This window comes from Blautia sp. MSK20_18 (assembly GCF_020553125.1).
Lineage (GTDB): Bacteria > Bacillota > Clostridia > Lachnospirales > Lachnospiraceae > Blautia_A > Blautia_A fusiformis.
Window position 1 is genome coordinate 1 of sequence record NZ_JAJCGR010000002.1, and the last position, 115,343, is coordinate 115,343.

A 115,343-nucleotide genomic window follows, 5' to 3' on the forward strand; every position below is an offset into this window, starting at 1 on the left:
CCCCGACGGAGTCCCTGCCCGGAGCGATGCCACCTTCCTCTGGCGTCCCTCAACCGCATCCACCTCTCAAAACCTCAAAAACATCCCCGCTTGCATCCATCCCCGGAGTGATACCACCTTCCTCTGGCGTCCCTCGACCACATCCATACACACCAAAAAAAGCCCGGCATCTTCATATTCCAAAGACACCGGACTCCCATCAGTCATATATAAGCTGGAAATGAGACTCGAACTCACGACCCCTTCATTACGAGTGAAGTGCTCTACCGACTGAGCTATTCCAGCTTGTGCTAAACACAACTGATATTATACCGTATTTTACAAAAAATGCAAGCACTTTTTCCTACAATCCACTTAAATCCTCACCACACCAATCACCCCCAACCATATTCCCATTTAATTCACAAACCATCACTCATCCCCGGAAGCCCCCTTCCTGCGAGAAGCCACCCGTTTCACAACCTTTACCGCATCCTTTACAGCCACAGATTTTTCAACCACCTTCATTTTCGCCTTATCCATACGCTTTCCCCTGCTTTTCCCCACAGTCTTTTTCACATTTCCTTTCTTCACAGAGTTTTTCTTCACATCCCCCTTCTCCGGTGTACACCCAAATACCGCCACACCATAAGCCGGAAGCTTCAGCTTCAAAGAAAACTCCCTGTTATCACACTCCATATGAATAGCCGCTTTCGCCCGTGCGTTCACCACACCCTGTCCGCCAAACTTTTCACTGTCACTGTTGAAAATTTCCTTATATTTCCCCGCAAAAGGCACACCAACCCGGTAACTGTCATAAGATACCGGTGAAAAATTACACACCGCAAGAATCGTTTCTTCCGGCTTTTCCGTCTTACGAAGAAACGCAACCACATTCTCATCATAGCTGGTAAACTGGATCCACTCAAACCCATCCGAATTACCATCCATTGCATACAACGCCGGATGATTCCTGTAAAGTTCATTCAGATCATGCAGATACGCCCTCATTTCCGGCCCCACATCCCCATCCGGCGCAGTCATCTTCACACCCGGATGAAGCATCAGATAGCCATACGCAGCACGCAGCTGAGCATCCTTCTGCCTTGAAGATCCCGGAAGCTTCTCCTGAAACTCTTTTAACGTACCCACATCTCTCTTCCCCAGAGTCAGTACATAATGCTCACTATATGCATACATCATGGAAAGCGTCAGCTGATCATAATAATTTCGTCTGTCCAAAGGCTCTGCTTCCAGGTAAGAAAGAAGATCCTTTGTCCAGCCACCACTCCATTTATAGTCAAACCCCAGATGATCATTCTCCACACTGTCTGTAAGCTGCGGCCATAAACCATCCTCCTGTGCGATCAGAAGAATCCCCGGATACTGCTTCTTCACAATAGAATTCAGATGCTTCAGAAACTCCATTGCCTGAAGGTTCTCATTGGAACTATAAAGATTAGCCGTCCACTGGCCCGCCTCTCTTCCAAAATCCAGATACAGCATCGCATCTACATCATCCATCCGAAATCCGTCCACATGAAATTCATCCAGCCAGAAAAACGCATTGGAAATAAGGAAATCTTTGACCATAGGACTTCCGTAATTATAAAGCATGGTGCCCCACATCGGATGAACGGCCATAGCCGGATCCTGTACTTCATAAAGAGGAGTTCCGTCAAATTTCTCAAGCCCTGCATCAAACCGCGGAAACTGAGCCGGTGTCCAGTCCAGGATCACGCCAATCCCTGCCTGATGAAGATCCTCTACCAGTGTCCGGAAATCTGCCGCAGTCCCAAAACGGGTAGTCACAGCATAATACACAGACGTAGAATATCCTCCTGAACTTCGGTCAAGATACTCCATCACCGGATGAAATTCTACATGCGTATAACCGGTTTCCTTCAGAAACTCCACCAATTCACCACTGTTTTTCCACTCTGTTACATCCGTTTCATAAATAGAAACCGGAACTTCACGGCTGGCAAACCTTTCACGTTCCTTCATCCACGCTTCATCCTGCCATAAAAACTCCCCCAGCTCTGTTACAACAGAAATCACAGACGGCGCTCCCTGGGTTCCATTTCCGTAAGGATCAGACTTCCGCTGTACATTGCCGCCTTTGATCTTGATCTCATACTGGTAAGAGGCCCCTGCCTGTACACCTGGAACAAAAATCTCAAAAATTCCGGACATTGGCATCCGATGCATCGGAAGACGCCTTCCATCCCACCTGTCAAAATCACCGACCACACTGACACGGATTGCATTGGGTGCCCAGACAGCAAAATATGTTCCTTCTACCTCGCCACAGGTCCCCGGATGCGCTCCCAGCTTCTCATATGCCTTGTAATAGACACCGGCACAAAAAGCTCGTTCCTCCTCTTCCGTGATCTGGCATGGACATTCATACGCATCGTAAAAAGTCTCTTTCCTGCTTCCTCTTATCACACGGAAACGATATTCCGGAATCCTTTTCAGTGGAAGCATTACAGCATAATAACCAGCCTCATCTTCCAGGATCATCGGATAACTCTTTTCCCCTACAACAACCTCTGCAGCATCCGCTCCCGGAAAAAATCCCTGGATCAGAACGCCATCCTCTGTTACCCTTGGCTGCATCACATCACGAGGTGATGCCTCCTCCCCATAAACGATCGCCTCGATCCGGGGCCAATCCATATATTCATACGCTTTATCAGCCATAATCGTCTCCTCCATCATATTTGTTGTTTTATAGACTAAGTTTACCACCATTTTACAGAAAAATAAAGATAACAGTTCTAATCTTCGCAAAAAGCACCACAAGTAACCGGTAACAGAACAGAAAATAATTCGATTTGGTTCTTCCCAAAATCATGTGTAACGATTATAATATGAAGCAGAATATGAAACAAATAACTTATCAGGAGGAATCATCAATGGAAAACAGACAGTATGATGTAACAGCTCTCGGCGAGCTTCTGATCGACTTCACAGAAAACGGTGACAGTTCCCAGGGAAACCCTACTTTCGAGGCAAACCCGGGCGGAGCTCCCTGTAACGTTCTTGCCATGCTGAACCGTCTTGGCAAAAAAACTGCATTTATCGGAAAGGTCGGAAACGACATGTTCGGCAAACAGCTGAAGGCTGCCGTAGAAGAATGCGGCATTGATACCAGAAATCTTGTCATGGACGATGAAATTCACACTACCCTTGCTTTTGTACATACTTACCCGGACGGAGACCGTGATTTTTCTTTCTACCGTAATCCAGGTGCAGATATGATGCTGACAAAGGATGAGGTAGATGCCGATCTGATCCGCAATTCCAGGATTTTCCATTTCGGCACGCTTTCTTCCACACATGAGGGTGTCCGTGAAGCAACCCGCTATGCTCTTGACGTGGCAAAAGAAGCCGGATGCATCATCACCTTTGACCCGAACTTACGCCCTCCACTCTGGAAGGATCTGAACGATGCCCGCAAAGAGATCGAATACGGCATGGAACGCTGTGATGTACTGAAGATTTCTGATAATGAAGTGGAATTTCTTTTTGACACAGCAGATTATGACAAGGGTGCTGCCCTTATCGAAGAAAAATATCATATCCCGCTTGTGCTGATCACAATGGGAAAAGACGGAAGCCGCGCTTATTATCGCGGACGGAAGGTCGAGGCTGCTCCTTTCCTTCAGGAAAAAACCATTGAAACCACCGGTGCAGGAGACACCTTCTGTGCAAGCACCCTGAATTATGTGCTGGAACACGGTCTTGAGGATCTCACTGACGAAAATCTCGCAGAGCTGCTTACTTTTGCAAATGCAGCAGCTTCTCTCATCACAACAAAGAAGGGAGCACTCCGCGTAATGCCTGAAAGAGATGAAGTTCTTGACTTCATTGCATCCCGCAAGTAGTGTATGTTTTTCTTTTATTGAATTATTTTTTTGTTTATTGGCTTTGAAAAGCTGAGAAAACACCGCAGGGGGAGAAAGCACTCAAAGTTACGAAGCCCGTTTTTCTCCCCCTGCACCCCCTCTTTCCGGGCACGTACCGCGGAAACAGCGCTTCGCGCCTATCCGCCAATTGTTGTGTGTTCTACATATTTTCCCTGTTATATCATATATTTTTATTAATGTCTTATCGTATAAAAATTTACAGCCAATATCATTACGCATATTATATTTGCACATTATATTTGTATTTGATATATTTACATTTAATATATTCGCATTTGATATATTTACATTTGATATATTTGCATTTGATATATTTACATTTGATCATTTGATATATTTGAATTTGGTATATTTACATTTGATATATTTACATTTGATCATTTAATATATCTGCATTTGATATATTTACCACTCAAATTCACTTCTATATTATTCCAAAAAATCCGCAGATGTGCCCCGCACATCGAGACCTATCAACGCCCTCCCACCCTCACTCTCGGCTCAACCTTCCACATCCAATACCGTCACATACCTATAACGGCCTCAAGACTTTTTCACTCTCAACAACCCCTTCAGGCCGTTCTCCTCCATCGGCTCAACCTTTCGTTCCCAGCACCGTCGCATACAGACACAAGTCAACAAAACTCCCGTCCTCCACAACCAAGCACTCCTAAAAAAAGCCCGAGGGGTGTGCAGAGGGGCCGCGGCTTTGCGGCCCCTTTGCGGTTTTCCTTTTTCCTCAAAAAAATACTGCATGCCATTCGCCAAAAAAGCAAACGCCACACAGTATTTAAAAAAAAGTATTTCTAACCTCTTGTTACTTTACTTAACAACACGCACCCTGTACATTCCCTCAATCTCCTTGAGTTCATCTAACGCCTTAGCAGACGCCGCACTCTCAAGATCTATAAGAGTATAAGCAAACTCCCCTTTACTCTTATTCGTCATATCCGCAATATTCAGTCCCTCAGATCCAAGGATCTTGGTAACCTGACTGATCATATTCGGTGTGTTGCTGTGCGCAAGAGAGATTCTTCCGACAGCCACACAGGTACCCATATCACAGTTCGGATAATTAACAGAATTTTTGATATTACCATTCTCAAGGTAATCACGGATCTCTTTTACAGCCATCTCTGCACAGTTCTCTTCAGATTCCTCTGTAGACGCACCAAGATGCGGAGTTACCAGAATACCCTCGCGTCCTGCAACTGTCTCATTTGCAAAGTCAGTTACATACTTCTTAACCTTGCCACTCTCAACAGCCTCGATCAGAGCATCCTCATCAACAAGAAGATCTCTTGCAAAATTCAGAAGAACCACGCCGTCCTTCATCTTATCAAAAGCTTCTTTGTTGATCATCTTCTTAGTGCTGTCAAGAAGCGGCACATGAATGGTGATATAATCGCACTGGCTGTAGATCTCATCCAGGCTCTTGCTGTGCTTGATGGTTCTGGACAGATTCCATGCCGCATCAATAGAAAGATATGGGTCATAGCCATATACTTCCATGCCAAGACCGCATGCTGCGTTTGCCACCATGGCTCCGATGGCTCCAAGACCGATGATACCAAGCTTTTTGCCGCTGATCTCGCATCCTGCGAACTGTTTTTTCTGCTTCTCGGCAAGCTTGCCGATGTGCTCTTTATCTTTCTCCTGTGCAACCCACTCGATACCTCCTACGATATCTCTGGATGCAAGGAGCATACCTGCAAGTACCAGCTCTTTTACGCCGTTTGCGTTGGCTCCAGGTGTGTTGAATACAACAACGCCCTTCTCTGCATACTCCTTAACCGGAATATTATTGACGCCTGCACCTGCACGTGCAACTGCGCAAACGCTCTTCGGCAGCTCCATGTCGTGCATTTTTGCACTTCTTACAAGGATTGCGTCACACTGGTCAGCGGTCTCTGTTTTTTTATAATTATCGCCAAAAAGTTTCAGACCTTTTTCAGCGATCGGATTCAGGCAATGATACTGGAACATTATGCATTCTCCTCCTCGAATTTTTTCATGAATGCAACCAGTGCCTCTACGCCGGCCTTTGGCATGGCATTGTAGATGCTGGCACGCATTCCGCCAACAGTACGGTGTCCTTTCAGGTTTACAAGTCCTGCTTCAGTTGCCTCTTTGACAAACTTGGCATCCATTTCCTTGTCACCGGTTACGAACGGTACATTCATAAGAGATCTGTCTTCCGGAACTACAGTTCCTTTGAACAGCTTGCTGGAATCCAGGTAATCATAAAGGATTTTTGCTTTTTCCTCATTGCGCTGTTTCATCACTTCCAGACCGCCCATCTTCTTCAGCCATTTAAATACTTTTCCGCATACATAGATGCAGTAAGCATTCGGCGTATTGTAAAGAGAGCCTGCGTCTGCATGTGTCTTATAAGTAAGCATGGTTGGGGTTCCCGGAAGAACATCCTCTGTGATCAGGTCCTCACGGATGATCACGATAACCATGCCTGCCGGTCCGATGTTCTTCTGAACACCGCCATAGATAATACCATATTTGCTTACATCCACCGGCTCAGACAGGAAGCAGGAGGATACATCTGCTACCAGAGTCTTACCTTTTGTGTTTGGAAGTTTTTTGAATTTTGTGCCGTAAATGGTGTTGTTCTCACAGATGTATACGTAGTCTGCATCCGGGCTGATCGGCAGATCACTGCAGTCCGGGATATAGCTGAAGGTTTTATCTTCAGAAGAGGCGATCTTGTTTGCTTTTCCGTATTTCTGAGCTTCCTGATAAGCTTTTTTTGCCCACTGTCCTGTTACGATATAATCTGCGACCTTGTTTTTCATAAGGTTCATCGGGATCATGGCAAACTGCTGGGATGCTCCTCCCTGAAGGAAAAGTACCTTGTAGTTATCCGGAATGTTCATAAGCTCGCGAAGATCTTTCTCTGCAGTATCAATGATCTCCTGAAAAGCTGCACTTCTGTGGCTCATTTCCATAACAGACATTCCTGTGCCGTTATAATCCATCATCTCATCCGCTACTTCTTTGAGTACTTCCTCTGGAAGCACTGCCGGTCCGGCAGAAAAATTATACACTCTACTCATGTTTCTTCATATCCTCCTCGTCAAATACATCATCAAGGTTCGCACCAGCCGGTACCATCGGGAACACACTCAGATCCTGATCGATCCAGCAATCCAGAACGACAGGTCCCTCTGCTGCCAGTGCCATCTTAAGTGCAGGCTCCACATCCTCCATCTTTGTCACACGAATGGCTTTTGCACCCAGCGCCTCTGATAATTTCACAAAATCAACGGCGTCATCCAGTACTGTGGAAGAATATCTCTTTCCATAGAAAAGCGTCTGCCACTGACGCACCATTCCCAGTACATGATTGTTCATAACAATCTGGATCAGCTGTCTGCCACAGCGTGCAGCTGTTGCCAGCTCATTCATATTCATACGGAAGCATCCGTCACCTGCTATATTTACAACTGTTTTTTCCGGTCTGCCCATCTTCGCGCCAATTGCAGCGCCAAGGCCATAGCCCATGGTTCCAAGTCCGCCGGAAGTAAGAAGAGTTCTCGGCTCTTTGTATTTATAATACTGCGCCGCCCACATCTGATGCTGTCCAACATCTGTGGAGATGATCGCATCACCGTTGGTCAACTCATAAAGCTTCTCTATAATATACGGACCTGTAAGCTGTGTGTGATCATAATTCAGCGGATATTTTGATTTCAATTCCTGGATATGTGCGATCCACTCCGGATGTTCTTTCTTCGGAATTTCCTCCAGAAGGCGTTTCAGCACTTCCTTCACATCACCGATCACACTGGCATCCACTTTGATATTTTTATTGATCTCCGCAGCATCCACATCGATCTGAAGGATTTTTGCATTATGTGCAAAAGTTTTGGTATTTCCTGTTACACGGTCACTGAAGCGTGCACCGAGAACAATAAGAAGATCGCACTCTGTTACGCCAAGATCGGAAGTCTTGGTTCCGTGCATACCTACCATACCTGTATAGAGAGGATCTTCTCCCGGGAAGGTACCCTTGCCCATCAGAGTATCGCAGACAGGAGCCTGGATCCTGCGAGCCAGCTCACGTACTTCCTGGTCAGCACCGGAGATCACACATCCGCCGCCAACAAAAATAAACGGTTTCTCTGCCTCTCTGATCATTTCCAGTGCCTGATCAATATCTTCTTTACGGATACTTTTGATCTCACGGTTAACCGTAGCCGGATGACATGGCTCATATTCATATTTCATTCCTGTGATATCCTTCGGGACATCCACAAGCACCGGGCCGGGTCTTCCGCTTTTTGCAATATAAAATGCTCTTCTTAACGTATCTGCAAGATCTTCGATATTCTTTACGATGAAACTGTATTTTGTTACAGGCATTACGATACCTGCGATATCAACCTCCTGGAAAGAATCTCTTCCCAGGAGTGGTCTTCCTACGTTTGCAGTAATGGCTACCATCGGTACGGAATCCATGTATGCAGTCGCGATCCCTGTTACCAGGTTAGTTGCTCCTGGACCGGAGGTTGCCAGGCAGACACCTACCTTTCCGGTCGCTCTTGCATAACCGTCAGCAGCATGGGATGCACCCTGCTCGTGGGAGGTCAGTACATGTGTGATCTCATCTTTGTATTCATATAAGGCATCGTAAACATTCAGGATCGCGCCGCCCGGATATCCAAATACGGTATCAACGCCCTGTTCCTTCAGACATTCTACGATGATCTCTGCACCTGTAAGCTGCATATCTTTCGTTCCTCCTTATTTTGCTTTCGGTACTTCCAGGATCGCACCACGGTTTCCGGATGTTACCATGGAAGCGTATCTTGCCAGATATCCGGTTGTCACCTTCGGCTCTCTTGGCTGCCATTTTTCTCTTCTAGCCTGCATCTCTTCATCTGAAACCTTGATCTCCAGTTTCAGCTCCGGAATATTGATGCTGATGATATCGCCTTCCTCAACCAGTGCGATCGGGCCGCCTACTGCTGCCTCCGGTGATACGTGTCCGATAGCGGCTCCTCTGGATGCACCACTGAAACGTCCGTCGGTGATCAGGGCTACGGAAGAACCAAGTCCCATTCCCACAATAGCAGATGTAGGATTCAGCATCTCTCGCATTCCAGGACCACCCTTTGGTCCCTCGTAGCGGATAACCACAACATCTCCCTCTACGATCTTACCGCCCTTGATGGCAACAATTGCGTCATCCTCGCTGTCAAATACACGTGCAGGACCTTCATGTACCAGCATCTCCGGTACAACTGCAGAACGTTTTACAACACCACCATCCGGTGCAAGGTTTCCTTTCAGTACTGCAAGTCCGCCTGTCTTTGTATACGGATTGTCGATCGGGCGGATAACATCCGGATTCAGGTTTACACAGTTTTTGATATTCTCACCTACTGTTTTTCCGGTTACTGTCATACACTCTGTATGGAGAAGTCCCAGCTTGTTCAGCTCATTCATGACCGCATAGACACCACCGGCCTCATTAAGATCTTCCATGTAGGTCGGGCCTGCCGGTGCAAGGTGGCAAAGGTTCGGGGTCTTCTCACTGATCTCATTTGCAAAGCTGATATCAAAATCCATTCCGATCTCATGTGCGATAGCCGGAAGATGAAGCATACTGTTTGTGGAGCATCCAAGTGCCATATCTACTGTAAGTGCATTTAAAACTGCCTCTTTTGTCATAATGTCTCTTGGGCGGATGTTCCTTCTGTACATTTCCATTACCTGCATTCCTGCATGCTTTGCAAGACGGATACGTTCAGAGTATACTGCCGGGATGGTACCGTTTCCTTTCAGTCCCATACCGAGAACCTCTGTCAGGCAGTTCATGCTGTTCGCAGTGTACATACCGGAACATGATCCGCAGGTCGGGCAGGTTTTGTTCTCGAATTCTTCCAGATCATCTGCTGTGATGGTTCCTGCTGCATAGGATCCTACTGCCTCAAACATACTGGAAAGACTGGTTTTGTGCCCTTTTACATGGCCGGCAAGCATCGGACCGCCGCTTACGAATACAGTAGGAACGTTGATCCTTGCCGCTGCCATCAGAAGACCAGGTACGTTTTTGTCACAGTTGGGAACCATGACCAGAGCATCAAACTGATGAGCCAGTGCCATGGCCTCTGTGGAATCTGCGATCAGGTCACGTGTTACAAGGGAATATTTCATTCCAACGTGTCCCATTGCGATTCCGTCACATACTGCGATCGCCGGAAATACAACCGGTGTGCCGCCAGCCATTGCAACGCCGAGCTTTACAGCATTTACAATTTTGTCAAGGTTCATATGTCCCGGTACGATCTCGTTATAAGAGCTTACGATTCCTACCAGTGGTTTGTCCATTTCTTCCTTTGTCATTCCAAGGGCATTGAACAGGGAACGATGTGGTGCCTGCTGTGTGCCTTTTCTTACGGTATCACTTTTCATTTTTAAGGTCTCTCCTTTTTATTCTTTACGATAGGATCCGGTATCTGTTTATAGACTTCCTCTTCCAGGTACCGGTTTTTTCTGTTCTGTTTCGTTTTCTTCTCTCTGTCCCGCTTTATTTATGCAATGGCATCTGCGATCAGATCGCCCATCTCTTTGGTTCCGACAAGCTTGCATCCGTCAGACATGATATCTCCTGTTCTGTAACCCTCTGTGAGAACCTTCTGTACTGCTGTTTCCACAGCATCTGCTTCTTTATCAAGATCCAGAGAATATCTCAGCATCATGGCAGCGGAAAGAATGGTTGCGATGGGGTTTGCCTTGTTCTGGCCTGCGATATCCGGTGCAGAACCATGGCTCGGCTCATAGAGACCAAGCTTTGTCTCATTTAAGCTTGCGGAGGAAAGCATTCCGATGGAACCGGTCACCATACTTGCCTCATCAGAGAGGATATCTCCAAACATGTTTTCTGTAAGGATAACATCAAACTGCTTCGGATCACGTACCAGCTGCATTGCACAGTTATCAACCAGCATATGCTCCAGTGTTACATCCGGATAATCCTTTGCCACATCCTCCACTACACTTCTCCAGAGTCTGGAAGAATCAAGAACATTGGCTTTATCTACACTTGTAACCTTATTTCTTCTCTTACGTGCGATCTCAAATGCCTTAATGGCAATACGGCGGATCTCATTCTCATTATAAGAAAGAGTATCTACCGCTGTGCGGACTCCGTTCTCCTCAGTAGTCTTTCTTGCTCCGAAGTAAAGACCTCCTGTAAGCTCTCTTACGATGATCATGTCAAAACCATCTCCGATGATCTCATCACGGAGCGGGCAGGCATCACGAAGCTCATTGTAAAGATACGCCGGACGAAGGTTTGCAAACAGGTTCAGCGCCTTACGGATCGCAAGAAGACCTGCCTCCGGACGTTTGGACGGCTCCAGCTTATACCACGGGGATGTCTTGGCATCACCGCCAATGGAACCCATCAGTACTGCATCAGAAGCTTTTGCCTGGGCAATGGCTTCCTCTGTAAGAGGTACTCCGTGAGCATCAATGGATGCCCCTCCTAAAAGAACCTCTGTGTATGAAAATTTATGACTGTATTTCTCACATACTCTGTCTAAAACTTTTTTGGCCTCGGCAACAATCTCCGGACCGATTCCGTCTCCCGGAATCAGGGCAATCTTGTACTCCATTTTATTCACTCCTCCGATTTCCCCTGTGCTGTAAAATTTTAACGCACTGGTGTGGATAATTGTTATTATCATAACGCACTTTTCGACGGATTTCAACCTATTAAATAGATAAAGTTATTTCCGGAATGCAAAAAATAAACGGCAATTCCCTGTTTCTGCCGCCACAGAGCCATACTTTCGCACACAGAAAAAAGAAAAACTGCCCTACCATTCCGGTACAGCAGTCTTTCTTTTTTTATCATATTCTGTTTTTCCTGATGATCTTCTCAGAATTTCCCGCTGGAACCACCGAAGGTATCACCGGAAGATGAGGTATGGGTGCTGGAACCACCGTTACTGTCCTCATTTTTCGGTTTTGCGGATTTTGATACCGTACTGTAGAGGTAAAAATCATTACTTCTGGTCACATTCATACTGCCCTGCCGCACATAAGAAGCCGCCCAATCCTGTTTTCGCACAGTTTTCAGCTTTCTTCTCATATTTCCGGTCACCAGTAATCCTACCACAAGCCCCACAGCAAGAGCGATCAGCAGGTTTATCCCAACCGCAAAAGGCTCATCCGGAAGGTTTTCCACATCGTATGGCTCTGCCTCATCTGCCTGCGTGATAAAATCATCGCATTCCGTGGCAAACTTATGAAACGCTTCGTTATAATCACCGTCACTTAAATAAGGCTTCACCTGATCCATGATGTAGGACTGTCCGGCATCCGTAAACACTTCTATCGCATATCCGTGTGTTGCAATGGCCCAGTTACGGTCTCCCATATCCAACAGGAATAAAATACCGTCACCATTTTCCCCCTGTCCATATCCATGGTCAATAAAATAATCCTCCGCATACGCCTGGGCTGTTTTTCCCTCAAGACTGTTAACGGTAACGACCACAACATCTACCTGATCCCGCTCACTGATCTCATCCAGAGTACTGCTCAGGCTCTCCTGCTGCTCTGCATCCAGAAGGCCCGCCTGGTCATCCAGACGGCTTACGGTGCCTGCCCATACTGGAAAAGCACATGCCAGATACAAAAGGATCGATATCAAAAATACAGATATTCTTTTTTTCATGGCATCCACCTCCCTACAAAGCCCAGATCAGATACAGGATAATATAAGTGATCACACTCACGACCCCCGTTGTTCCCAGGAACCATCGTGCAAAAGCGTTCTTGTCTGTAGGCAGATTTCCCACAAATTTCCCTGTCTGACCATTCATGGCAAATATGTAATTATCACCCTTCCACTTCGTCTGCAGGATCCATACGGGATATAACGCATATTTCGTTGTCCCGTTATGAAGCCGGATACTGGTATTCTCCGGTACCACACTGGCGTATCCTCTCACCGTATCCCGGAATGCAGCCTCTGTGCTGCGGCGGATACGCTCATTGGCACGTTCCTCACACTCGCTGGCTGTCACATCATATTTATCTGCAAAATATCCAGCCAGATACGCAGTCTGAAAATCCACCGCTTCTTTGAAATCAAAAGGCTCTATAGACTCCATCAGATCATTTTCCATGCTGGCAGAGCCATCCACCGGTACATGATCAAAACCAAGAGAACCACTTCTGTGTACTGCATAATAGCTAGTCTCCGTATAATCATAATCACTATCGCTCCAGAACCGGGTCTTTGTTGCACGGTAACGGATATCTGCATCTGCGTCTGTGTCATACAGCCAAAACGGAACGTAGATGCCCTTAACCTCGCTGATATGATTCTCTGACTTAAATGCTTTCGGCAGAAGCCTCTTACCGGTAAGATGCTTTTTCAGCCTCTCCTTTGCCGCTTTCTTGTCCAGCTTAAACGGGATCACATAATCCGGCTTCAGTGCACCGGACAGCTGCCCGGTCATTACCACCGGACTTCCGCAAAACGGGCAGGCCGTTGCTGCCGTATTGGCATCTCCCACGATCTCACCGCCGCAGGACTTGCACACATAGGTACGCAGCCCCTCACTCTCCCCGTCCTGCCACTCACTGCCGGCCTCATCCGACCAGCTCATATCCTCAGGCTGCTCTTCCTCCACAGTCTGGGCATATTCCGATAACGTCCCGACATCAAACTCCGTATCACAAAACGGACACTTCATCTTCTGCACAGAACTGTCAAACTCTATGGAGCCACCACAGCACGGACACTTAAACTCCTGCATCTTCGCCATATATTCACCTCACTTCATCATTCTGTATCCAACAACCGGCAGGAGTTACCCTGCATTTTGCTCCTGACCATCTCTCTTTCTGATCTATACTGCATCCTCCGGTCCGAACGGATCACCGCACTCCGGGCAGAATTTCGGTGGATTCTCCGGATCTGCCGGTTCCCATCCGCACCTGCTGCAGCGATACTGCATCTTCTTCTCCGGTTTCTTCGCTCCACAGTTCATACAGAACTTGCCTTTATTCACCGTACCGCAGGAACAGGTCCAGCTGTCCTCCACCGGACGCGATGCACCACACTCCGGACAGAATTTCCCTGAAGAAACCGCACCACAACTGCAGGTCCAGGAACCAGCCGCAGCCCCTGCTCCGTTCCCTGCCGGCGAAACCGGCTGCGCTGCCTGCTGCTGTACACTCTGCTGCTGCGCCTGCTGCTTCTGGCCCATCTCAAACAACTGCTGAGCATTCAGACCACCTGCATTAGCAGCCATACCCATGCCCATAAAACCAGTCATAGCCCCTGCTGAATTAGAAGCCGCAGCCTTCATAGCATCCGCCTGGGCCCCGGTCAGAGTAGCCGCAGCCATAGCAGGATCACGCATCATAGCCGTACGCTGAGCCTGCTTGATCATCTCGGCATCCTCATCCGGCAATGTCACAGAACCAAGTGCCACACTGACCACCTTAAGCCCACGAAGCTCCTCCCACTTGGCAGAAAGCACCTCATTCATGGCATTCTCCAGCTCCGTATTATGAGTCACGATCTGATTCGGACGCAACTCCAGCTCCGAAAGCCTTCCGAAAGCAGGCTGCAGCGCACTGATAAACTCCGCCTTCAGCTGTCCGTCCAGCTCCTCTCTGGTATACTCCCGCTCCACATTTCCACACACATTCGTATAAAAAAGAAGGGGATCCGCGATCCTATAGGAATAAACACCATGACATCTCACAGCCACATCCACATCCAGCCCGATCCTGGAATCCACAACCCGGAACGGGATCGGATTAGCAGTACCAAACTTGTTATCCACAAGCTCCTTGGTATTAAAATAATACACCCTCTGATCCTTACCCGTATCACCGCCAAAAGCAAACCTCTTCCCGATCGTATCAAAGGTCTTCCTGATTCCGTCACCCAGACTACCTGAAAAAATACTCGGCTCCGTAGAAGCATCATACGTATACTCTCCCGGATCCGCACAAACCTCAACAACCTTTCCCTGCTCCACGATCATCATACACTGACCATCCGCCACAGCGATCCCGCTGCCGCTGGAAATAATATTATCACTCCCATGCTTATTGGAAGACCTGGAAGAAGACCTCTTCGTCCCCTTCACAACCATCACTTCTTTATCCATAGCCTCACAGTAAAAAAACTCCTTCCACTGATCCGCCAACGTACCACCCGCTGCACCCACAGCCGCTCTGATAAGACCCATAAATCCAACCCCTTTCTGAAAATTCATTCTTATTTACAATTTTACGATATTCCAAAGCTATCGTCACTCTCATTTCTGATAGTAACATCATTATTACACGAATTTTACCAAAAATCCACTTATTTCTATACAATATTACAATTGTCATATTCCCATCACATCCACAATTGTAGGCATATCCACACAGTCCATCCGCGCTGGCATCAAAGGCTATTCTCCCATCACATCCGCAATTCTAGGCACATCCGCAATCCAGGCTGACAGCGCAGCGCCTCAGCCGTCCCCCCAATCAAACACAAACTCAGCCATTGCAGTCGTCCAGCGCAGCGCTGACGACCCACAACCAACCGTCAAACGACACTATTTCTCACTGGAAGCACCAGCCGGGGAAGGGGATGCTGGATGGCTCTGCTTCTGCAGGAGGGGAGCTGATTCTTGGACGGCGGGAATCTGCGTTGTTTTTCAAAAGTCCGCTGTCTGAGCGGCAGCAGGCCGCGAGTTCGGACTTTTGAAAAACGCTTTTAGCAGATTTCCGGCGTCCTAGAAGCCAGCCCCCGACGAAGCCGCAGACCAGCCAGCATCCCCTTCCCCGGCGTCCGTTCATCCACACAAAAAAAGACACCACGTCACAAAAAACGCAGTGCCTCTCTCATATTCAAGTTATTGCGAAAAAAGCATCAAGCAGAAGCCTGATCAGCCTTCTCAACCTCAGCAATCGCCTGCTTCCTCATAGGAATACGGCAATTCTTATTATTACCAAACTCAACAATAACATCTTCCTCAGTCATATCAATAACAACACCATAAAAACCACTGGTAGTAACAACACTGTCACCAACCTCCATGCTGTTCAACATAGTCTGAGTTCTCTTCTGCTCCTTCTTCTGCGGACGGATCATCATAAAATACATAATTCCAAACAGAACTACGATCCAGACAATACCAAGACCCGCGCTAAGTCCGCCAGCTGCCGCTGTAGATGATGCGATCATTTCAAATTCCTCCTGCTAAAAACAAATAATCTGCGGTACCCCCGCCGTTACTGACCTCTAAAAGTGTCACTTCGTACTATCATACACAAAAACCAAAAAACCTTCAAGAGTTTTCTTATAAAATCAAAGTAATTTACACAAATTTTATAAATAAAACTTACCGGTTCCCGTTGATCCTGCCTTCCTCAAAGCCTTCCAGACGCATCTTCTTATAAGCCGCAAAATTCCCTGCATCCAGCGCATCCCTGATCTCTTCCATCATATGATTATAGAAATACAGATTATGCAGAACGCAAAGCCTCATGCCAAGCATCTCCTTCGCCTTCAGAAGATGACGGATATACGCTCTGCTGTAATGACGGCAGGTCGGGCACTGGCACTCCTCATCGATCGGTTTGGAATCCAGCTCATACTTTGCATTAAAAAGATTCATCTTGCCATGGTTGGTATACACGTGACCATGACGGCCGTTACGGCTGGGATATACACAGTCAAAAAAGTCAATACCACGCTCAACCCCCTCCAGGATATTGGCCGGGGTACCAACCCCCATAAGATACGTCGGCTTGTTCTGCGGCAAATGCGGAACTACCTCATCCAGGATCCGGTACATCTCCTCATGACTTTCACCAACTGCAAGGCCGCCCACTGCATAGCCGTCCAGATCCATCTCCGCGATAGCCTGGGCATGCTCAATACGGATATCTTCATAAACAGCCCCCTGGTTAATGCCAAAAAGAAGCTGGTTCTTGTTAATGGTATCCGGCAGACTGTTCAGACGAGCCATCTCATCCTTGCATCTTTTAAGCCAGCGTGTTGTACGCGCTACCGATTTCTGTACATAATCCCTGTCTGCCACACTGCTTGGGCACTCATCAAAAGCCATTGCAATGGTAGAAGCCAGATTTGACTGGATCTGCATGCTCTGCTCCGGTCCCATAAAAATCTTATGACCATCGATATGAGAGTTAAAATACACGCCCTCTTCCTTGATCTTACGAAGCTTCGCCAGCGAAAACACCTGGAATCCGCCGGAATCGGTAAGGATCGGTCTGTCCCAGTTCATAAATTCATGAAGACCTCCCAGCTGTTTTACCACCTTGTCGCCAGGGCGCACATGAAGATGATAGGTATTGGACAGCTCTACCTGTGTACCGATCTCATGAAGATCCACAGTGGAAACTGCACCTTTAATTGCTGCAATTGTTCCTACATTCATAAAAACAGGAGTCTGGATCGTTCCGTGGACCGTCTTAAACTCGCCCCTTTTCGCTCTTCCTTCTGTTGTGATCAGTTTATATTCTGCCATTTCATTTCCCTTCTAAAAACATTTTAAAGTTGTCTCTGCCCAGCATCTGCGTCGCAGATACAGCCATAACCAACTGCGATGCAAATATCTTTCAAAACTTTTAGTCAATATCATAACACATTTTTTTCTTTACGGCTACTGATTGTTAAACTTTTACATTGCCATTTTTTAAACGATATCGTATAATATAGAATATTCGCTTAAAAATCCTTTATAATAAGAAGAAACAACTCCCATCTGACAGAAATGTCAGAGTCGGGCAACCCCTGTATAGATACAACGAGGAGGAAATCAATTTTTTATGAAGAAACACACACTTGGAATTGACATTGGTTCCACCACTGTTAAGATTGCGATCTTAGACGAAAACGATACGCTTGTCTTCTCCGACTATGAGAGACATTTTGCAAATATCCAGGAAACCCTTGCAGATCTTCTTCAGAAAGCTGAGGATCAGCTTGGTGAACTGACACTCTGTCCGGTCATTACAGGTTCCGGCGGACTGACACTTGCCAATCATCTGGAAGTACCTTTTGTACAGGAGGTTATCGCCGTATCCACTTCCCTGCAGAAGCTGGCACCAAAGACGGATGTTGCTATCGAGCTTGGAGGCGAGGATGCCAAGATCATCTATTTCGAAAACGGAAATGTAGAGCAGCGTATGAATGGCATCTGTGCCGGCGGTACCGGTTCCTTCATTGACCAGATGGCATCTCTGCTCCAGACCGATGCACCAGGTCTTAATGAATACGCCAAACATTACAAGGCACTTTATCCCATTGCGGCACGCTGCGGTGTTTTCGCAAAAACAGATATCCAGCCACTGATCAACGACGGAGCAACCAAGGAAGACCTTTCTGCCTCCATTTTCCAGGCAGTTGTCAACCAGACCATTTCTGGTCTTGCCTGCGGTAAACCGATCCGCGGACACGTTGCCTTCCTTGGCGGGCCTCTTCACTTCCTTTCTGAGCTGAAGACTGCTTTTATCCGAACCCTGAAGCTGGATGATGAACATATTATCGCACCAGACAACTCTCATCTGTTCGCAGCCATCGGCTCCGCCCTGAATGCAAAGCAGGATGTTACCGTTTCCCTGACTGAACTGAAGGAACGCATGCGGACCACCATCAAGCTGGATTTTGAGGTAGAACGTATGGAGCCGCTTTTTGCCACAGAGGACGACTACCAGGCTTTCCATGACCGTCAGAGTGCCTACAGGGTAAAAACCGGAGATCTTTCCACCTATAAGGGAAAATGCTTCCTGGGGATCGACGCCGGCTCTACCACAACAAAAACCGCGCTGGTAAGCGAAGACGGAACTCTTCTTTATTCCTTCTACAGCAGTAACAACGGAAACCCGCTGAAAACCACCATCAACTCCATCAAGGAGATTTACAGCCTTCTTCCGGAAGATGCAGAAATTGCTTTTTCCTGCTCCACCGGTTACGGCGAAGCCCTGATCAAAGCGGCACTTCTTCTTGACGAAGGTGAAGTCGAAACCGTTTCCCATTATTACGCAGCTGCTTTCTTTGATCCTGAAGTAGACTGCATCCTGGATATCGGCGGTCAGGATATGAAATGTATCAAGATCCGTAACCAGACTGTTGACAGTGTACAGCTCAACGAAGCATGTTCCTCAGGCTGCGGTTCCTTTATCGAAACCTTTGCAAAATCTCTGAACTACACAGTACAGGACTTTGCAAAAGCAGCTCTTTTTGCAAAACATCCCATTGATCTTGGAACACGCTGTACTGTATTTATGAATTCCAAAGTTAAGCAGGCCCAGAAGGAAGGCGCTGAGGTTTCCGATATCTCCGCTGGTCTTGCCTACTCCGTTATCAAAAACGCCCTCTACAAGGTTATCAAGGTTTCCGATGCTTCCGAGCTTGGCAAACATATCGTTGTACAGGGTGGTACCTTCTATAATGACGCAGTTCTCCGCAGCTTTGAGAAGATTGCCAACTGCCAGGCCATCCGCCCGGATATCGCCGGGATCATGGGTGCTTTCGGTGCTGCTCTGATCGCAAGGGAGCGCTATCAGGAGGGTGAAAAAACTTCCATGCTTTCCATCGATCAGATCAACAGCCTCCAGTACACCACCTCCATGGCAAACTGCCGCGGATGTACCAACAACTGCCGTCTGACCATCAACAAATTCTCCGGCGGCCGTAAATACATCAGCGGAAACCGCTGTGAGCGCGGACTTGGAAAAGAAAAGAACAAGGATCATATCCCGAACCTTTTCGATTACAAATATAAGAGGCTCTTTTCCTATGAACCACTTTCCGCAGATAAGGCTACCCGTGGACAGGTTGGTATCCCACGTGTTCTGAACATGTTTGAAAATTACCCGTTCTGGTATACCTTCTTTACAGAGCTGAAATACCAGGTGGTACTTTCTCCTACTTCCACACGTAAGATCTACGAGCTGGGTATCGAATCCATCCCAAGTGAATCCGAATGCTACCCGGCCAAGCTTGCTCACGGACATGTCACATGGCTGATCCGTAACGGTGTGAAATTTATCTTCTACCCATGCATCCCTTACGAACGCAACGAGTTCCCGGATGCGGTCAACCATTATAACTGCCCGATCGTTACTTCCTATGCGGAAAATATCAAAAACAATGTGGACGAGCTCAGTGATCCCTCCATCACCTTCCGCAACCCGTTCCTGGCATTTACTTCCGAGGATATCCTGACAAACCGCCTTGTGGAAGAATTCCAGGATATTCCTGCTGCCGAGGTCAAAGCTGCTGCCCACAAGGCCTGGGAAGAACTTGCAGCCGTACATACGGATATCCAGAAAAAGGGTGAGGAAACCCTACAGTACCTGAAAGAAACCGGCCGCCGCGGAATCGTTCTTGCAGGCCGTCCATACCATATTGATCCGGAAATCCACCACGGTATCCCGGATATGATCAACAGCTACGGAATCGCCGTATTTACCGAAGACTCCGTTGCACACCTTGGACATCTGGAGCGTCCCATCCGTGTCAACGACCAGTGGATGTATCACTCCCGTCTCTACTCTGCCGCAAATTTTGTAAAAACAAGAGAGGATCTGGATCTGATCCAGCTGAATTCCTTCGGATGCGGACTTGATGCCGTTACCACCGATGAGGTTTATGAGATTCTGGATGGAAGTGACAAGATCTACACCTGCCTGAAGATCGATGAGGTCAACAACCTGGGTGCGGCAAGGATCCGTATCCGTTCCCTGATCGCTGCTATCCGTGCAAAACAGGCACAGAATAAAAAAAGGGACATCAAGCCGGCTTCCATTGAGAAGATATCCTTTACCAAGCAGATGCGTAAGGAGTACACCATTCTCTGCCCGCAGATGTCTCCATTCCACTTCGGAATCTTTGAGGCTGCTTTTAAAGCATCCGGCTATAACCTGGAAGTCCTCCCCAACGACAACAAGCATGCTGTTGATGTGGGCCTTAAATATGTAAACAACGATGCCTGCTATCCGTCCCTGATGGTTGTGGGACAGATCATGGATGCTCTTCTTTCCGGCAAATATGACCTGAACAAAACTGCAGTCATCATGTCTCAGACAGGCGGCGGCTGCCGTGCCTCCAACTATATCGCATTCATCCGCCGTGCTCTGAAAAAAGCCGGCATGGAACAGATTCCGGTTATCTCCCTCAACTTAAGCGGACTGGAGAGCAACCCTGGCTTTAAGCTGACACTGCCGCTGATCAAGCGTATCGTTTACGGTGCCGTATTCGGTGATATCCTGATGAAATGCGTATATCGCATGCGTCCTTACGAGCTGGAAAAGGGTATCGTAAACCGTAAGCACAAGATCTGGGAGCAGCGCGTCATTGCCTTCGTAACAGGCAGCAGCGTCAGCCATGGTACCTTCAAAAAAATGTGCCGTGAGATGGTCCATGATTTTGATACGATCCCGATCTCTGATGAGAAAAAGCCTCGCGTTGGTATCGTAGGTGAGATCCTTGTCAAGTTCCTGCCTGCTGCCAACAACCACCTGGCAGATCTTCTGGAGGCAGAAGGGGCAGAACCGGTTGTTCCGGATCTTATCGACTTTATCTGCTACTGCTTCTACAACCAGAATTTCAAGGTTGAAAAGCTTGGATTCAAGAAATCCAAGGCAACCATCGCAAATCTTGGTCTCAGAGCCATCGACTGGCTGAGAAAAACAGCAAATGAGGCCCTGGAGCAGAGCCGCCACTTTACACCGGCCGCAGATATCCGTGATCTTGCAAAAATGGCTGCGCCCATCGTTTCTGCCGGAAATCAGACCGGTGAAGGATGGTTCCTGACCGGAGAGATGATGGAACTCATCCACGGCGGTGTCCCGAACATCGTCTGCATCCAGCCTTTTGGATGCCTGCCGAACCACATCGTAGGAAAAGGTGTCATCAAGGAAGTTCGCCGTGAGCATCCGGAAGCCAACATTGTTGCCATCGACTACGATCCAGGTGCCAGCGAAGTAAATCAGCTGAACAGGATCAAGCTTATGCTTTCCACAGCACAGAAGAATCTGCATAAAGACGATAAAAAAGACGCATAACAAGAAATGCAGGTTACAAACATCTTTTTCCCCAAAAACAAATTCAAAGCTGCACAGCCGCAGGATCCCTGCCGGCTGTGCAGCTCTTTTTATTTCAGATATGATTCCTGTCAGACAGATTTTTTCTCTGATCCATCACTCTTCACAGGAGGCTTTGCACGGAGCATCAAAGCTCGGGTTAAAGGCATAGAAATTCTTGGCATCCAGCTGCTCCTGCACGGATCTCAGTGCTTCACCGAAACGCTGGAAATGGACTACCTCTCTTGCCCGAAGGAAACGGATGGGATCTGCAACCTCCGGGATATTTTTCACCACCCGGAGGATATTATCGTAGGTGGAGCGTGCCTTCTGTTCTGCCGCCAGATCTTCAAACAGATCCGTGATCGGATCACCCTTACTCTGGAATTCGCAGGCATTAAAGGGCACTCCACCTGCAGCCTGCGGCCAGATTCCCACCGTGTGGTCAATATAATACGGCCCAAGTCCGCTGTTCTCGATTTCTTCCATAGAAAGATCCTTTGTCAGCTGATGGACAATGGTGGACACGATTTCCAAATGTGCCAGTTCTTCTGTTCCCACATCATTGAGCACTGCCGCGACCATCCGGTTCGGTGCGGTAAAACGCTGGGAAAGATACCGCATGGAAGCTCCTATTTCTCCGTCCGGCCCGCCATACTGGCTGGATATAAACTGTGCCAGCTTTGCGTTGGGCGTCTTGATATTTACAGGATACTGGAGTCTTTTTTCATAATTCCACATACCTTATCTGCACCCTCCTTCCTGTTCCCATGGAAACGGCTGTTCCATCCACTGCCATGACTTAAGATCGCTGTCGTTTCCGGTATCAATGGTCAGCGGTCCATAAAATTTTGCATATTTTTCCAGGAGCTCATTTCTTCTGGCTGAAAGCTCACTGTAATATTCAAGAGCTCTTTTTTCTTTTGGATGCGTATCCAGAAAAAGGAGAAGATCGTCAATAGCAAAGCTTACCTGGTCAATAAACTGCAGCAGTTCTTTTTTGGAAGTACAATTTCCGTACATCATCGACTTCCTCCTCTCCTGCCGCAGAACGGCTTGCAAAGCTCAGGGAAAATAGTTCCGACCTGAAGAGCTTTTTTCAGCTCAAAGGTAGGCGTAAATTCCTGATATGGCACATACGCCATTGCAGGAACCTGTTTTGCCATATCAGAAAATGATCGATCCGTCCGGCCTGCCATCCCGCTATTCATCCCACAGGTATACTGATATGGCCGGCAGCCCGAACGATTCATCTGAAATCGGTCCATAATCGAAATCCTTTCATTCATGATCACGCTATATTTTATGACCGTTTTTTAAACTTGTGAAAACAGGAATGTTCACTTTCCTTCATATATATCTATCTTTCTGCCATTTTTTTCTATATATACAGGAAAATATTACTGTTTAAAAATCAGATATACAGTGCTATAATATCCTTGCCTATCTTTACACGGATGGGCGCTTTTACTTATGATTTGTAGCCCTGACCGGCTATTGAAGGAGGAAATTATGCAGGTAATTATTGTAGGCTGCGGAAAAGTCGGTAGAAATCTTGCAGAGCAGCTTCAGGCAGAGGATATTGATATCACTCTTGTCGACGTTATTGCCGACAAGATCAATGATCTCTGCGAAAATATCGACGCTATGGGAATCGTCGGTAATGGTGCCAGCATCAATACTTTAATGGAGGCAGGTGTTGATACTGCAGATATCCTGATCGCAGTTACCGCTTCTGACGAGCTGAACCTTCTCTGCTGTCTGATCGCGCAGAAGGCCAACCACTGCCAGACTATCGCCCGCGTCCGTAACCCCATTTATGAAAAAGAAATCGGATTCATCAAAGAACGTCTTGGTGTTACCATGATCATTAACCCGGAGTTTGCTGCTGCCCAGGAAATTTCACGGCTTCTCCGTTTTCCATCTGCGATCAAGATTGACACCTTTGCTCGTGGCCGTGTAGAACTTCTCAAGTTTAAAGTTCTCCCGGAATTCAAGCTGGACGGAATGAGCGTTTCCCAGATCTCAGAGGCTTTCCGAAGTGATATTCTGGTCTGCGCGATTGAAAGCCGTGACAATGTATCCATTCCTGGTGGTGATCACATTATACACGACGGAGATATGGTTTCCATTCTGGCTTCTCCGCTTAATGCAGCGGCATTTTTCCGTAAGATCGGTCTCAAGACCAATCAGGTCAAAAACTGTATCATCGTAGGTGGCGGAACCATTTCCTATTATCTTGCCCATGCACTTCTGGATATGAAGATCAGTGTCAAGATCATCGAGCAGAACAAAAACCGCTGTGAGCACTTAAGCGAACTGCTTCCAGATGCGACTATCATCAATGGTGACGGAACGAACCGTTCTCTTCTGCTAGAAGAGGGACTTTCCGAGTCCGAATCCTTTGTCACTCTGACAAATCTGGATGAGGAGAATGTATTTCTTGCTCTCTTTGCCAAAAGCATCTCCGATGCCAAGCTGGTTGCCAAGGTCAACCGTCTGGAATTTGATGATGTCATCGACTCCCTGGATATCGGAAGTGTCATCTACCCGAAAAATATCACTGCTGATTATATCCTGCAGTATGTCCGTGCCACTCAGAACAGCATCGGCAGCAACGTAGAAACCCTTTATCATATTCTGGATGGCAATGCAGAAGCACTGGAATTTGCGATCCGTGAGGAATCTGCCGTAACTTATATCCCTCTTGCAGAGCTGAATCTCCGCAAGAATCTTCTGGTGGGATGCCTGAACCGCAACGGCCGCATCCGCATTCCCCGTGGTCAGGATATGATCCAGGTAGGAGATACCGTGATCATCGTAACCACTCACAAGGGGCTTCGCGACATCACAGATATACTTGAAAAATAGAGGTACTGCCAAATGAATTATTCGATTATTATTTATATCCTGGGATGGATCATGAATGTGGAGGCTGTCTGTATGCTGGTTCCCGGCATCACTGCCCTTATCTACCGCGAAAAATCCGGTATTGCCTTCCTGATCACGATTCTGGCATGTCTGGCCATCGGTGTTCCTCTGGTCAGCCGCAAGCCCTCCAAAAAAGCATTCTACGCCCGTGAAGGTCTTGTTACCACTGCCTTAAGCTGGATCGTTCTCAGTATTGTCGGCGCTGTGCCTTTTGTACTCAGCGGAGCTATCCCCAATCCGATCGATGCTTTTTTTGAGATTGTTTCCGGTTTCACTACAACCGGTTCCAGTATTCTCTCCGATCCATCACAGATGCCTTACAGCATCAATATCTGGAGATGTTTTTCCCACTGGATCGGTGGTATGGGTGTTCTGGTATTTATCCTGACACTGCTTCCGCTTGCAGGTGGCTATCATATGAACCTTATGAAGGCAGAAAGCCCCGGTCCTTCCGTAGGAAAGCTTCTTCCAAAAGTCCAGTCAACTGCCAAGATCCTGTACAAGATCTACATTGCACTCACTGTTGCACTGATCATCCTCCTGCTTCTTGGGGGGATGCCTCTTTACGACAGTCTCTGTGCAGCATTTGGAACTGCCGGAACCGGTGGGTTCGGAATCAAATCCGACAGTATGGGAAGTTACAGCTTATATATTCAGATCGTCATCACTATCTTTATGATCCTGTTTGGCGTAAACTTCAATGTCTATTTTCTTCTTCTCACCAGGAAGTTTTCTCAGGCATTGAAATCTGAAGAGGTCCGCTGCTACTTCTTTGTGATCATCGCCTCTGCCCTGATGATCACTTTCAACGTCCGGCATCTGTTTGACAATGTGTGGGAAGCACTTCAACAGGCATTTTTCCAGGTTAGTTCTATTATCACCACCACCGGTTATGCCACTACGGATTTTAACCAGTGGCCTGCGGTATCCAGAACGATTCTGGTACTGCTTACCTTCTGTGGTGCCTGTGCTGGCAGTACAGGCGGCGGAATCAAGATTTCCCGTCTTCTGCTTCTTGCAAAATCCGTCCGCAAGGAACTGCATCTTTATCTGCATCCCAATGCAGTAAAAAAGATCAAAATGGACGGAAAAGCGGTGTCTCACGAAGTTATGCGTGCCACCAATATTTATATGATCGTTTATCTGATGATCGTGGCTGCATCTATCTTTATCATCAGTTTTGATGAATTTGATCTTGTAACAAATTTCACAGCCGTAGTCACCACTTTAAACAATGTGGGTCCCGGTCTTTCCCTGATCGGTCCTACCGGAAACTTCGGGATCTTTTCTCCGCTGTCCAAGCTGGTCCTTTCTTTCGATATGCTGGCCGGCCGACTGGAGCTATTTCCGATCCTGATCCTTTTCCTTCGTGAAACCTGGAAGAAATTCTGATAAATATTCGTCATATTTTGCTATGTTTGTGGCATAAATTGTTCTTTTCACATTTATTTCAAATGTTAGACACACTTTCTTCACATTTTTACTGTATATTATAAGTCATAGAAGGTGATGAACTTTCTATAATATTTTTCTTTTTCATACGCGCCGGTACGAAAGTACCGGCCTCCTTCCATTTATGGAGTATTTTTTTCCACTCCCTCATAATCGAAATCCGGAATAAAGCTTTCTGAAGCAGTTTCTCCTTCCTGGATAAATCCATTCTGAATCCCCATATCCACAGCAGCATCCAGAACTTTTTCATACTCTCTTTTTGTAACTTTCCGGTTTAATTCCTTAAATTCCACAAATTTTCTCACCGGCGTATACTGATTCATAATACTGATATAAATATCTTCCCCATAGGTTTCATGAAGATACCTCAGAGCCTTTATGGAATTTCCTGTATGTCCCGGCAGGATCAGATGACGGACAATGGTTCCTTTCCGGATGTATCCATCCTCTCCAAACTCACATTTCCCGGTCTGACGCACCATCTCTCCAATTGCAGCCTTTGCAGCCTGCACATAATCCGGCGCATAAGAAAATTTCTGTGCAAGCTCCGGATCCAGATATTTCAGATCCGGAAGATAAATGTCCACATATCCTTCCAGAAGCTTCAGGGTTTCTGTTTTTTCATACCCGCTGGAATTATACACCACCGGAATATCCAGGCCCTTCCTCCGGGCCATATCCAGTGCCTCTATGATCTGCGGTACATAATGTGCACCTGTTACCAGATTGATGTTTGCAGCTCCTTTTTCCTTCAGTTCCAGAAAAATCTCTCCAAGCCGTTCCACACTTACAGCCCGTCCCCTGCTCCCGATGGCAATATCATGATTCTGGCAGAAACAGCAACGCAGTCCGCACCCGGAAAAGAACACTGCCCCGGAGCCTTTTGTTCCAGAAATGCATGGTTCCTCCCACATATGAAGCGCCGCTCTTGCCAGATAAATTCTCTCATCCATGCCACAGAAGCCTTTTTTCCCTGCACCCCGGTCTGCCAGGCATTCTCTTGGACAAAGAGCACAAGCTGACATAATTTCTTCCGTACAGTGCGCGCTCCCTGCCATACTGCTGATTTTATTTTCATTCTCCACTTTCACTTTTCTCCTGATCTTTCTTCCAATATCGTTATTTTCTGTTATCTAGTACTAGTTTAGCACATCACGTCTGCTGCCAACAAGGCTTTCTCTGTTTACACTATATCCTTAATATAGTACAATGGATTTCATGGAATCTTAAGAATTTACCCCTTTCGTCTTAATTTCCGGCTGCTATTCTAATAACATCAGGGAGGTACAAAAAAGTGGCTAACATACTTGTTTGCGATGACGACAAAGACATCGTGGAAGCTATCGAAATCTATCTTACGCAGGAAGGCTATCACATTCTGAAAGCCTATGACGGACAGGAAGCACTGGATATCCTGAACAGCGAAACTGTAGATCTGCTGATCATCGATGTGATGATGCCCCGTCTCGACGGAATCCGGGCAACGGTCAAGATCCGGGAAAGCAATCCTCTGCCCATCATCATCCTGTCCGCAAAATCTGAAGACACGGACAAAATCCTTGGCCTTAACATCGGTGCAGATGACTATATCACCAAACCTTTCAATCCTCTGGAGCTGATCGCCAGGGTAAAATCCCAGCTGCGCCGGTACACACAGCTTGGCTCCGCTGCACCGGCAGCATCAGAACACATCTACACAACCGGAGGTCTTACGGTAAACGATGACAAAAAAGAGGTGCTGGTAGATGGAGAAGCGGTACGGATGACGCCCATCGAATATAATATCCTGCTTCTTCTCATGAAAAATCCCGGACATGTTTTTTCCACCACGCAGATCTACGAGAGCATCTGGAATGAAGATGCTCTGGCCGCGGATAACACGGTAGCCGTCCACGTCCGTCACATTCGCGAAAAGATTGAGATCAACCCCAGGGATCCCCGCTATCTGAAAGTTGTCTGGGGCCTGGGTTATAAAATCGAAAAACTGAGCCGGTGAGCCAGCCGGCCATGAAGTATCTGTACTTCAGAAAGGGGTATTATGAATAAAAATAAACATACGGGAAAAAACCGTTCATTTATGCGCATTCCTGCTCTTGTCCTTGCCCTTATCCTGCCTCTGATCATGGTCTTTTCAGCGGCACTGGTGATCCAGGCAGGTATACAGATGGACTCTGCCGAGGATCTTAAAACAAAGGATTATTTCCAGACCTCTGCCTTTGCTGACAGCTTTTACTCAAAAGCTTCCACAATCCTGTCCGGAATCTCAGCCAAGGAAATCCTGGATAAAACAGACGAAGATGCATACATTGATCTCGGAGAGCTTTATAACGGAGATTCTCTCTCCTTCAAAAACACCTCCGGACTAGCCTATTCCTTCAATGATCTTAGGGAATGGAGCTCACAGACGATCCATTCCAATGATGACTGGATCGTCCTGGGCCTTACCACCCCGGAGGGTGAAACAAAATATATGTACTATTCCGATTTCAAAAAGGCTTTGGAAGACGGAACCCTGCAGCTAAATGCCAACTCCGGTGTCCTGAAATACGAGGGAATTTCCCAGAAAGACTGGACTGAGCGTATTCTTTCCTCTCTGAGCGCCGAATATGCAGACGGCGGCATCCAGTCACAGGAACCTCTGAAAAACATCACAGACAAAAACGGAAATGTGGTTTACACAGATGTGGCAAATATGCTCACTCCGATCCTTGAAATCCCCTGTGCACCGGAAGGTTACGACAGCCTCCTGGATTACATGAATTCCACCTCATCCAAAACCAGGAATTTCAAAGGGAACCTGACCGATGCCTTTGAGCAGCTGGATAATGCCCGGGATCTTTTTTCCAGCTGGACAGAAGCTGCTCAGACACTGGATGCGTACAACAGCGATAATTCCAATATCCATTATGCCTATACGGATAACACCTCACAGAAAATCTTCACAAATACAGATGCAGCCTATACTTCCGACCTGACTGATATTTCCGGTTTTTCAGACAAAAAGCCTTACGTGTTTCTAAGTGTCAACGAAGCTGCCACAGATGAGAAAAATGCCCGGAATGGTCTTATGAATCTGAACCTTTCCGCTGCTGCAAACTCTTCTGTAGGAAACTGGATCGATCTCCTTCGAAATTCCACATACGATGAAAACTGCAGTTTTCTTGCCTGGATCGATGATACCAGCCTTCCTGTACAGGATTCCATTAAAACTGACAGACAGCATTTCCTGACTTACCGTACTTTATTTATCCCGGCTGCTGTGATCACCGTGATCAGTTTTCTGCTCTTTATCATAGATTTTATCTGGCTTACTGTCCACACCGGACGAAGAAATTCCGATAGCGGTAACACAGACACGGCTCAACCAGAACTGAACTTTTTTGACAGGATCTATACGGAAGTAGCAGCCGGACTTGTGTGTATCCCGGCACTTGGTGTATTGACTGCAGGACTGAGCATGCAAGCTTCCACCTATAACCTTGTCTCCTCCCTGATCATCCTGGGTATCACGATTTTCCTGATCACGTGCCTGTTCTGGATCGGCTATTTAAGTCTGGTCCGCAGGATCAAAGCGCACACCCTGTGGAAAAACAGCCTGCTTCGCAAATGTCTGAAGCTTCCCCGTCTGTGTCTTTGCAAAGCCGGTAAACTGATCGATTTTTTCTCCAGGAATACCATCAGCAGAATCCGCATGGTAGTGGGACTTGGCGTATTTCTGTTCCTTGAATTTTTCTTCAGTGCCCTGCTCGCGGCATCTGATGGATGGTTCCTGATGTTTTTGCTTCTATTTCTTCTAGATCTGGGTGCGCTTTTCTGCGTCTACAAAATTGCTCTTGGGCGTGAACTCCTCCTTGATGGCCTGAAACGGATCACCGATGGAGAGCTCACTTACAAGATCCCGGAAAAGGAACTCCGTGGTGATCAGAAAGCAATGGCACAGTATATCAACCGCATTGGTGACGGGCTGGACGCTGCCGTGGAAAAAAGCCTCAAAGATGAGCGTATGAAAACCGAATTGATCACCAATGTCTCCCATGATCTGAAAACGCCACTGACTTCCATCATCAATTACATTGATCTGCTGAAAAGGCTGAACCTCAAAGATCCGGAAGCACTGAAATATCTTGAGATCCTAGACTCAAAGGCACATCGTCTGAAAAGTCTGACCGAAGATGTAGTGGAAGCTTCCAAAGCCAGTACCGGAAATCTTTCTCTGGAAATGACAGAACTGAACTTTGTGGAAATGCTTTACCAGGTGATGGGTGAATTCGAAGAACGGATGGAAAACAGACATCTGACCCTGATGACACATCTGCCTGATTCTCCTGCCATGATCTATGCCGACGGCAGACGGATGTGGCGTATCCTTGAAAATCTTTTCGGCAATATTCTGAAATATGCCATGGAGAACACAAGAGTCTATGCAGAAGTTCTTCTGGAAAAAGATCAAGTCATCTTTACCCTGAAAAATATTTCCGCACAACCTCTGAACATTCCGGCTGAAGAACTGACCGAACGTTTCATCCGCGGCGATGTTGCCAGAAATACAGAAGGCAGCGGACTTGGATTATCCATCGCACAGAGCCTTACCCAGCTTCAAGGTGGCACCTTTAAACTTTATCTGGACGGTGACCTTTTCAAAGTCTGCTTAAGTTTTCCACAAAAGATCTCTCCCACAGCCTTATCCGCACCGGAAGATTCTCATTCCGAAGCACATTCTTAACCATTCATAAAAAACAGCAGCGGAAGCCCTGATGATATGATAAATCAGGAGCCAGGCTGCTGTTTTTCTCTTATTTTTGTTCTCTTTTACACTTTAATGGTGATCTCACGGTCTGTCCGGTTATATTTATAATACCGGACTCCGGCTGCATCCAGCATTTTTTTGGATGCGATCACCGACGGAGTATCTGCATATTTATCACAGTCGTATACGATAGTCCTGATCCCTGCCTGGATAATAGCCTTGGCACATTCGTTGCAGGGAAACAGGGACACATAAAGCTTGGCACCTTCCAGACTTCCTCCCCGGTAGTTCAGGATGGCATTGAGCTCACTGTGTGTCACATAAAGATATTTGGTATCCAGCGGATCTCCTTCTCTTCCCCAGGGAAACTCATCATCGGAGCATCCCTTTGGAAATCCATTGTACCCCATTGACAGGATCTTGTTATCTTCACTTACGATACAGGCACCAACCTGTGAATGCGGATCCTTGGAACGCATGCCGGAAAGCATGGCAACACCCATAAAATACTCATCCCAGGAAAGATATCCCTGTCGTTTCTGTCCTTTTTTATCCATACAGAATCCTCTTTTTCTATTGGTTTCTTACTGATCGATCAATCCTCGATCATGTTGATCCTTCTGATATGACGCTCATCCCCGGAAAATGGTGTATCCAGGAATGTATCCACGATCTTCAGAGCAAGTCCCGGTCCTACTACACGACCGCCCATGGCCAGAATGTTGGCATCGTTATGAAGTCTTGTTGCCTCTGCAGTAAAGCAATCTGTACAAAGTGCAGCACGGATTCCCTTGAATTTATTAGCAGTGATGGAAATTCCGATACCTGTTCCGCAGATCAGGATTCCTTTCTCACACTCACCGTCTACGATTGCCTGTGCTACTTTCTTTCCATAAACAGGATAGTCTACAGATTCCGGACCATTGCATCCAAAATCTTTGTACTCCAGTCCTCTCTCTTCCAGATGCTTCTTTACCTCCTGCATCAGCTCATAGCCGCCATGATCACATCCCAGTGCTATCATTTTCTTTCTCCTCCTCAACGTTGATAATTTTATGACCAGCCGCTTTCAGTAAGCGGTTCATGATCGCCTGTCCCATTCTTGGTGTAAAAAATGCCTCTGAATAAATGGCACTTACATTACAGCTGTCAAAATCACGCAGGACCTCGTACAGATGATGCGCGATCGTTTCTTCCTGCTCCCGGCTTCCGATACTCTTTACGATTCCATGTGAATATCGGCCTTTTGTTTCATCTGTTGCGATGATCCCCACCGTCAGTCCCTTCTCCTCAGCCTCTCCAGCTCTTTTTTCGATCTCCGCGATCACACCCTCTGTGGCCCCCTCCACAATGGCAAGATCTGCCTTTGGTGCATAATGACGGTATTTCATTCCCGGTGCTTTTGGATGGACTTTGCTGTCCGGTTTGATCAGCCCCTTATCCATCCTTACATCTCCAAGTGTTTCCCGGAGCATTTCCAGGGAAATATATCCCGGCCGCAGGACTACCGGTATGTCTTCTGTAAAATCTACGATCGTAGATTCCAGACCGATATTTACCTGTCCTCCATCAATGATCATATCAATGGCTTCTCCCAGATCCTCTGCCACATGTCCCGCTGTCGTAGGACTTGGTCTTCCGGAAGTATTGGCACTTGGCGCTGCCACATATCCGCCAGCCGCAAGGATCAGCTCCTGTGCGATAGGATCACTTGGAAAACGTACTGCCACACTGTCCAGTCCTCCGGTTGTTTCCTTTGGCACGATATCTGCCTTGGGAAGGATCATTGTCAGTGGACCCGGCCAGTATTTCTCAGCCAGTATTCTGGCTTTTTCAGGAACCTCCGTAACGATCTTATCCAGGTCACGGATATCTGCGATATGTACGATCAGCGGATTGTCCGAAGGTCTTCCCTTGGCTGCATAGATCTTCATCGATGCTTTCGGATCCAGGGCATTTCCTCCAAGGCCGTATACAGTCTCTGTGGGAAATGCCACAAGCCCGCCGTTTTTCAGAATCTCGCCACCTCTGGCAATTGCCTTTCTGTCTATATTCTCCGCTGTCATAACTGCTATTTCTGCTTTCATTTTACGCTCCATTTACTGTCTGATATAAATCCCCTGCTCTTCAATAAAATCTTCCAGATCCTGAAGGGCATCCTGTGCCCAGGTTTCGGATTTCTGAAAAGTCTCCGGGAAAAACATGTCTTTTACTATTTTTTTACCTGTTTCTGTTTTAAAGATCTTCTCTGCACTTTTCTTTATATGTTCTTTATCCAGTCCATCTTCAAAATAATTAACCAGAAAATCAGCTTCCACAAGGATCTGATAATCCAGCCCGTCAATATCCTTATAGGTATGATGATGTCCTACCAGATATTCCACTCTGCGGATCACCCTCTCCTGAAAGCCCAGTGCGGTAAGCATCTCTCTGGCAGCTGCCGGACCTTCTGCTTCCTGCGTCTTTCCATCAGAGCGTCCGTATTTTTCCATACCGACTTTGATCCCGATATCATGAACGAGAGCCGCAGCTTCCAGAACATGCATCGTATCTTCATCCAGACCCTCACTCTGGCCGATCAGCCTTGAAAGATCATGCACCTTCACAAAATGCTGGATATGCTTCGGATCCCCCTGATAATAATGGATCATTTCCATATAAAGTCTGTCGATTCTGTTCATAATATCCTCCTCTCTGCTGCCATCCTGCAACTGTCACTTTTTTCTGTATACTGCTCAGCAGAAATCTCCTGCTGAGCATATCCGTTAACAGATAGCTACATAATAGTTACATTATAGCGTTATTATGGAAAAAATGTCAATCCTGCTCCACTTTCACAATGTAGGTTCCTGACATATCATCTTCAAAGACAATGCTTCCCAGACTCTGAAGAACACGGTCATTAAGCTCTGTTCCGTATTTTTCTTTTTCCTGTCCTCCTACAAAGATATAGGAAATATCATAACGGCTGATCAGTTTTTTTACCGTCTCTGCATCTGTAGATGTATAAATAGTCTGGATGTCCGCACTTTTTTCATTGAGGTCAGGTACATTATTTCTCCAGAGCCATTCATGCACATACCATCCCAGTACGGTCGGAAGCCCCGTAGATGCAGAAACTCTCTCATATCCGGTATAGCTGTCCCCGTTAGCCTCGAGCACCACAGGAGAGCCCTTGATATTCTGCTTCAGCCAGCGGATCGCCGACGCATCCTGAGGAAAATCCTGCTCAAGAAATGTAGTTGCATCCAGTCCTTGATACTCCGAAACCTTCCAGACATCCCCAAACCAGGAATGCACGGCATTTCCGAAATAGCCCACGGTCCAGAGCAGTACAAAAAGCCCCACACCTGAAAGGATCCGGATGATCTTCTGTCTGGATATCACCAGCATACGATAAATCCCATATCCCATTGTCATTCCGAAAAGTATATATGCCTGATACGTCAGCTTGAACATAGTATTGGCTCTGGCATTTCCATTTTCATAAATATCCCGCACATATACAAGCTCCGGGATCAAAACCAGTCCGATAGCACATAAGCCCATGATCACTGCAAAAAGATCCGGAACTGTGATCGCCTCCAGCAGCCTGTAAAGACTTTTATGCTTCAGTCCCTTCATTTTTTCTGTGATAACAGACAGGATCAGCAAAACAGTAAGGAGCACCGGAAGTCCCCAGAGGATCAGAAGCTGATACCACAGTGAATGATGCTGTGCCAGTGCCACCCCCTGTACCATCGTATCAAATTTCAATGTAAAGGGCAGGATCACCAGATAAGAGAGACCTATGATCTCCACTGCCTGTACGATCGTCACTGCCAGGATCCTGATTATCTTTCCCTCAAATCGTATGATATTTGCGATCAGGACAACTCCACCGGTCACTACAAAATAGATCACAAAATCCCAGTAATTGGTCCACTGGAACATGCCAAGAAAAACGGACGCCAAAAGGATATGCGGCATCAAAAGCTGTCTCAGCCAGAAAACACTGCGTTCCTGTTTTTCAGGCTCAGGCCCTCTTTTTCGGATCATTTTCAGCCATGCATAGAGCATTCCCACCAGAAATGTCACAAACATCACATTTACCACATGGGCATGAAGATCTCCCAGAACAAAGGAATAGCATGGGAATTCATGTATGGTCTTATCACTGTCATTCACCGGATTATACCCTATGTAACGAGTTGCATCCGGGAACCAGTAGCTGGCTGTTTCTGCCACTCCCTGTATCTTCCGGATCAGCGGCAGTACACAACGGTAGACGATATAATGTACATTTCCCGCGATAGATACTGCAATGCCTGCAGTAACTCCTGCCAGTGAAGGAATATATTTCTTCTTTCCATCCAGTCGTCCATACAGCCTGTCCTTCGTCATCTGACGGACCAGGGAAAACGGATACACAAAGGCAAACGCTGCCACAAAGGTACGCATCAGATTATAAGTCACTTCCACTCTGCTTCCTGTAAGCTTCGTAAGAAACACTGCAAAATACTGCCCGCCATAGTAATAATTGATGGTTCCCTGTGAATACCAGAGATCACGTGCAGGAAGAGTTTTGCTCCGCATCATGGCCTCCATGAAGCCATAATCCATAAATTTCTCTGTTCCATATGCCTGTGGCCGGAATCCTGCCAGATAAGTCCACAGCAGAAAGATCCCAAAAAACAGAAGCTCCTCCCGAAAGATCAGCTGCATCTTTCCTGACGGATAACATTCAATGCCATGCTTCAGCTGAACATGAAAAAGTACAGCACATAAAATGCCAACAGCCACAGATACCCCTACACACACTGCAGCTGTAAAAGGAAGGATTTCCACCGCTACCAGAATCCAGGTGAGAAATCCGGTAACTGCAATGGCAAGTACCTTTGAAAAAAGCCAGCCCCGGTCTTCAAAACCACCAAAAAGCCTTCCTGTGACCGGCATTGCCACCATTCCCATGAACAGTGCAAGCAGCCACCAGGTCCAGAATGTCCATACATCTCCTCCCAGGAGATACGCAGAAAGTACTGTCAGGAGCACTGCTGCAGTCAGCTCCGGAAATAATTCTCTGATCTTTTTTTTCATCCTTCTGTCCCTCCTGTATCAGATCCTGCCCCGCAGACGGATAAAGTCCGCAAATGCCTGTCTTCCGATCTTTATGATACGTTTCATGTTGATAGAATTTTTTCCGGCCTGTCTCGGTCGGAATGTGATGGGGATATATTCCACATAAAGATGATGTTTTTCATAGATCACTGTCATCAGCACATTGGAAAGGAAAAATCCGCCTGGGATACGCTTCAGTACTTTGGCGAGCTGTTTTCCCTCCATCAGCCGATATGGCGTATTTGCATCTTTTACCCAGGTTCCAAAAATAAGGAAAAGCACAAGCCGCAGTATTCTTGTCACAAAAATCCTGGAAAGCCCGTCCTCTCTCTTCTGCCGGTAACCGATAAGAAGCCCGCACTTTTTGCGTTTTTCCCAAAACTGCCAGAATTCCTCCGGAAGTGTCTGGCCGTCTGAATCCGTCTGAAAAATATAATCGGCACCTTTTTCTACTGCGTAACGATATCCCCTGAGTATTGTTCCTCCATGTCCTTCATTCGGTTTATCGATTCCGATAAGACGGTCATGATTTTTCTGATAATTCTGTATTTTTTTGTAGGTCGCATCTTTGCTGCCATCATTCAGGATCACCAGGCGGCTGTCCCCGCCGATCCTCTCCACTACCGGATACCATTGCTCGATCACGGTCCCGATATTTTTTTCTTCATTATATGCCGGCATAATGATATATAAGCTGTCATGTTTCATAGATTCTTATTCTCCCATCCTCTGAGGTATACACCAGTGGATATGTCTCCCTGATGATATCCTCACGACATTCCTGCTGTTCAAATTCCATATCCTCCTCAAACAGGATATATGTGATCTTTTCCTGTTTTACGGTAGCTTTCAGTAGCTCCGGATCATCCGTGGTATACATGAGCACTGCCTGGCCGGCACGATAGCCCGTATCGTACCCTGCAGACCATGCATAATAAGGCCATCCGCAATACAGCATGGCACCGGACATAGTGACCTCGTTCATGGTATATTCCGGTGTCAGCAGAAGATCATTTTTCTTAAGATTTGCACTGAGCCAGTCCGTCAGGCTGCTTTCCATATTTACAGTCATCCTGTGTGCGGAATCGTTGTCTCTTAAGATGATCACGTAATCATAGATTCCCGTTGCACTAAGACAGATACAAAGGACCGCTGCCGCTGCGCGACCGGCCCATTTCTTCCAGCTGTTTTTCCCTGCAAGGAAAACACATCTTACGATCCATCCCCAGAAAACTGTCACAAAGGCATAGGAAATCATCACATATTTATGATTGACATTGATGTCCGGAGTCAGAGATACCAGAAATGCAAATGCCATTGGAAGCAAACAGCCCATCAGCACTGCCCGCTGACCTCTCTTCAGAAATACTGCTGCCACGATCATTCCCACAAAGAAAAATCCACTGATCTCCACCAGATACCAGAGTACACCGGAAATGCTTTTATTGTCTGCCAGAAAGCCCCAGTAAAAGGATGGACTCATAACACTTCCCGACACAAAGATCTTCGACTGCAGTTCCGAAAAAAGCACTGCCAGTCCGGCACAGATCGCATAATCCAGCTTACCGTCAGAAAACACTGCCAGTCCGGCAAGGATCAGAAGGCCGCCGATCAGCGCAGCCCCGTTCCAGAAGGCAGTTAATCCCAGAAACAGCCCCAGAAGGATCGCCGTACCCACATTTCTGCAGATCCAGGCTTCTTTTGTAAAAAAGCGATTACGGACCCACAAAAAGCCCTGCTCCTTGTGACTACATCCGGCTTCCACCCAATCCATAAAGATCCATACCGCTACAGCTGCCATCAGAAGGCCGAAAGCCAGATGACGCTGGTTCAGATATACATTGAAATTCCATAATCCCCAGTTTTCATTGGTAGTATAACCGATAAACGCCGTATTTTCTTCCAGAGTCCGTACAAGGTCCCTCGCCTGAAGATGTTCCCACAGATAACGCCAGAGCGCTGTTCCGCTGCGAAAAAAAAAGAAAACAATGGCAGCTGCCCCTGCCCAGAAGCTTTTGAACATCCGGTAGCTGATCCCGTAAAGCACCATAAGAAATCCCGCCAGAGACAGGATGCTTACCAGATTATATCCCAGATCAAGACGAAGGCCCAGATACTCCAGATTTCCCACAAGGAACTGGAACATAAAATGATATTTCACATCCTGCCCGCCATAATGCGGATACTGGGTAGGAAAATTATTTCCCCTTGAAAAAGATCGCATCATTGCCGTGTGGGGTGCATAATCTCCGTATACCGAAAAGCCGGAGTACAGAATGCCGTCTTTCATATGAAAAACGTAAAACATCATCCAGGTCACAAAAACCGTCAAAATGCCAAAAAGCAGAAGCTCTTTTTTCAGGATCCATTTTCTGCTGATCATCCGTTCAGATATCACAAACATTTTTTGCTGTTTTTTCTTTTTCCACCGGAAGATTCCCGAAAGCAGCAGGATATCTACCAGAAATACGATCAGATTTCCATAAAAAAGAGGATGCTCTGCCCCCGCGCATATGCTGAACATCCAGGAAAGAATATAGACTGCCCAGGTCAGCATCAGGATTCCCATCCCAAACGCTGCCGGCAGGACCACCCATATCCTGTTTCCTCTTTCAGTTGTTTGACGCGGAAACAGACATCCTGCCATTTCCATTCCTGTTAACATACATAATATAAGATAAATGATTCCAAGCATAGGATTCTCCTTAATTCACGTAAAGTATAGCAGAATCACCTTCCTATGAAAAGGCTATTCACATTTTTTTCAATTATTTTCGTTTTCCTTCTGTTTTTTCAGATATGTAACGATTCCATCAGCCACAGCCTCTGCTACCTTTCTCTGATACTTCTCTGTCTGAAGCAGGGCGGCTTCCTCCGGATTTGTAAGAAATCCACATTCTACGATATTGATCACACCCGGACTTCTCTTCAGAAGATAATAGGTTCTGTTTCCTTTTGCCACCCGCGGCCGTGCAATGGAAAGCTTCCGGTTCATGTTTTCCTGGATCGCAAGTGCCAGTTCTTTTCCGCCTTCCGAATCCTCATAATAAAATACCTGCGGGCCTTTTACTCCGGGATCACTGTAGCTGTTCTGGTGGATACTCACAGAAAGCACCGGTTCATATTTCCGGATCTGTTCAATACGATTCTGCAGATCCTGTGCTTTCATATTTTTTGTACCATTTTCATAAAGACCTTTATCTTCTTCCCGGGTCATTACTACGGCAAGGCCTTTTTTTTCCAGGATCGTTTTTAGCTTCATGGCAATATCCAGATTGATTCCTTTTTCCTTCAGTCCACCGATTCCCACCATTCCGGAATCCACACCGCCATGACCGGCATCCACCAGGATCACCTGATCTGCTTTTATATTTCCAGATACATCTATAAGTCTGCCTGCAGTTTCTGCCGCTTCCCATGACAGAATATAAAAACAGACCAGCATAAGAACTGCCATTGCCAATTCTATGAAATGTTTTTTCAACACAAAACACCCCCGGCATATTTATTTTAATATATGTTGCCGGGAGTGTTTTTAGCATTGTGAAGATCACAATGTTTTCTTCTGTTTATGACAGGTTTTCTGTGATCACGCTCCAGATCCCGCTGTTCTCGAATCCAAGCTTCCACTCTGCCACACCTGCCAGTTTGTATTTTTTGATCAGTTTAACCTTTTCCGCAATAGACTTAGAGTCCTCCAGCCAGATCTGGTATGTGGCACCGTCCCCTTCATAGGTTCCATAATTCTGACTTGTCTTCTTGTCCCAGTATGTTTCTGCTCCGTTATCACTGATCGTCTGCTGTGCCTGATCCATACCGATGGCCTCACTTGTCAGTGCACCGCCATCTGTAGTCTTCCAGAGCCTTGTGTAGAACGGAATCGCAAGGATCGTCCGTTGAGCCGCTACTTCTGAAAGCGTATCCTTAACCCCCTGTTCTACCCATGGCAGAGATGCCACAGAACCGGCATCGGAGCCTACGTAATGCTCATCATAGCCCATAATGATCACATAATCCACAACCTTGCCCTGCTCCGCACGGTCATAATGACTGGTAAAATCTTCCGGAACCGGATTATCTACAGACAGTACCAAATTATTGGCGTGACACTGGATAGAAAGTTCTCTTAAAAACTGAAGGAAATGGATTCCTACTCCTTCGCTCAAAGATTCAAAATCAACATTGATTCCATCCAGTCCTGCTTTCAGTGCATAAGTGATCAGCTGATTCTCCAGATTCTGCCTTGAACTGGTTTTTGAAAGAACTTCTGTGGTACTCATGTTCTCATTAAAATTATCCACCAGTCCCCATACCTTCAGTCCTTTTTCATGTGCCTGCATCACATACTCCCCAGATGCAAGACTTGAAATATTTCCGGAGTTATCTGTTACAGAAAACCAGGTTGGAGAGATCACATTCACGCCTGTCATATTCTGTACCGCATCTGCGAAATAGCTGTTTGCATCTGTGCTGGTAACCTGGTGCCATGCCAGGTTCACCGGCTCATCCATGGTAAGATATGTATAGGACTCTGTTTTAAAATCCCTTTCATAATCCGTTGTATCCACAGCACTTACTTTTTTCTTCTGAATATAACCGATGTAACCGTCATCGGTTGCCACCTGATCCCAGTCCTCTCCTTCATTCATCAGCCGGAGAACTGTATTCTTCGCCAGTTTGGAAAGGATCGGCGCCTTGATCCCGCCCCGGTAACGGATCACGGTATCTTTCTTCGTGGTCACGGTCTCCACATTGGTAAATTTGTACTGTATCGCAACCCTTGCAGGATCCTGCTCTATATAAGAATCGATATCTGTATACTTTTTTACATAATCCAGTTTCAGATAAACCGTGTCATCCTTCAGCCACACGTTTCCGTCTGCCTTATCTGAAGCCGTTTCCTCTGTGAGACTGGATGGTGTTGCATACAGTATCTTCTTGTTTTCGCTATCCCAGTAATATCTCTGATTCAAATATCCGTTCACTACATCCAGCGGAAGATATACATCTTCTCCTGAGATAAGTGCCTTCTCTTCCAGTTTCTCAGTTCCAAGTATCAACGCAGCCTCACCGTCTGCATTCTGGCCGTAGTATTCTGTCAGATCCATCTGTTTCCTGCTTGGTATAAGCTTATTGATCCCGTAAACAGCCCCTCCGGCAAGAGCGACCAGAACGATCAGCAGACCTACCACAAGGACCGGTATGTGTTTTTTTATCATGTTTTTTTCCTTTCGGTATAAAATGTCATAATTTGTTTCATTATAACATATCTTGTCTACATTTCGTTATAAAAATCGACTTTTAATAATTTTTCACAATTTCTTTAGAATTTCGGTTCCCCGCATGGTATGCATGAGTGCAGGGGATGATCGTTATCCGGGGAACCGTTTTTTCTTATGTACGGTCATTCTTTGCGAATAAGATCAAAGCTTACACAGGCGATATGGCCGTCTTCATCTTCCGTATAATCCCGCATATAGACCCCGTTTTCCGCAATCTGACAGGCTTTTGCGATTTTTTTCGGAGTGCTTGGTGCTCCATTGAGATAAAGAGAAACTCCGTTCTCACGATAAAGCTCCAGCTCCCTTCGAAGGGGTTTTGCGGATTTCTTTTTTTCCTGTGATATATTTGGCGTATCCCGACCTCCTTTCCTGGTTAGATTTTCAGAAAACACCAGCAATGGTTCTCGAAAAGCTGCAACTTCCCTGTTAGGATGATACTTGTAATAAAATATAAATAATAAAATGGGGGAAAATTTCTCTGTGTACCGACAGACTCGCCGATGAATTTCACACAGAATCCTTATCTTCAGAAAAATATGACTTTAAGTTATCGTTACTGTCTTCTTGCTTCCGGGAGGAGACAGCTTTTCTGCTTTTCATTATACCTGATTTCCCTTCAGATGCAAGTCTTTTATAAAAGAATCAGAAATTTTCTTTTTTCTCCGGTTTCTACATCTTTACATCTTGTGTATAACTGTTATATAATACAGTATGTAAAAGATTAAATTTATTTACCTATAGGATGTGATCATATGAAAATAGAAAAAATCAATGAAAATCAGATCCGCTGTACCCTGACGAAAGAAGATCTGGACAGTCATCAGATCCGTATCAGCGAACTTGCATACGGTACCGAAAAAGCCAAACGTCTCTTTCGTGATATGATGCAGCAGGCACAGATACAATTTGGTTTTGAAGCAGATAATATTCCTCTGATGATTGAGGCTATTCCTGTCAATGCCGAAAGTATTATCCTCATTATCACTAAAGTGGAAGATCCTGAAGAACTGGATACACGTTTTTCCAAATTTGCACCCTTCAAGGGCAACAAACCTTCCGATACCGTAGAGATCGATGGCGCTGACAATATCATCGATATCTTCCAGAAGCTCTGTGAATCCAAGCTTAAGGATCTTTCACAGAAACCGGAAGAAAAAAGGGCGGAAACTTCCGCCCCTCAGGCAACAGAAACTCCGGATGCATCACAGCAGCCGGCTGAGAGTTCTGTAAAGCTTATACGCCTGTACTCTTTCCCGGGGCTGGATGATGTTATTGCCGCATCTCATGGTATGAATGGTTTCTTTACCGGTGATAATACTCTCTATCGTGAAGGAGAAGACGGTGTCTATCAGCTGGTACTTCATCAGTCAGACTGTACACCTGAAGAATTTAACAAGGTCTGCAATATCCTTTCCGAGTATGGCATCGGCCGCGCATTCACACCAGCCGGTGAAGCCTACCTCAGAGAGCACTGTGCACTGATCGCTGATCATGCACTTCAGAAGCTTCTGAATATCTGACAAACCAAATATCCTACAGACAAACAAACCGCTGTCGGAATGCGATCCATATGATCTGCATTTCCCGACAGCGGTCCTTTTGTTTCAGCAAAAAAGCTTCTGTTTATTACTCACCAAGAAAATCATTGATCTGAGCTACGAGGACATCTGCGTCCAGGCCATGGACCATTGCTGCTTCTTCCAGAGATTCCATCTGTGAAGACGGGCAGCCAAGACAATGCATTCCTGCTCTCATCAGGATCGGTGCGATATTCGGGTCTACAGTGAGCAGTTCTCCGATCAGCATGCTCTTTGTAACTTTTGCCATGATTGTATTCTCCTTTACTGTTTTATCGAAATATTTCATTCCGTTCTGCTATTATAATACGAATCCGGAATGGAATCAACGGGTTACGAATTTTCAGTTTTGTTTATAAATTTATACTTGTATTCTTTATGCAGATATATTAGAATGGGAATAGAATCCCTGGTAGGGGATACATACAATACACAATTTAAAAGGAGGATATCAATTATGGCATATGTAATTTCTGACGAGTGCGTTAGCTGTGGAACATGTGAGGGTGAGTGCCCGAACGAGGCTATTTCTCAGGGAGACGAGCATTATGTAATCGACGCAGACGCTTGTGTTGACTGCGGAACATGCGCTGAGGCCTGTCCAGTTGGTGCTATCTCTGCTGAGTAATGCATCATTAGCTTGATAAGCTGCTATAATGAATGAGGCTGCCGGTTTACCGGCAGCCTTTTCTGTTTTTTTTATTCTTTTTTCCCTCACAGGAAGCTGCCGCTTCTCTTCTTGCCTGCTGCTGCCTGCGGATCGCTTCATCCAGAGAACGACACCGGTACTCTCCTTCTTTCTTTCTCTGCATTTCCTCACGGATCAGGCGTTCCATGATTTCCTGAAACTCCAGTATCTTATCGTTATCTGCTCCGCACTTCTCTGTATTCCCGGATTCCGTTTTTTCCATGAACTCCTTTTCAGATCCCGTTTTTTTCATTGGGATATCTTCAAGCTCAACAGCTTCTCCATCCAGGATCCTGATACCAGATTCTGAAAAATCCGGTGTATCTGCCTTTCTTGCCTCCGGTGGGATCAGTGTACGGATTGCTTTCAACTGAAGTCCTTTACTTTTCAGCTCATTTATTTTAAGAAAAAGCTGGATATCAAACGGTGTATAATAGCGATGTCCCAGTTCATTGCGTCCGATCCGAAGCTCCAGTTCTTCCTCCCAGTAACGCAGGACATAAGATTTCACTCCGGTCAGTGTTACGGCCTGTCTGACTGTATATCTTTTTTCCATTGTGAACGCCCCCTTATATAGAGATTCACTGCTGCTGTCTACAGTATAACCCCTGAGATCAGGAAATAGCAAGAATAATCGGTTGACATAATTTTACCAAATATGACTCTTTGCCTATATCCATAGCATCCCGAACTCCACGATCACACAGACAAAAATACAAAAGGCCATCAGGATAACTATAAGCTTTCATCCTGACAGCCTTTCATTTACCGTCTGCACGGCTCTATTTTTTCATATTTACAAACTGGGTATATCTCGGCAGCCATACCAGCTCCACAGTTCCGATCGGGCCGTTTCTCTGCTTGGCTATGATAATTTCCGCAATGTCTTTCTTCTCGGTATCTTTGTGATAATAATCATCTCGATAGATAAACATGACCACATCCGCATCCTGCTCAATAGCTCCGGACTCTCGAAGATCTGAAAGCATTGGTCTGTGATCCGGTCTCTGTTCCACTGCACGGCTAAGCTGTGATAACGCAATTACCGGTACATCGATCTCTCTTGCCAACGCTTTCAGCGATCGTGAAATATCTGAAATTTCCTGCTGTCTGGAATCCGATTTTCCACTTCCGCTCATCAGCTGAAGATAATCGATCATGATGATCCCCAGATTATGCTCAAGCTTATATTTTCTGCATTTGGAACGAAGCTCCGCAATGGAGATTCCAGGTGTATCATCAATAATAAGATTGGAGCCACCGATAATATCCGCTCCTTCTACCAGCTTCGTCCAGTCCTCATCTTTCAGATTTCCGGTACGGAGATTCTGGGAATCCACGTGAGATTCCATAGCAAGAAGACGGTTTACCAGCTGCTCCTTGGACATCTCCAGACTGAAAATAGCCACGGTCACATCTTTACGAAACGCCATATACTGGGCAATATTCAATACAAAGGCAGTTTTTCCCATGGAAGGTCGAGCTGCGATCAGTACAAGATCGGACGCGTGCATACCGGAAGTCTTATAATCCAGATCCACAAATCCGGTCGGGATCCCGGTAACGGAGCCCTTCAGCTTGGAAGCCTTCTCAATATTGCTGACTGCATTCAACACAACCTGCTGGATCGGCACATAATCGCTGCCATTTGTTCTCTGCAAAATATTAAACAGCTTTTTCTCGGATTCCTCAAGTATGGTTTCCGTACTGTCCTTTTCCAGATAACAGGCATTGGCAACTTCTTCCGTAGTCCGTATCAGCCGACGGAGAACTGCCTTTTCGCTTACGATATTGGCATAGTATTTCACATTGGCTGATGTAGGAACTGCTGCGATCAGATCACGGACATATTCCATACTGCTGATGTCCGGCGGAAGCTCTTTCTCCTTGAGACGATTCTGCAGAGTGATCAGATCTACCGGCTGTCCTTCATTGCAGAGCTCCACCATGGCATCAAAAATGATGCCATATTGTTTTTGATAAAAATCATCACTGGTCAGGATCTCGGAAGCCACCAGGATCGCATCACGATCCAGGATCATGGATCCGATCACTGACTGCTCTGCCTCAATACTGTGAGGTAGAATCCTCTTGATCAGTGCTTCTTCCATTGATTACGCCTCTTTTACCCAGACTTTGAGACTTCCGGTTACCTTTGGATGAAGTCGTACCGGAACATTGGTAACACCCAGGTTACGGATCGGATTCTCCAGCTGGAGCTTTTTCTTATCGATATCAAGATTCAGCTGTTTTTTGGCTGCCTCTGAGATTTCTTTTGAGGATACAGAACCGAATGTTCTTCCGCCTTCACCTACCTTCAGAGTAAGGATAACCTCCTTTGTGGAAAGCTCCTCTGCAAATGCCTTGGCAGCGTCCAGGTTTTCCTGTGCAACCTTTTCTTCATTTGCCTTACGGAGTTTCAGGTCATTGAGATTCTTGGATGTAGCTTCAACACCAAGCTTTTTGGGCAGGATCATGTTTCTTGCATATCCGTCACTTACATTTACGATCTGTCCCTTTTTACCCAGGGATTTAACATCTTCCAGAAGAATTACTTTCATTTCTATTTGTCCCCTTCCTGATATAACTGGTCTATAATTTCTTTCAGCATTCTTTCGGTCTCATCCATAGTGTCTTTCACCTGTGCACCGGCAATATTCAGATGTCCGCCGCCGCCCATCCGTTCCATCATGACCTGTACATTCACTTCATCAATGGCTCTGGCACTGATGTAAACCTCATTATTATAGCTGGTAAGAACAAAAGATGCCTTGACTCCTGCGATATTGAGCAGCTCATTGGCCGCCTGTGCTCCTACAACGGTAGGACTTTCCAGACCTTCACTCGGACATCTTGCAATGGCAAAATAATCTCTGTAGATCTCCGCAGTACGAACTGCCTCCGCTCTCGCCTTATAGGAATCAATATTATCCCGGAGCATCTTACGTACACGTGTCACATCTGCTCCGCATCTGCGCAGGAATGCTGCTGCCTCAAAGGTACGCACACCCGCTCTTGTTGTAAAGTTGTTGGTATCGATCATGATACCCGCATAAATACAGTCCGCCTCAATACTTCGAAGCTTCAGCCCGTCTGCAAAATACTGCAGGATCTCTGCGATCATCTCGCAGCTTGAGGATGCATATGGCTCCACATAGGACAGAACTGCATTCTGAATCACCTCGCTGCCGCGGCGGTGATGATCCAATACCACAATGGTCTTTGTCATATAGAGAAGATCCTGGCATTCGGTATAGCTTGGCTTGTTGGTATCCACCACAATTACTACCGTATTGTTATCCACCAGTTCTTTGGCCTGATTACTGTCCACAAACATGGACGGCTCATAATCCGGATTCTCCATAAATCCACTCATCAGCGGCCGAATGGATGTGGTCGGATCATTGATCACAATATGCACCGGCTTACCAAGAGTCTTACCGGCACGGTAAATACCGATCCCAGCTCCCAGAGCATCCACATCTGTGATCTTGTGTCCCATAACCACCACTCGATCCTTGGTGCTCATAAATTCCTTCAGAGCCTGAGCCTTCACTCGTGCCTTCACTCGGGTTGATTTCTCCATCTGCTGTGCCTTGCCGCCAATGTAGGTAATATTATTTTCATTTTTGATCACTACCTGATCACCGCCACGGCCCAGTGCCATCTCAATGGCAATTCTGGCATATTCGTAATTCTGGATATACGTAGAAGCATTCAGACCGATTCCGATACTTAATGTCACAGCCATTTCATTTCCGATGTTAACCGTCTTAACCTCATCCAGGATATGAAAACGCTGTTCCTTCAGTGTTTCCAGTGAACTCTGGCGCATGATCAGAAGATATTTATCTTTCTCCAGTTTCTTCACAAGGCCGTCAAAGTTGGAAAAATACTTGGTGATCTTTCGGTCGATCAGTGCGATAAGCAGAGATCTTCTCACATCCTCCACGCTCTCCAGTGCTTCTTCATAATTATCCAGATAAGCCAGTGCTACAACAAGCTTGTTATCCTCATTTTTCTGGATGTATTCCTTAAGTTCTGTTTCATCATAAAGATACATGGCGATCAGACTGACATTCTGGGACATATTCTCCAAAATATCCGCATGGCTGACTACTTCACCCATAGTCACCCGCTGCATGGAAACCCGATAGATCCGATCCCCGAAATGTATACTCATCTCAGAAATTTCCGGTTCATCGGCTACAGGAAGCTTGTCCGAAGTAATATCCGGGAAAACTGTGCTGATATTTTTTTTATAAAACTGATCTCTCCCCGTGATCTCTGAAAAAATACGGTTGGACCAGATCATGCGGCCTTCCATATCCATAATGACATAAGGAAGCGCCAGTTCTTCCAGCATCCGCTTTTCTACCACATCATACTGATTGGCAAATGCGATCATATCATTGATGATCAGCGGTTTGTGATATCGAAAAAGCTGTACTGCGATAAAAATATAGATCACAGTACCTACAGACACCAGAATTCCGGCCTTTACACTTACAATAAACACCAGCAGGTCCAGCAGCACGACCAGGACCGAAAGGTACAGCGGCCAGCGCATGAAGTGTTTCATAGGCCCCTTGAATTTAACTTTGTTGTTCATTGCTTTTTCCTGTTCTTAATGTAATTTAACCCACAAGTTATTTAACATTATACCAGATTCCTTATTATAATTCCATAGCAATGATAAAATCTGTTTTGCTCATAAAAAAAACAGGGCCGCTGCCTCCAGATGACTACTCATCTGTTTCGCAACGACCCCGTATAAGATCAGAATTAGTCCTGAACGTATGGCATCAGGGACATATGACGTGCTCTCTTAACAGCAACTGTCAGTGCTCTCTGATGTTTCGCACAGTTACCTGTAATTCTTCTCGGGAGAATTTTACCTCTCTCGGAAACATACTTTCTTAACTTTGCTACATCCTTGTAATCGATCTCGTTATTCTCTTTACCGCAGAATACACAAACTTTTTTTCTTCTGCGTCCGCCTCTTCTCTTCATCGGAGAATCTGGTCTCTCGCCTCTATTGTAAGCCATGATTGTTTCCTCCTATCTTATTCGTCTCATCTGTCTTGATCAGATGTTCTAATTGAACGGCAGCTCCTCATCAATTCCATCTGGAATGTTCATGAAGCCGTCGGCGCTTGCTGCGCTCGGACTCGGCATAGACGTTGCAGGTGCTGCCTCTGTTCTCGGATGAGCTGCTGCATAGCTGTCGCTTGATGCTTTGCTCTCAGCAAATTCCTGATCCTCAACAACAACCTCTGTCGTATAAACCTTCTGTCCCTCACGGTTCGTATAGCTTCCTGTCTGGATACGTCCCGTAACTGCAATTTTCAGTCCCTGTCTGAAATACTTTTCCGCAAATTCTGCTGTACGTCCGAAAGAAACACAGCTGATAAAATCAGCACTTGCCTCTCCGTCACGACGGAATCTGCGATCAACTGCCAGTGTATATCTGGCGATTGCCAGGGCATTTTCTCCTGCGGAATATCTTACCTCAGGATCTCTTGTCAAGCGTCCCATTAATATTACTTTGTTCATCGTTCTACCTCTCTTATGATTTCACTTAACTGAACAGGTTCTTAATGGTGTTTTCAAAAATCCGCTGCAAAAATTATGCCTCTTTCTTGACAACCAGGTATCTTAATACATTGTCCATGATGCGGACATGTCTCTCGATCTCCGCCGGGCACTGAGAATCTGCTTCAAACTGAATAAAATAGTAGAAGCCTTCATGCATTTTCTGAATCTCGTAAGCTAATTTCTTCTTACCCCATTCTTCAACTTCTGTGATCACGCCGTTGTAACGTGTGATGTAGCCTTTTGCTTTCTCAACTACAGCGTCACGTGCTTCGTCCTCAAGCTTAGCGCTCACAACTAATGCTAACTCGTACTTGTTCATGCTTGTCTTAACCTCCTTATGGTCTTTTGGCCCTTTGCCTGTCAAAGAGCAAGGATATGAAATATATCACGATTGTTGATTCTAGCACATCTCTCCCGTGATGTAAAGCATAAATTTAATTTTTTTCAATTTTTTTCAAATCTCGTGTATTTTTCTCAACCAGCTTACGTGCCACCATGATCTGATGTCCGCAGCCCTTGCATTTCAGGCGAAAATCCGCTCCTACGCGAAGGATCTCCCATTCTTTACTGCCACAGGGATGAGCCTTCTTCAGTGTGACAATATCTCCAACTTCATAATTTAATCCCATTTGATACTCCTCATTTTTAATTTGCAGATCATCCCAGGTTCCCATATTTTCAGACTCTTATCTGAGAAAACACCTGCCCGATCGGTTCTTTAATAAGAAGATCCGCATATTTATCCCTCGGTGTCGGTGCCTTGTTGATCACCACCAGATGATTTCCCCGGAAATAATCGATCAGACCTGCTGCCGGATATACCGCCAGAGAAGTTCCCCCGATGATCAACACCTCCGCCTCTGAGATCACTCTTACTGATTCCTGGATCGTATAGTCATCCAGTCCTTCCTCATAAAGGACCACATCCGGCTTGATCATGCCGCCGCAGCTGCACCGCGGAACACCTTTCGATTCCTTCATATATTTAAAATCATAGGATTTCCCGCATTTCACACAATGATTTCGGTAAACGCTTCCGTGAAGCTCCAGGACCTTTTTACTTCCTGCCATCTGGTGAAGATTATCGATATTCTGAGTGATCACAGCCTTCAGCTTTCCTGTTTGCTCCATCTCCGCCAGCTTAAGATGTGCCGCATTCGGTTTTGCAGTATCACAAAGCATCTTATCTCTGTAAAATTTAAAGAATTCCTCAGGTTTTCGCATAAAAAATGTATGGCTTAAGATCGTCTCCGGCGGGTAATCATATTTCTGGTTATACAGTCCGTCCTGGCTTCGAAAATCCGGGATCCCGCTTTCTGTTGAAACACCTGCGCCGCCGAAAAATACAATATTTCTGCTCTCATCAATGATCTTTTGTAATTTTTCTATCTCATTTCCCATATCATTTCCTCCCAAACTTATCCGCAAAAGCTCTACTGTGGATTCACCGCATTCACTCTTTTTCCCTGTACCACAAAACGTGTTGCCTGATTGCCGGTACAGGTTGATAATGTAACGATCTTATCCTTCACATTGGCTTCACTTGCAGTGGCATCTGTTCTGATCTCCGAATTCTGGAACATTTTTTTCTCATATTCCAGAAACTCTTTGCCAGGTCCTTTAAATAAGGTATACGTATCGCTGTTTACAGAAGTCGTATACGCTGCAATGATCTCATACCGGTAATCTTTTTCCGGTGTGAGGATCCAGAAATATTTGCTGGTATTATAAAGCGTCTCATCCGCTCTGTACTTTTTCAGCATTCCAAACATGGAACCATTCTTCATGTTGTGTCCGTACACCAGGGTATTACAATCGCTGAAATCTCTTTTGTTCTCATAATCAATAAAGATCGTTCCCGCAAAATTATAATTTTTCTCATATGTCTGGTGCAGATAAAAATTATTATCCTCTCCCTGTACCACCGGATAACTGATCTCAGGCAATGCTTCCATATAGATCCAGCCGATCACATCCTCATTGATACTCCTGAGAGAATCAAAATCAATGCTCACAGGTGCTACAGGCTGTTCATCCGGCTGATCTATCTCTTCCACCTGGTCCGGATCACGTTCTGTCACTGCCATTTCGGAAATGCTGTTATATTCATCGGTTCCTTTTTTATATTCTGTATAAATATGATAAAGGTTAAAAGCTGCATAACAGAAAATACAGATTGCCACGATCAGAACGATCGTCAGAATATGATCTCCAACTGTTTTTTTCTTTTTCACCTTGTTTTTCCTGCTCATAATCACACTCCTTTAAATCTGTCAGGATCATCTGGTTTCTGTATTTATTATAAATATCCCTCCGTTTTCTTGCAACCGTTTTGTTTTTGTCCTGTTTTATACAGAAAAAAGCCGCCTCGGAATGGGCATCCGAAGCGGCTTGTAAGGTATGTTCTATTTCAGAGCTGCTGTTATTTTCAGGCCAGTTCTTTTCCTGTAAGCATTTTGTATGCCTGGAGATATTTCTCAATAGTCTTGTCAACGATCTCCTGCGGAAGTGTCCAGTCGTTGTCCGGATTGGCTTTCAGCCAGTCACGTGCAAACTGTTTGTCAAAGGATGGCTGACCATGTCCTGGTTCGTAGCCTTCTGCCGGCCAGAAACGGGAGCTGTCCGGTGTCAGCATCTCATCACCGATGACCATGTTTCCGTCCTCATCAAGACCAAACTCGAATTTTGTATCTGCAATGATGATTCCCTTGCTGAGTGCATACTCTGCACATTTTTTGTAAAGAGCAATGGTGTTGTCACGAAGCTTTTCTGCATACTCGCGTCCTTTTCCCGGGAAGTATTTCTCAAGATGATCGATACTCTGCTCAAAGGAAATATTCTCATCGTGATCACCGATCTCAGCCTTGGTAGATGGTGTGTAGATCGGCTCAGGCAGCTTGTCGGATTCCTTCAGTCCCTCTGGAAGCTTGATGCCGCATACAGTGCCGTTCTCCTTGTAGCTTGCCCAGCCGCTTCCTGTGATGTATCCACGTACGATACACTCGATCGGCAGCATGTTCAGTTTACGGCACATCATGGATTTTCCTTCGAATTTCTCCTGCTGGAAAAACTCCGGCATATCCTTGGTATCTACAGAGATCATGTGGTTCGGAAGAATGTCCTCAGTCATGTTAAACCAGAATTTGGACATCTGGGTCAGTACAGCACCTTTCTTTGTAACTTCGTTATTCAGAATTACGTCAAAGCAGCTGATACGGTCTGTTGCAACCATGATCAGACTGTCTCCATTGTCATAGATCTCACGTACTTTACCTTCTTTGATTGGTTTTAATTCCTGCATGTTCTCACACCTCATCATTCGGTTATTTGATTTTTGTTTTCGACACCGTTACCGTATCACCTCACAAGCCCTCCTGTCAAGATGTCAGGCCCCTTTCAGTCATAAGTATTCGTTAAGGGATCATTCATATTTCTAATAGCGACGCACATTCCTCCTGAAGCTTTTTCTCCTGCTTCCGGTAAAGAAGCTTCTCACTACAGGCAAAATAAGGATCACAGCCATACTCCCGGATAAAGGCCGCCGCATGGCTGTTCCTGGTCAATCCGGTGACAAAAAGCACCGTTTCCTGTCCGTCCCCGAAGCATTCCTTCATAAATCTAAATGCCTGTTCCAGCTCCCCGCTGATCTTTTTCGCACAGGCTTTTCTCTTCTCCGCCATTTCCGTAAACAGCTGCCGGATCCGTTCAAAGCCAGCCTCTGTTTCTGTGATATGCTCCTTTCGGATGGTAAGGCTGAATTCCTCCAGAGTGCGGATCACAAGCTCTTCCGTAGTCTGCTGATCTGCGGTGAGAAGCTCCGCCTCCAGACGGACAGCCAGACTTTTCTTCTTCATATCTGTAAATTCATCCAGCGCTGTCATGTCCTTTTTATCCTGAAGAAAAGCTTTCAGATGCAGAAGTTCCTGATAAACAGCACCTGTCTCACCATCCATCTTCTCATAGGTCAGAAACCTTCCGTTCAGACCGTCAAGCAGAAGCCCTGTCACAAGGAAGCGTTCCTCAAAGGAAGCATCCTTCGCCATTTTTACCTTTTTCTGCTGTTCCTCCTCCGGCATCTCTCCGGAAAGCAGACGTTCCAGGCCATAGTCCTCTCCGTACTTCCGGTACAGCTGATAGCTGGCAAAAAAGCTTCTTGCGATCTCCTCTCTGCATAAATACTCCCCGACCAGATTCTCTGTGATCTCCACGCCCAGCTCCTCATAAGCCTTCAGGATCTCAGACAGGTCTTCCCAGCCCCTTGCTGTCACGAAGAATTTCCCGTCCACTGTATTCTCCACAGAATAAAAATGATCCTTTTTCATGCCGAGATAAGCCAGGATCGATCCGTGGATCTCCTTTTTCCAGGCATACTCCATCCACACCTCAAGATCTGCCTCGATATCCATCCTCCGCACACGGTCCAGTGTTACAATATCAAACTCCCGGACCGATTTATTATATTCCGGAGGATTTCCTGCTGCCGCGATCAGCCATCCTTCCGGCACGCTGTGGCTTCCGAAGGTCTTGTTCTGAAGGAACTGCAGCATGGTAGGCGCCAGTGTCTCGGAGACACAGTTGATCTCATCGATAAACAGGATTCCCTCCTTCTTTCCGGTACGTTCCATACAATCATACACAGAAGCAATGATCTCGCTTAAGGTATACTCTGTGATGCTGACCTCTTTTCCATTGTAGCACCGGGTCACGATCCTTGGCAGTCCTACCGCACTCTGTCTTGTATGATGGGTAATGGTATAGGCTACCAGACCTACATTACATTCCTCTGCCACCTGCTCCATGATCGCTGTTTTCCCGATTCCGGGAGGCCCCATAAGCAGGATGGGACGCTGCCGGAGTTTGGGAAATGTGTAGCGTCCGGCTGCATCCTTCCGGTTGTAAGCCAGTAAGGTATGTTTGATCTCTTCTTTTGCCTCTTTTATGTTCATGTTCTGTAACGCACTCCTTCCTGCTCTGCCACAAGCCGGATCGCCCAGGGCGGAACAAGCTCCATTTTTTCTGTTTTATGTAAAAATACAAAGGCCGTCTCATAATCCGGTTTGCTTCCGGGATATATCCCATCCCCGTCTGTAAAATAGATCAGAGCCTTAAGACTGCGGATTTCTTTTTTCTCCTGCTGCTCCTTCACATACCGGAACACCGGCCGGAAATCCGTTCCGCCCCGTCCCTGTATGGTGATATTTTTGCTGTATTCCTTCCATTCTTCCTCGAAATGGATCACCTTAACATCCTGGATACAGCAGTCACACTGGATCAGGTACACCTTCATTTTATGGAAAAAATTCTCTTTTTCACTGAGAATGGAATACGTTTCTCCAAGGAATCTCCGCACAGTCTCTCCATCACAGGAGCCGGAAGTATCAATGGCGATCACCAGCTCCTCCAGACGGTTCACTTCCTTATATTCCAGCGGCTCGATCAGCGGAAGATTTCCATAATGCTCCATCCCGTAATTATAAAAAATATAATCAAAGCTTTCCGTATCCAGCTCCACCTCTTCCCGCAGCACAGAAAACTGACGGAGAAACTTTTTGTAATCGTATCTTCCGGATCTTACCGTTCCTGCCTCTTCCTTCTGGTCCCCTTTCTGGCATCCCCGCCGTTTCCGGTGATCCTGACGGTTTGCGGCAGTATAGGAAAGAAGCTTGTTCCATTTTTCCTTTGTTCTTTTTCCTTTTTCTCCTGTGCAGGTGTCCCACAGGGTGTGATCATCAAAATGAAAGGCTTCCTCCAGTTCTTCCAGGTGAAACGGAAAAGCCTGTTCCTTCAGCTTCCGGCATATCTTTTCTGCGGAATCCGACCTGTCTCCCAGAATATGAAAAACCTTTTCACGGATTTTTTTCGCATCGCCGCCTGTCTCCAGAATCGGGATCTTTTCCCTGGAAATGATCTGTTCCACCGCAATATCACAGGCCAGGTTCCATAAGCGTCTGTCCTCCTGATCCTCCCGAAAAAGGTGCAGATACAGACAGTGCAGCAGCATATGAAGATAACCTCTTCGCACTGCCTCCGGCTTTTTTACATAAAGCTTCAGAAGATATTCCGGGGAAAAAAGAAAAAAAGCTCCATCTGTTCCAATAGTTCCGGTCTGCTCTGAGCCCTTCCCGGAAATGCAGGCAAAAGCACCGTCCAGATATGGAAAATAGTAGTACAGTTCGTTCCTTATATTTTCCAGGATATGTATTCCAAGCTCTTCCTGCCTCCGTTCCACCGAATCCGCCTCCATTCCCGATTTCCTGAAAAAATCACAGCTCGAATTTCTTCTCTTTAAATCCATAATTTGCTTTTTTCAAATGGAGAAGTCCCATCAGCGCTGCAGGTCTCCTCCACTCTTCAGCCAGTTTCAGGAACACCTCCAGCTCCTGTTCCCCAAACCATTCGTTCTCATAAAGCTTCTCGATCTTTTCCCAGTCATCTTCCAGGATCAGGCGTTCCACAGCCGGACGGATCCTTTTCTTAAGATATGCTCCATAATGCGCGCGTTCCTCTTCCTCCACACCTTCCTCCAGAAAATATCCCCGCAGGGCAACTGCCAGCCGCAGCGGCTCCTGCTTGGTACTTCCGAATTTCCGGTAAAGATGAATGGCCTCTTCTTTGGCATCCTCGTTCTCCGCCCGCATTTCAAGAGCAGTGGCAGCAACTTCCACATCTTTTTGAAAACGGCTTAATTCTGTCATAATGATCCCTCCTGTCTGCTGTCTGTTTATAGTGTTCGAGGAAATGCTTTTGTATGACATTATCATATCACGTACCGCTTTGTTTGAACATTATTTTTTGATAAAAAAGAAGCCGCCACTGCCTTTTTTCTGACAGTGACGGTCCGAAATTTTTTTCTCAGATTCCCTTTTTATAAAGAATAAATGAATAGATCATTGGCACAAGGATGACCAGCAAAATTACCGCAAAAACAATTTCCGTTTTCAGGAGCAGCGAATTCATAAGAAAAAGCAGTCCCGACAGGATCAGTATCCAGCCTGTCATACGGTTGGTACGGTTCCAGTTCTCCTCACTGTTCAAGGTCCAGGGAAGCTTCATTCCCACTGTATAATTCTGTTTCACCTTATGAACGTAATTTCCGAGAATGATAAACATGATCCCCACCATGATATTCACGATCACACCTATATCAATGTCCATACCCAGAGCAAGACCATAGATTGACATGCAGGTGATCACAGACACCACCGGAACCAGCCACAGGACCATGGTAAAAATACGCCTGTTGATATTTTTTCTCTTTGGATCATTGGCTGTAAAAAACACGCAAAACAGATGGATCAACAAAAGCAGAAATGGAATTCCAAAAACTGCCATCGGCTTGCTGCTCCAGCCGTTGGCCAGATTGTGCTGATCAAAATGTGTTGCGATCTTCTCCGGCAGACGGTTCCACAGCAGGATCCCTGCCAGTGACGGTGAGATCGTAAGGATACTCCCGGAGATCAGGGACATTTTATATTCCTTCAGAAACTCTTTTCTTTCTTCACCTTTCATCATTCTTTCCCCCTTTCAGATCACTGAGCCACAGAAGCAGCTCCTCTACAACTGTGGTATTCAGTTCGTAATACACGAAATTCTTCACCTTCGTTTCCCACACAAGATCTGCTTTCTTCAAAATTTTCAGATGATAGGATATGGTTGCACCTGTCATGTCAAAATGTCCTCCGATCTCACCGGCTGACATTTTCCCGTTTTTCAGAAGCTGCAGGATTTCTCTCCGCACAGGATCCGAAAGTGCCTTGAAGGTTTCCGCAAACGCCATCGTGTATATCTTCTTCCTTTTTGATAGTATTTAGAAATATTTCTAAATAGAATATAGCATTTTCGGATTTCCCAGTCAATAAGTATTTAGATTTTTTTCTAAATACTCACATTTGTCATCTATAAAAAATGAGAATACCGACCATCGCCTCTGCGACCTTACGATATCCTCATTCACCATCGATCAACCATTATTTATTTTTTCCCCTCTTAAACCTACCTCATGCAAAAACCAAGACTGGATGTGATCTCCGGCGCAAGCTCCGGCACATGTGCACAAAAGTCCATCTCTCTTCCAAGGCCAATGGATGCAACTCCAAGAATGGATTTGCCATTTACCGTTCTGCTTCCCCTTTTCAGATCCACTGCAAACGGAAAATGCTCCGTCACATCAAGAAAACGGTTCACTTCATCCATGCTCTCAAACTGTACTTTTTTTACTGTCATCGTTTTTTTCACCTCTTTTCTCTATCTATACTACTATTTTACTATGATATAATTATTTGTATAGAGTAATTTTTTTATAAAAAAGGTGATTTTTTTAGATGTTATCTTCTCCTATTTCTGTTACAATATAAAAAAACAACACCCAGGAGGTATCAGAATGTCAAAAAAGAACCTTATCGCAGGACAGTCCGGCGGACCGACCGCAGCTATCAACAGCAGTCTTTACGGTGTGGTATCTGAAGCACTTAAACATACAGAAGAGATTGACCATGTTTATGGTATGGTCAACGGCATTGAGGGATTTTTAAACGGAACAGTCCTTGATTTCCAGGAAGCACTTCCGGGAGAGCAGCTTCTCGCTCTTACCTGGACCCCCGGCGCTTACCTTGGCTCCTGCCGTTACAAGCTTCCGGAATCCCTGGAGGATCCGGTTTATCCGAAGCTTTTTCAGAAATTCGAGGAGATGAACATCGGCTGGTTCTTTTATATCGGCGGCAACGATTCCATGGATACCGTCAGCAAGCTTTCCCGCTATGCTGAAAAGATCGGCAGCGACATCCGTATCCTCGGTGAGCCGAAGACCATTGATAACGATCTTGTAAACACCGACCATACTCCCGGATTCGGAAGTGCTGCCCGCTACGTAGCCTCCACCGTCCGTGAGATCACCCTGGACGCCTGTGTCTATGAGAAAAAATCCGTCACTATCATCGAGATCATGGGACGTCACGCAGGCTGGCTCACCGGAGCTGCTGCCCTTGCCCGGAAATACGTTGGAGACAATCCGCTTCTCATTTATCTTCCGGAAACCGATTTCGATGTAGAAGAATTTCTCCAGAAAGTTCATGCTGCCTTCGAGAAAAACTGCAACGTCGTAGTCTGTGTATCTGAGGGAATCCATGATAAAGACGGCACTTTCATCTGCGAATACGACAGCGCTGCCGGAACCGACGCCTTCGGTCACAAGATGCTTGCTGGCTGCGGTAAATATCTTGAGAATCTTGTACGCAGCCGTCTTGGTGTCAAAGCCCGCTCCGTAGAGCTCAATGTAAGCCAGCGCTGCTCTGCAGCTATGCTCGCCGGAACAGACCAGCAAGAAGGCATCCTCGCCGGTGAATTTGGTGTACAGGCTGCCCTGAACGGCGAAACCGGAAAGATGATCGCATTTAAACGTCAGAGTGATTCTCCGTACTCCATGAAATGTACACTGGAGGATGTCAACGTTATCTGCAACGAAGAAAAGACGGTCCCTGTGGAATGGATCACAGAAGACGGCTCCGATGTCACCGAAGACTTTATCCGCTATGCCCGCCCGCTGATCCAGGGAACTGTAAATGTTCCGGTTGGCGAGGATGGACTGCCGGCGTTCGTGTATCGGAAATAAGATTTGTGGTAATGCGGATAAAAATATCCACATTTGCTGCGTAACTCTGTCCTGAGTAACTGTTTATCCGTCATTCGATAAAAAATGCACCGGGAATTCCTGATAGTTCCCGATGCATTTTCTTTATTTCTCTCTATATATTTTTCTTTTTTATTTCTTACTGCGGTATGCTTCTGCTTCCCAGTGTGTGATAAAATATGTGATCTCATCGGTCATCTGCAGCGGGCCGCCAAAGCTCTCTGCATACACTGCAAGCTTGATCGCATCCTTTACCAGAAGCTGTGCCTTTGCTGCCTTTCCTTTGTCATCTTCCATGATAAATGCGCCAACGCCCTGTACCAGGATCAGTCTTGGCTCTTTATCATGCTCTGTCATAAATGCATCCAGCGCATTTTTCGCCTCATCAATATTTTCTACAAATAACGGATAAGGTCCGCAATATACAATATGATCCGGAGTAAACGGCTTCAGAAGAGGTGCCGCAGCAGTTTTATCTTTTACAAAATGATCCGCCTCCGCAGCCGGTACGACTTCCACCGCATGTCCAAGCAGACTGGAAAGCTTCTGTGCTGCCTGCTCTTTTTCAGGTGTAACTGCATCACTTACATCCGCAGTTCTCTTTACCTGCTTTTCCAGCTTTCCGATCACACCATCGAATAAAACGCCGATCTCCTCTACAGTATCAGCCGCAACAAAAATTCCGTGATTCTGAAGCAGAAGAACCTGCACATCTTTTCCTGTTTCTTCTTTATAGGCATTCATTTTCTCGAAGCAGATGCGGGCAAGTGTGTATCCCGGTTTGCAGATATCGATCCAGAGTACATCTTTTCCAAGAAGCTCTTCGCAAAGAGCCTTTGCGCCCTTTCCGCAGGTCAGTCCATTGATAAGTGTCGGATGAACATGCAGGACATACGTATAGGCAAACAGATTGTGGAGCAGTGCTTCCACGCTGGGACGTTTGGTTTTATCCTCATCGGTCACTGCCGCCATTACATCTGCAAGATATGCAGATTCACGCTTCACATCATCCGCCGGATATTCCGTTTTCATGATCTCATTCAGACGGGCTCTGTCCATTTTGACAAATTCCTCTGCCTTAATGGTAGCAAGCTGAGTACCGGATCCCTTTACATACAGTGTTGTATCGTCTTTTACAGAAGTATTACCGCCTCCTGCCAGAACATAGGCCGGATTGCTTCCGTAAGTGTTTGACATTTTTACCAAAGTTGAAAGCTCCATAAGTAAAATTCCTCCCTGTTGTGTCATTATATGATTTTTCCATATATTTATAGTACACGATACAAAGTGAATTATCTATATGAATATTTTTTCCAAAATTAGTACTTTCGTATCCTTTTTTATTTTTCCAAATGTAATATCTATGCATCTTGTGCATCTACTCTTTCCAAAGGAAATGATCTGTTTCTGCTTTTCATATTTTTTCCAGCTCGCATCCTCTCACGTCAGCAGTTCAAAGGTATGATACAGATCCACCTTCCCATACCCCCACTCCGGGTTTGGGTACTGCATGTTTTCTTCTCTTCTTGCGCCTCTCTGCAGATAATATTTCACGCTGCTCCCGGTAAAAAACGGCTGGTTATCCCGTATGATCGCCCATTCAAACAGAAGTGCCGCGATGCCGGCGGTCTGTGCGGCGGATATACTGGTTCCGGAGCGGGTTCCAAAGTCGCCTCGTACCAGCGGCACTTTTACGTTAACGCCAGGAGCTGCCAGATGTGGAGTTATCATGCCATCTGGCGTATAGCCTCTGCCTGCTGCAATGTAGATGCTTCCGTCACGATGCTGGTAGGCAGTTGCCGTAATGCTGTTCCTGGCGTCTCCCGGCGCTGTCACCGTGGTATAGGGGGATGGTTCCAGAAAATAGGTATCCTGGGAGATCAGCCCTTCCACAGGAAGCCATATATGGAACTGTACGTTCTGTTGATTTCTTGCCTGGGTAAAAATTTTCCAGATACCGGACGCCGGATGGAAAAATCGGATATACACCAGGGAATATCCGGTCTGACGCTCGATCAAGATATAATTCACATACACCTTTGTTTCCACAAAAACAAATGACAGCTCCTGGGTTCTGGAACCTATGGAACTGCTGACTTCCAGTATCTCACCGGTTGGTGACTGGATGGAAAGCTCATAGATTTCCGGCGGTTCTCCCCAGAATTCTATGGTAAAGCCCTGCTCTCTTTCCGCTACACGGAGTTCTGTCACGATCTGTTCCCTTCCCTGAGAAAAAATCCCCGTACTGTGGTTTCTTGTATTTCCTTCGTTTCCTGCTGCCACAGATACGGATACCTGAGAAAAATTTGCCACATAGTCCACATACTGGCTTAACGCATTGGTCCCCAGATGCGCGCCCTGGCTGCTTCCGATCCCCAGGCAGATAGAAAGTGGCATCTTCAGCTTTTTGGCCTGGGAAATCGCAAAAGCAATGGCCATCATCACATCATTTTCCTGAAAAGCTTCTGCCTCCGGAGGATAAAGATAAAAATTCCGGAGATATTGCTTTGCCGGCTTTACCTTGATGATGATCAGGGTTGCCTCCGGCGCTGCTCCGGTAAAATTTTCTCCGGGTACCATATTTCCGGCAGCAATACCCGCCAGTGCCGTGCCATGGCCGTTGGTATCTCTGGATGGCACGATGGCAAACGGCTCCTCGGAAGCCAGTGCCCGGTCGATATCCTTTTTCCGGAATAATTTGCCATATGGAACTTCTGTATCTGCTATATCATCCCCCGGCAAATTATCTGCATCTCCATTTTCAGCTTCCAACTCCCGTCCAGACTGATTTTGTTCTTCCTCTTCTATGGACTGATCCCATAAATAAGCGATTCTGGAGCCGCCTGCATTTCGAAACACTTCATTCTGATAATCAATCCCCGAATCGATCACCGCCACCGCAGTACCTTTTCCACGCAGCTTCAGATAAGGGTGATCGTGCAGCCTGTTGATCCCTGATTCCCCTGCTGCCTCCATATCCATGTAGGTATAACATTTCGGGATCGAATTATAGGAGGTTCCCGTGACCTCAATTTCTCCCATACTTTCCAGCGGAACATAAAGAACCCCGAAAATTTCATTGATCGCCCTAAAAGATGCCCCCGGAAAAAGTTCCATAGTATCCTGGACATTCTGCATATATTTCACGATAAAATCCCCGAAGCGCTGACTCTGTGCCGGATTTTCCGTCTGCGCTCCGGGGATCTTATCCTCTGTTTTCATATTTGGTTCAAAATCTTCTTTTCTGAGCATGACAGGCCTGCTTTCGCCTTTTTCATAGATGTATGCAGCGAAAACCTGTCCTTATACCACTATTGTCCAACTTTTTCCTGATACATGGGACTTCCCTGATCCATTTAAACACTGCTCTTGCTATCTCTTTTTTTCCTGATCCGTATCAGCAGCACGATCCCCGCAATCCCTGTAAAAATACTGATAAACTGGGAAGTCGACAAAATTCCCACACTTCCACGGATAATATCCCCACGGAAAAACTCGATCACAAACCGTCCAATGCTATAAAAGATCAGATAACAGGCAGTAACCTGACCATCTTCTTTTTTGTTCCGTGCGATCAGCAACAACAAAAGAAAATGCAGAAAATCCAGTCCGCTGGAATACAACTGCGTCGGGATCAGCGCCACGTGATTGGGCGCATATTCGGAATTCTGAAATATCACAGAAAAAACACTCTCTGTCTCTTTTCCATAACAGCAGCCCGCCAGGAAACATCCGATCCGTCCAAATCCCTGGGCCAGTGCCACAGATGGCAGGATCACATCCGCATATTTAAAAAATACAAGCTTTCTGATCCTGCAATACAGAAGCCCCGTCAGTATACCGCCGATGATACCGCCAAACACCACAAAACCGGAGCTTAAAGTTTCCATTATAAATCCCGGATCCTGAACAATTGATTTCCACTCTGTGATCCAGAAGAGAAGCTTTGCACAGAAAAATCCACCCACCAGGCACCACAGGATCATTGGAAAGATCTGTTCACTGTCAAGCTTCTGTTTTCCGGCTCTATATTCTGCAGTCAGGCAGCCTGCCAAAATTCCAATGGCGATCATCAGACCATAACCGTATACCGTAAATGGCCCGATGGTAAGAAGTTCATTTTTCATCGGTTTCCTCCTGTTATCTCATTCTTATTTCCGTCATGATCTTCGCTCCCGTATGCGGACAGAAAACACTCCAGCAATGCAGCATTGGCCCGGTCATTCAAGGCGCTGTTTCCAGATTCTGCTACATCACATTCACCACAGATATCCACGCCCAGGATTCCCTCTGCACATATTTCTCTGACTCTCTTCAGACATTCCAGCATCGTATTCAGGCGCATATCCCCCTGGCTCCAGTTCGTGTCCGCATCATCCTTGCAGAGAACATCTTTATCCACAGAAATGTACAGCGGCAGCTTTCCCACATGCTTGCTTACAAACGCACACACCTGCGCCTCTTCCATTTCCAGAAGCTTCTCTCTGCTCAAGAATTCCACCTTTTCCTGAATCTCCGATTCCACTCTGGAAAAAGCTTCCTCATCCGGGCCGATCAGGATCACCCTTTTAAGCAATGGAAGTTCCATAACAGAATCGTAGATCCATCCTCCGCAGGAAAGCAGACCTCCGAATGCCGGCGGCTGCATATCCGTGTGATTGTCAAATACAAGAAGCGAGAAAGGCTCCGATATCTTTTCCAGCCAGATTCTTGTCATATAGTGATAGTTTCCGGAATCAATAAAATGGATCTCCCCGGAAGAATAAGGGGCAATGCGACTGCGGATGGCATTCATCGCATCCTCATCACAGTAGCAGTTGGTTCCGGGAATGTCCCTGGCCTCCACCCGGGATACTTCTTTTCCCCTCCAGAACTGCTGATCCTCATATATTCCGGAAAAATCCATCATCAGTATCTTTATATTTTTATCTGTATTTTTCATGTGCACATCTTACCACGGAATGGCAGATGATGCAAGAGAAGGGTCAGTCCTTCCACTCTTCCAGTTCTTCATCGGAACCGTCCAGAAGATCCTTCAGGCTGCCGGTTTCCGCCTGGTCTTTGCCTACAGCCCAGAGCTTCATCTCCACATTCTCCGGTTCTTTTTCCCATCGGGAATTCTTCTGCTTTTGCTCTTCTTCCGGTTCTGTGGATTCTTCTGTCTCTTTTCTGTCCGCAGAATATCCGTCTGCATCCTGCGCCGGCATAGCCGCTGTAGTCTCTGCTGTAGTTTCTGTTGGATATTCTGTTTCCTTCCCACTCTGCTGCTCACTCGGCGCATTTTCATCCTGGGTTCTTGTATCATTTGGCATATCCATATCTGCTGTTTCATTTACAGCATCTGAACTGTCCGCACCAGCCTCTTCCTTCTCTGCCTCCGCCTTTTTCGCGATTTTTCGAAGTCCCAGCTTCATAATAATAAAAAATACGATATCCGCAGCTCCGTCACACACCAGCACCCAACCGGAAAAGATCAACAGCGTCATGATCTTTGGAAATCTTCCAAACAACATCACAATTCCAAGTGCAATAAAAACAAGACTGCCGATCAGAAGCACACTCCATGCACCGCGTCCACCTTTTTTCAGAAGAAAAGCACCTTTAAATTTCCACAGACTGTCAACCAGTACAAATGCACTGAGCATCCATGGAAGCAGTTTGATCACGATGGAAGGTGTCATAAAAAGGAACACACCCAGTACGAAAACAACCACACCACTTAAAAGATCCATGATCGTAGCTTTCGCTTTTCCACTTATGTAAATATAGATATGATAAATGCCAACTCCGATGAGGATCAGCCCAAATACCACTTTACAGATCACATCCACCGTCTGCGTGGGGATCAGGATCAGGCAAAGTCCCAGCAGTATATAAAATACTGAGGAGATGATCTCACCCTTCAGAATGTTATTGATTTTTTCACCCATGTTCATACCTCCTCTGTTATTCCAACAGTATAGCTCTTTTCCACTGGTCAGTCCACCCTGAACCGTCAAAAAAATTTCTTTTTTCCAGAAAAATATTCTTATAATTTAATACAGCCCGAAGGACTTTTCCGGCGTCATTTCGCCTTGTTCCTTCAGGCTGTATTTTACTTTTTATGTTTCTTCTTTTTTGTCATAAGACCACCGATCCGTCCGGTTTCTTTTGCAGAAAGGCTTTTCCACCCGTCTTTGATCACTTTATCCAGAACTCCCATCTCATCGGCAATCTCGTATTTCAGTTTTTCCGCCTGGGAAAGCTTTCCCTCAAGATATGCTTTTACTTCTTTCTCCCTGTTCATCTTCCACACTCCTCATCTTTTTTATGGAGTATGGACAATTTCCGGATAAATTATGCATTCTGAAAAATATGTCCGTCCTTTATGGGTACTGTCATTTTTAATCCGGGATAATGATCGCCGCAATGATATACGCCAGGATTCCGGCTCCGCCCATCAGCGTGATGATCACCCATACCAGCCGGACAAGAGTCGGATCGATATTAAAGTATTCCGCAATTCCGCCGCAGACACCACATAACATACGGTTTACTGATGATTTGTAAAGTTTTTTGTTGCTCATAATGCTTCCTCCTTTAATCTTCTTCAAATTCAACCTCAACGTTTCCCATTCCGCAATCCAGTTTTATATTTTTCGTGGCACCTTCATTTGTGATCTGTTTATTTCCGGAAGTGATAGACGTTTCCAGCGAATCATCCAGTTCCAGATTTCCAAGACCACATTTCAGCTCATAATTATACTCAGCAGCTTTTCCTGTAAGTGTAAGCTCCATATCTCCCATACCACAGCTTCCTTTTAAATTCTCCACCTGAAGTTCACTGATGTCAGCAGTTCCCACTCCGACTGTAAAATCTGCTTCCTTTATATCCAGGCTGCCGGAATTTTCAATGGTTCCGGCCCCCACATTTACTTCCATCTGCTCCGCTTTAAAATCACCATCCAGTTCGATGGTTCCGGCTCCCATCTGAAGTTTTATCTTCTGAAAGCTTAAGTTTTCTGGGCAAAAAATTTCTATGGAACGGTTTCTCACTTTTTGATTGCTTGCAATTCTCAGACTACCGTTGTTATTGCTGATCTGAATGCGATTATGATCCTTCCCTGAAACTTTCACCTGGACTTTATCCTCATTCCATGTTTTCAAAACCAGTTCTTCGTATCTCAGATCACAGAAAAGGTCTGACACAGCCGAGGCCTCATATACTTTCGTATATGCGGAACTGTCTGCACTGTCTGCCAGAACGCCCTTCTCAGTTACCGCGCTCTCTGCATCTGCCGGAAAATCGTCCTCCTGCTCATCCATATCTTCCTCGGAATCTTCCACTTCCCAGCTGTCTTCATGATCCAGAACACGAAGCACCTGCGTGATTCCATGATCCAGAACACTCACATCTCCCATAGTCGCTCCCATGGCAGCTCCGCCGGCAGTAAGTCCCAGGCCTGCCACACCGAATACTGCTGCAAGGATCAGAATTACCTTCAGAAAACGTTTCATACTTTTTCCGCCTTTCTTCCATTCAGGAGATTGCTGCAGAATCCCGTAAATTTCCGCAGGATCGCCGGCAGTATCTTACCTGTAAACCACACCGTCAGTAACAGTAACAAAAGTCCAAGTGCCATCATCAGGCATCCGATACCGATAGTCAGGATCCCGGCCGGCGGAAGAGACACCGTCATGGCAATCCCAACAACAATGCACGCAGCTGCACCGATCACAAGGATGAGCGATCCCGCTCCTGCAAAAAATGTCAGCAGGAAAGGCAGCAATGCCAGTGTCACCAAAATCCCCAGTACTCCGCCAAATAATCCTTTTATCAGAGGAGCCGCAAAAACAAGAACGATCAGTGCGAGAATGATTCCTGCCTTATTCTGCTTTTTCTCTGCGTGATAGCCGCGCTGGGCACGTCTTTTCCTGCGGTCTTCGAAATTTTCTGTATTTCCCGTATCACGATGGGCCTCTCCCTGTCCATTTCCGTATACGGTTACTTCTGTATAATGGTCCGGCATTTCCCCGTTCTCTTTCACACGGGTATCCTGATATCCGTTCTCTGTGTATTCCCCGTAATCTTCACTGTTCTCCTGAAGATCTGCCTTAATGATCGCAGCAACCTTCCCCGGATTTCCCAGTTCCCGGATCACTTCTCCTTCATTCTCAGGACCTGCATCATCAAAATATCCTTCATAATATTCCAGTGCTTCCTGTCTCTCTGCCTCTGAAATATCGGAAAGCAGCCGTTCAAGCTGTTCCATAAACTGCTTTCTGTTCATAATCAAACTCCCTCCTCAAACATCCTGGTGATCTTGGATGAATAGATCTCCCATTCACTTCTGTAAAGATTCAGCTGCGCTGCGCCCTTATCTGTCAGCTTATAATATTTCCGGTTTCTGCCTGCATATTCCATATTGTAGGCTTCCAGGCATTCATCCTTCTGAAGCCTCCGAAGAACCGGATACAGCGTGGATTCTGAAACTTCCAGAACACTTCGCACATCCTGAGTGATCTTGTACCCGTAGGTACCGTCCTTCTCTCTGGAAATAACAGCCAGGACGATCGCATCCAGGAGGGCTGCTCCTGTATTAAATACCATCTGCTCACCTCTCTATGACCTGTAAAACGGACATCCACATTCCGTCTTACTACATGCTGATGAACGCGATCACTTCACGATCCAACGCTCACATGATAAGTCATGTAATATTGTTCTGTGAATAATACTATATATCGTATAATATAGTTTTGTCAATAGTATTTAGAAAAATCCCTCTATACTTTATAATATTTTTCGGAAACCACTCTTTTCACACAATATCCGAGAGAGTCAAGTTTATATTATGGAGGAAATTATGACAGATTCAGATAAAATACAGACATTACCGCTTCCTTTTCTGGAGCGGATGAAAGAAATGCTTGAAGATGATTATGATGCTTTCCTTGAAAGCTACGAAAATCCCCGCACCTACGGACTCCGTGTAAACACCGCAAAACTTTCCTGCCAGGACTTTCAGGAGCTTTCCCCTTTCCCGATCCGGCCGATCCCGTGGATCAATACCGGATATTTCTACGATGAGGAAAGCCGCCCGGCCCGATGCCCTTACTACCAGGCAGGACTTTATTACCTTCAGGAGCCAAGTGCCATGACACCGGCTTCCAGACTTGCCATTGAACCCGGAGATTTTGTCCTTGATCTCTGTGCGGCTCCCGGCGGAAAAGCAACAGCTCTTGGCGCTGCCTTAAATGATACCGGATTTCTTCTTGCCAATGATATCAGCACTTCCAGAGCCAGAGCCCTTCTTCGGAACCTGGAACTTTTTGGCATGAAAAATATGCTCGTCACCGACGAAAAACCAGCAAAACTTGCCCAGCGCTTTCCTGCTTTCTTTAATAAGATCCTTCTGGACGCCCCGTGCTCCGGGGAAGGCATGTTCCGAAAAGAGGAATCCCTTGCCCGTGACTGGACACCGGAAAAATCCGCGGAACTTTCCGATATCCAGAAAGACCTGATCCTAAAAGCTGCCGATATGCTCCGTCCAGGCGGAATGATGCTTTACTCCACCTGTACTTTTTCCCCATGTGAAGATGAAGAAGTGGTGGCCTATCTTCTCCGTGAGCGTCCAGATATAGAACTTATGGAAATGCCAGGATATGAAGGCTTCTCCAGCGGCCGCCCGGAATATGCCGGCACAGCAGACACTTCCGATTCTGAAACCGCATTAAACTTAAATACGTTTGATCCGGAAGAACTTCAAAAATGCGTCCGAATCTTTCCACACAAAATGGATGGTGAAGGTCATTTTCTCGCCCTTTTCCACAAAAAAGGCAATTCTCTTCCACCTGTTTTCCGTTTCTCCGCAAAAGGGCCGGATAAAAACACCCGGAAGTGGCTGGAAGAATTTTTCTCTGAGATTGGCCTAAAAACCATCGGTGGCCAGGAGTTTGACTGGAACCGTGTGGAAGTCCGCAAAGATAAGGTATATTATCAGCTGCCTTTCCCGCTGGATCTCCGCGGAATCTCTTTCCTTCGAAACGGCCTCTACCTGGGTGATCTGAAGAAAAACCGCTTTGAGCCATCTCAGCCACTGGCTCTGGCTCTTCATAAAGGAGATGTAGAAGCAGTTATCTCCCTGCCGGTTTCCGACCAGCGGCTTACCCGTTATCTGAAAGGCGAAACTCTTATGATCGAGCCGGAAGAAGCCGCTCACAAAAAAGGCTGGCATCTTCTCTGCGTGGACGGTTATCCTCTCGGCTTCGGAAAACTTGTAAACGGAATCCTGAAAAACAAATATCCTGCGGGCTGGAGAGTATAACGCTTCCGCCGCAGGATACCTGCACACATCAATATAATATCGCATTTGCCAGTCAGAGACTGAACCTTTCTGCAAAGTAAATATTCGGTCTCTGACTTTTATTTTTCACAGCAATATTTCTTATAACAAAATTTCTTTCCCAAGAGTAAACGAATAAATATACCGTTCCTTCACCTTCCGGCCTGTCATCCTCTCCAGCGCCTGGGCATAATCTTCCAGCTGGACACGATAACGGTCGATCAGTTCCTGTTCTTCTCCACGTCTCACAAAGTCCGTTTTATAATCCACCAGAACGATCTCTTCGTCCTCAATAAAATATCCGTCAATGATTCCCTGCACCAGAACATCTTCCTCACACTGCCACTGCGGTTCCAGCTCCGAAGCTTTTCTTGCGATCACAAACGGCTGCTCCCTAAACAGCAGCTTCTTCTCTGAAGCCGCTTTCATCCGTTGTCCGAGAGATGATTCCACCAAATGGCAGATATCCAAAATCCGCACGGACGCAGCCTCTTTTTCTTCCATCTTCTTAAGTTCCACCCATTCTTTCAGCTGACTGCGGATTTCCTCCTGGCTTCCGGTATGTCCGTAATCCAGGCACTCCATCACCCGATGATAAGCCGTTCCGCGAAGTGCTCCTGTATAACCTTCCTCTTTCTTCTCCTCGATAAACCGAGGAACTATCGGCTGAATTTCTTCTTCCGTCTCATAATCCACCGTCTCTTCCAGATCCTGCTCACTGTGGTAACTTCTCTTTTTCAGTTCTGATACACTGACTTTCACAGGAATATCTTCCAGATATTGATAAGGGTATGTGAAAGAAAAACGTCTCTCAATTTCTTCCCGGATCTCACTGTCATAAACTCTGCCCGGATTCCAGTTTTCCAGAGTTTCTTTCTTCATTTCCCGTTCCGCCTGTTCCACAACCTCATTTTCTGTAAGATCCTGCGCCGTAATCTTCGTCACCACAAATTCCGAAGGATCCCCGTACAGTGGATTCATCCGGTTCATAAATATTCCATATTCATGGAAAAGTGACGACATACACCTGTGCCTTGCAAGAGATGGAAGTACATAATCCCAGTAAGTTTTTCCACGCATACGCAGTCCCAGAGAAAGCAGCTCTTCTTTACTGTCCCTTAATACGGACAGTGATGTCAATTTTTGTTCCAGATCTCCCACTGTTCCACAGAGAATCAGTTTTTCTTTTGCTCTGGTAAGTGCTACATACAGCACACGGAGTTCCTCCCCCAGACTTTCTTTAAGAAGTTCCCGGCGGATGATCTGTTTGCACAGGGATGATGCGATGATCCTCTTTTCCGGCAGTATGGCATCCGCACCGATGCCAAGATCCGGATGGATCAGGATACTTGCATTCATATCCCGGAAATTAAACCGTTTCCCCATTCCTGCCGCAAACACGACAGGAAACTCCAGACCCTTGCTCTTATGAATGGTCATGATCTGCACAGCACTTTCTCCTGCTCCGGAAAGATTCACCTCTCCGTAATCCACCTGATACTGCTGCAGTTTCTGGATATACCGTACAAAATTAAACAGACCACGATAACTTGTCTTCTCGTATTCCATGGCTTTTTCCACCAGCATGTTCAGGTTTGCACTTCTCTGTGCGCCATCTGGCATAGCCTTTGCATGGTTTCCATATCCGGTACGTTCCAACACTTCCAGGATCAGCTGGTGGACCGGCGTATATGCAGCCATATCCCTGAGTCCGTTCATTGTGTCCCAAAAGCGGGACAGTTTCTCTCCCAGAGTTTTTTTCTTCTCCTCAAAAATCCGGTGTTCCCGATAATCCTCCACAAATGCCCGCACACATTCACAGATCATTCCCTCCGGATATGCGATCCGAAGCTCTGCCAGCTCCTCTGTGGTGCATCCCACAATGGGAGAACGAAGCACACCGGTCAGAGGAATATCCTGAAGAGGATTATCCAGCACCCGGAGATAATTCAGAAGTGTAACAACCTCTGTTGTGGAAAAATATCCGGTTCGGGACGCCGTATAGGACGGAATCCCTCTTGCAGCCAGCACTTCCCCAAAAGTCTCTGCCCATCCGGTGGCAGAGCGGAGCAGGATCACAATATCTCCATACCGTACAGGACGGTACTCCCCGGTTTCCTTGTCAAGCACAAGGTCATGTCCCACCATGGAACGGATTTTTCCTGCAATGGCCAGAGCCTCCAGCTCCCTTTCATTTTCCGGTGCGTCCACATCAGCATCCTCCAGGATCTCCCCGTCTTTTTCCACAAGAAGAACCTCAGTCTTTACGAATTCGCTATCCTGTCCCTCCGGAAAAGAGGCTCCCGGATACAGAGCAGCCGCCTCATCATAATCAATTCCACCCAGATCCGCTCCCATGATCTGTCGGAAAATAAAGTTGACACTTTCCAGAACTTCCTGTCTGCTTCGGAAATTTTTGTGAAGATCGATCCTCTGCTCCAGGCTGTCTGTCAGAGAATAGCTTTTGTACTTCTCCATAAACAGCTTCGGACGAGCCAGTCGGAACCGGTAAATACTTTGCTTCACATCTCCTACCATAAAGATATTTTTACGGTCATTCACCCAGCCGGAAACATTCTGCATCAGGATTTCCTGAACCAGGTTGCTGTCCTGATATTCATCCAGAAGAACCTCATCGTATTTCTCGGAAAGTTCCCTTGCTGCCTGGCTTGGCGTACAGATATCTCCTTCTTTTTTCAGAAGGATCTCCAGGGCAAAATGTTCCATGTCTGAGAAATCCAGGACATTTTTTTCCCTCTTCTTGTCACTGAAACGCTGTGCAAAATCTTTGGTGAGTTTTACCAGCATCTTTAATGGTCCTGCAGATGCCAGCGTCAGCTCCGTCAGTTCCTCAAGACTGCACTGAAAATACCGGCTTCCCAGATCTTTCAGGATATCCTTTGCATCTTCCCGGATATCTTTTACCAGACTTTTCAGCTGGCCGGATACCCCTTCCATCTTTTTTGTGGAAAGCCTTGCAAATGAAAGATTCTGCAGAGTCTGTACCATCTGATCATAGTCCTGTTTATCGGACAGTTCCTGCAACTGCCGGATCAGCACAAGATCTTTCTGCAGGGCATCCAGATACAGTTCCGGTCCCTCACTTTCTCCACAGATCTCCATGGCACTCCGGTTCAGTTCTTCTGCTTCCTTCAGCGCACTATCCACAATTTCCCACAGAGACTGGTACCACTTTGTTTCCACAATTCCTTTTTCCGGGTCCAGGCAATAATTCTCCACACAGCCATCCAGCCACTCTTCGGGCCAGGGATTACTCATGGACGCATCATACAGATCCAGAACATGCTCTTTCAGGCTTTCATCGGATTTCCCTGCCGCATAGCATTCCACAAAAGTGGTAAAATCCTCATCGCCCTCTGCATAATAATCTTCAAAAAGCTCCTTGAGCACGTCTTCCTGCAAAAGCTTCAGTTCTCCTTCATCTGCTGTCCTGTAACCCGGGTCCAGTCCGATCAGATGAAAATAATTCCGGATCACATAGGAGCAGAATCCGTCAATGGTCGTGATCTGTGCAGTATGGATCAGTGTCATCTGTCTCTGTAGATGCTCATTATCCGGATCTTCGGCCAGTGCCTGATCCAGGGCACGTTCAATACGTTCTCTCATCTCTCCGGCTGCCGCCCTTGTAAATGTCATGATCAGAAGGCGGTCAATATCCACCGGTTTCACAGAATCCATGATCTTACTTAAGATCCTCTGTACCAGTACTGCGGTTTTACCGGAACCGGCTGCCGCACTGACCAGAATATTCCTGTCCCGGAGCGTGATGACTTTTTCCTGTTCTTCCGTCCATTTCACAGCCATTTATTCGTCCTCCTTCATGATTTTTTTCCACAGGTCACTTTCTGAGAACGATGGTAATCTGTGAAACTCATATCCCGGTATCTTTCTGTCAAATCCGCACACTGTAATATACGGACAATAGGTACAGGCGTTCTTTTTTCCAAGCTCATAAGGCGCCACTGCCGCGTTTCCGTCCAGAATAGACTCCCGGATGTCGCAGATCTTACGGCGCACATATTCCCCCAGTGCATTAAACTGCTGCCTGGATGCCACCGAAGACCGCCTGCTGAAACTTCCGTCCTTATTTCTGGACACCGGTATGGATGCAAGGGTTTCATCAATCTTTATGCTTACATCATCATCCGCCTGGACCAGACCGTTCATTTTCAGTTTTTTCATCACCTGGTCCTGAACCCGCTCTACATCCGCATGGATCTTCTCCTGGATCATGGGATCTTTCACATTATAATAAAAAATTCCTGCAGGAACGATCTCCCGTTCCGGATATTTTCTCTGTTCCACCTTCAGCGCACCATCCAGATAGATCATCAGCTGAAGCTGCAGTCCATGATACAGTGCAAGCATATCAAAGGAAGTATTTCCTGTCTTATAATCAATGACCTTTACATAGACCCGGTTCTTCTCCGGCTCCTCCATAATATCCACACGGTCGATCCGGCCACCCTCAAACTTCACCTCAAAGCCTTCCGGCCGGAATTCTCCATGTTTCAGCTGTTCCTGCAGTGCCCACACCGTACGCCTTAAGATCCGTCTGGTACGCTCGATCATATATTCATTCCTTGCACTGCTTTTGAGAACTGTATTTCCGTAATCTGCGGAAACCTGATCCAGACAGTCATCTATGATACGGTTTCTCTCTTCCTCTGTAAGATCCGCCCAGTCCAGTCCCTCTTTTCGGACTTCCGCCGCAAATTTTTCCAGTGCCATGTGCATCACATTTCCCATATCCATAGCCCGGAATTCATATTCCGCCCGTTCAGTTACTTTCAGGCCATACTGCAGGAAATGTGCAAATGCACAGGCTGCAAACCGCTCCAGTCTGGTAGCACTGTATGGAGAAACTTCCCCGTAAAGAATTCCTGCCACCGTTTTTCCGATCATATCCGATGGCCGTTCCGAAAAAGATACCTCTGTCAGCCGTTTCACAAGTGTCCTATATTCCGAACTCTGAAGATACCAGCTGTACAATTCCTGGAACACCGCGTTATCCCGATATTCTTCTCCCGCAAGACCTTTCAGCAGATAATCCAGACTGATCCCCGGAAGTTCCAGAAGATCCATGGAATCCTGGTTCTCCCCACACTGCCGGATTTCCATTTCCGGAAACATTTCCCGGATATTATTAATCAGAAATGCCGGGCTTAAAGCTTTTCCCTGACTGTCCGACTGGCAGAAAGAAAGACAGAGAAGTTCTCTTGGCTTGGTCATATTCAGATAAAGATAAAACCGTTGTGTGTTCATCAACTCTTTCGGGCCAGGTGCCAGCTGTATTCCCTGATCCTGGAAGAACTCCCGGTCAAGCTCTGTCAAAATCCCCCCGCCGGAAGTATTCTTGGGGATATTCCCCTCATTAACTCCAACAAAGAACAGCGCACGGATATCTTTCAACCTGGTTCTCTCCATATCACCCACAAGTACCTGGTCCATACTTGGAGGAATCAGGGCCACTTTGGCCTGGTTAAGACCGGTCTCCAGAAGCTGCCGGAAATCCTGACGGCTCACGGTCTCCTCACCCAGGATCTCCACCATGTTGTCCAGAAGTTCCATAACGATCCCATATATCTGGGCATACTCCTTCTCCATGGCCTTGTCGCCCTGTTCCTTAAATTTCAGCTCCTGATGTTTCAGTTTCTGCTGCACCTGGCTCTTCACCGCAAATTCATAGAGAATGGTACAGTATTCCCGCACCGTCTTCTTCCCGCCTTTAAAACTTAAGGCCAATTCCCTGGTCTCATCTGCAAAACGTTCCCGTATCTCATTAAGCCTCTGAATGCTCTCCGGCGGCATTCCCCGGTAGATACGCACCCATACTTCATCCCATTTCTTAAATCCACGGATGCCAAGTGCCAGCACATAATTCTCCAGAAGATCTGCTTCCCCCCTGGTCACGCAGGACATCCCGCACCGGAGGTAACGGAATACACTCTCATAGGAAAAATCCTGCACTGCCATCTCAAGTGCCGCACGGAAATATTCCACAAAAGGATTCATCAAAACCGTATGCTTCTCATCAATGAAATACGGGATCCCGGCTGCCGTAAACACCTGCTTCGCAAGATTTCCGTACTCCTCCAGGTTACCGGTGATCACCGCGATCTCACCGTAACGGCAGTCTTTTTCACGGACAAGTCTGGCGATCCGCCGGGCAGTTTCTTCCATCTCTTTCAGAGGACTTATCGCGGAAAACATACAGATCTCATCCTGCTTCTTTTTATATACGTTTTTCCGGTAACGGAAGATATTTTTTTCCAGGAAATGAAGAGCCGGGGCCTGGGAAAACCTGGATTTTCTCACATCTTTCAAAAGAACCGGCTCCTCAATATCCCTGGTCAGTTCCGAAAGTCCGTGGATCATCTGACGGCTCATATAAAAAAGCTGATACGGCTTCCCTCTGGTGCTTAAATTCTCGGTTGCATCCATAGTCACCGTCACCAGCACTTTCTCGCAGACAGCAAGAAGTTCTCCCACCACACGCATCTGAATAGGCGTAAAACCGGTGTATCCATCCAGAAGAAGCACACTGTTTTTCAGCTTTTTTGAAAAAGGAAGGGCCTTTTCCAGAGCGTCCAGCACTTCTTCGCCTGTCATATAATGATCTTTCAGATACCCGGTAAAAGCCTGATAAAGAACAGATACATCTTTCAGTTTCATCTGAAGCAATGCTCTGTCACTGGAATCCTCGATCATCTCCTGAATTTCACTGTCCCGGATATCGTACTGCATAAACTCCGACAAAATGGACTTCATTTCATCCAGATATCCCGCCTTACGCATCTGCCCTCCCAGATAGGAAAGCTCCTGTCCATGCTGCTGGACCATCTTCTGGAGCACCATACTCTTACCGGTTTCTTCCAGAAGTGTGCGGCTGTCTCCACCAACTTCTTCCAGCACACGGTATGCCAGACGCTCAAAACTCAAGATATCAATATTCAAGATTCCCTTTCCCGGGCTCATCTCCACCAGTGTTTTCTGGGTCTGCATGGTAAACTGCTCCGGCACGATCACAAAGAAAAGCTTCTCCGGATGCAGTCCGGCCTGTTCTATGAGATTCTGATATGCATAACAGGATTTTCCGCTTCCGGAACTTCCTATGATAAACTGTAGCGACATCTGTTTCCTCCTGATCCGTCTAAAGTACTCCTATCATACCACAAATCCTGTTCCTATAGAACGGGAGCTCTGGCATAATTTCTCCATCTCTTTAATAAACTATATAAAAAGCTTCGGGAGGCGTGCGTCATGAGTTCCAAAACCAGGATCATCGTCCTACATATGAAAGAGATCATCTACACAGCCGTCTTTCTGGCTCTGGCTGTTGTTCTGGCTGTTATCCTTTTCTTCATGTTCGGCCCCGGAAAAACTGCCAGTGATACAGCCAGCGAAAAATCCCGCTACAAACCGGGCGTATATACCTCTTCCATCACCCTCAATGACAATACCTTCGATGTGGAAGTCACCGTAAACGCCGACAAGATCAAAGCCATCCGTCTGGTAAACTTAAGCGAAACCACAAAAGCTTCCTACCCTCTCATGGAACCGGTTCTGGATTCTCTGGCAAGCCAGATCTATTCCAGCCAGTCCCTGGAGGACATTCAGTATGCAGGAGACCGGAAATATACCTCCCAGGTGCTCCTTTCGGCCATCACAGACGCAGTAAAAAAAGCGGAGAACACATAAGCTCTCCGCTTTTCTCTTTACTTTCAGATTTCAATCTTCTCCAGCACATCCTGCCAGATCCTTGCACTTGCATCACTTGGCATTCTCAGGTCTCCTCTTGGAGAAAGTGCCACACTACCTACCTTCGGTCCATCCGGCAGACAGGATCGCTTAAACTGCTGGGCAAAAAATCTCCGGTAGAAGGTTTTCAGCCATTTCAGTATCGTCTCTTTATCATAAATCCCATCAAAAGTCAGGCAGGCAAGCCTGTAGATCTTATCTGGTGTAAATCCTGCACGCAGCATATAATACAGATAAAAATCATGAAGCTCATAAGGACCCACCAGATCTTCTGTCTTCTGAGCAATCTTACCATCTTTTGGCGGCAGAAGCTCCGGGCTGACCGGAGTATCCAGGATATCCAGAAGAACCTCTTTCAGTTCCTCATCCCCGCAGGTATCCGCATAATAACGTACCAGATGACGTACCAGTGTCTTCGGAACAGAAGCATTCACACCATACATGGACATGTGATCACCATTGTAGGTCGCCCAGCCAAGAGCCAGCTCGGAAAGATCTCCCGTTCCCACAAGAACGCCGCCTTCCTTGTTTGCCGTATCCATCAGGATCTGGGTACGCTCACGTGCCTGGCTGTTTTCATAAGTCACATCGTGGATCTCGGGATCATGTCCGATATCCCGGAAGTGGACATTTACCGCCTCTTTAATATTCACCTCAGTAAGTTTTGCGCCAAGGCAGCGGCTTAACTTACATGCATTCTGATAGGTTCTGTCTGTTGTTCCAAAACACGGCATGGTCACACAGTGGATCTGATCTCTCGGCATTCCCATCCGGTCAAAAGCACGCGCCATTACAAGAAGCGCCAGTGTGGAATCCAGCCCGCCGGAAAGTCCTACCACCGCACTCCTGCTGTGGATATGTTCCATACGTTTCTTAAGTCCCATAGCCTGGATATTCAGGATCTCCTCGCAACGCTCATCACGTTCTTCCTTCACAGACGGAACGAACGGATACTGCGGATACTTTCTGGTAAGTCTGGTTTCTTCCTCTTCTACGGAAAAACCAACTCTTGTATGGCTGCAGGTGGAAACTGCCGGATACGTAGACATTCTTCTTCTCTCATCGGCCATTCTCTGAACATCGATCTCACTGTAAATAATGCCGTTCTCAAATCGTCTGCTTTCCGCAAGCATGGAACCATTTTCCGCGATCATATTCTGTCCGCCAAACACAAGATCCTGGGTGGACTCGCCCTCTCCTGCGCTTGCATAAATATATCCGCAGATCAGCCGTGCAGACTGCCCGCTTACCAGAGTTCTCCGGTAAGAATCTTTCCCCACCATCTCATCGCTGGCAGAAAGATTGACAATAATATGGGCGCCGTTGATGGCATGACGGATACTTGGCGGCGCCGGAACCCAGAGATCCTCACAGAGCTCTGCCGCAACAGTGAATTCCGGAAATTCCTCACACTCAAAGATCAGGTCTGTTCCAAAAGGAATCTCATCCCAGAATTCATCTTCCTCATTTTTCACGCCCTTTAGGAAGTCCACAAATTCCACATCTTCTTCCTCTGCACCGGCAAACTGCCTCTGTTCATAAAACTCGTTATAATTAGGAATATGAGTCTTCGGCACAAATCCCACGATGCGGCCATGATTCAGGGCAGCTGCCACATTATAGAGCTTGCCTCTGTGGCGCAGCGGAAGTCCCACAAAGATCAGAGCATCCGTCTCTTTTGTCTCGTCTGCAATATGCAGAAGTTCATCCCACGCACTGTCCAGAAGACATCTCTGGAGAAAAAGATCGTGGCAGGTATATCCTGTGATACAGAATTCCGGAAATACCATCAGCTTGACATGCTCTTTTTCCATTTCGCGAATGGCTTTCAGGATCTCCTCCCCGTTCGCCTTGCAGTCTGCAACGGTAACTCTCGGCGTTGCTGCTGCCACCTTGATAAAACCATGCTTCATTTTTTCTTCCTCCTGTGGCTTATCGCTTGCACTCTCTTATGATTCTCTTAAGATCTTCCACTGTAAAATTATAATTTTTATTGCAGAAATGGCAGTTCATCTCAATATCCTTGCCTTCCTGGATCATCTCGTTGAGCTCTTTTCTTCCAATGCTGATCAGCGCCTTTTCCACACGTTCTCTGCAACAATTGCAGTGAAACTGTGTAGGCAGTGTATCATTGATCTCGATGTCAAAACCTTCCAGCACTTTCTCAAGAAGGCTTTCCGGTGTATGGCCCTGCTCCAGAAGGCTGGTAACAGAATCGATCTTTGATACGTTTTCCTCAAGCTTTGCGATCACTTCTTCCTCTGCAAACGGCATCAGCTGCACAATAAAGCCGCCGGCCTGACGGACCGTATTATCCTTATTCATCAGCACACCCAGTCCTACTGCAGACGGAACCTGCTCACTGGTGGCAAAATAATAGGTAAGGTCTTCCGCAATCTCACTGGTCTGAAGTGCAACCTGACCCACATACGGCTCTTTCAGTCCCATATCCTTGATCACATCCATAAAACCTACACCCACAGCTCCCGCAACATCCAGTTTACCTTTGCTGTTTGCCGGGATACATACATCCGGATTTCCTACATAACCTTTTACATTTCCGTGAGAATCTGCAGTCACCGTAATCCCCTGCAGCGGTCCGCCTGCGTGGATACGAAGTGTAAGAAGATCTTTTTCCCCTTTCATCATTGCTCCCATCATGGCTCCGCCGGTAAGGAGACGTCCCAGTGCCGCTGTTGCCACCGGGCTGGTATTATGATTCTGTCTCGCTGTCTCTACCATATCTGTTGTCACAGCCGCAAACGCACGGATCTGACTGTTTGCCGCTGTTGCTCTTACAATATAATCACTCATATAAAAAAATTTCCTCCTTTATTTCTCTTCTGCCGAAATTCCCTTGCCATGTTCTCTTGCCACAAAAGTCAGCCTTCCACTGTCTGGCTTCGGTGCATCCTTGGTGTATGCATCATAAACTACCAGCGGAATCAGTCCCGCCTTTTCAAGCAGTTCCCGGATCTTTTCCGGCTCGTAGGCCTTCTGGTAATGGATTTCCTCATCTCTCTCATAAAGACCGTCTTCTCTTGGAAGAAACAGAGTCAGGTCATAAACGTTGATCCCTGTCTCCTCGTCAAATTCATTTTCCCAGATAAAGCTTCCCTCTTCCCGGTTCTCCGCAATGGTAGTATTTCCAAGCATTTCTCGATATTTATACGGGGTGTTCATATCAAATATAAAAATCCCATCCGGATCAAGATAATTATTCACCAGCTTAAATACGGTAAGCAGATCTTCTTCCTCTGTAATATAATTCATACAGTCACAGACGCTGACGATAGCACGTACTGTTCCATAAAGTTCAAACTCACGCATATCCTGCTCCAGGTAAAGGATCTCATGGCCGGACTCTGCCCGTTTTTCCATGGCCTCTCCCAGCATTTCCTCGGAATTATCTACGCCGATCATATCATAACCGGACTCTGCCAGAAGTTCCGTCATCACTCCGGTCCCGCAGCCAAGTTCCAGCACGATCCCGTCTTCAATTCCGTATTCTTTAAGACTTCCTATAAGATATTCCGCCCATTTTTCATATTCCACATTGTCCATGAAAATGTCATAAACTCTGGCGAAATCACTGTATGCTTCCATAAAAACCTCCAAATATTTTCCGGGCGTTCCATCGCCCGCAGCGTTCACATTATACCATGTCTTCCTGTATAAGTATACGCCTCTGACATAATATGACACAAAAAATCCGGGACCGCAGCCATAAAAGCTGTGATCCCGGATTTCTTATCTAACCGAATCTCCTGCTGCTCCAGGCTTTACTGTACAGGCATATAGTATACGTCTGCAGCCTCACCGTGCCAGTAGAAGCTTGTTCCATCCTCTTCATATACATCACAGTCATACTGAGAAGAGAAGGTGAAACGGTTTCCTTCGTTATCCATCCATGCACCGTTTCCGTCCGGAACGATAACACGTGGTTTACCATCGGAGTTTCTGTAAATAGTTCTTGTCTCATCTGTGTTGCCAAGCTGCTCATCTGTAAATCCGCCATTTACAATAGCACCGGAGGAGCTGCTGTCAGTGGATGCAGTTCCATCGGAAGAACCGTCAGATGTACTGCTTCCGTCTGTAGATGTTCCGTCAGATGCTGCACTTCCGTCTGTAGATGTGCTTCCGTCTGTAGATGTTCCGTCAGATGCTGTTCCGTTAGAAGAAGCTGCTGCATTACCATCTGCAGATGCACTTCCGTCAGAGGAAGCTGCTGCATTACCTTTACCGGCAGTCTTGGCTGCGGAACCATTTGCCGCACTCTTCAGAGTGGAATCACCAAGGATTGCAAAGCTGTCGACAGACTCCTGAACCTTTTTCAGAGCATCCTCTTTTTTAACAGATGCCACAAGGCTGTAATACTCGCTGTCATTTACAAAATATTTATTGATGGCATATACATAACCATCACTCTTGGTTGTATCCTTGTATTTTACAGTGTAGGAATAGATATTGATTCCATCTTTCTGGTCTGACTTATAATCCTGGATCTCAAAATCGGTTCCATTGACCATGTTCTCTGCCTGTGTCATGGAAACGGCCATATCCTGTGAATTCGGAATTACCGCAGACTCCAGATCTGCACCAGAACCGTGAAGGATCAGAATTTTACCCTGATCCGGAGACTCAAAGCTTAACATATCTGTCTCATCGGATTTATTAGCCCAGGTTGCATCCGGAAGCTTAATCGCTACGGATTTATCCTTGGATGTGTAGGTTGTGTTCTGTGCATCTGCCGCAACAGTCGGTGTAGCTGTCGCTTTCTTCGCAGGTGTAGGAGTAGGAGTAGACTCCACAACCACGCTGTCCTCTTTTCCACCTCCGAAACTACATGCAGTCATGACACCAGAGAGAGCAACAGTCATAGCTAAAAGTGCGATAAATTTTTTATTCTTCATAGTATCCTCCTCATAATCATCATCAGTCACAAAGTGTGTCCGGAATATTCACTCCTGAACACACTCTTTGCTACATTTTACGATTTTATTACAACTTTGTCAATTGATTTCTCCCTGTACTTTATGAATATCCTGTAAACAAATATCCTGTTCCGTACAGACTTCTTCCTATATTATAATCTCCCCAGATGTGCCTATCTTATTCCATTCCACATCAGATTCTGTATTTCCGGTTTTACGTCTCCGATACAGAATTTCTGTTTTCTTTTAATCTGTCCCCTTTTTTTTTTCGATAATTGTGTCTTTATTCGTATACACTCATGTTGTAAAGTATATCCAACCAAAAACATATGAAAAGAGGACATCTATATAAAGATGTTTTCGGGAAAGGATTCATAACTATGGAAAAAGCAGTTCAGACATCTCAGGGAACCGATCAGGAACTTTCATCTGTTCAGTTTCTCACCATCACAGCCGTATTTGTTGCACTGACTTATATCTTCACAGCATTTATTAATGTCAAGCTTCCAATTGCAGCCAACGGCGGACTGATCCACCTTGGAAATGTACCGCTCTTCATCGGTGCCATTTTATTTGGAAAGAAAACCGGAGCCATCGCAGGCGGAATCGGAATGGGCTTGTTCGACCTTCTCTCCGGCTGGACCCTTTGGGCACCATTTACCCTTATCATCGTAGGCATCATGGGATTCACCGTAGGTAAAATCACAGAAGACCACAAACATCAGAACATGAAATGGTATGTGATCGCCATCGCAGCAGCCTGCGTGATCAAGGTTGTCGGTTACTACATCGCAGAAGTTATCATCTACGGAAACCCTCTGGCACCTGTATCTTCTATTCCTGGAAACCTGGTACAGATTGGAGTTGCAGCAGTTATCGTTCTCGTAGTGATCACACCATTAAACCTTGCAGCAAGAAAAACCGGATTAAAAAAATAAATAACCAAAGAAAACAAGAGGTGAGTTTATGTATAAGATCATGACACCGGGACCTACACAGGTCGCAGAAAATGTCCGTCTGGCAAGAAGCCTGGAATGCACCAACCCGGATCTGGACGAAGATTTTGTCGAATTTTATAAAGAAACCTGTGAGAAGATCAGCGCTCTTCTCCACACCTCCAATGAAACCCTCATCTTAAGTGGTGAGGGTATTCTTGGTCTGGAGGCTGCCATCGCTTCCATGACTGAGCCTGGAGATAAGGTTCTCGTTCTCGACAATGGTATCTATGGAAAAGGCTTTGCCGATTTTGTTTCCATGTACGGAGGCAAACCGGAACTTTATACCCGAGATTACCGGAATACCCTCGATGTGAAGGAACTGGAAGATTTTCTTGCAGATAACCATGACTACAAATATGCAACCGTAGTTCACGGCGATACTCCAAGTGGTATGCTCAACGATGTCGCTGCCATCTGTCCCCTTCTTAAAAAATATGGAATCCTTACCGTTGTAGATTCTGTCTCTGCTTCTTTCGGCGAACCACTGAACATTGATGCATGTCAGATTGATATCATGTGCGGCGGATCACAGAAGGTGGTATCCGCACCTCCGGGACTTACCTTTGTTGTAGTCAGCAGCGATGCAAAGAAGGCAATGACTGAAAGAAAGACACCCATTGCTTCTTTCTACGCAAATCTCACAACCTTTGCACATTATTATGAAGAAAAATGGTTTCCATATACCATGCCAATCAGCGATATCTATGGCCTGCGGGCTGCTATTGACAACATTGCCGATGATCCCGGGATCCTTACACGCCATGCCAAAATCGCCGCAGCCTCCCGAAAGGCCATTACAGGAGCCGGACTTAAGCTGTATCTCCACAGCGGCTATTCCAGCACTGTAACTGTTTTTGAAGTTCCAGAATGCACCACAGCCGCTGCGATCCTGGACGGAGTCAAAAAAGACTACAACATCATGCTTGCAGGTTCTTTCGACGTTCTCGCAGGCAAGGTCATCCGCATCGGCCACATGGGAAATAATGCAACTTTCTACAATGTACGCGACGTTTTCCACGCTCTGGACGGAACCTTACGGAAACTTGGTGTTCCGCTTACCGGATCTATGGAAGAAATCTTCTGTGAAAACATGAAATAGAACAACTCTATTATATCTTTTGATTCTTTATCAAAAAATCATCAAAAAACGCTGTAAAAGGAATTTTGTACCACGATTTCCTTTTACAGCGTTTTGTATTATTTTTTATTCTGTTATTTCATACATATACACTTCATGAAGCGCTCTGGTTGCCGCAATATATCTGGCTCTCTGCACGATAGGGCTTCGGTCTGCTCTCGGAAATACCGAAAATACCTGGTCAAATTCCAGGCCTTTTGCCATATAAAAGGTGGTAACCGTAAGACCTTTTTTGAAGTTTGTACTGTCTCTGTGAAGCAGGGACAGCCGCTCCTTTGTATCAAATCCTTCTGCTTCCAGTTTTTTCTGAAGGATATAGTATGCTTCTCTTGCCTCATCTACAGTTCTCGTTATCACCGCTGCTGTCTCGTAAGAAAATTCTTCCTGGCCTTCCGCACCGGCTGTCTCCACATCTGCCATTTCCATTCTGTCTGCTTCAGCTTCCGTCACTGCCTGCTTCTCCAGTTTCAGTTCCTTCACCACGCGCTCCAATGCCTCGATAAGTCCCGGAAATTCTTTTTCCTCCACCGGTTTTCCATGACGCTCAAACAGTTCCACTTCTGTGATCCCGGCAAGCTGATTTGCATAAGAAGCGATCTCAATAGTGTTACGGTAGCTCTTGTTCATCACGATCCTGCGGATATCTTTTCCAAAGATCTTCGGAAGGAATGTGAGTACATCCTGCTGATCCCCGTCCATGGTCTGCTCCCGGTCTCCAAGGATCGTCATCTTACATTTAAAAAGCTTCTGGATGATCAGATACTGGATCCTGGAATAATCCTGCATCTCATCTACGATCAGGTGACGGACACCACTGTCTTCCTGCTGGGTTTCCAACCGGTATTTCAGATACAGAACCGGATACACATCCTCATAACGAAGCTTTCTTTTTTCGTACTGTACCTGTGGAAGCGCCGGAAATCCCTCCTGCCTCAGGAAACGATTGTACAGAACATAAAGGTCTCTCGTCTCGTACATCCGGTAAAACCGGCTCTTCACTGCCTCCCGCTCTTCCTCCGGAAGGTCAAATCCCTTCAGCGTTTCCACCTCATCAATGAAATACTCCGCCACTGCATCCATTCTGGAAAGCAGCGGGATATCCATAAATTTAAAGTAAAAGAGCTCGATGATCTCCTGTTCTTTTTTGACTACACCACGATGTTCCACATCCCGGAAATTCATAAGGCTGTCTTCCAGTTCTACCAGATACCCTTCCATGCGGTCCAGAAAATCCCGGGACTGTTTTTCCTTCAGAAGTTTCTCATCGCACGATCCTGCGATCTGTCGCTCGATCAGATCGTAGCGGTCTTCGCAGTCTGACACTGTATTTTTCAGTCTCTTATAGGCAAAAAGATCAAAGCTCATCTCCCGGATATTCTCTTCTCCAAGCTCCGGCAGAATATGGGAAATATAATCCGAGAACACTCCGTTGGGTGAAAGCACCAGCACAGAAGAAGATTTCAGATTTTTCCTGTCATGATAGAGAAGATAGGCGATCCTGTGCAGGGCGATGGATGTCTTGCCGCTTCCTGCAGCTCCCTGGATCACCATGATCCGGTCCGAAGTGTTTCGGATAATGGCATTCTGCTCTTTCTGAATGGTGCGGATAATGTTTTTCAGCTGTACATCTCCGTTACTTCCAAGCTCTGCCTTAAGGATCTCATCATCGATCTTCACATCACTTTCAAACTCATAGATCATTTTTCCACCACGGATCTTATACTGCCACTTGGCAGTAATGTCTCCATGGATTTCCCCCAGAGGTGCCTGATAGGATGCCGGCCCTTTGTCAAAATCATAGAACAGTCCGGACACCGGTGCTCTCCAGTCATAGATCAGTGGAAGGCCACCGTTTTCCTCCGCAAGGTTTGCAATTCCGATATAAAAGATCTCAGGCTCATCGTCGCCCTCATAACAGAAATCTACTCTTCCAAAAAATGGAGAATCCATCATTTTCCGGAACCTGCGGCGCAGCTCGATCTTCTCATTGCTTGCATTGATCTCATGGAGAAGTGCCTGCTGGTTATCAAAGTTCTCATAGCCGTACTGATCCATCTCTGTGTAGTTTTCCCAGTAGTACTCGTGCATCCCTTCGATTTCTTTCTGACCTGCTTCTATGGAATCATTCAGCTGAGTGATCCGGTGACGCAGAGTTTCTGTCACATGTGTAAGATATTCCCGTCCGTTTTTTACTGCTGCCATACGCCTTAATCCACCACTACCGCTGTTCCGCTTGCTGTAACCATCAGCATGCCATTGTCTGCGCCAAGCACCTCATAATCGATATCCACACCGATCACTGCGTTGGCTCCCATTGCTGCCGCGCGCTGCTCCAGCTCTTTCAGTGCCTCTTCTCTGGCTTTCTGAAGCTCTTCCTCATATCCGGCACTCCTTCCGCCGAAAAAATTCCGAAGACCTGCGCCAAGGTCCTTGATAACATTCACTCCTGTGATCACTTCTCCGAATGCGATTCCTTTATATTCACGGATTGCTCTTCCCTCTACCGATGGTGTTGTTGTTATGATCATGGTAAATCCTCCCGTTTCTTTCATTTTTTATAGATACTCCGGAGCCTTTTTTGAAAGCCCTGTTTCAGAGTCCTTACTACAGAATTATACCTGAAAGCGGAACGGATGTATAGAGTAAAAAAGCGAAGCGGACGTTCGGAATCCGCTTCGCTCTTTTTTTATATAATAACACTTTGTTTTTCTATCAGCTTATGCCTGTGCCTCTTTTTTCTCGAACTGACTATTATAAAGATCTGCATAAAATCCTTTTCTTGCCAGCAGTTCTTCATGATTGCCCTGCTCGATAATATCTCCGTCTTTCATAACCAGGATCAGATCTGCATCTCTAATGGTGGAAAGCCTATGGGCAATGACAAAGCTGGTTCTGCCCTTCATCAGGTTATCCATGGCCTTCTGGATCTGCATCTCGGTTCTGGTATCTACGGAAGATGTGGCCTCATCCAGGATCAGGATCTTATTGTCCGCCAGGATCGCCCTTGCAATGGTGAGCAGCTGCTTCTGGCCCTGGGAAACGTTGCTGGTCTCCTCATCCAGAACCATCTGATAGCCGCCAGGCTGCTGCATGATAAAGTTGTGGATATGAGCCGCTTTTGCAGCTGCGATCACCTCTTCATCGGTTGCATCCAGTCTTCCGTACCGGATATTTTCCATAATGGTTCCGGAGAACAGCCAGGTATCCTGCAGTACCATTCCAAACATCTCACGGAGATTACTGCGGTTGAAATTACGGACATCATGACCGTCAACCTTGATACTTCCGCCGTTTACATCATAGAAACGCATCAGAAGTTTGACCATGGTTGTCTTTCCGGCACCGGTCGGTCCTACGATAGCGATCTTCTGACCGTCATGCACATCCGCGGAAAAATCATTTACAATGATCTTATCCGGGTTGTAGCCGAATTTTACATGCTCAAACTGTACATTTCCTTCCAGTCCCTCAATAGAATCCGGATTCTCCGGCTGAAGTTCTTCCTCCGGCTCCTCCAGGAATTCAAATACACGCTCGGAGGCTGCCGCGGAAGACTGCAGAAGGTTTGTAACCTGTGCGATCTGCTGGATCGGCTGTGTAAAGTTACGGATGTACTGGAAAAAGGACTGAATATCTCCAACCTCAATGGTTCCCCTGATGGCAAAAACGCCTCCAAGAAGTGCCACCATCACATAGCCAAGGTTTCCTACAAACTGCATGATCGGCATCATCATTCCGGAAAAGAACTGGGATTTCCATGCAGACTCATAAAGCTTCTGATTATCACGCTCAAATTCTTTGAGCACGTCCTGTTCTTTATTGAACACTCTTACTACATCATGACCACCGAAGTTCTCCTCCACCTGGCCGTTTACTTTTCCAAGATACTCCTGCTGTGCCTGGAAATATTTCTGTGAATGTTTCATCACCTTGTTGATGATAAACATGGAAATCGGCAGGATCAGAAGTGCTGCCAGAGTCATCCACACATTGATGGAAAGCATCATGATAAATACACCGATCAATGTGGTTACGGATGTGATCAGCTGGGTCATACTCTGGTTGATACTCATCTGCAGGGTATCCACATCGTTTGTCACCCTGGAAAGGATCTCACCGTTTGTCCGGCTCTCGAAATAATTCATTGGCAGACGGTTGATCTTCTTTGAGATATCTTTTCGGAGATTATAAGTGACATCATTAGAAATCCCCGTCATGACAAAACCCTGGATCAGGGAAAAGCATGCACTTGCCACATACAGTCCCAAAGTCCACAGAAGGATCATTCCGATCTTACTGAAATCAATACCGCCTGTACCGTTTACCTTGGCAACCAGACCATTGAACAGCTCTGTGGTAGCTTTTCCAAGTATCTTCGGGCCTGCAATATTAAACGCTGTACCTGCCACTGCAAAGATAAACATCAGGATAAAACGGAATTTATATCTGCCCATATAGCCAAAGAGCTTTTTCATGGAGCCTTTGAAGTCCTTGGCCTTCTCTGTTGGCTGCATTCCGTGTCCGCCCATAGGGCCTCTTCTTCTCTGCTGACTCATGCCAATTCCTCCTCTGATAACTGACTCATGGCAATCTGGCGATATACCTCGCAGGATTTCATCAGCTCCTTATGGCTTCCGATCCCTGCCATATGTCCATCGTCCAGTACAAGGATCTTATCTGCATTTAAGATCGTACTGATACGCTGTGCCACGATAATGGTTGTTGCTTCTTTTGTATGTTCTTTCAGCGCTTTTCGAAGTGTACTGTCTGTTTTGAAATCCAGTGCGGAAAAGCTGTCATCAAAGATAAAGATCTCCGGATCTTTTGCGATAGCTCTGGCAATGGAAAGCCTCTGCTTCTGTCCACCGGAAACATTGCTTCCTCCCTGTGCGATCGGAGTCTTATATCGCTCCGGCTTGGTGTCGATAAACTCCGTAGCCTGTGCAACCTCTGCTGCTTTTTTCACTGCATCTTCCGAAATCTCTGTCTTTCCGTAACGGATATTGGAATCAATGGTTCCTGAGAAAAGTACACCCTTCTGCGGAACATAACCGATCCTGTCACGGACATCCTTCTGTGTCATTTTCCGGACATCCACGCCATCCACTTTCACAGATCCTTCTGTTGCATCATAGAAACGCGGGATCAGATTGATCAGTGTACTCTTACCGCTTCCTGTACTTCCGATGATCGCTACTGTCTCACCTTTTTCTGCCTTGAAGGAAATGTCTGTGATAACATTCTCTCCTGCCTCCGGATATGCGAAGCTTACATGATCAAATTCTACAGTCCCCTTCACATCCTGGGAAGGCTGTAACGGATCCTCCGGATCCTGGACACTGACTTCTGTCTCAAGCACCTCGTTGATACGGCGTGCAGATACATTTGCTCTCGGCAGCATGATAGACATTGCTGTGATCATCAAAAATGACATGATGATCTGCATTGCATACTGGATAAATGCCATAACATCACCAACCTGCATGCTTCCGCTGTCTACCGCATAAGAACCGCTGTAGATGGTCAGTACGGAAACTGCGTTCATGATCAGCATCATCACCGGCATCATAAATGTCATACAACGGTTTACAAAGAGGTTTGTCTTCATCAGAGTGATATTTGCATCCTCAAAACGCTCCTCCTCATGTTTTTCACGGCTGAATGCACGGATAACCGGAATACCGGTAAGGATTTCTCTTGTTACCAGGTTCAGCTTATCTACCATGGTCTGCAAAGCTGTAAATTTCGGCATTGCAATCCTGAACAGCATTGCCATAAATGCCATGATCAGTACAATGGCCACCCCAAGGATCCATGTCATGGAGGAATCTCTCTGAAGCACGCGGATCACACCACCGATTCCAAGGATTGGCGCGTAAAGCACGATACGGAACATCATAGCCATTACCTGCTGGATCTGCTGGATATCGTTCGTGCATCGTGTGATCAGGGATGCTGTTGAAAACTTATGGTACTCTCTGCTGGAAAAACCTATGACTTTGTTATAAACCAGTCCACGGAGATCATGTCCCATAGATGCAGCAACTCTGGATGAAAGAAATACCACACATACTGCAGCCATCATGGTGACCAGTGCCATCAGCACCATGCGGATACCTGTTGCTTTCATGTAATCCATCTGTATGGCATCCACATCTTCACCCATGGCTTCATATTCTGCACGAACATAGGAAACACCTGCCTGTGTGATGATGGATTCCTGCATCTTGTCGATCTTTTCTCCGACCTGGTCCTTCATAGCAGCCAAAGCCTCTGCCGGCATCTGAGAAAGAGCCGCCAGTGGATCCGTCCCTTCCGGGATTCCCATTTTTGCAAGAGCTGCCTTTGATTCTTCACTGTCGGACATCAGAGTAGAAACGATCACCATCGGTTTGCCGAAGATATCGTTGAGTTCTTCTCTGTCTTCTTTGGAGATTTTATCCTTTAATACCAGATCATCTCCCTCTTCCTCATAAAATCCATCCACAGTTTTCGCATCATCCTCTTCCATAAACAGCTTCAGACTGTCCATAGACGTCTTTCTGATCTTCTCAGGAACACTGTCTTCAATACCGTTCTGCTGAATTCCCACATTAATGATATTTGATGTGTAATTCGGCAGAGACAGATCACAGTATGCCTGAAGAAAAAGAAGCGCAATGATGAGTACGATGTAACCTGCAGATCGTTTCAGATATTTCATCAGTTTAATCACGTTTCTGTTCCTTCCTTTCTGTCATTTCATCCGGATGAAGCTTTTCTATGGCTTCCTCCGGCTGGATCTTTTCGATATTTACAAGGATCTGCTCCAGAAATCTCCGAAGCAGGCACTGTTCCGCCTCACTGAAGCCTTCCATCATCACGGCCTCATTTTTATGGATCCGTTCCAGTGCTTTTGCCTTGATTTCCTTTCCCTTTTCTGTCATGTAGATCCTGGTCACACGCTGGTCCTTTTCATCCGGTTTCTTATAAAGAAAGCCTGCTTTCTCCAGTCTCTGTATCGATACATTTACCGTAGGCGGCTTGATATGCAGGATCTTTGCAATTTCCCGCTGACTCAGGCCATCCCTTCCGGACACAAGCCCCAGAACCGGGATCTGTCCCGGATAAATCCCAAGCTCCTGCATCTGACCAAAGCATTTCGTCATAAAATGACGGTCTACCTTCATAAACAGAGATAAAAAACTGCTCTGCCTTTCTTTCTCATCTTCCTCCTTACAAAACACGCTGTCACTCCTCTCTCATCCGATCAGACACCTGCTCTTTGTTAATGATATACGAAGCAGTGATCTTCTTTTTTAATTAGTCGGCTAACTATATATAATATACATCTGCACAAAAAATGCAACTGGTTTTTGTGGATTTTACACTTTTTTAAGATTTACAATCGGTTTCTCCCTGTTTTTATCCGCTTTTTTATTTTGTCGGGCTAATTTTTCATTCTACACACCCTTTTTTAATGGACTGATTATGTGCACAAATTTTCTTCTTCTCCGTCACACCCGCTGTCACAGATTGAATTTTCCCATTTTAGCCTGTATAATTTAGGTAATTACTTATGGCAGCCCAGGCTGCTGTCATTGAACAGGAGACACGCTTATGTCAAAATTCAGTAATTATCTCCGCGCTCTGATCAAACAGAGTGAGGAATCCATCACCACTATTGCCAGAAACACCGGCATCGAAAGAACTTCCATTCACAAAGCCCTAAAAGACGAACGGGTTCTTCCCTACAAGGCTCTTCAGTCTCTTGCACGATATTTCGGACTGACCCTGGAAGAACGTCAGGAATTTTTCCGTCTTCATGATATCCGTCTTCAGGGCGAAGAGGCTTACGAAAACCGTCAGGCTGTCTGTACTCTTCTAAATACTCTGGCAGCCGTTGATTTTTCCATGTTTCCCCCTCCGGAGGTGAATACACTTCCTCTCACGGATTCCCTGATCAGCGGCGAATATGCTGTCCATAGTCTTATCCGTTCTGCCCTGATCTATGAAGTCTCCCATCACAGAGATCCTGAAATCCAGATGTATCTTCCGGAAAAGCTTGATCTGACCATGGAATTTATGGAGCTGTGGCTGAACCAGTATCCGTTTTCCGTTGATGAGATTCTTTGTATTTATCATGCAGACAGCATCAGCTCTCCTGATCCGGTCCGCAGAAATTTAAAAAAACTGGAGTCCGTGATTCCCATGTGTCTTGCTTCCCGCGGCAACTATAAGCCTTATTACTTCACGGAACCGTTTTTTGCCTCTGCGATCTATCCGCTGAGCTACTACATCGTTGCTCCCTCCTGCTTAATCCTGCTTTCCGGGGATCTGAGCACAGCCCGGATCAGCGGTGACCAGGAGCTGATCGGCTACTACCGGGATTTTTTTCAGAAGCAGCTGCCCAAATGCGATCTGCTTACCCGGTGCGGCAACGATATCCTGCATGTTCTCCGGGAATATATCGACGGAACATCCCCTGATTCCCTTCAGATTTTTATGAATCAGCCATGTACCGGCCGTTACATAACTCCCGAGATCATTCAGAAATATCTCAACAGCGATGATATGCCTTATCCTGCCATGTACAGCCTGGTAGAACAACATTTTTCCGTACTCCGTCAGATTTCCCAGAATTACCTCACTATTTTTACAGAAAAAGGTCTGGCTGATCTTGTCTCCAGCTGTGTTCTCCAGGATCTGCCACCGCAGTATGTTCCGCCTCTCGATCCTGAGGATATCCGTCAGATGCTCCTTTCGCTTCATGAAGATATCTCCGACGGAAATATCTCCGGTTTTATTGTGCGTCCCACATACCTGCAGCTTCCCGACTATCTTTCTTTATATGTAGCACCTGCGGAACTGCATATTTATACCACTAATGCCTTTGTTTTTGGCGCCTACTGCTGCAATATCCACATCCAGGAGCCTTCTCTGTGCAGGATATTCACTGAATTTATCAGAACCCTTCCCGGAAGTCACCTGGTCTACAGCCAGGAAGAAACCATGAATCTTCTGGAACAGTATATTGCTCAGCTGCCCTGAATCAAAAAAATATATCCACAAAGGAGGATCACCCTTATGAAAAAGAAATTTCTGGCCTGCACCCTTGCAGTACTCATGTGCCTGCAGCCTGCTTCTGCCGTCCTGGCTGAAGATCCGAAGCCAGGCGATGTCGCTCAGACTTCTGAAAAAGTTTCCATATCTTCTTATAGCGGCCTCTCAGATACTGCTGTATCCGACGACGCTTCATCCACTGACGAAGACAGCTCTGCTGTATCGGATTTCTCTGCATCTGATACTTCCGAAACCATTTCCGATGTTGATTCTGCCGATTCTGATCTTTCAGAAGAAGGCTCTGTCCAGGAGCTTACTGAGGACTTTTCTGACGATGCAGAAGATACCGAGGCCTTAACGCAGGAAGAATCTGCTGACGAAGATTCTGCACAGGAACCGGAATTTGACGACGGAAGTGTTCCCTCTGCCGGTGCCGATGCCAACACTTTCGGTGATTTTCAGTACACAATCTCCGGACTCACTGCAACCATCACAAAATACACCGGAAATGCTGCTTCTGTAACTGTACCGTCCAAGATCGATAATTATACCGTTACCCAGATAGCATCTTCTACATTTAAAGATAATCTTTCCATTACCAGCGTTGTAATCTCCGATACCATTACGGAAATCGGCTCCAACGCTTTTTCCGGATGCTCTGCTCTGGAATCCATAAAGCTTCCTTCCAAGCTGAAAACACTGGGATATGGCTTTATTTCCGGTACCCTGGTCACTACTCTTACGATCCCGGCCGGTCTTACCAAATGTAACTCCTACAATACCTATAATTCCGCTACCTCTTATGGTCCTTTGCATGGCGCGGAAAACCTTACTGAGCTCATCCTTACAAACGGTATGGAAAAGATTCCGGATTATCTTGCCTGGTTCTCCACTTCCGAGACTACTCACCTGACCTCCGTTTCCATCCCGGATTCCGTCACCTCCATCGGTTCCTATTCCTTTGCAAACTGCACGGCTCTGGGTGAACTCAGCTTTCCGGACTCTGTCACTTCCATCGACAGATACGCTTTTTCCGGATGTAAAAAGCTGGCCTCCATCCGATGGTCCGAAGACCTTCAGTCCATTGGCAGTTCTTCCTTTGAAAACTGCACGGCTCTGGAAACGCTTTCTTTTCCAAAGTCCGTCAAGATTATCGACTCCTATGCTTTCAGGGGCTGCAGCTCTGTTTCATCTCTTTCCTTTTCGGACAACCCAAAAGGTGGTTTTCTGACAGATATTAAATATAACGCTTTTGGAAACTGCACAGCCCTGGAAAATATTTCCTTTTCCAAAAATATAAATTCACTGGATTCCTATGCATTCTCCGGATGTTCTTCTCTTGAAAAAGTGATTCTCAGTGATTCTATCACCACGATAGGTTCTTATGCTTTTTCCGGATGCTCTGCCCTGGAATCCATAAAGCTTCCTTCCAAACTGAAAACACTGGGCTATGACTTTATTTCCGGTACCCTGGTCACTACTCTTACGATCCCGGCCGGGCTTACCAAATGTGACTCCTCTACATCTTATTATGGTCCTTTAAACGGTGCAAAAAACCTCACTGAGCTGATCCTTGCAGACGGTATAGAAAAGATTCCGGATTATCTTGCCTGGTTCTCCACTTCCGAGACTACTCACCTGACCTCCGTTTCCATCCCGGATTCCGTCACCTCCATCGGCTCCTTTTCCTTTGCAAACTGCACGGCTCTGGGTGAGATCACCATTCCGGACTCTGTCACTTCCATTGCGGACACCGCATTCTCAGGCTGGAAAAATCTGGTGATCAAAAGCACTGCCGGATCCGCAGCCCATGCTTATGCAAAAACCAACAATATCCCATTTCAGGAAGTGATACAGGAAGGTAAACGTATTATTGCCGGACGGCTGGATGCTGTAAATGCCGAAGACGGAACTATCAATATTGAAGGAAGAGATTATCCTGTATCCGGTAATTTCAGTCTCACCAGTGCCATGAGCATCCTGCAGAACAGCTCCGACAAGATCGTGGTCTTTAATTACGACAACAGCCGTGTTACACACATGGAGGCAGCTGAGGATATTGTAAAGCTTCAGATGCAGGCCATTACAGATGTCAATAATTCCAATACCTTTGTATATGAAAACGGCCAGTATCAGAAAACCTCACTTTCTCAGAATATGGTACTGAAATGTAAGGTTTCCCAAAATTCCAGTTACTCTTATGATGAGATCCGTCAGTTACTGCCAGGCTACACGATTTCTGTCACCGGAATAAAAATCCTTGCTTCCGCGCCGTTAAATGCTCATTTTCGGGAAGCTCTGGCTTTGTCAAAAATGGAATTTTCAACCCCTGTAAAGGTAAAAGTAACCGACTCCAAAACCATTGCCACTGCTGTATTTGGCATTTCGTCTGACTATATCGCTGAAAAAGCAAACTCTGATTTTTCAGTTTCATTCCTGGCCCGCTATGGAAATTCTGATTCTTATGTTCTCTCCGGCGGAAAACATATCTATCTGGCAAACCATGACTATCAGCACCAGCAGACAGAAAAGAAAAAGTCACAGACTGAACGTGGTCAGAAGCTTGCTTCCGCACAACAGATTCTGGGCAAAAACAACAGTATTCTTACCATTGACCCGAAACTGAATGACTACTTTACCAAGCCGCAGATGGAAGAATTTTATGACTTCTTATCCTGCTATATGGCTGTAGCGATCAATTCCACCTCCTTCTCCTATACCGGCGATCAGAAGAATAAAAGCTGTCAGCAGGTTCTGGAAAAGCTTTTTGAAAAAATGGGCATTACGAAACAGAGTTTTATCGTAGGAAAAACTCTGAAAGGTCACTTTGCCATCTCTGCCAGCACCAAAAAAGGAGACCGCACCATCAACTTTACCTATTCTGTCAGTGCTTACGAATTTTCTGATGTAAACTTCAGCTCTCTGGGCACCCTGAATTACAGCATCAGCCAGGATAACTGTTCCGGAATCATCGGGCTGGCCGGTGCAGACACGAAAGCTTTTGCGGAGCAGGTGAAACAGCTGGCAGAAGCCTCCGTCAAAAATGTATACAACGAAGCCTGGGGCAACTATGCCAATGAAGTGGCAGACCTTCTTTTCACAAAAACTGTACAGGACCTTATCCGGAATTCCAGATATGGCTCTTTCTCAAACCTTGTGTACACCATGCTTACAAAGCCATCCCAGACTGCCGCTGCCCAGAACAGGCGAAAAACAAACACTTCCATTAAGTGCCCTGTAGATGTGTATGTATATGACAGCAGCCATAACCTTTGCGGTTCTATCATCAATAACGTTGTCGACACTTCCTATAACGATATTATCATGTCTGTGGAAAACGATGAGAAATTCATTTCCTTCTGCGGAGATGATTACTATCTGAAGCTCGTAGGCAATGATAACGGAACCATGACCTATGAGATTGAGGAATACAACGGAGATACACTCTCCCGAAAGATCACCTATAACGACATTCCTCTCACTGCGGGAAAAAAATACAATGCCTATATCCCGGAGGGGCAGGACATGGATACCGGTGTTTACTCTCCGATAAATGAATCCGGTGAAAAATCCCAGGCTGCTTCCGATACCAGAAAAACAGCTCCACAGCCAGTTTCCGTGGAAAGTATCCAGCTGGATCAGACCCAGAAAGCTCTTCTCACCGGAGAAAGCTTTAAACTGACACCTTCCATCAAGCCTGCCAATGCCTCCACAAAAGATGTGCTCTGGATTTCTGACAAAGAATCCGTAGCCACCGTAGACAGCAGCGGTACTGTAAAAGCAGTCTCCCCAGGTATTGCCATTATCACCGCGCAGACCTTTGACGGAGCATTTACTGCATCCTGTACAGTGACAGTTACTTCACCGGAGATCTCTGTGGATACACTTACCGTTACTGTTCCGGATGTTGACTGTAACGGTACTGCACAGTTCCCTCCGGTAACCGTAAGATCAGGTTCCACACTCCTTACTCTGGATAAGGATTACACTCTTACCTATTCCGACAACATCAAGCCTGGAACTGCCACTGTTACTCTTACAGGTCTGGGCACTTACACCGGAAAACGTAACATTACCTTCCAGATTCTTGAAAAAGCACATAACTGGAGTTCCTGGAAAGTCACCACAGCCGCGACTGTGCTGAAGACCGGTAAGAAACAGCGCACCTGCTCCTACTGTAAGAAAAAGGCTACTGCATCCATTGCCCGTCTGAAGCCAACGCTTAAATTAAGCATGACTTCTGTTATCCTGAAAAAGGGCCAGACCACAACCGCTTTCAAAGTAACAGGCCTTGCAAAAGGTGACAAGGTAAAATCCTACCGCAGTTCCAACACAAAGATCGCATCCATTGATTCCCGGGGTAAGATCAAAGGAATCCGCATCGGCAGTACCAAGATCACCGTAACGCTTGCCAGCGGAAAGAAAGCTACGATTACGGTCAAAGTACAGAAAAATGCAGTGACAACTCAGAAACTTACGGTTTCTCCTTCCCGCATTTCTCTGAAACTGAAAAAGACATACAAACTGAAAATATCACGTTCGCCTCTGACCACCGTTGAAAGAATAACTTACAGATCTTCCAACTCAAAAGTAGCATCTGTAAATTCCAAAGGAGTCATCACCGCCAGAAAGAAAGGTACCGCGACGATTACCGTTCTCTCCGGCAAAAAGAAAGCCACTGTAAAAGTAACTGTAAAATAGTGCAAAGCACCCGTTCTGTAAGTGATTTTTCTTACAGAACGGGTGCTTTTCCTTATCTTCTCTTCATTCAGCAAAATAATCTATCTACTTTTGTCTGAAATCCCTCAAACTACCCAATATACACATCCACAATAGTCTGACAGTATTTCTTCACAATAATCCCGTCATAATCATGCACCAACTGATTCCGAATCTTCAGCATACTCATCCACTCATCTCCCTGAATCAGCTCCGCCTTGAAAGATTCTCTCAAAACTTCTCTGGGAGATTCGGCAACAAAACCTGTGATCGCATAATACTGAACCAGGATATCCTTCATTACTTTCCACGCAAAATCAAAGGTAATACTGAATTTTGCACTTGTTCCACTTAATACAAAATAATCTTCCATATCTCTTTCCCTTGCTTCACTTAAAGACGCAAGGGAATTTTTGAACGATTCATATCTTTTCGTAAATTTTTCGTCCATACTGCTCTATATTCTCCAACAGCAACCAATTTTCACAGGTATCCAGATCCGCGATATCAACATCACTGGTTTCTCCTGCGATCCGAAAAGAACCACCTTAGAAGCTCCGTTTTGCACGCATATCGCCCTTATCTCCTAAAAAACTTTCTCCAGTTTCATAACGATATTCTCCCTTATACAAACTGATTGACAGACGGATCGTAAGTATAATCGATAGTCTCCAGCTTCTTCTCCAGTTCTTTTTGATCAACGTCTCTGTCCTCGCAAAACGCATCCAGAGTTTTATAAAAATCCCTCAGCTGTGTATTTACGTAACTTAAAAGCATTACCGGGTCCTTTGGTATCATTGTCTTTTCCATCCTTTACTTTTTATTTCTCAGATTTTCTGATTGATCAGTTTTACTATCTTACCAATCTCCATTTTTGTCAAGAGGCAATTCCCGGGTTCCCTGTGTTCCGCCCTGTACAGACCTCTCAGTTTCCTTTCCCCCCAAAAAAACTGCCCGGTTCTGATTTTCTGATTCTTCATCCGATTTTCACATCAGGATGAATCCTCTTCAGAACGGGCAGTTCTTTTGTTTGTCAATCTATATTTTACTGCTTCAAGGAGTTACTTTTTTGACCGGATGTTGTTCTGTTATTTCGTGCTGACAGTAAACGCTCCGTCCTTCACATCCAGCACAATGGTATCTCCGGCATGTACATCACCGGAAAGGATCTTCTTGGCTGTCAGTGTCTCCACATAATTCTGGAGATAACGCTTCAGAGGACGTGCGCCGTAAACCGGATCATAACCGTTATCCACTACCATCTGTTTGGCAGCATCTGTAAGCTCCAGAGAAAGCTCCTGGTCAGCCAGACGGTCGCTGAGCTCTTTGACCATAAGATCTACGATCTTACCTACATTATCCTTGGTCAGCGGCTTGAACATGATGATCTCATCCAGACGGTTCAGAAATTCCGGACGGAAATGACCACGAAGATCACCCATAACCTGTTCCTGTGCCTCCGGTTTGATATCTCCCTTCTCGTCGATACCGTCAAGAAGGTACGGAGAACCAATGTTGGAAGTCATGATCAGGATCGTATTCTTAAAATCAACCGTACGTCCCTGTGAATCCGTGATACGTCCATCGTCCAGTACCTGCAGAAGTACATTGAATACATCCGGGTGAGCCTTCTCGATCTCATCAAAAAGAACAACACTGTACGGTTTTCTTCGAACGGCCTCTGTCAGCTGTCCGCCTTCCTCATATCCGACATATCCTGGAGGCGCTCCGATCAGACGGGACACGGAATATTTCTCCATGTATTCACTCATATCGATACGGACCATATTCTGCTCATCGTCAAACAGTGTGGCAGCCAGAGTCTTGGCAAGCTCTGTTTTACCAACACCGGTTGGTCCGAGGAACAGGAAGGAACCGATTGGCTTTGTGGGATCCTTGATTCCGGCTTTGGAACGAAGGATCGCATCTGTTACAAGACGAACACCCTCATCCTGTCCTACTACACGTTTGTGCAGCTCATCCTCAAGGCCCAGCAGCTTGGTTCTCTCGCCTTCTGTCAGCTTGGTTACCGGAATACCGGTCCATCTGGAAATGATACGAGCAATCTCATCATCTGTGACAGCCTCATGTACCAGGCTTCTGTCACTCTCCTTAACCTGCTTTTCCTCAATCTCCAGCTGCTGCTGAAGCTTCGGCAGCTCGCCATACTGCAGCTCTGCTGCTTTCTCCAGATCGTAATTCTGTTTTGCTTTCTGGATCTGTTTATTGATATCCTCGATCTGCTCACGTAATTTCTGAAGCTTCTCTACGGAATGCTTCTCATTATCCCACTGAGCTTTCTGAGTATTAAAAGTATCTCTCAGCTCTGCAAGTTCTTTCTGCAGATCAGCCAGACGCTCTTTACTTAAGTTGTCAGTTTCTTTTTTCAGGGCAGACTCTTCAATCTCCAGCTGCATGATCTTACGTCTCTGCTCATCCAGCTCTGTCGGCATGGAATCCAGCTCCGTCTTAATCAGCGCACAGGCTTCATCAACAAGGTCGATGGCCTTATCCGGAAGAAAACGGTCTGTAATGTATCTGTGTGAAAGTGTGGCAGCTGCAACCAGAGCACTGTCTGTGATCTTAACACCGTGGAATACCTCATATCTTTCCTTCAGGCCACGGAGAATGGAAATGGTATCTTCCACTGTCGGCTCATTTACCATAACCGGCTGGAAACGACGGGCAAGTGCAGCATCCTTCTCAATGTACTGTCGGTACTCATCCAGAGTTGTTGCACCGATACAGTGCAGCTCACCTCTGGCAAGCATAGGCTTCAGCATGTTTCCTGCGTCCATGGCGCCATCTGTCTTACCTGCACCCACGATCAGATGAAGCTCATCGATAAACAGAATGATCTGTCCTTCACTCTTCTTCACTTCCTCAAGTACCGCTTTCAGACGTTCCTCAAACTCACCACGATACTTGGCACCTGCAACCAGCGCACCCATATCCAGGGCAAAAATCTTCTTATTCTTAAGACCTTCCGGTACATCTCCTGCCACAATACGCTGTGCCAGTCCCTCGATGGCTGCTGTTTTACCAACGCCAGGCTCACCGATGAGAACCGGGTTGTTCTTGGTCTTACGAGAAAGGATACGGATAATATTCCGGATCTCCATATCACGGCCGATCACCGGATCAAGCTTTTGATTCTTCGCCTTCTCCACAAGATCCTCACCGTATTTATTCAGGGTATCATAGGTTGCCTCCGGGTTGTCACTGACAACTCTCTGGTTTCCTCTGACTGTAGATAATGCCTGAAGAAAACGCTCTCTGGTGATTCCGAATTCATTGAATAGCTTCTTCATGCTCGGGCTTGGATTCTTCAGCATGGAAAGAAACAGATGCTCAACCGATACATACTCATCTCCCATAGCCTTCGCTTCGTCCTCTGCACTGACCAGTGCCTTGTTCAGATACTGACCAAATCGAAGCTCTCCACCGGAAACCTTAACTCTGGCATCCAGTGCCTTCTTAACTGTGTCAACAAAATATTCCTTCTGGATTTCCATCTTCTCGATCAGCTTGAGGACCAGGCTGTCCTCCTGTGTCAGCAAGGCATACAGAAGGTGTTCCTCTTCGATCTCCTGATTGCCATATTCATAAGCAATCTTTTCAAGATCCTGGACAGCCTGTACGGATTTCTGTGTAAATTTACTGATATTCATAGGCTTTCCTCCTATTCTATGAAAAGCATTTCCAATATTCGCATACTGGAAATGCTGTGCTTTTTTCTTGTTCTAGGAGAACTATAACACCATTTATTAGCACTGTCAAGAGGTGAGTGCTAATTTTTTTTGTAAAGAATTTCGCCGAATTGTACAATATGAAAAAGGCGTTCGTGTTCCGAAAAAAGATCCGGTCGATAAAATGGCACAGGCTCTTGATGTTAATCCTTATACCCTCTATGATACCGCTGGACGTGACGCTTCCGAAATGATGGAACTGCTTTTCTGGCTGGATGAATTTAATCCATCTGCCCTGCATCTGTTTCTTCCTCGGAAATTTCCCGGTGAAAAATGCAATGAAGTAGCAGACACTTCCGTTTACTACCATGACAACGATAGCTGGCCTGCCCATGCTCCTGTCTGTATGTGGTTTGACTATGGAGTTCTGAATGATTTTCTGAAAGAATGGGTTCTCAGAAAAGAAGAACTGAGATCTGGTGAGATTACCAGAGATGAATATTTTGAATGGAAAATCAACTGGCCACAGACCTGTGACGGGTGTGGAAAATATGAGCCTAAGAAACAATGGCTCTCTGTAAAATCAAAACTCAGTGAAACTTAATTTCACTGCATTTTTCCTCTTTGGCAAAAGGAAAAGCACTGTAAAACCAATAATCAAACGGTTTTCAGGAGACTATGAGAAAAAGTCTGTAAATAAGATTCTTCTATGATATGTAAGGGTGGTAAGCCTGAAAATCAGGCTTCTCACCCTTGTTTTATATATAACAGTTGTTGAATGGCATGTCAAGAGCAGGCGGTTTTCCGCCCGTTTTATTCGCCTGTTTATTCGTTACTCTGGGAGGCGTCCTTCGTACATAATACTCAGTTCACCATACACCTGTGCCCAGTTGCGGATCGTACTGGTCCATTTCTTCGTAGCTTCAAATGTGGCAAGATACAGTGCCTTTAATAGAGCTGTATCGCTTGGAAATACGCTTCTCTGGCGATTCAGTTTCCGGTAGGTAGAATTCAGGGATTCAATAGCATTTGTAGTATAAATCACCGTTCTGACCGTCGTTGAAAATTTAAAGATCGGCGAGATTGCGTCCCAGTTATCCTTCCAGCGCTTCATGGAATTCGGATATTTCGGTGTCCATTTTTCTGTTACACGCTCTAAGGCTGCCAGAGCTTTCTTTTCATCTGTGGCCTGATAAATGGTTTTCAGATCCGTAGCAAAGGCTTTTCTGTCTTTATCCGGGACATATTTCAACGTGTTTCTTACCTGGTGTACAATACAGCGCTGGTATTCCGTCTTTGGAAAAGCTGCTGCGATCGCTTCTTTGATTCCGGTTAAACCATCGGCACAGATAATTAATACATCTTTGACACCACGATTTTTCAGTTCATTCATAACGGAAAGCCAGTATTTTGCGCTTTCGTTATCGCCAACACTGATGGTTAAAACTTCTTTTTTTCCTTCCGTGTTGATTCCCAGAATCACGTAAGCAGCAAGCTTTCGGATCACGCCATTATCCCTTACAGAATAATGGATTGCATCAATGTAGAGAATGGGATAGACCTCGTCCAGTGGCCGGTTCTGCCAGTCTTCGATCTGTGGCAGGATCTTATCAGTCACATCAGAAATAAAACTTTCAGAAGTTTCAAAGCCATAAATATCTTCGATGGTTTCGGAAATCTGCCGGGTAGTCATTCCTTTGGCATACATGGAAATGATCTTCTGATCAATATCGGAAATATCTTTCTGACGTTTTTTCACAACCTGTGGTTCAAACGTTGATTTGCGATCCTGTGGCACTTCGATTTCCATCGAGCCATACCGGCCGTTGACCTGTTTCCGCTTATAACCATTGCGATAATCATCATTATCTGAGCGTTCGGATTTTTCGTAACCAAGATGATCATCCATTTCAGCTTCCATCATTTCCTTAATGGTGCCGCCTAAAAGATCCTTGAGCGCATCCTGAATGTCTTCTGCAGACTGGATATCGTACTCTTCCAGGAGCTGATGGATGATGTTTCGTTTTCCTTCTGTCATTTGTACACGATGTACAGGTTTCTTTTGTCTTGCCATAATAAAAGGCCCTCCTAATGATATTTATTGTATCATAGAAGAACCTTATAAACATTATTTTACAGAAAAAGTTTCATACTCTCGTTTTCAGTGCTTTTTTCATGTTTTTCCTATTAAATTTTCCTCAGACACCTATATAAGTGAAACTTAGCGAAACTTAAATTATGCCCAATATGGAATATACATATTTGTTTGTTCTTGATTTTTTAATCTGATCATCTATGCAATCTATTTCCATGATGTATAAATTAATTGCCTTTTATCAAATGCTTCCTCTCCGCCTTCCATAATATCTACAATTTGCTTATGTGTAGATTTCAGGTCAATATTCCCTTGCGATATATCAATCGTTGTATCTTGATACTCAACCACAAAAATTCTTTCAGCATCACCCAGAACTGGAATGTTAGCATTGTGTGTAGCAAAAATAAATTGTATATCTTGTTTCTTTTTCGCAATTGCTGTAATTACTTCATCGTAAATAATTTTATTATCCAAATCATCTTCTGGCTGATCTATAAGAATAATATCATTATCAGACTGCATGAGTATAAACAATATAAGAGCTGACGCACGCTGCCCTATTGAATGGTGTCGTAATAATTTGTCATGATAATATATTTCAACATTATTGGAAACCTGATTCTTCAGAAGATCCGCATACTGATCTTGCAATTTTTTATCAAGCTTTGTATATTCTGAGGATGAAATAATTTCCTTGATTTTCATACCATCACATAATATCCAGTCTTCTATAAGCTCCACATAATCTCTAAACGTGTCACATAAGTATTGATATTTTATTTCAGAAATACCTGACCCCCTAAAATCAGTCTTCATCTGTGATTTAAAATTATCTCTGTCACCTTTAAAATCAATAGTGATTTTTAATTCATTTTGTGATTCATTAATTTTCTGAATTTCAAGTTTATATGCATTGAATTGTTCTAATAATATATCATTTCTTTCACGCATTGCTTTCTTGAATGCACTTTCTATTTGTTTTTTGGATTTAGCTCGTTCATCTAGTTGCTTTAAATTCTCTTTATATTTTTCCAGCTCTTCTGTCATTTTGACAAATCCATCAATATCTAACGTATCATCTTTGATTTCTCTTTTTATTTCAGCAAATTCATCAGATAATCCATCTATTTTTTTCGCTAACATTTCCACTACATCTGCAAATTCTAATGAATTACTTTCTATCTGCGTGACGGCCTCTCCAATTTTTAAAATTTCATTTCCAATTGCACTTAAAATATCACTTGCCTTCTTTATAATATCAGAATTATAAATACTTTCCACGCCCTGTAAGCCTAAAGTCACATCTTTATTATTATCATAACACTTTTTTAATTCTCGTACTGCTGAATCAATTCGTCCTTTTACAGAATCTAACTTTGTTTTATCTGTTGTGTATCCAGTTTGTTTTTTTAATTTTTCTGCAACGCCTTTTTCCTTGTAAATAGACATTTTATGCTCAACTTCAGATTTTTTAATTTTGCATTCCTCAATCTGCTCTGGAATTTTATTCGCATCTAATAATTGAGAAACCGATGTTGTCAACTCCTTCACACAAGATGTTATTTCTGCACTTTTTCCTATTTTTCCACCAACCAATTTCTCAAGAAGACCATTTTCATGATCAGCACTATTTGATAGATCTTTTTGCCCAAAATATTGAATTCCATCAAACAAGCTTGACGGTTGTATGTTTAAGTCAAGTCCATTTTCATCTATAACATTACTCTGTTCTCCGTATATACGACTAACAATATAATGTTTACCATGTTTATCAACAACAGATAACGTTGCTTTTCCTCCTGAACCAAAAATATTTTTTATCAGTGATTCTTTATATTCTTTATCTGTTTGCAACGGCAAATCAAATATATAACGAATTGCTTCAAGCACAGACGACTTTCCACTTCCGCGAATTCCAATTAACGAATTAAGCTCTGATGAAAATCTAATTGTTTGTCCATCAAATTTTCCGCCTTGAAAACTTATAGATTCAATATACCCATGTCTTCTTTCTGGTAATGATTCAGCAACTCTACTTTTATAGTCCTGTAATGCAAATTTAATCGCCGCATATGAATATTCTCCGATTTTTAAATATGTTTGTTTATCGCCTTTTCCAATATCTTTCAATGATTTAGGATCCGATCCCTCTATAAGAGCTGGAATATAGCCAAAACAACGATTAAATTTATTTATATTATCCCTTGTCCTCGATTTTTGTATTCCTAAAACTCGTTTTCTAAACGGAGCAAGCCCTGAGAGCGATTCTAAAAGACCGCCTCCACATTCGTTAAACAAACCACTGCCTTGATCAACATGGGCAAATATTACAAAATAATCTTTTCCATACTCCTCCAGTTTTTCCAATGTGCTTTTTAAATCATAACAACATTTTGTATTTCTATTTTCAGGATTAGATATTGTTGCAAATGCGGCTATTAAAAATGTTTGAATGTGATTATTGCCATTTTCTAACCATTCATCAGGATTAAAAACTATAAGAGTATGTATACCATTAGCTCCCTCTTTAACAGTCAATTCCACACCAGGTAATATAAATATTTTTTCTTTGCTTGCTGCCCTTTTTAAGGCTTTATATTCATCTTTGTCAAATTTATTATGATTGGTAATAACTCCAATAGAAATATTAGCTTGTTTCAATGCCGAAATATATGATTTCACAAAATCATTTGGTTCACCACTATATGAAAATTCTTTATCTTTTTGTGTATGCAGATGAAAATCTGCCCTTAAAAATTCAAGCCCTGATTCAAACATTTTATCCCTCCTTATATTACTCTACCCCCAACGCCTTAAACACTGCATCTTCCGCACTCTGATACGGAATCAGCTGAAATGCACTCATCAGCTCAGCCGGAACGCTTGCAAAATCAACAAATGAGGTACTTGGAATCAGCACCTTCTTTGCGCCGCTATCCAGACACACCTGAAGTGTATTGGCAAGTTCATCCACCTTTATCATTGTGCCACTAATTGTTATATCTCCCAACACTGCCAAGTTGCTGACAACAGGCTTTCCAAGGGCAATCGAACAAAGTGCAATCAATGTTGGAAGTGCCAGTTTATCTGTCATGCCGATACCCTGCAAATCCTGATAATTGATGATGTAATCCTTAGTTGAGGTGTTGATAGCTCCACTGATCCGATTGCCGTTGGCTTTCAGATAATTAAATGCCGTATTCACCGCTTCCTTGCATTTAGAATCACTGCCTAAGCCAGTCCGTTCAATTTTGCCATTGCCTGGAAGCATCTGACTTTCCAAACGGAATACACCAATCATGCCACTTTTTCCTCTGGATACGGTATAAACCTGTCCCGGATTACACATTCCATCCGGTATCAGCTTACCGCCACCCTGTTCTGGTACGGAAACATAATGTTCTGACATATCTTCTAGATCTATATAAGAAAAGTTTACATCATAAAATTCCATACCGCCCAGCTTCTTCAATTGCTCCTTGACACGGCGACGCATTTCCAATGCAATCTGAATAATTTCTTCCAGTTCTTCTTTGGTAAACTCACCATTTGGATACATCAACTTCAGATAACCGTCTATCATACGACGAACCGCAATTGTATCACGCTGATTCAGATTTCTCCCCAAGCGGAAGTAGTGATCAAGTGCATCTCCATACTGTTCCTTGCGAAGCTCTCGGATGAACTCTGCCAAATAGTCACTGATAAAACCGTAATCATCGGTAAAATGCTCCGGTCTGAACTTCGGTATCTCCCATCCTGGAAGATAACAGTGCATACGATCAAGAAATGCTGTATCTGTTCCCATTTCCTGCGGGAAAGGTGCAAACAGACTGGACGTTTTCAACAGCACGTCCACACTCTGATTGATATTTCCCACAAATACCATAGACGCATTAGCAGCTTTTTCTTCTTTGCCACGGGCAAAAGAGCCGGATGCCATGTAATCCTTCATAATCTGAATGCCATCTTTATCTTTAAACTTGATACCAGCCACTTCATCAAAGGCTACACAGTCCCATAAGCCGACCAGTCCGACCGTTTTGCGTCCCATATTGTAAAACAGGTTTGCAACCGTCGTCTGTCCACCGGAAATTAAAATACTGTTCGGTGAAATCTCTTTGTAAAGATGAGATTTACCGGTACTTCTCGGTCCCAACTCACAAAGATTAAAATTATTTTCAACTAATGGAATCATACGGGTCAAAAGTAACCATTTCTCACGATATGTAAATTCATCTGGCTCCATGCCGATAGAACGAAGAAGAATATCCAGCCATTCATCTTTCGTAAAAGCCTTTCGTCCCTGCTTCAGTTCATCAATATCAATGTGCGGCATCTGGATCGGTGTCAGCTTACGGATACTGATTGGTGAAATATCTTTCTGCTTTTTCTGTTTGGAACGAAGCGGATTTCCATCAATGTCCTCAATACCAAAATTATTGTCGCCTTCCACCTCATAATCCAACTGAACAATACACCAGATGCCGCCACAAAGCAGGCGATCAAATTTTTCCGGGTATTCATCGGCAATCGGTACATTACCAACTCCCAAATTAGAAAACTCTGCAAAAAAGCAGTCCTTTTTCATATCCAGTCGGACAGTCACCATATCAATGATCGTGTGACTGCCCTTCTTTCGCAACTGAGACAGAATCTTCTGTGATTCATCCGGGCGTACAAAGTTGTCAGCAAGAATACGCTTCACATTCTGTACGCCTTTTTCAATGACCATTTCATCATCTGAGCTGCAATACTGCCCCAACAGAAACTCAAGGACATACACAGGAACGTTCGCCCCTTCCTTGATTTTCTTTGTCAGGTCTTTCCGAACAATCTTACCGTCAAAGTTCTGACGGAGCTTGTTCTTTATTTCTTCACGAGTACTTTCACCCTCTGCAAATTGCTCCATCTTTCTCTCCTCCTGCGGCATTAACTAAAAAAATCAAACTCGTCCACCGCAAAGGCAATGTCAATCTGAAATGGCTCCCGCTGTGGCATCTGTAATCCCTGTTCATCTGCAATTACCAGATAATAAGTAGCGGTATTGCTGTATTTCAGAGATTTCAAATTAAACTGGCAACGGAAAGTCCTTTCCGCACCGTTATCGCTGGTCTTATCTGCAATAATCTTCTGAACATCACTGATCTGCTTGCCGTTTTCATCCGTAAAATAAACCTGATAAGTAGCCGCTTCACGATTTGCACTGACTGCATCCTTCTGATAGAAGTTCAATGAGAAAATCATATTGCTGATTTTACGGTTTGCGGACAACAAATTGACTGTTACAGGCTTGGTATCATACTTCTGTTTATTACGCTTGTATTCCATAGAATCATTGCGGAGATAATGGTACTCAATCACCGGAACAACCATTTCCTGTAAACTGATACCACCATGTACAAACTTCATAGCACCACCACTCATCTTGATCCGAATACTTTCCCTTGGAGTAAATCCATCAAATTCTGTTTTGCCATCCAGAAATTTTACAGGTATCAAATAATCAGGCTGTACACCTCTCTGCATAATTGCATATCTTCTGCCATATTCCACACATCGCCTGTTACTTTCTTTTTTTATCACATCAGAGTTTACGGCATCTACATCAAAAAAGCCTCTTTTATCGACCTTATCCTCTTCCTTCAGCGGACTGTATGTGTAAAGGAATCCATGGTCAGCCGTAATCAGAATATTCGTGCCGCCAAATTCATTTACAATAATACGCACAAGGTTCTTTAATTCTGAAATTGCCTTGTCACACGCAGCAAAAACAGCAGTATCCGAAGTGTGGCTGGCTTCATCAATGGTATCGTGGTAAATATAGACCACATCCATACCTTTTACCAAAGCACTTCTTTCCGCTCGTTTCATAGCAATGATATCATTATACTTTAAGGCCACGCTTGCCGACTCTTCTGTTTTCAGAACCTTGTCCCTATAAGTACTTGCCGTAGACTGTCCATCTGCCAAAACCGTCAAAATATCGTTCCGAACCTCTACTGTCAATTCTTTGTGCGGCAACAAAGCTGCCATACCAAACTTTGTAGTAGAAGGAAAGATGCTCTGCATACTGCTGATAGAAACCTTACTTTGCGTTTCTCGCTGAAGCTGATCTGCCATCGTAGCCGCCACTTCATAACGCATGGCATCTGAGATAATTACAAATACTTTCGTATCCGAGGTTTGGATACGGGAACGGTAAAAATCCTCCTGTTGCGGTACTTCCAGAACTTTACCGTAAGTTGCCAGTTCATCCGCACATACATCCGACCAGTTGTTGCCCAACTCACCTAAGAACCAGTGCGTATAAAGTCCTTCCACCTTATCGACAACATGCTTGAACAAATCATCCAGCAGAATATTGGAAGTCTCCAAACTCTTTTGAAAACTAAGATGGAACAAACGGTAATAAGTGTCCATCTGATAGTAGCTCTCAGTATATTCTTTCCAGATACTTTTCGCTTCTGCGGTATGGAATCCGGCAGAATGTTCCTTAAAGAAACTTTGCATATTCGCCACTTGTAAGATACCGTCATAAAAATTCTCAAATGGCTCATACCATACACAAGTTCTACGTTTTTCAACGGTATTCGTAATGGTATCCACATCAATAATATGGTCACTAATCTCTGTCATTAGCTTTGTCAGAATTACTTCGTTAATACACGGAAAGAACTCTGTTCCTACCAAATCTTCTACTGTCAGCTTTTCAAAACGCTGATACAGACGAGCTTCATCCTCAACATAACGTGCCACATCATATAATTGCGGAATGTTGTCACTATGAAGCCATTCAGAAATAAAATCATAGCAATATGCCTGATGGGGTATGGAAATAAAACTGTCCAGTCCAGCAAGATATTCCTGCCGCATGGTACGGGTCGCTGCAGTTAAAAGCAGATGAATTGCCAACTGCCCAAGATCTGGTTCTTCCTCCACAAATCCACTTCCCTGACGAACCATCGCCCAAAAAGCTGCGTCTGCATGATATTTTACAAAATCCTGATAAACCGTATTATTATTCAAATCCAGTCCCGCCTGGAACACACTACGTAGAATCATATTAGGCTGTGCATCTTTCAATCCACAGATTGCCGCCATGACAGCCATGTGTAACTGTGCCGGTGTTTCCGGAACTTTATTCTGCGTGCTAACTTTCAAACGACGGTCTTTCGCATTGAAATAAGCACGATAATTTTTAACCTGTTTCCTCATTGCCGGATTTGATATAAGTCCCATCTCATCCATCCAGATAGAAATCAGATCCGCCCGAAACTCTTCGCTATAAAGCTCCACATCTAGAAGCCAGTTATCATCTGGGCGGTTATAGACACACGGACTGTAAACCAGATAATTTGTGGTCAAATCATCTACTGAAAGCAGCTTCTTCACAGAAAACGCATTATTTCCAGTCAGCGCAATCACCTTTGCATTTTCCAAAACCACTTCATCCAGTTTATCCTCAAATTCCTTATCTTCATCGTACCAGAAAATGATACGACGCTGATAAAACTCAGGAAGAGGTGCAGCAAACCTGCGATTTAAATCTTGTATTATTTTATCTGTATCCATGCTGTCCTCCTACCTTATAATTTTCCAATTTGCTTTTCGTTTTGTTCCGCTCTGTACCAATCTACCTTTTTCCTGTAAAGAAGCGAACATTCGAGAAACCGTTCTTTTCGATATACCCATTTTTTCTGCATAATAGGCCTGTGTTGCAGACGGATTCTTCTCTATAATCTGCAACAATTTTTCTATCTGCATCTGTTCCTTATTAAGTGGCACTTCAGCGCCATTAGTGCCATCATCAGCGCCACAATTAACGCCATTAGCGCCATTTTTAGTGTCATTGGCGTTAATTATGGCGTTATTGGTATCAACCTGACCTCGATAAATATTGATACGCAAATCAACTTCGCCACCAATAAACTCCGGATCCTGCAGTCCGGCAGCTTTCACTTTGTCTATAATTCTCGGAATGCCGCTTCCCCAATGCTCAATCAGATTCATGTAAGCAAACGCATGAGCAAGAGCTTCATTTCTGATTTTAGAATAACCTTCTTTCATACGCTCCATCGTTTGTCCCATTGGCAGCTTTCCTGGAGAAGTAATTTCCAATCGGTTGTCATATACCGCCACCTGTATCGTACCATGATCCAGATAACTACGATGTACCATAGCATTGATAATCAACTCACGAATGGCATCCGGTGGAATCTCATAAACATCCTGGCGATAAATTCCCACAATTGTAGCACCTAGATGAATATTTCTCAAAACAAACTGAAACGCTTCGTCTATCTGTTCCCAAAGCGGACCAGTATACTCTCTACGATCAACAAATACCGCTTTCGTTGTCCCTTTGAACACACCACATTGCGTTGCAACATGAAGTCCTCCGTTGCCTGTCAAAATAGCAAACGCATTGGATGGAAAATCTTTTCCATCACGCTCAATTAAAATTCCCCAGGAACGCAACTGCTGTCTTCCCACATCTTTGATCGATGCTTTCTGTTCCTCTGTACGAGCATTTCTGACAGCCTGCTCTTTCATAGCTTTGCAAAGGGCATCAATATCTTCATCTGTAACATTTAACCCAGTACATAAAGCCTGATCGTAGTAACGATTACTGCCCTCAAACAACAACTCCTTTACCATATACTCATCGGCAAGGCGGGTAGTTCCGGCAACACGGACATATACACCGCCATCTCTGCCAAGGGCTTTGATATAATACGGTCGCTGTCTGCCCTCAGAAACCTCTACCACAATAACAGTTTTACCATCAACCGTCTGTAAAGTAATATCCGGGATGATTGCCGGTTCACAACTGTCTGATACAGCATTGGCAATGGCATCCATTTTCTTGAATACATCTTCCTTGTCAAAGCCAACAACCTCCCTGGTTTTATCGGCAATTCCGAAAATGATTTTTCCTCCGGTTCCATTCGCAAAGGCAACCACAGACTTCATATATTTGATGCTTTTCTCCGGCAGGGTCTCTTTGAACTCCACATTCTTCGATTCTCCTGCAAGAATTTCTTCTATGGTCATCATAACACCTCGCTCTCTTTGGTAGTATTCACCACCATTTTGACTACTTAATTGATGTTGTTATTGCGCTTAAAGCTTTACTTAAAGCAGCTTCATCAGCTTGTTTTTTTCTTAAACTTTCCCACATACCAAGTATCTGATAAATACATTCTTTTACAACTGGAAAATATTTTCGACATTCTTCTTCGCTTAACTCATGAATGCCCTTACTAAGAATTCCATAGATAGTTGTATTATTGATGAGTACTTCTGGAAGATAGCCATCTAGCATCTTAATTCGTTCAGACATTCTTGCCTGCTCAAATTTCTCATCATCAATCACATCTCCTACAGTTTCTTTGGCTTGATAAACAAGTCGTTCAAGAATTCGTCTTAAATAAACATATGAACCAGCTCCAACTCCACTTGCAAAAAGTCCTATCGCTGTTCCAAGTTCCTTACGATCTTCCTTAGAAATCACATGCTTATAAGCATCTAATTCTGGAAATGTCATATCCGCAACTGATGGATACTGTCCAATTTTCATCATGGAATTATCTGTTGTCAAAACAACATAATCTAAATGATGCTTTTCATTCATTGAACAAATATATTCTAATTTCATTATTCTCACAGTATCGGCTATTTGCCAATTTATCCATCTCCATTCTGCAATGAAATCTTTTTCCTCCCTGACCTTTTTACTAAAAATCAGATTTTGGAGAGATTCTATCTCTTCGCCAAGATTCCTGCACACTATTTTTTCATGCCCCTCCGGTCCTGACTCAAAATAATATTCAACAGGTTTCATCCTAAAAACACGTTCTCGCTTGCACTCTTTACAATAAGTACTGATTTTTATATTTCCCTTAATTAATTCAATCAAGTCGGTAATATTATTCTCACAAATCTCTATAGAATGATATAATCCTGCTGTTTTTAAAAACGTAGCAAATACATTATCCAATTACTCCACTCCTCCTACTTTATTTTAGCCAAAACATCCTGGAAAATTGCATAATTCTTCTTCACACCATCGTCCAGATCAATAGAAATCATCTGGTCGGCAAGGTGATGAATCTTTTCCTCGTAGATTCTGATTTCAGTATCCTGTGCCTGCAAAGTAGTTAATTTCTTTTTTAACTTCACCCGCTCGCCAGTGGATGCATTGGCACTCCGCTGTTCCAAATCGACAATAGCTGTACGATAACGAGCCTGCTGCTCATGCACATAATCGGTACGAATACGGGCAATAGTGTCCGGCTGATAGCGGTGCATATAAATCAAAGCCTTAAAGCCGTTCTTCTTTCCGCTGTCAAACAGCCAGTAAATCGGACGTTTCTGATAAATCTTGCAATGGTCTTTGTAAAAATCATTTAGGAAATAATTCCGAATCACATCCTTCGGCTGACCTTTGCTGTCCAAAGCATCGGCAATGAATTTCAGGTTTTCATCCAGAGTATCTGCACCGTAAACGGTTTTCACGAACTCCACGAACAAACCAACAATATCATCCTCAAAGTATTCATCGTCACAGATTGGGATAATGTTATCTGTATCAGGAGGATAACTGGCTTTGCACCATTGATTTCCCACACGTACACCATCATATTTCCACAAACTACTTCCAGCCCAACCACCTTCAATTAATAGACCATCTGCATCAATTTTTTCATTAGCTTGATCACCAAACTGACTAATCCAACGACAATATTTTTCATCAAAATTCCCGCCAGCATAGACAAGACCCGGTATGTCTAAAGAATAACGACCAAACATACAACCAACTGCATAGGAAATGAAAGAGCGAATATCTCTGCCGAGGTCAGCCTTGCGGACAGTAACATCCTTATCCTCAACTTCCGGTGTCAATTCTTCCTGCAAGCCGTAAATGTCAATGAAAATACGGTTCAGTTCTTCCTCATTAGTTTTCAGCTGATTAAAGCGGTTGTCGCATTCTGTCTGCCACTGTTCAAATGCTTCAGCAATGGTAGAAACTTTGCGAAGCAATGGATGGTGCTGGAAGTCCCATGAATATTCATAAGAATCCCATTCTTGTTTAGATAAACCCACATTTTCTTGTGCTAAAATTGCAACACTTTTTTCACTATTTGAATCTCCAAACAGAACCGGAATTTTTCCGATTTGTCCCACTTCAAAATTTACCGTTGATTTCATAGCACTGATTATATAATCAAATGGAAGCGAATTAACAAAACCCAATAAATAATCTATTTTAGCAGACGCTGTTATTCCACCTCCACCTCCACCAAATAATTGATTTGTAATATAGCGTCCAGTAAATTTTGACATAGTCATTGCTGTATAGGTAATTTCCGGTTCAAAGTAATGTTTAAAATTAGCTCCACTGGATTTCTTAAAGTTTCTAACTTCATCTCCATTTTCTCCCCAGTTTACAACATAATCATTGTTTCCATACCATCTTCTAAAGGTACCACCCTTAGCATAGGGTTTCCATTTCTTAGATGCCACTTCAAACCAGAATCGGAGGAATCTATCTTTATCACGAGTTTTTAATCCCTCAAATACTGTAGCGTATGTGTTA

Annotated in this window: 90 protein-coding genes and 1 tRNA gene (1 of these 91 running past the window's edge); 16 read left to right on the forward strand and 75 right to left on the reverse strand. The window is 45.3% G+C overall.

What is annotated here, in order from left to right; genetic code table 11:
- Positions 1 to 212: 212 nt before the first annotated feature.
- Both LI091_RS01410 and glgB read right to left on the reverse strand, forming a co-directional pair.
- Positions 213 to 285 (reverse strand) — tRNA-Thr (locus LI091_RS01410).
- Positions 286 to 411: 126 nt separating this feature from the next.
- Positions 412 to 2,685 carry a 1,4-alpha-glucan branching enzyme gene (gene glgB, locus LI091_RS01415; RefSeq protein WP_015527142.1) on the reverse strand — a complete coding sequence of 758 codons (2,274 nt, stop codon included), beginning with the start codon at positions 2,683 to 2,685 and terminating at the stop codon, positions 412 to 414.
- A gap of 215 nt (positions 2,686 to 2,900) precedes the next feature.
- On the opposite strand from glgB, the gene LI091_RS01420 reads away from it, so the two are divergent.
- Positions 2,901 to 3,872, forward strand: a complete 972-nt coding sequence (locus tag LI091_RS01420; protein WP_044962153.1) for a carbohydrate kinase family protein — start codon at positions 2,901 to 2,903, stop codon at positions 3,870 to 3,872.
- Positions 3,873 to 4,736: 864 nt separating this feature from the next.
- Here the strand turns inward: LI091_RS01420 and LI091_RS01425 are convergent.
- The 10 genes from LI091_RS01425 to tgt all read right to left on the reverse strand — a co-directional run bounded on the left by LI091_RS01425 (position 4,737) and on the right by tgt (position 17,458).
- Positions 4,737 to 5,900 carry a phosphoglycerate dehydrogenase gene (locus tag LI091_RS01425; RefSeq protein WP_021651414.1) on the reverse strand — a complete coding sequence of 388 codons (1,164 nt, stop codon included), beginning with the start codon at positions 5,898 to 5,900 and terminating at the stop codon, positions 4,737 to 4,739.
- On the reverse strand, positions 5,900 to 6,982 hold the full coding sequence (gene serC, locus LI091_RS01430; RefSeq protein WP_015527147.1) for a 3-phosphoserine/phosphohydroxythreonine transaminase: 1,083 nt from the start codon (positions 6,980 to 6,982) through the stop codon (positions 5,900 to 5,902). Before serC ends, LI091_RS01425 begins: the two co-directional genes overlap by 1 nt.
- Positions 6,975 to 8,657: a biosynthetic-type acetolactate synthase large subunit gene (gene ilvB, locus LI091_RS01435; RefSeq protein WP_015527148.1), complete on the reverse strand. Its 1,683-nt coding sequence runs from the start codon at positions 8,655 to 8,657 to the stop codon at positions 6,975 to 6,977. Before ilvB ends, serC begins: the two co-directional genes overlap by 8 nt.
- A 15-nt stretch (positions 8,658 to 8,672) precedes the next feature.
- Positions 8,673 to 10,346 (reverse strand): dihydroxy-acid dehydratase, encoded by a 1,674-nt coding sequence (gene ilvD, locus LI091_RS01440; protein ID WP_015527149.1) that lies wholly within the window; start codon positions 10,344 to 10,346, stop codon positions 8,673 to 8,675.
- 119 nt (positions 10,347 to 10,465) lie between these two features.
- On the reverse strand, positions 10,466 to 11,551 hold the full coding sequence (leuB, locus tag LI091_RS01445) for a 3-isopropylmalate dehydrogenase (protein ID WP_015527150.1): 1,086 nt from the start codon (positions 11,549 to 11,551) through the stop codon (positions 10,466 to 10,468).
- 266 nt (positions 11,552 to 11,817) lie between these two features.
- Positions 11,818 to 12,618, reverse strand: coding sequence for a TPM domain-containing protein (locus tag LI091_RS01450; RefSeq protein WP_161209101.1), 801 nt, complete (start codon positions 12,616 to 12,618; stop codon positions 11,818 to 11,820).
- 13 nt (positions 12,619 to 12,631) lie between these two features.
- Positions 12,632 to 13,717 carry a hypothetical protein gene (locus tag LI091_RS01455; protein WP_015527152.1) on the reverse strand — a complete coding sequence of 362 codons (1,086 nt, stop codon included), beginning with the start codon at positions 13,715 to 13,717 and terminating at the stop codon, positions 12,632 to 12,634.
- A gap of 84 nt (positions 13,718 to 13,801) precedes the next feature.
- Positions 13,802 to 15,157 (reverse strand): SPFH domain-containing protein, encoded by a 1,356-nt coding sequence (locus LI091_RS01460; protein WP_015527153.1) that lies wholly within the window; start codon positions 15,155 to 15,157, stop codon positions 13,802 to 13,804.
- Between the two features lie 677 nt (positions 15,158 to 15,834).
- Positions 15,835 to 16,149 carry a preprotein translocase subunit YajC gene (yajC, locus tag LI091_RS01465; protein ID WP_015527154.1) on the reverse strand — a complete coding sequence of 105 codons (315 nt, stop codon included), beginning with the start codon at positions 16,147 to 16,149 and terminating at the stop codon, positions 15,835 to 15,837.
- Between the two features lie 157 nt (positions 16,150 to 16,306).
- On the reverse strand, positions 16,307 to 17,458 hold the full coding sequence (gene tgt / locus LI091_RS01470; protein ID WP_015527155.1) for a tRNA guanosine(34) transglycosylase Tgt: 1,152 nt from the start codon (positions 17,456 to 17,458) through the stop codon (positions 16,307 to 16,309).
- Positions 17,459 to 17,759: 301 nt separating this feature from the next.
- Here tgt and LI091_RS01475 point away from each other — a divergent pair, with 301 nt between their 5' ends.
- The gene (locus LI091_RS01475) at positions 17,760 to 22,001 is read left to right on the forward strand and encodes a 2-hydroxyacyl-CoA dehydratase (protein ID WP_015527156.1); all 4,242 of its coding nucleotides are present in this window, start codon (positions 17,760 to 17,762) and stop codon (positions 21,999 to 22,001) included.
- 135 nt (positions 22,002 to 22,136) lie between these two features.
- Here the strand turns inward: LI091_RS01475 and LI091_RS01480 are convergent, their stop codons facing one another.
- The 3 genes from LI091_RS01480 to LI091_RS01490 are packed head-to-tail and all read right to left on the reverse strand — an operon-like array spanning position 22,137 to position 23,287.
- On the reverse strand, positions 22,137 to 22,760 hold the full coding sequence (locus LI091_RS01480) for a manganese catalase family protein (RefSeq protein ID WP_015527157.1): 624 nt from the start codon (positions 22,758 to 22,760) through the stop codon (positions 22,137 to 22,139).
- Positions 22,761 to 22,763: 3 nt separating this feature from the next.
- Positions 22,764 to 23,042, reverse strand: a complete 279-nt coding sequence (locus tag LI091_RS01485; protein ID WP_250789361.1) for a spore coat protein CotJB — start codon at positions 23,040 to 23,042, stop codon at positions 22,764 to 22,766.
- Entirely contained in the window at positions 23,042 to 23,287 is a 246-nt protein-coding gene (locus tag LI091_RS01490) for a spore coat associated protein CotJA (RefSeq protein ID WP_265190694.1), read from the reverse strand. The genes LI091_RS01485 and LI091_RS01490 overlap by 1 nt, the downstream gene beginning before the upstream one ends.
- A 244-nt stretch (positions 23,288 to 23,531) precedes the next feature.
- Between LI091_RS01490 and trkA the strand changes: the two genes are divergently transcribed.
- Positions 23,532 to 24,890, forward strand: a complete 1,359-nt coding sequence (gene trkA, locus LI091_RS01495) for a Trk system potassium transporter TrkA (protein WP_265190695.1) — start codon at positions 23,532 to 23,534, stop codon at positions 24,888 to 24,890.
- Positions 24,891 to 24,902: 12 nt separating this feature from the next.
- Positions 24,903 to 26,342, forward strand: a complete 1,440-nt coding sequence (locus LI091_RS01500) for a TrkH family potassium uptake protein (protein ID WP_250789305.1) — start codon at positions 24,903 to 24,905, stop codon at positions 26,340 to 26,342.
- A gap of 182 nt (positions 26,343 to 26,524) precedes the next feature.
- On the opposite strand, the gene LI091_RS01505 is transcribed toward LI091_RS01500, so the two are convergent.
- Positions 26,525 to 27,460, reverse strand: coding sequence for a radical SAM protein (locus LI091_RS01505; protein ID WP_227589023.1), 936 nt, complete (start codon positions 27,458 to 27,460; stop codon positions 26,525 to 26,527).
- Between the two features lie 236 nt (positions 27,461 to 27,696).
- Here LI091_RS01505 and LI091_RS01510 point away from each other — a divergent pair, with 236 nt between their 5' ends.
- On the forward strand, positions 27,697 to 28,398 hold the full coding sequence (locus LI091_RS01510; RefSeq protein ID WP_173758382.1) for a response regulator transcription factor: 702 nt from the start codon (positions 27,697 to 27,699) through the stop codon (positions 28,396 to 28,398).
- 42 nt (positions 28,399 to 28,440) lie between these two features.
- Positions 28,441 to 31,125, forward strand: a complete 2,685-nt coding sequence (locus tag LI091_RS01515) for a sensor histidine kinase (protein WP_173758381.1) — start codon at positions 28,441 to 28,443, stop codon at positions 31,123 to 31,125.
- An 86-nt stretch (positions 31,126 to 31,211) separates the two neighbouring features.
- On the opposite strand, the gene LI091_RS01520 is transcribed toward LI091_RS01515, so the two are convergent.
- The 10 genes from LI091_RS01520 to LI091_RS01565 form a co-directional block, all read right to left on the reverse strand.
- Complete coding sequence (locus tag LI091_RS01520; RefSeq protein ID WP_015527165.1) at positions 31,212 to 31,706, reverse strand: deoxycytidylate deaminase; 495 nt, start codon at positions 31,704 to 31,706, stop codon at positions 31,212 to 31,214.
- 38 nt (positions 31,707 to 31,744) lie between these two features.
- Entirely contained in the window at positions 31,745 to 32,173 is a 429-nt protein-coding gene (gene rpiB / locus LI091_RS01525; RefSeq protein ID WP_015527166.1) for a ribose 5-phosphate isomerase B, read from the reverse strand.
- Entirely contained in the window at positions 32,154 to 33,236 is a 1,083-nt protein-coding gene (locus tag LI091_RS01530) for an L-threonylcarbamoyladenylate synthase (RefSeq protein ID WP_059086902.1), read from the reverse strand. The genes rpiB and LI091_RS01530 overlap by 20 nt, the downstream gene beginning before the upstream one ends.
- 12 nt (positions 33,237 to 33,248) lie before the next feature.
- Positions 33,249 to 33,830: an HD domain-containing protein gene (locus LI091_RS01535; RefSeq protein ID WP_015527168.1), complete on the reverse strand. Its 582-nt coding sequence runs from the start codon at positions 33,828 to 33,830 to the stop codon at positions 33,249 to 33,251.
- 136 nt (positions 33,831 to 33,966) lie between these two features.
- A complete protein-coding gene (locus tag LI091_RS01540) occupies positions 33,967 to 36,225 on the reverse strand; it encodes a DUF2298 domain-containing protein (RefSeq protein ID WP_015527169.1) in 2,259 nt (752 codons plus the stop codon).
- A gap of 18 nt (positions 36,226 to 36,243) precedes the next feature.
- Positions 36,244 to 36,954, reverse strand: a complete 711-nt coding sequence (locus LI091_RS01545; RefSeq protein ID WP_173746037.1) for a glycosyltransferase family 2 protein — start codon at positions 36,952 to 36,954, stop codon at positions 36,244 to 36,246.
- Entirely contained in the window at positions 36,944 to 38,941 is a 1,998-nt protein-coding gene (locus LI091_RS01550) for a hypothetical protein (protein ID WP_173746036.1), read from the reverse strand. Before LI091_RS01550 ends, LI091_RS01545 begins: the two co-directional genes overlap by 11 nt.
- A 69-nt stretch (positions 38,942 to 39,010) precedes the next feature.
- Positions 39,011 to 39,733: an N-acetylmuramoyl-L-alanine amidase gene (locus LI091_RS01555; RefSeq protein ID WP_021651390.1), complete on the reverse strand. Its 723-nt coding sequence runs from the start codon at positions 39,731 to 39,733 to the stop codon at positions 39,011 to 39,013.
- Positions 39,734 to 39,815: 82 nt separating this feature from the next.
- A complete protein-coding gene (locus tag LI091_RS01560; RefSeq protein WP_173746035.1) occupies positions 39,816 to 41,465 on the reverse strand; it encodes a glycosyl hydrolase family 18 protein in 1,650 nt (549 codons plus the stop codon).
- A gap of 185 nt (positions 41,466 to 41,650) precedes the next feature.
- Positions 41,651 to 41,920, reverse strand: coding sequence for a hypothetical protein (locus LI091_RS01565; RefSeq protein ID WP_021651392.1), 270 nt, complete (start codon positions 41,918 to 41,920; stop codon positions 41,651 to 41,653).
- 360 nt (positions 41,921 to 42,280) lie between these two features.
- Between LI091_RS01565 and LI091_RS01570 the strand changes: the two genes are divergently transcribed.
- A complete protein-coding gene (locus LI091_RS01570; RefSeq protein ID WP_015527178.1) occupies positions 42,281 to 43,048 on the forward strand; it encodes an adaptor protein MecA in 768 nt (255 codons plus the stop codon).
- A 106-nt stretch (positions 43,049 to 43,154) separates the two neighbouring features.
- Here LI091_RS01570 and LI091_RS01575 read toward each other — a convergent pair whose 3' ends face one another.
- Positions 43,155 to 43,355 (reverse strand): DUF1858 domain-containing protein, encoded by a 201-nt coding sequence (locus tag LI091_RS01575; RefSeq protein WP_015527179.1) that lies wholly within the window; start codon positions 43,353 to 43,355, stop codon positions 43,155 to 43,157.
- 207 nt (positions 43,356 to 43,562) lie between these two features.
- On the opposite strand from LI091_RS01575, the gene LI091_RS01580 reads away from it, so the two are divergent.
- Positions 43,563 to 43,733 (forward strand): DUF362 domain-containing protein, encoded by a 171-nt coding sequence (locus LI091_RS01580; protein ID WP_015527180.1) that lies wholly within the window; start codon positions 43,563 to 43,565, stop codon positions 43,731 to 43,733.
- A gap of 46 nt (positions 43,734 to 43,779) precedes the next feature.
- Here LI091_RS01580 and LI091_RS01585 read toward each other — a convergent pair whose 3' ends face one another.
- The 17 genes from LI091_RS01585 to LI091_RS01665 all read right to left on the reverse strand — a co-directional run bounded on the left by LI091_RS01585 (position 43,780) and on the right by LI091_RS01665 (position 57,614).
- A complete protein-coding gene (locus LI091_RS01585; RefSeq protein ID WP_022426424.1) occupies positions 43,780 to 44,349 on the reverse strand; it encodes a MerR family transcriptional regulator in 570 nt (189 codons plus the stop codon).
- 226 nt (positions 44,350 to 44,575) lie between these two features.
- A complete protein-coding gene (gene dnaB / locus LI091_RS01590) occupies positions 44,576 to 45,904 on the reverse strand; it encodes a replicative DNA helicase (RefSeq protein ID WP_015527183.1) in 1,329 nt (442 codons plus the stop codon).
- 3 nt (positions 45,905 to 45,907) lie between these two features.
- Positions 45,908 to 46,354 (reverse strand): 50S ribosomal protein L9, encoded by a 447-nt coding sequence (gene rplI / locus LI091_RS01595; RefSeq protein ID WP_015527184.1) that lies wholly within the window; start codon positions 46,352 to 46,354, stop codon positions 45,908 to 45,910.
- A 2-nt stretch (positions 46,355 to 46,356) separates the two neighbouring features.
- A complete protein-coding gene (locus LI091_RS01600) occupies positions 46,357 to 48,405 on the reverse strand; it encodes a DHH family phosphoesterase (RefSeq protein WP_227589084.1) in 2,049 nt (682 codons plus the stop codon).
- Between the two features lie 173 nt (positions 48,406 to 48,578).
- Complete coding sequence (rpsR, locus tag LI091_RS01605; RefSeq protein ID WP_021651398.1) at positions 48,579 to 48,842, reverse strand: 30S ribosomal protein S18; 264 nt, start codon at positions 48,840 to 48,842, stop codon at positions 48,579 to 48,581.
- 48 nt (positions 48,843 to 48,890) lie between these two features.
- Positions 48,891 to 49,349 (reverse strand): single-stranded DNA-binding protein, encoded by a 459-nt coding sequence (locus tag LI091_RS01610; RefSeq protein WP_015527188.1) that lies wholly within the window; start codon positions 49,347 to 49,349, stop codon positions 48,891 to 48,893.
- 73 nt (positions 49,350 to 49,422) lie between these two features.
- Complete coding sequence (rpsF, locus tag LI091_RS01615) at positions 49,423 to 49,710, reverse strand: 30S ribosomal protein S6 (protein WP_015527189.1); 288 nt, start codon at positions 49,708 to 49,710, stop codon at positions 49,423 to 49,425.
- Positions 49,711 to 49,825: 115 nt separating this feature from the next.
- Complete coding sequence (locus LI091_RS01620) at positions 49,826 to 50,020, reverse strand: DUF951 domain-containing protein (RefSeq protein WP_022426426.1); 195 nt, start codon at positions 50,018 to 50,020, stop codon at positions 49,826 to 49,828.
- Between the two features lie 49 nt (positions 50,021 to 50,069).
- Complete coding sequence (locus LI091_RS01625) at positions 50,070 to 50,792, reverse strand: NAD-dependent protein deacylase (RefSeq protein WP_015527191.1); 723 nt, start codon at positions 50,790 to 50,792, stop codon at positions 50,070 to 50,072.
- A 32-nt stretch (positions 50,793 to 50,824) separates the two neighbouring features.
- A complete protein-coding gene (gene srtB / locus LI091_RS01630) occupies positions 50,825 to 51,643 on the reverse strand; it encodes a class B sortase (protein WP_021651401.1) in 819 nt (272 codons plus the stop codon).
- Between the two features lie 176 nt (positions 51,644 to 51,819).
- Entirely contained in the window at positions 51,820 to 52,692 is an 873-nt protein-coding gene (locus LI091_RS01635) for a phosphoribosylaminoimidazolesuccinocarboxamide synthase (RefSeq protein WP_227589083.1), read from the reverse strand.
- A gap of 124 nt (positions 52,693 to 52,816) precedes the next feature.
- Positions 52,817 to 54,337, reverse strand: a complete 1,521-nt coding sequence (locus LI091_RS01640; protein WP_195274127.1) for an ATP-binding protein — start codon at positions 54,335 to 54,337, stop codon at positions 52,817 to 52,819.
- The gene (locus tag LI091_RS01645; RefSeq protein ID WP_265190697.1) at positions 54,334 to 55,620 is read right to left on the reverse strand and encodes a vWA domain-containing protein; all 1,287 of its coding nucleotides are present in this window, start codon (positions 55,618 to 55,620) and stop codon (positions 54,334 to 54,336) included. Before LI091_RS01645 ends, LI091_RS01640 begins: the two co-directional genes overlap by 4 nt.
- 34 nt (positions 55,621 to 55,654) lie before the next feature.
- Positions 55,655 to 56,086: a hypothetical protein gene (locus LI091_RS01650; protein WP_092068357.1), complete on the reverse strand. Its 432-nt coding sequence runs from the start codon at positions 56,084 to 56,086 to the stop codon at positions 55,655 to 55,657.
- A 157-nt stretch (positions 56,087 to 56,243) separates the two neighbouring features.
- Positions 56,244 to 56,903, reverse strand: a complete 660-nt coding sequence (locus tag LI091_RS01655; protein ID WP_320442562.1) for an SdpI family protein — start codon at positions 56,901 to 56,903, stop codon at positions 56,244 to 56,246.
- Complete coding sequence (locus LI091_RS01660; protein ID WP_015527197.1) at positions 56,890 to 57,168, reverse strand: autorepressor SdpR family transcription factor; 279 nt, start codon at positions 57,166 to 57,168, stop codon at positions 56,890 to 56,892. Before LI091_RS01660 ends, LI091_RS01655 begins: the two co-directional genes overlap by 14 nt.
- 215 nt (positions 57,169 to 57,383) lie before the next feature.
- Positions 57,384 to 57,614, reverse strand: a complete 231-nt coding sequence (locus LI091_RS01665) for an HPr family phosphocarrier protein (protein WP_015527198.1) — start codon at positions 57,612 to 57,614, stop codon at positions 57,384 to 57,386.
- Between the two features lie 157 nt (positions 57,615 to 57,771).
- Here LI091_RS01665 and LI091_RS01670 point away from each other — a divergent pair, with 157 nt between their 5' ends.
- Complete coding sequence (locus LI091_RS01670; RefSeq protein WP_015527199.1) at positions 57,772 to 58,998, forward strand: 6-phosphofructokinase; 1,227 nt, start codon at positions 57,772 to 57,774, stop codon at positions 58,996 to 58,998.
- 150 nt (positions 58,999 to 59,148) lie between these two features.
- Here LI091_RS01670 and LI091_RS01675 read toward each other — a convergent pair whose 3' ends face one another.
- From LI091_RS01675 to LI091_RS01720, 10 genes are all read right to left on the reverse strand, one after another.
- Entirely contained in the window at positions 59,149 to 60,237 is a 1,089-nt protein-coding gene (locus LI091_RS01675; RefSeq protein WP_118752996.1) for a class II aldolase/adducin family protein, read from the reverse strand.
- A 219-nt stretch (positions 60,238 to 60,456) separates the two neighbouring features.
- Positions 60,457 to 62,268 (reverse strand): S8 family peptidase, encoded by a 1,812-nt coding sequence (locus LI091_RS01680; RefSeq protein WP_015527201.1) that lies wholly within the window; start codon positions 62,266 to 62,268, stop codon positions 60,457 to 60,459.
- A gap of 104 nt (positions 62,269 to 62,372) precedes the next feature.
- Complete coding sequence (locus LI091_RS01685) at positions 62,373 to 63,143, reverse strand: prolipoprotein diacylglyceryl transferase (protein ID WP_015527202.1); 771 nt, start codon at positions 63,141 to 63,143, stop codon at positions 62,373 to 62,375.
- A complete protein-coding gene (locus LI091_RS01690; protein ID WP_265190698.1) occupies positions 63,140 to 63,958 on the reverse strand; it encodes an arginase family protein in 819 nt (272 codons plus the stop codon). The genes LI091_RS01685 and LI091_RS01690 overlap by 4 nt, the downstream gene beginning before the upstream one ends.
- 43 nt (positions 63,959 to 64,001) lie before the next feature.
- Positions 64,002 to 64,946 (reverse strand): DUF308 domain-containing protein, encoded by a 945-nt coding sequence (locus LI091_RS01695; protein WP_177289898.1) that lies wholly within the window; start codon positions 64,944 to 64,946, stop codon positions 64,002 to 64,004.
- Positions 64,947 to 65,110: 164 nt separating this feature from the next.
- Positions 65,111 to 65,302 (reverse strand): small, acid-soluble spore protein, alpha/beta type, encoded by a 192-nt coding sequence (locus LI091_RS01700; protein WP_015527205.1) that lies wholly within the window; start codon positions 65,300 to 65,302, stop codon positions 65,111 to 65,113.
- Between the two features lie 97 nt (positions 65,303 to 65,399).
- Positions 65,400 to 65,582, reverse strand: coding sequence for a PspC domain-containing protein (locus LI091_RS01705; protein WP_015527206.1), 183 nt, complete (start codon positions 65,580 to 65,582; stop codon positions 65,400 to 65,402).
- A gap of 13 nt (positions 65,583 to 65,595) precedes the next feature.
- On the reverse strand, positions 65,596 to 66,513 hold the full coding sequence (locus LI091_RS01710) for a DUF4097 family beta strand repeat-containing protein (protein ID WP_177289897.1): 918 nt from the start codon (positions 66,511 to 66,513) through the stop codon (positions 65,596 to 65,598).
- On the reverse strand, positions 66,510 to 67,286 hold the full coding sequence (locus LI091_RS01715) for a DUF1700 domain-containing protein (protein ID WP_265190699.1): 777 nt from the start codon (positions 67,284 to 67,286) through the stop codon (positions 66,510 to 66,512). Before LI091_RS01715 ends, LI091_RS01710 begins: the two co-directional genes overlap by 4 nt.
- A 2-nt stretch (positions 67,287 to 67,288) precedes the next feature.
- Positions 67,289 to 67,606, reverse strand: coding sequence for a PadR family transcriptional regulator (locus LI091_RS01720; RefSeq protein WP_015527209.1), 318 nt, complete (start codon positions 67,604 to 67,606; stop codon positions 67,289 to 67,291).
- A 256-nt stretch (positions 67,607 to 67,862) separates the two neighbouring features.
- Between LI091_RS01720 and LI091_RS01725 the strand changes: the two genes are divergently transcribed.
- Complete coding sequence (locus tag LI091_RS01725) at positions 67,863 to 69,323, forward strand: RsmF rRNA methyltransferase first C-terminal domain-containing protein (protein ID WP_265190700.1); 1,461 nt, start codon at positions 67,863 to 67,865, stop codon at positions 69,321 to 69,323.
- A 120-nt stretch (positions 69,324 to 69,443) separates the two neighbouring features.
- On the opposite strand, the gene addA is transcribed toward LI091_RS01725, so the two are convergent.
- Both addA and addB read right to left on the reverse strand, forming a co-directional pair.
- Positions 69,444 to 73,166 carry a helicase-exonuclease AddAB subunit AddA gene (gene addA, locus LI091_RS01730; protein ID WP_265190701.1) on the reverse strand — a complete coding sequence of 1,241 codons (3,723 nt, stop codon included), beginning with the start codon at positions 73,164 to 73,166 and terminating at the stop codon, positions 69,444 to 69,446.
- Entirely contained in the window at positions 73,167 to 76,496 is a 3,330-nt protein-coding gene (addB, locus tag LI091_RS01735; RefSeq protein ID WP_265190702.1) for a helicase-exonuclease AddAB subunit AddB, read from the reverse strand.
- 129 nt (positions 76,497 to 76,625) lie between these two features.
- Between addB and LI091_RS01740 the strand changes: the two genes are divergently transcribed.
- Positions 76,626 to 77,063, forward strand: coding sequence for an FMN-binding protein (locus LI091_RS01740; protein ID WP_148444831.1), 438 nt, complete (start codon positions 76,626 to 76,628; stop codon positions 77,061 to 77,063).
- 23 nt (positions 77,064 to 77,086) lie between these two features.
- Here LI091_RS01740 and LI091_RS01745 read toward each other — a convergent pair whose 3' ends face one another.
- The 4 genes from LI091_RS01745 to LI091_RS01760 all read right to left on the reverse strand — a co-directional run bounded on the left by LI091_RS01745 (position 77,087) and on the right by LI091_RS01760 (position 82,036).
- Positions 77,087 to 79,036: an NAD(+) synthase gene (locus LI091_RS01745; protein WP_265190703.1), complete on the reverse strand. Its 1,950-nt coding sequence runs from the start codon at positions 79,034 to 79,036 to the stop codon at positions 77,087 to 77,089.
- A 19-nt stretch (positions 79,037 to 79,055) separates the two neighbouring features.
- Positions 79,056 to 79,937 (reverse strand): Hsp33 family molecular chaperone HslO, encoded by an 882-nt coding sequence (gene hslO / locus LI091_RS01750; protein WP_148444833.1) that lies wholly within the window; start codon positions 79,935 to 79,937, stop codon positions 79,056 to 79,058.
- An 18-nt stretch (positions 79,938 to 79,955) separates the two neighbouring features.
- Positions 79,956 to 80,729, reverse strand: a complete 774-nt coding sequence (locus tag LI091_RS01755) for a class I SAM-dependent DNA methyltransferase (protein ID WP_265190705.1) — start codon at positions 80,727 to 80,729, stop codon at positions 79,956 to 79,958.
- A 176-nt stretch (positions 80,730 to 80,905) separates the two neighbouring features.
- Positions 80,906 to 82,036, reverse strand: coding sequence for a hypothetical protein (locus LI091_RS01760; RefSeq protein WP_265190706.1), 1,131 nt, complete (start codon positions 82,034 to 82,036; stop codon positions 80,906 to 80,908).
- A gap of 401 nt (positions 82,037 to 82,437) precedes the next feature.
- Here LI091_RS01760 and LI091_RS01765 point away from each other — a divergent pair, with 401 nt between their 5' ends.
- Positions 82,438 to 82,995 carry an ECF transporter S component gene (locus tag LI091_RS01765; protein WP_021977066.1) on the forward strand — a complete coding sequence of 186 codons (558 nt, stop codon included), beginning with the start codon at positions 82,438 to 82,440 and terminating at the stop codon, positions 82,993 to 82,995.
- 28 nt (positions 82,996 to 83,023) lie between these two features.
- Positions 83,024 to 84,154 (forward strand): pyridoxal-phosphate-dependent aminotransferase family protein, encoded by a 1,131-nt coding sequence (locus LI091_RS01770; protein ID WP_118071228.1) that lies wholly within the window; start codon positions 83,024 to 83,026, stop codon positions 84,152 to 84,154.
- A 105-nt stretch (positions 84,155 to 84,259) separates the two neighbouring features.
- On the opposite strand, the gene LI091_RS01775 is transcribed toward LI091_RS01770, so the two are convergent.
- The 5 genes from LI091_RS01775 to LI091_RS01795 form a co-directional block, all read right to left on the reverse strand.
- Positions 84,260 to 86,395, reverse strand: coding sequence for a HelD family protein (locus tag LI091_RS01775; protein ID WP_265190707.1), 2,136 nt, complete (start codon positions 86,393 to 86,395; stop codon positions 84,260 to 84,262).
- A gap of 5 nt (positions 86,396 to 86,400) precedes the next feature.
- Positions 86,401 to 86,721 (reverse strand): putative heavy metal-binding protein, encoded by a 321-nt coding sequence (locus LI091_RS01780; RefSeq protein ID WP_021977063.1) that lies wholly within the window; start codon positions 86,719 to 86,721, stop codon positions 86,401 to 86,403.
- A 189-nt stretch (positions 86,722 to 86,910) separates the two neighbouring features.
- The gene (locus LI091_RS01785) at positions 86,911 to 88,749 is read right to left on the reverse strand and encodes an ABC transporter ATP-binding protein (protein ID WP_195567000.1); all 1,839 of its coding nucleotides are present in this window, start codon (positions 88,747 to 88,749) and stop codon (positions 86,911 to 86,913) included.
- Positions 88,746 to 90,908, reverse strand: coding sequence for an ABC transporter ATP-binding protein (locus LI091_RS01790; protein WP_265190708.1), 2,163 nt, complete (start codon positions 90,906 to 90,908; stop codon positions 88,746 to 88,748). Before LI091_RS01790 ends, LI091_RS01785 begins: the two co-directional genes overlap by 4 nt.
- A complete protein-coding gene (locus tag LI091_RS01795; protein WP_227588606.1) occupies positions 90,901 to 91,419 on the reverse strand; it encodes a MarR family winged helix-turn-helix transcriptional regulator in 519 nt (172 codons plus the stop codon). The genes LI091_RS01790 and LI091_RS01795 overlap by 8 nt, the downstream gene beginning before the upstream one ends.
- Before the next feature lie 373 nt (positions 91,420 to 91,792).
- Between LI091_RS01795 and LI091_RS01800 the strand changes: the two genes are divergently transcribed.
- Together LI091_RS01800 and LI091_RS01805 are read left to right on the forward strand one after the other, a co-directional pair.
- A complete protein-coding gene (locus tag LI091_RS01800) occupies positions 91,793 to 93,223 on the forward strand; it encodes a helix-turn-helix domain-containing protein (protein WP_265190710.1) in 1,431 nt (476 codons plus the stop codon).
- A 36-nt stretch (positions 93,224 to 93,259) separates the two neighbouring features.
- Positions 93,260 to 97,936 carry a leucine-rich repeat protein gene (locus LI091_RS01805; RefSeq protein ID WP_265190711.1) on the forward strand — a complete coding sequence of 1,559 codons (4,677 nt, stop codon included), beginning with the start codon at positions 93,260 to 93,262 and terminating at the stop codon, positions 97,934 to 97,936.
- Positions 97,937 to 98,045: 109 nt separating this feature from the next.
- Here the strand turns inward: LI091_RS01805 and LI091_RS01810 are convergent, their stop codons facing one another.
- From LI091_RS01810 to clpB, 3 genes are all read right to left on the reverse strand, one after another.
- Positions 98,046 to 98,405 carry a nucleotidyltransferase substrate binding protein gene (locus LI091_RS01810; RefSeq protein ID WP_265190712.1) on the reverse strand — a complete coding sequence of 120 codons (360 nt, stop codon included), beginning with the start codon at positions 98,403 to 98,405 and terminating at the stop codon, positions 98,046 to 98,048.
- 173 nt (positions 98,406 to 98,578) lie between these two features.
- On the reverse strand, positions 98,579 to 98,752 hold the full coding sequence (locus LI091_RS01815; protein ID WP_265190713.1) for a DUF4250 domain-containing protein: 174 nt from the start codon (positions 98,750 to 98,752) through the stop codon (positions 98,579 to 98,581).
- Between the two features lie 290 nt (positions 98,753 to 99,042).
- Positions 99,043 to 101,625 (reverse strand): ATP-dependent chaperone ClpB, encoded by a 2,583-nt coding sequence (gene clpB / locus LI091_RS01820; protein ID WP_265190714.1) that lies wholly within the window; start codon positions 101,623 to 101,625, stop codon positions 99,043 to 99,045.
- A gap of 112 nt (positions 101,626 to 101,737) precedes the next feature.
- On the opposite strand from clpB, the gene LI091_RS01825 reads away from it, so the two are divergent.
- Positions 101,738 to 102,247 carry an XRE family transcriptional regulator gene (locus LI091_RS01825; RefSeq protein WP_265190715.1) on the forward strand — a complete coding sequence of 170 codons (510 nt, stop codon included), beginning with the start codon at positions 101,738 to 101,740 and terminating at the stop codon, positions 102,245 to 102,247.
- Positions 102,248 to 102,475: 228 nt separating this feature from the next.
- Here the strand turns inward: LI091_RS01825 and LI091_RS01830 are convergent, their stop codons facing one another.
- The 7 genes from LI091_RS01830 to pglX form a co-directional block, all read right to left on the reverse strand.
- On the reverse strand, positions 102,476 to 103,717 hold the full coding sequence (locus tag LI091_RS01830; protein ID WP_265190716.1) for an IS256 family transposase: 1,242 nt from the start codon (positions 103,715 to 103,717) through the stop codon (positions 102,476 to 102,478).
- 228 nt (positions 103,718 to 103,945) lie between these two features.
- Positions 103,946 to 106,519 carry a TrlF family AAA-like ATPase gene (locus tag LI091_RS01835; protein ID WP_265190717.1) on the reverse strand — a complete coding sequence of 858 codons (2,574 nt, stop codon included), beginning with the start codon at positions 106,517 to 106,519 and terminating at the stop codon, positions 103,946 to 103,948.
- 16 nt (positions 106,520 to 106,535) lie between these two features.
- Positions 106,536 to 108,653 (reverse strand): protease Lon-related BREX system protein BrxL, encoded by a 2,118-nt coding sequence (gene brxL / locus LI091_RS01840; protein ID WP_265190718.1) that lies wholly within the window; start codon positions 108,651 to 108,653, stop codon positions 106,536 to 106,538.
- A 20-nt stretch (positions 108,654 to 108,673) separates the two neighbouring features.
- Positions 108,674 to 111,316: a BREX-1 system phosphatase PglZ type A gene (gene pglZ, locus LI091_RS01845; RefSeq protein ID WP_265190719.1), complete on the reverse strand. Its 2,643-nt coding sequence runs from the start codon at positions 111,314 to 111,316 to the stop codon at positions 108,674 to 108,676.
- 9 nt (positions 111,317 to 111,325) lie between these two features.
- Positions 111,326 to 112,798, reverse strand: a complete 1,473-nt coding sequence (locus LI091_RS01850) for an RNA-binding domain-containing protein (RefSeq protein ID WP_265190758.1) — start codon at positions 112,796 to 112,798, stop codon at positions 111,326 to 111,328.
- Between the two features lie 43 nt (positions 112,799 to 112,841).
- Positions 112,842 to 113,744, reverse strand: a complete 903-nt coding sequence (locus LI091_RS01855) for a hypothetical protein (protein ID WP_265190720.1) — start codon at positions 113,742 to 113,744, stop codon at positions 112,842 to 112,844.
- A gap of 14 nt (positions 113,745 to 113,758) precedes the next feature.
- A protein-coding gene (gene pglX, locus LI091_RS01860; protein ID WP_265190721.1) for a BREX-1 system adenine-specific DNA-methyltransferase PglX crosses the window boundary here: on the reverse strand, positions 113,759 to 115,343 show its 3' end. The gene runs 2,000 nt beyond the window's last position; 1,585 of the gene's 3,585 nt are visible here — the last part of the coding sequence; the start codon falls outside the window, past its right edge; it ends in the stop codon at positions 113,759 to 113,761.

What these genes read in the sequence shown, in the direction of transcription:
- LI091_RS01720 (WP_015527209.1), bottom strand. Translation starts at nt 67,606, where the DNA reads ATGGTATTTAATACAGGAGCAGCCCTCCTGGATGCGATCGTCCTGGCT.
- LI091_RS01460 (WP_015527153.1), bottom strand. Translation starts at nt 15,157, where the DNA reads ATGGGTCTTATCAGAGCGGCTGTGGGTGCAGCGGGTGGTACGTTGGCG.
- LI091_RS01640 (WP_195274127.1), bottom strand. Translation starts at nt 54,337, where the DNA reads ATGAACATAAAAGAGGCAAAAGAAGAGATCAAACATACCTTACTGGCT.
- yajC (WP_015527154.1), bottom strand. Translation starts at nt 16,149, where the DNA reads ATGATCGCATCATCTACAGCGGCAGCTGGCGGACTTAGCGCGGGTCTT.
- LI091_RS01815 (WP_265190713.1), bottom strand. Translation starts at nt 98,752, where the DNA reads ATGATACCAAAGGACCCGGTAATGCTTTTAAGTTACGTAAATACACAG.
- LI091_RS01715 (WP_265190699.1), bottom strand. Translation starts at nt 67,286, where the DNA reads ATGAACAGAAAGCAGTTTATGGAACAGCTTGAACGGCTGCTTTCCGAT.
- LI091_RS01665 (WP_015527198.1), bottom strand. Translation starts at nt 57,614, where the DNA reads ATGACAGTAAAAAAAGTACAGTTTGAGAGCATGGATGAAGTGAACCGT.
- pglZ (WP_265190719.1), bottom strand. Translation starts at nt 111,316, where the DNA reads ATGGATACAGATAAAATAATACAAGATTTAAATCGCAGGTTTGCTGCA.
- LI091_RS01745 (WP_265190703.1), bottom strand. Translation starts at nt 79,036, where the DNA reads ATGAAGCATGGTTTTATCAAGGTGGCAGCAGCAACGCCGAGAGTTACC.
- LI091_RS01850 (WP_265190758.1), bottom strand. Translation starts at nt 112,798, where the DNA reads ATGACCATAGAAGAAATTCTTGCAGGAGAATCGAAGAATGTGGAGTTC.
- ilvD (WP_015527149.1), bottom strand. Translation starts at nt 10,346, where the DNA reads ATGAAAAGTGATACCGTAAGAAAAGGCACACAGCAGGCACCACATCGT.
- rpsF (WP_015527189.1), bottom strand. Translation starts at nt 49,710, where the DNA reads ATGAACAAGTACGAGTTAGCATTAGTTGTGAGCGCTAAGCTTGAGGAC.
- serC (WP_015527147.1), bottom strand. Translation starts at nt 6,982, where the DNA reads ATGAGTAGAGTGTATAATTTTTCTGCCGGACCGGCAGTGCTTCCAGAG.
- LI091_RS01835 (WP_265190717.1), bottom strand. Translation starts at nt 106,519, where the DNA reads ATGTTTGAATCAGGGCTTGAATTTTTAAGGGCAGATTTTCATCTGCAT.
- LI091_RS01545 (WP_173746037.1), bottom strand. Translation starts at nt 36,954, where the DNA reads ATGAAACATGACAGCTTATATATCATTATGCCGGCATATAATGAAGAA.
- addB (WP_265190702.1), bottom strand. Translation starts at nt 76,496, where the DNA reads ATGTCGCTACAGTTTATCATAGGAAGTTCCGGAAGCGGAAAATCCTGT.
- LI091_RS01705 (WP_015527206.1), bottom strand. Translation starts at nt 65,582, where the DNA reads ATGAGCAACAAAAAACTTTACAAATCATCAGTAAACCGTATGTTATGT.
- LI091_RS01560 (WP_173746035.1), bottom strand. Translation starts at nt 41,465, where the DNA reads ATGATAAAAAAACACATACCGGTCCTTGTGGTAGGTCTGCTGATCGTT.
- LI091_RS01690 (WP_265190698.1), bottom strand. Translation starts at nt 63,958, where the DNA reads ATGAAAAATACAGATAAAAATATAAAGATACTGATGATGGATTTTTCC.
- LI091_RS01830 (WP_265190716.1), bottom strand. Translation starts at nt 103,717, where the DNA reads ATGGCAAGACAAAAGAAACCTGTACATCGTGTACAAATGACAGAAGGA.
- clpB (WP_265190714.1), bottom strand. Translation starts at nt 101,625, where the DNA reads ATGAATATCAGTAAATTTACACAGAAATCCGTACAGGCTGTCCAGGAT.
- LI091_RS01500 (WP_250789305.1), top strand. Translation starts at nt 24,903, where the DNA reads ATGAATTATTCGATTATTATTTATATCCTGGGATGGATCATGAATGTG.
- LI091_RS01805 (WP_265190711.1), top strand. Translation starts at nt 93,260, where the DNA reads ATGAAAAAGAAATTTCTGGCCTGCACCCTTGCAGTACTCATGTGCCTG.
- LI091_RS01620 (WP_022426426.1), bottom strand. Translation starts at nt 50,020, where the DNA reads ATGGGATTAAATTATGAAGTTGGAGATATTGTCACACTGAAGAAGGCT.
- LI091_RS01800 (WP_265190710.1), top strand. Translation starts at nt 91,793, where the DNA reads ATGTCAAAATTCAGTAATTATCTCCGCGCTCTGATCAAACAGAGTGAG.
- LI091_RS01740 (WP_148444831.1), top strand. Translation starts at nt 76,626, where the DNA reads ATGAGTTCCAAAACCAGGATCATCGTCCTACATATGAAAGAGATCATC.
- LI091_RS01760 (WP_265190706.1), bottom strand. Translation starts at nt 82,036, where the DNA reads ATGAAGAATAAAAAATTTATCGCACTTTTAGCTATGACTGTTGCTCTC.
- srtB (WP_021651401.1), bottom strand. Translation starts at nt 51,643, where the DNA reads ATGAGCAGGAAAAACAAGGTGAAAAAGAAAAAAACAGTTGGAGATCAT.
- LI091_RS01535 (WP_015527168.1), bottom strand. Translation starts at nt 33,830, where the DNA reads ATGAACAGAATCGACAGACTTTATATGGAAATGATCCATTATTATCAG.
- LI091_RS01670 (WP_015527199.1), top strand. Translation starts at nt 57,772, where the DNA reads ATGTCAAAAAAGAACCTTATCGCAGGACAGTCCGGCGGACCGACCGCA.
- LI091_RS01625 (WP_015527191.1), bottom strand. Translation starts at nt 50,792, where the DNA reads ATGGGAAATGAGATAGAAAAATTACAAAAGATCATTGATGAGAGCAGA.
- LI091_RS01660 (WP_015527197.1), bottom strand. Translation starts at nt 57,168, where the DNA reads ATGGCGTTTGCGGAAACCTTCAAGGCACTTTCGGATCCTGTGCGGAGA.
- LI091_RS01425 (WP_021651414.1), bottom strand. Translation starts at nt 5,900, where the DNA reads ATGTTCCAGTATCATTGCCTGAATCCGATCGCTGAAAAAGGTCTGAAA.
- LI091_RS01675 (WP_118752996.1), bottom strand. Translation starts at nt 60,237, where the DNA reads ATGGAGCTTTCAACTTTGGTAAAAATGTCAAACACTTACGGAAGCAAT.
- LI091_RS01530 (WP_059086902.1), bottom strand. Translation starts at nt 33,236, where the DNA reads ATGAAAGCAGAAATAGCAGTTATGACAGCGGAGAATATAGACAGAAAG.
- LI091_RS01480 (WP_015527157.1), bottom strand. Translation starts at nt 22,760, where the DNA reads ATGTGGAATTATGAAAAAAGACTCCAGTATCCTGTAAATATCAAGACG.
- glgB (WP_015527142.1), bottom strand. Translation starts at nt 2,685, where the DNA reads ATGGCTGATAAAGCGTATGAATATATGGATTGGCCCCGGATCGAGGCG.
- LI091_RS01520 (WP_015527165.1), bottom strand. Translation starts at nt 31,706, where the DNA reads ATGGATAAAAAAGGACAGAAACGACAGGGATATCTTTCCTGGGATGAG.
- LI091_RS01515 (WP_173758381.1), top strand. Translation starts at nt 28,441, where the DNA reads ATGAATAAAAATAAACATACGGGAAAAAACCGTTCATTTATGCGCATT.
- rpiB (WP_015527166.1), bottom strand. Translation starts at nt 32,173, where the DNA reads ATGATAGCACTGGGATGTGATCATGGCGGCTATGAGCTGATGCAGGAG.
- LI091_RS01650 (WP_092068357.1), bottom strand. Translation starts at nt 56,086, where the DNA reads ATGACAGAATTAAGCCGTTTTCAAAAAGATGTGGAAGTTGCTGCCACT.
- ilvB (WP_015527148.1), bottom strand. Translation starts at nt 8,657, where the DNA reads ATGCAGCTTACAGGTGCAGAGATCATCGTAGAATGTCTGAAGGAACAG.
- addA (WP_265190701.1), bottom strand. Translation starts at nt 73,166, where the DNA reads ATGGCTGTGAAATGGACGGAAGAACAGGAAAAAGTCATCACGCTCCGG.
- LI091_RS01765 (WP_021977066.1), top strand. Translation starts at nt 82,438, where the DNA reads ATGGAAAAAGCAGTTCAGACATCTCAGGGAACCGATCAGGAACTTTCA.
- LI091_RS01655 (WP_320442562.1), bottom strand. Translation starts at nt 56,903, where the DNA reads ATGATGAAAGGTGAAGAAAGAAAAGAGTTTCTGAAGGAATATAAAATG.
- tgt (WP_015527155.1), bottom strand. Translation starts at nt 17,458, where the DNA reads ATGGCAGAATATAAACTGATCACAACAGAAGGAAGAGCGAAAAGGGGC.
- hslO (WP_148444833.1), bottom strand. Translation starts at nt 79,937, where the DNA reads ATGAGTGATTATATTGTAAGAGCAACAGCGGCAAACAGTCAGATCCGT.
- LI091_RS01680 (WP_015527201.1), bottom strand. Translation starts at nt 62,268, where the DNA reads ATGCTCAGAAAAGAAGATTTTGAACCAAATATGAAAACAGAGGATAAG.
- LI091_RS01775 (WP_265190707.1), bottom strand. Translation starts at nt 86,395, where the DNA reads ATGGCAGCAGTAAAAAACGGACGGGAATATCTTACACATGTGACAGAA.
- LI091_RS01585 (WP_022426424.1), bottom strand. Translation starts at nt 44,349, where the DNA reads ATGGAAAAAAGATATACAGTCAGACAGGCCGTAACACTGACCGGAGTG.
- dnaB (WP_015527183.1), bottom strand. Translation starts at nt 45,904, where the DNA reads ATGGAAGAAGCACTGATCAAGAGGATTCTACCTCACAGTATTGAGGCA.
- LI091_RS01770 (WP_118071228.1), top strand. Translation starts at nt 83,024, where the DNA reads ATGTATAAGATCATGACACCGGGACCTACACAGGTCGCAGAAAATGTC.
- LI091_RS01755 (WP_265190705.1), bottom strand. Translation starts at nt 80,729, where the DNA reads ATGGAAGCATACAGTGATTTCGCCAGAGTTTATGACATTTTCATGGAC.
- rpsR (WP_021651398.1), bottom strand. Translation starts at nt 48,842, where the DNA reads ATGGCTTACAATAGAGGCGAGAGACCAGATTCTCCGATGAAGAGAAGA.
- LI091_RS01540 (WP_015527169.1), bottom strand. Translation starts at nt 36,225, where the DNA reads ATGAAAAAAAAGATCAGAGAATTATTTCCGGAGCTGACTGCAGCAGTG.
- LI091_RS01685 (WP_015527202.1), bottom strand. Translation starts at nt 63,143, where the DNA reads ATGAAAAATGAACTTCTTACCATCGGGCCATTTACGGTATACGGTTAT.
- trkA (WP_265190695.1), top strand. Translation starts at nt 23,532, where the DNA reads ATGCAGGTAATTATTGTAGGCTGCGGAAAAGTCGGTAGAAATCTTGCA.
- LI091_RS01780 (WP_021977063.1), bottom strand. Translation starts at nt 86,721, where the DNA reads ATGATCATAACAACAACACCATCGGTAGAGGGAAGAGCAATCCGTGAA.
- LI091_RS01575 (WP_015527179.1), bottom strand. Translation starts at nt 43,355, where the DNA reads ATGGCAAAAGTTACAAAGAGCATGCTGATCGGAGAACTGCTCACTGTA.
- leuB (WP_015527150.1), bottom strand. Translation starts at nt 11,551, where the DNA reads ATGGAGTACAAGATTGCCCTGATTCCGGGAGACGGAATCGGTCCGGAG.
- LI091_RS01455 (WP_015527152.1), bottom strand. Translation starts at nt 13,717, where the DNA reads ATGGCGAAGATGCAGGAGTTTAAGTGTCCGTGCTGTGGTGGCTCCATA.
- LI091_RS01550 (WP_173746036.1), bottom strand. Translation starts at nt 38,941, where the DNA reads ATGCTTGGAATCATTTATCTTATATTATGTATGTTAACAGGAATGGAA.
- LI091_RS01700 (WP_015527205.1), bottom strand. Translation starts at nt 65,302, where the DNA reads ATGAACAGGGAGAAAGAAGTAAAAGCATATCTTGAGGGAAAGCTTTCC.
- LI091_RS01485 (WP_250789361.1), bottom strand. Translation starts at nt 23,042, where the DNA reads ATGTACGGAAATTGTACTTCCAAAAAAGAACTGCTGCAGTTTATTGAC.
- LI091_RS01490 (WP_265190694.1), bottom strand. Translation starts at nt 23,287, where the DNA reads ATGGACCGATTTCAGATGAATCGTTCGGGCTGCCGGCCATATCAGTAT.
- brxL (WP_265190718.1), bottom strand. Translation starts at nt 108,653, where the DNA reads ATGGAGCAATTTGCAGAGGGTGAAAGTACTCGTGAAGAAATAAAGAAC.
- LI091_RS01725 (WP_265190700.1), top strand. Translation starts at nt 67,863, where the DNA reads ATGACAGATTCAGATAAAATACAGACATTACCGCTTCCTTTTCTGGAG.
- LI091_RS01450 (WP_161209101.1), bottom strand. Translation starts at nt 12,618, where the DNA reads ATGAAAAAAAGAATATCTGTATTTTTGATATCGATCCTTTTGTATCTG.
- LI091_RS01570 (WP_015527178.1), top strand. Translation starts at nt 42,281, where the DNA reads ATGAAAATAGAAAAAATCAATGAAAATCAGATCCGCTGTACCCTGACG.
- LI091_RS01600 (WP_227589084.1), bottom strand. Translation starts at nt 48,405, where the DNA reads ATGAACAACAAAGTTAAATTCAAGGGGCCTATGAAACACTTCATGCGC.
- rplI (WP_015527184.1), bottom strand. Translation starts at nt 46,354, where the DNA reads ATGAAAGTAATTCTTCTGGAAGATGTTAAATCCCTGGGTAAAAAGGGA.
- LI091_RS01420 (WP_044962153.1), top strand. Translation starts at nt 2,901, where the DNA reads ATGGAAAACAGACAGTATGATGTAACAGCTCTCGGCGAGCTTCTGATC.
- LI091_RS01505 (WP_227589023.1), bottom strand. Translation starts at nt 27,460, where the DNA reads ATGGCAGGGAGCGCGCACTGTACGGAAGAAATTATGTCAGCTTGTGCT.
- LI091_RS01695 (WP_177289898.1), bottom strand. Translation starts at nt 64,946, where the DNA reads ATGGGTGAAAAAATCAATAACATTCTGAAGGGTGAGATCATCTCCTCA.
- LI091_RS01580 (WP_015527180.1), top strand. Translation starts at nt 43,563, where the DNA reads ATGGCATATGTAATTTCTGACGAGTGCGTTAGCTGTGGAACATGTGAG.
- LI091_RS01810 (WP_265190712.1), bottom strand. Translation starts at nt 98,405, where the DNA reads ATGGACGAAAAATTTACGAAAAGATATGAATCGTTCAAAAATTCCCTT.
- LI091_RS01710 (WP_177289897.1), bottom strand. Translation starts at nt 66,513, where the DNA reads ATGAAACGTTTTCTGAAGGTAATTCTGATCCTTGCAGCAGTATTCGGT.
- LI091_RS01785 (WP_195567000.1), bottom strand. Translation starts at nt 88,749, where the DNA reads ATGAGTCAGCAGAGAAGAAGAGGCCCTATGGGCGGACACGGAATGCAG.
- LI091_RS01475 (WP_015527156.1), top strand. Translation starts at nt 17,760, where the DNA reads ATGAAGAAACACACACTTGGAATTGACATTGGTTCCACCACTGTTAAG.
- LI091_RS01610 (WP_015527188.1), bottom strand. Translation starts at nt 49,349, where the DNA reads ATGAACAAAGTAATATTAATGGGACGCTTGACAAGAGATCCTGAGGTA.
- LI091_RS01635 (WP_227589083.1), bottom strand. Translation starts at nt 52,692, where the DNA reads ATGCAGGAATTAAAACCAATCAAAGAAGGTAAAGTACGTGAGATCTAT.